The 115,343-nt window shown below is 59.7% G+C and carries 93 protein-coding genes, 6 tRNA genes and 3 pseudogenes (2 of these 102 cut by a window edge); 43 read left to right on the top strand and 59 right to left on the bottom strand.

Going from position 1 to position 115,343, the window contains the following annotated elements; all coding sequences use genetic code 11:
* From cas3f to F451_RS0107000, 3 genes are all read right to left on the bottom strand, one after another.
* Positions 1-2,584 carry the 5' portion of a type I-F CRISPR-associated helicase Cas3f gene (gene cas3f / locus F451_RS0107010; RefSeq protein ID WP_240476455.1) on the bottom strand. Its footprint begins 689 nt before the window's first position, so the window shows 2,584 of its 3,273 coding nt (coding positions 1-2,584); its start codon is at positions 2,582-2,584; its stop codon lies off the left edge, out of view.
* Between the two features lie 5 nt (positions 2,585-2,589).
* The gene (cas1f, locus tag F451_RS0107005) at positions 2,590-3,567 is read right to left on the bottom strand and encodes a type I-F CRISPR-associated endonuclease Cas1f (protein WP_020680646.1); all 978 of its coding nucleotides are present in this window, start codon (positions 3,565-3,567) and stop codon (positions 2,590-2,592) included.
* Between the two features lie 112 nt (positions 3,568-3,679).
* Positions 3,680-4,519 carry a helix-turn-helix transcriptional regulator gene (locus F451_RS0107000; protein ID WP_020680645.1) on the bottom strand — a complete coding sequence of 280 codons (840 nt, stop codon included), beginning with the start codon at positions 4,517-4,519 and terminating at the stop codon, positions 3,680-3,682.
* Between the two features lie 111 nt (positions 4,520-4,630).
* Between F451_RS0107000 and F451_RS26615 the strand changes: the two are divergent.
* Positions 4,631-5,458, top strand: a pseudogene (locus tag F451_RS26615) (VIT1/CCC1 transporter family protein).
* A 199-nt stretch (positions 5,459-5,657) separates the two neighbouring features.
* On the opposite strand, the gene F451_RS0106990 reads toward F451_RS26615, so the two are convergent.
* Positions 5,658-6,512, bottom strand: a complete 855-nt coding sequence (locus F451_RS0106990; protein ID WP_020680642.1) for an SMP-30/gluconolactonase/LRE family protein — start codon at positions 6,510-6,512, stop codon at positions 5,658-5,660.
* A 121-nt stretch (positions 6,513-6,633) separates the two neighbouring features.
* On the opposite strand from F451_RS0106990, the gene F451_RS0106985 reads away from it, so the two are divergent.
* Both F451_RS0106985 and F451_RS0106980 read left to right on the top strand, forming a co-directional pair.
* Positions 6,634-7,407: a helix-turn-helix domain-containing protein gene (locus F451_RS0106985; RefSeq protein ID WP_020680641.1), complete on the top strand. Its 774-nt coding sequence runs from the start codon at positions 6,634-6,636 to the stop codon at positions 7,405-7,407.
* Positions 7,408-7,589: 182 nt separating this feature from the next.
* On the top strand, positions 7,590-8,360 hold the full coding sequence (locus F451_RS0106980) for a DUF4124 domain-containing protein (RefSeq protein ID WP_020680640.1): 771 nt from the start codon (positions 7,590-7,592) through the stop codon (positions 8,358-8,360).
* On the opposite strand, the gene F451_RS0106975 is transcribed toward F451_RS0106980, so the two are convergent.
* Genes F451_RS0106975 through F451_RS0106960 form a run of 4 tightly spaced genes read right to left on the bottom strand, consistent with a single transcriptional unit; the run spans position 8,354 to position 12,481 of the window.
* Positions 8,354-9,460, bottom strand: a complete 1,107-nt coding sequence (locus F451_RS0106975) for an ABC transporter substrate-binding protein (protein ID WP_020680639.1) — start codon at positions 9,458-9,460, stop codon at positions 8,354-8,356. The genes F451_RS0106980 and F451_RS0106975 overlap by 7 nt on opposite strands.
* Positions 9,460-10,890, bottom strand: a complete 1,431-nt coding sequence (locus F451_RS0106970; protein WP_020680638.1) for a sensor histidine kinase — start codon at positions 10,888-10,890, stop codon at positions 9,460-9,462. Before F451_RS0106970 ends, F451_RS0106975 begins: the two co-directional genes overlap by 1 nt.
* On the bottom strand, positions 10,865-11,536 hold the full coding sequence (locus F451_RS0106965) for a response regulator transcription factor (RefSeq protein ID WP_020680637.1): 672 nt from the start codon (positions 11,534-11,536) through the stop codon (positions 10,865-10,867). The genes F451_RS0106970 and F451_RS0106965 overlap by 26 nt, the downstream gene beginning before the upstream one ends.
* Before the next feature lie 39 nt (positions 11,537-11,575).
* Positions 11,576-12,481: a transcriptional regulator GcvA gene (locus F451_RS0106960; protein ID WP_040879491.1), complete on the bottom strand. Its 906-nt coding sequence runs from the start codon at positions 12,479-12,481 to the stop codon at positions 11,576-11,578.
* A 555-nt stretch (positions 12,482-13,036) separates the two neighbouring features.
* Between F451_RS0106960 and F451_RS0106955 the strand changes: the two genes are divergently transcribed.
* The 4 genes from F451_RS0106955 to F451_RS0106940 all read left to right on the top strand — a co-directional run bounded on the left by F451_RS0106955 (position 13,037) and on the right by F451_RS0106940 (position 18,337).
* A complete protein-coding gene (locus tag F451_RS0106955; RefSeq protein WP_020680635.1) occupies positions 13,037-14,140 on the top strand; it encodes a 4-oxalomesaconate tautomerase in 1,104 nt (367 codons plus the stop codon).
* Positions 14,141-14,260: 120 nt separating this feature from the next.
* A complete protein-coding gene (locus F451_RS0106950; protein WP_020680634.1) occupies positions 14,261-15,382 on the top strand; it encodes a Bug family tripartite tricarboxylate transporter substrate binding protein in 1,122 nt (373 codons plus the stop codon).
* A 72-nt stretch (positions 15,383-15,454) separates the two neighbouring features.
* Positions 15,455-17,470, top strand: a complete 2,016-nt coding sequence (locus F451_RS0106945; RefSeq protein ID WP_020680633.1) for a tripartite tricarboxylate transporter permease — start codon at positions 15,455-15,457, stop codon at positions 17,468-17,470.
* Positions 17,471-17,482: 12 nt separating this feature from the next.
* Positions 17,483-18,337 carry a universal stress protein gene (locus F451_RS0106940; RefSeq protein WP_020680632.1) on the top strand — a complete coding sequence of 285 codons (855 nt, stop codon included), beginning with the start codon at positions 17,483-17,485 and terminating at the stop codon, positions 18,335-18,337.
* Positions 18,338-18,644: 307 nt separating this feature from the next.
* Here F451_RS0106940 and F451_RS0106935 read toward each other — a convergent pair whose 3' ends face one another.
* Both F451_RS0106935 and F451_RS0106930 read right to left on the bottom strand, forming a co-directional pair.
* On the bottom strand, positions 18,645-22,424 hold the full coding sequence (locus F451_RS0106935) for a translocation/assembly module TamB domain-containing protein (RefSeq protein WP_020680631.1): 3,780 nt from the start codon (positions 22,422-22,424) through the stop codon (positions 18,645-18,647).
* A complete protein-coding gene (locus F451_RS0106930; RefSeq protein WP_020680630.1) occupies positions 22,421-24,190 on the bottom strand; it encodes an autotransporter assembly complex protein TamA in 1,770 nt (589 codons plus the stop codon). Before F451_RS0106930 ends, F451_RS0106935 begins: the two co-directional genes overlap by 4 nt.
* A 324-nt stretch (positions 24,191-24,514) precedes the next feature.
* Between F451_RS0106930 and F451_RS0106925 the strand changes: the two genes are divergently transcribed.
* From F451_RS0106925 to F451_RS28585, 4 genes are all read left to right on the top strand, one after another.
* Complete coding sequence (locus F451_RS0106925; RefSeq protein WP_020680629.1) at positions 24,515-25,018, top strand: SixA phosphatase family protein; 504 nt, start codon at positions 24,515-24,517, stop codon at positions 25,016-25,018.
* A gap of 81 nt (positions 25,019-25,099) precedes the next feature.
* On the top strand, positions 25,100-26,062 hold the full coding sequence (locus F451_RS0106920; RefSeq protein WP_020680628.1) for an AEC family transporter: 963 nt from the start codon (positions 25,100-25,102) through the stop codon (positions 26,060-26,062).
* A 251-nt stretch (positions 26,063-26,313) separates the two neighbouring features.
* The gene (locus tag F451_RS0106915; RefSeq protein WP_020680627.1) at positions 26,314-27,039 is read left to right on the top strand and encodes a FadR/GntR family transcriptional regulator; all 726 of its coding nucleotides are present in this window, start codon (positions 26,314-26,316) and stop codon (positions 27,037-27,039) included.
* A gap of 375 nt (positions 27,040-27,414) precedes the next feature.
* On the top strand, positions 27,415-30,147 hold the full coding sequence (locus F451_RS28585) for a GH32 C-terminal domain-containing protein (RefSeq protein WP_338040024.1): 2,733 nt from the start codon (positions 27,415-27,417) through the stop codon (positions 30,145-30,147).
* Positions 30,148-30,344: 197 nt separating this feature from the next.
* On the opposite strand, the gene F451_RS0106905 is transcribed toward F451_RS28585, so the two are convergent.
* Both F451_RS0106905 and F451_RS0106900 read right to left on the bottom strand, forming a co-directional pair.
* Entirely contained in the window at positions 30,345-31,196 is an 852-nt protein-coding gene (locus F451_RS0106905; RefSeq protein ID WP_020680625.1) for an amidohydrolase family protein, read from the bottom strand.
* Positions 31,197-31,246: 50 nt separating this feature from the next.
* Complete coding sequence (locus F451_RS0106900) at positions 31,247-32,380, bottom strand: mandelate racemase/muconate lactonizing enzyme family protein (protein WP_020680624.1); 1,134 nt, start codon at positions 32,378-32,380, stop codon at positions 31,247-31,249.
* Between the two features lie 479 nt (positions 32,381-32,859).
* On the opposite strand from F451_RS0106900, the gene F451_RS0106895 reads away from it, so the two are divergent.
* The 5 genes from F451_RS0106895 to F451_RS0106875 all read left to right on the top strand — a co-directional run bounded on the left by F451_RS0106895 (position 32,860) and on the right by F451_RS0106875 (position 37,279).
* A complete protein-coding gene (locus tag F451_RS0106895; protein ID WP_020680623.1) occupies positions 32,860-33,840 on the top strand; it encodes a TRAP transporter substrate-binding protein in 981 nt (326 codons plus the stop codon).
* Between the two features lie 78 nt (positions 33,841-33,918).
* Entirely contained in the window at positions 33,919-34,416 is a 498-nt protein-coding gene (locus F451_RS24985) for a TRAP transporter small permease (protein ID WP_020680622.1), read from the top strand.
* A gap of 1 nt (position 34,417) precedes the next feature.
* Positions 34,418-35,698: a TRAP transporter large permease gene (locus tag F451_RS0106885; RefSeq protein ID WP_020680621.1), complete on the top strand. Its 1,281-nt coding sequence runs from the start codon at positions 34,418-34,420 to the stop codon at positions 35,696-35,698.
* Between the two features lie 8 nt (positions 35,699-35,706).
* Positions 35,707-36,513 (top strand): NAD-dependent epimerase/dehydratase family protein, encoded by an 807-nt coding sequence (locus F451_RS0106880; RefSeq protein WP_020680620.1) that lies wholly within the window; start codon positions 35,707-35,709, stop codon positions 36,511-36,513.
* A 136-nt stretch (positions 36,514-36,649) separates the two neighbouring features.
* Positions 36,650-37,279 carry an SGNH/GDSL hydrolase family protein gene (locus F451_RS0106875; protein WP_020680619.1) on the top strand — a complete coding sequence of 210 codons (630 nt, stop codon included), beginning with the start codon at positions 36,650-36,652 and terminating at the stop codon, positions 37,277-37,279.
* A gap of 198 nt (positions 37,280-37,477) precedes the next feature.
* On the opposite strand, the pseudogene F451_RS28775 reads toward F451_RS0106875, so the two are convergent.
* Positions 37,478-37,609: pseudogene (locus tag F451_RS28775) on the bottom strand (NAD(P)-dependent oxidoreductase); the annotation flags it as partial.
* Positions 37,610-37,728: 119 nt separating this feature from the next.
* Positions 37,729-37,881: pseudogene (locus F451_RS28770) on the bottom strand (NAD(P)-dependent oxidoreductase); the annotation flags it as partial.
* Between the two features lie 400 nt (positions 37,882-38,281).
* On the opposite strand from F451_RS28770, the gene F451_RS0106865 reads away from it, so the two are divergent.
* On the top strand, positions 38,282-39,028 hold the full coding sequence (locus F451_RS0106865; protein ID WP_020680617.1) for a FadR/GntR family transcriptional regulator: 747 nt from the start codon (positions 38,282-38,284) through the stop codon (positions 39,026-39,028).
* Positions 39,029-39,109: 81 nt separating this feature from the next.
* Here the strand turns inward: F451_RS0106865 and yiaK are convergent, their stop codons facing one another.
* The 19 genes from yiaK to F451_RS0106770 form a co-directional block, all read right to left on the bottom strand.
* The gene (gene yiaK, locus F451_RS0106860) at positions 39,110-40,129 is read right to left on the bottom strand and encodes a 3-dehydro-L-gulonate 2-dehydrogenase (protein WP_026291570.1); all 1,020 of its coding nucleotides are present in this window, start codon (positions 40,127-40,129) and stop codon (positions 39,110-39,112) included.
* A 49-nt stretch (positions 40,130-40,178) separates the two neighbouring features.
* Positions 40,179-41,120 carry a 2-hydroxyacid dehydrogenase gene (locus F451_RS0106855; RefSeq protein WP_026291569.1) on the bottom strand — a complete coding sequence of 314 codons (942 nt, stop codon included), beginning with the start codon at positions 41,118-41,120 and terminating at the stop codon, positions 40,179-40,181.
* Between the two features lie 69 nt (positions 41,121-41,189).
* Positions 41,190-41,927 (bottom strand): sulfite exporter TauE/SafE family protein, encoded by a 738-nt coding sequence (locus tag F451_RS24975; protein WP_020680614.1) that lies wholly within the window; start codon positions 41,925-41,927, stop codon positions 41,190-41,192.
* A 36-nt stretch (positions 41,928-41,963) separates the two neighbouring features.
* Positions 41,964-42,917 carry a 2-hydroxyacid dehydrogenase gene (locus tag F451_RS0106845; protein ID WP_020680613.1) on the bottom strand — a complete coding sequence of 318 codons (954 nt, stop codon included), beginning with the start codon at positions 42,915-42,917 and terminating at the stop codon, positions 41,964-41,966.
* A 54-nt stretch (positions 42,918-42,971) separates the two neighbouring features.
* Positions 42,972-44,621 (bottom strand): ABC transporter ATP-binding protein, encoded by a 1,650-nt coding sequence (locus F451_RS0106840; RefSeq protein WP_020680612.1) that lies wholly within the window; start codon positions 44,619-44,621, stop codon positions 42,972-42,974.
* Positions 44,611-45,555 (bottom strand): ABC transporter permease, encoded by a 945-nt coding sequence (locus F451_RS0106835; protein ID WP_205623978.1) that lies wholly within the window; start codon positions 45,553-45,555, stop codon positions 44,611-44,613. The genes F451_RS0106840 and F451_RS0106835 overlap by 11 nt, the downstream gene beginning before the upstream one ends.
* Positions 45,556-45,558: 3 nt before the next feature.
* Positions 45,559-46,473 carry an ABC transporter permease gene (locus tag F451_RS0106830; RefSeq protein WP_020680610.1) on the bottom strand — a complete coding sequence of 305 codons (915 nt, stop codon included), beginning with the start codon at positions 46,471-46,473 and terminating at the stop codon, positions 45,559-45,561.
* Between the two features lie 97 nt (positions 46,474-46,570).
* Entirely contained in the window at positions 46,571-48,082 is a 1,512-nt protein-coding gene (locus tag F451_RS0106825) for an ABC transporter substrate-binding protein (RefSeq protein WP_026291566.1), read from the bottom strand.
* A gap of 860 nt (positions 48,083-48,942) precedes the next feature.
* On the bottom strand, positions 48,943-49,893 hold the full coding sequence (locus F451_RS0106820; protein WP_020680608.1) for an AEC family transporter: 951 nt from the start codon (positions 49,891-49,893) through the stop codon (positions 48,943-48,945).
* A gap of 227 nt (positions 49,894-50,120) precedes the next feature.
* Positions 50,121-51,698 carry an aldehyde dehydrogenase (NADP(+)) gene (locus tag F451_RS0106815; RefSeq protein WP_020680607.1) on the bottom strand — a complete coding sequence of 526 codons (1,578 nt, stop codon included), beginning with the start codon at positions 51,696-51,698 and terminating at the stop codon, positions 50,121-50,123.
* Positions 51,699-51,868: 170 nt separating this feature from the next.
* The gene (locus F451_RS0106810; RefSeq protein ID WP_026291565.1) at positions 51,869-52,633 is read right to left on the bottom strand and encodes a FadR/GntR family transcriptional regulator; all 765 of its coding nucleotides are present in this window, start codon (positions 52,631-52,633) and stop codon (positions 51,869-51,871) included.
* Between the two features lie 60 nt (positions 52,634-52,693).
* Entirely contained in the window at positions 52,694-54,019 is a 1,326-nt protein-coding gene (locus F451_RS0106805) for an enolase C-terminal domain-like protein (RefSeq protein WP_020680605.1), read from the bottom strand.
* Positions 54,020-54,094: 75 nt separating this feature from the next.
* Complete coding sequence (gene kdgD / locus F451_RS0106800) at positions 54,095-55,006, bottom strand: 5-dehydro-4-deoxyglucarate dehydratase (RefSeq protein ID WP_020680604.1); 912 nt, start codon at positions 55,004-55,006, stop codon at positions 54,095-54,097.
* 280 nt (positions 55,007-55,286) lie between these two features.
* Complete coding sequence (gene garD / locus F451_RS0106795; RefSeq protein ID WP_020680603.1) at positions 55,287-56,864, bottom strand: galactarate dehydratase; 1,578 nt, start codon at positions 56,862-56,864, stop codon at positions 55,287-55,289.
* Between the two features lie 68 nt (positions 56,865-56,932).
* Positions 56,933-58,444: a tripartite tricarboxylate transporter permease gene (locus F451_RS0106790; protein WP_020680602.1), complete on the bottom strand. Its 1,512-nt coding sequence runs from the start codon at positions 58,442-58,444 to the stop codon at positions 56,933-56,935.
* Positions 58,445-58,462: 18 nt separating this feature from the next.
* A complete protein-coding gene (locus tag F451_RS0106785; protein WP_020680601.1) occupies positions 58,463-58,906 on the bottom strand; it encodes a tripartite tricarboxylate transporter TctB family protein in 444 nt (147 codons plus the stop codon).
* Between the two features lie 127 nt (positions 58,907-59,033).
* Entirely contained in the window at positions 59,034-60,077 is a 1,044-nt protein-coding gene (locus F451_RS0106780; RefSeq protein WP_020680600.1) for a type 2 periplasmic-binding domain-containing protein, read from the bottom strand.
* Positions 60,078-60,683: 606 nt separating this feature from the next.
* Positions 60,684-61,736: a LacI family DNA-binding transcriptional regulator gene (locus F451_RS0106775; protein ID WP_051103913.1), complete on the bottom strand. Its 1,053-nt coding sequence runs from the start codon at positions 61,734-61,736 to the stop codon at positions 60,684-60,686.
* 91 nt (positions 61,737-61,827) lie between these two features.
* Positions 61,828-62,547, bottom strand: coding sequence for a GntR family transcriptional regulator (locus F451_RS0106770; RefSeq protein WP_020680598.1), 720 nt, complete (start codon positions 62,545-62,547; stop codon positions 61,828-61,830).
* 159 nt (positions 62,548-62,706) lie between these two features.
* Between F451_RS0106770 and F451_RS0106765 the strand changes: the two genes are divergently transcribed.
* The 4 genes from F451_RS0106765 to F451_RS0106750 all read left to right on the top strand — a co-directional run bounded on the left by F451_RS0106765 (position 62,707) and on the right by F451_RS0106750 (position 67,466).
* Positions 62,707-63,738 (top strand): TRAP transporter substrate-binding protein, encoded by a 1,032-nt coding sequence (locus F451_RS0106765; RefSeq protein WP_020680597.1) that lies wholly within the window; start codon positions 62,707-62,709, stop codon positions 63,736-63,738.
* Positions 63,739-63,868: 130 nt separating this feature from the next.
* A complete protein-coding gene (locus F451_RS0106760; RefSeq protein ID WP_020680596.1) occupies positions 63,869-65,947 on the top strand; it encodes a TRAP transporter large permease subunit in 2,079 nt (692 codons plus the stop codon).
* Between the two features lie 16 nt (positions 65,948-65,963).
* Positions 65,964-66,086 carry a hypothetical protein gene (locus F451_RS0106755; protein ID WP_020680595.1) on the top strand — a complete coding sequence of 41 codons (123 nt, stop codon included), beginning with the start codon at positions 65,964-65,966 and terminating at the stop codon, positions 66,084-66,086.
* Positions 66,087-66,194: 108 nt separating this feature from the next.
* Positions 66,195-67,466 carry a glucarate dehydratase family protein gene (locus tag F451_RS0106750; RefSeq protein ID WP_020680594.1) on the top strand — a complete coding sequence of 424 codons (1,272 nt, stop codon included), beginning with the start codon at positions 66,195-66,197 and terminating at the stop codon, positions 67,464-67,466.
* A 39-nt stretch (positions 67,467-67,505) separates the two neighbouring features.
* Here F451_RS0106750 and F451_RS24970 read toward each other — a convergent pair whose 3' ends face one another.
* A complete protein-coding gene (locus F451_RS24970; protein ID WP_020680593.1) occupies positions 67,506-68,441 on the bottom strand; it encodes a LysR substrate-binding domain-containing protein in 936 nt (311 codons plus the stop codon).
* Between the two features lie 92 nt (positions 68,442-68,533).
* Between F451_RS24970 and F451_RS0106740 the strand changes: the two genes are divergently transcribed.
* Together F451_RS0106740 and ansA are read left to right on the top strand one after the other, a co-directional pair.
* A complete protein-coding gene (locus F451_RS0106740) occupies positions 68,534-69,181 on the top strand; it encodes an ankyrin repeat domain-containing protein (RefSeq protein WP_020680592.1) in 648 nt (215 codons plus the stop codon).
* Positions 69,182-69,227: 46 nt separating this feature from the next.
* Entirely contained in the window at positions 69,228-70,238 is a 1,011-nt protein-coding gene (gene ansA, locus F451_RS0106735; RefSeq protein WP_020680591.1) for an asparaginase, read from the top strand.
* A gap of 18 nt (positions 70,239-70,256) precedes the next feature.
* On the opposite strand, the gene F451_RS0106730 is transcribed toward ansA, so the two are convergent.
* Positions 70,257-70,760, bottom strand: coding sequence for an MOSC domain-containing protein (locus F451_RS0106730; protein ID WP_020680590.1), 504 nt, complete (start codon positions 70,758-70,760; stop codon positions 70,257-70,259).
* Between the two features lie 340 nt (positions 70,761-71,100).
* Between F451_RS0106730 and F451_RS0106725 the strand changes: the two genes are divergently transcribed.
* Entirely contained in the window at positions 71,101-72,810 is a 1,710-nt protein-coding gene (locus tag F451_RS0106725; protein WP_020680589.1) for a potassium/proton antiporter, read from the top strand.
* Between the two features lie 28 nt (positions 72,811-72,838).
* Here the strand turns inward: F451_RS0106725 and F451_RS0106720 are convergent, their stop codons facing one another.
* The 7 genes from F451_RS0106720 to hemA all read right to left on the bottom strand — a co-directional run bounded on the left by F451_RS0106720 (position 72,839) and on the right by hemA (position 79,124).
* Positions 72,839-74,047, bottom strand: a complete 1,209-nt coding sequence (locus tag F451_RS0106720; protein ID WP_020680588.1) for an MFS transporter — start codon at positions 74,045-74,047, stop codon at positions 72,839-72,841.
* A gap of 61 nt (positions 74,048-74,108) precedes the next feature.
* Positions 74,109-74,462, bottom strand: a complete 354-nt coding sequence (locus F451_RS0106715; RefSeq protein ID WP_020680587.1) for a RidA family protein — start codon at positions 74,460-74,462, stop codon at positions 74,109-74,111.
* A gap of 138 nt (positions 74,463-74,600) precedes the next feature.
* Positions 74,601-75,011: a CoA-binding protein gene (locus F451_RS0106710; RefSeq protein WP_020680586.1), complete on the bottom strand. Its 411-nt coding sequence runs from the start codon at positions 75,009-75,011 to the stop codon at positions 74,601-74,603.
* Positions 75,012-75,016: 5 nt separating this feature from the next.
* Positions 75,017-75,775 (bottom strand): molybdopterin-synthase adenylyltransferase MoeB, encoded by a 759-nt coding sequence (locus F451_RS0106705; RefSeq protein WP_020680585.1) that lies wholly within the window; start codon positions 75,773-75,775, stop codon positions 75,017-75,019.
* Position 75,776: 1 nt separating this feature from the next.
* Positions 75,777-76,628: a peptide chain release factor N(5)-glutamine methyltransferase gene (gene prmC, locus F451_RS0106700; protein ID WP_020680584.1), complete on the bottom strand. Its 852-nt coding sequence runs from the start codon at positions 76,626-76,628 to the stop codon at positions 75,777-75,779.
* 31 nt (positions 76,629-76,659) lie between these two features.
* A complete protein-coding gene (gene prfA, locus F451_RS0106695; RefSeq protein WP_026291561.1) occupies positions 76,660-77,745 on the bottom strand; it encodes a peptide chain release factor 1 in 1,086 nt (361 codons plus the stop codon).
* A gap of 110 nt (positions 77,746-77,855) precedes the next feature.
* Positions 77,856-79,124, bottom strand: coding sequence for a glutamyl-tRNA reductase (gene hemA, locus F451_RS0106690; protein WP_026291560.1), 1,269 nt, complete (start codon positions 79,122-79,124; stop codon positions 77,856-77,858).
* Between the two features lie 182 nt (positions 79,125-79,306).
* Between hemA and F451_RS24965 the strand changes: the two genes are divergently transcribed.
* The 12 genes from F451_RS24965 to F451_RS24960 all read left to right on the top strand — a co-directional run bounded on the left by F451_RS24965 (position 79,307) and on the right by F451_RS24960 (position 88,341).
* A complete protein-coding gene (locus F451_RS24965) occupies positions 79,307-81,010 on the top strand; it encodes a tetratricopeptide repeat protein (protein ID WP_020680581.1) in 1,704 nt (567 codons plus the stop codon).
* A complete protein-coding gene (gene lolB / locus F451_RS0106680) occupies positions 81,010-81,597 on the top strand; it encodes a lipoprotein insertase outer membrane protein LolB (RefSeq protein ID WP_020680580.1) in 588 nt (195 codons plus the stop codon). The genes F451_RS24965 and lolB overlap by 1 nt, the downstream gene beginning before the upstream one ends.
* A gap of 122 nt (positions 81,598-81,719) precedes the next feature.
* Positions 81,720-81,794: transfer RNA gene (locus F451_RS0106675), tRNA-Gln, on the top strand.
* Between the two features lie 67 nt (positions 81,795-81,861).
* Entirely contained in the window at positions 81,862-82,803 is a 942-nt protein-coding gene (locus tag F451_RS0106670) for a ribose-phosphate pyrophosphokinase (RefSeq protein ID WP_026291559.1), read from the top strand.
* A 122-nt stretch (positions 82,804-82,925) separates the two neighbouring features.
* On the top strand, positions 82,926-83,525 hold the full coding sequence (locus F451_RS0106665; RefSeq protein WP_026291558.1) for a 50S ribosomal protein L25/general stress protein Ctc: 600 nt from the start codon (positions 82,926-82,928) through the stop codon (positions 83,523-83,525).
* 187 nt (positions 83,526-83,712) lie between these two features.
* Positions 83,713-84,300 (top strand): aminoacyl-tRNA hydrolase, encoded by a 588-nt coding sequence (gene pth, locus F451_RS0106660; RefSeq protein ID WP_020680577.1) that lies wholly within the window; start codon positions 83,713-83,715, stop codon positions 84,298-84,300.
* Positions 84,301-84,317: 17 nt separating this feature from the next.
* A complete protein-coding gene (ychF, locus tag F451_RS0106655) occupies positions 84,318-85,409 on the top strand; it encodes a redox-regulated ATPase YchF (RefSeq protein ID WP_020680576.1) in 1,092 nt (363 codons plus the stop codon).
* Positions 85,410-85,494: 85 nt separating this feature from the next.
* Positions 85,495-85,571: transfer RNA gene (locus tag F451_RS0106650), tRNA-Met, on the top strand.
* Positions 85,572-85,651: 80 nt separating this feature from the next.
* Positions 85,652-85,726 (top strand) — tRNA-Gln (locus F451_RS0106645).
* 4 nt (positions 85,727-85,730) lie between these two features.
* Positions 85,731-85,807, top strand: a tRNA-Met gene (locus F451_RS0106640).
* 77 nt (positions 85,808-85,884) lie between these two features.
* Positions 85,885-85,959: transfer RNA gene (locus tag F451_RS0106635), tRNA-Gln, on the top strand.
* 246 nt (positions 85,960-86,205) lie between these two features.
* Positions 86,206-88,341, top strand: a complete 2,136-nt coding sequence (locus tag F451_RS24960; protein ID WP_020680574.1) for an EAL domain-containing protein — start codon at positions 86,206-86,208, stop codon at positions 88,339-88,341.
* A gap of 96 nt (positions 88,342-88,437) precedes the next feature.
* Here F451_RS24960 and serB read toward each other — a convergent pair whose 3' ends face one another.
* Positions 88,438-89,670, bottom strand: a complete 1,233-nt coding sequence (serB, locus tag F451_RS0106625) for a phosphoserine phosphatase SerB (protein ID WP_026291557.1) — start codon at positions 89,668-89,670, stop codon at positions 88,438-88,440.
* 145 nt (positions 89,671-89,815) lie between these two features.
* On the opposite strand from serB, the gene F451_RS0106620 reads away from it, so the two are divergent.
* On the top strand, positions 89,816-91,168 hold the full coding sequence (locus F451_RS0106620) for a bifunctional DedA family/phosphatase PAP2 family protein (protein WP_020680572.1): 1,353 nt from the start codon (positions 89,816-89,818) through the stop codon (positions 91,166-91,168).
* Positions 91,169-91,290: 122 nt separating this feature from the next.
* Here F451_RS0106620 and rnr read toward each other — a convergent pair whose 3' ends face one another.
* The 6 genes from rnr to queA all read right to left on the bottom strand — a co-directional run bounded on the left by rnr (position 91,291) and on the right by queA (position 99,487).
* Positions 91,291-93,735 (bottom strand): ribonuclease R, encoded by a 2,445-nt coding sequence (rnr, locus tag F451_RS24955; protein ID WP_020680571.1) that lies wholly within the window; start codon positions 93,733-93,735, stop codon positions 91,291-91,293.
* A 297-nt stretch (positions 93,736-94,032) separates the two neighbouring features.
* Entirely contained in the window at positions 94,033-94,956 is a 924-nt protein-coding gene (gene secF, locus F451_RS0106610; RefSeq protein WP_020680570.1) for a protein translocase subunit SecF, read from the bottom strand.
* A gap of 10 nt (positions 94,957-94,966) precedes the next feature.
* Complete coding sequence (gene secD, locus F451_RS0106605; RefSeq protein ID WP_020680569.1) at positions 94,967-96,820, bottom strand: protein translocase subunit SecD; 1,854 nt, start codon at positions 96,818-96,820, stop codon at positions 94,967-94,969.
* Between the two features lie 116 nt (positions 96,821-96,936).
* Positions 96,937-97,269: a preprotein translocase subunit YajC gene (gene yajC, locus F451_RS0106600; RefSeq protein ID WP_020680568.1), complete on the bottom strand. Its 333-nt coding sequence runs from the start codon at positions 97,267-97,269 to the stop codon at positions 96,937-96,939.
* A gap of 35 nt (positions 97,270-97,304) precedes the next feature.
* Positions 97,305-98,426 carry a tRNA guanosine(34) transglycosylase Tgt gene (gene tgt / locus F451_RS0106595; RefSeq protein WP_020680567.1) on the bottom strand — a complete coding sequence of 374 codons (1,122 nt, stop codon included), beginning with the start codon at positions 98,424-98,426 and terminating at the stop codon, positions 97,305-97,307.
* Positions 98,427-98,440: 14 nt separating this feature from the next.
* A complete protein-coding gene (queA, locus tag F451_RS0106590; protein ID WP_020680566.1) occupies positions 98,441-99,487 on the bottom strand; it encodes a tRNA preQ1(34) S-adenosylmethionine ribosyltransferase-isomerase QueA in 1,047 nt (348 codons plus the stop codon).
* 125 nt (positions 99,488-99,612) lie between these two features.
* Here queA and F451_RS0106585 point away from each other — a divergent pair.
* A tRNA-Leu gene (locus F451_RS0106585) sits at positions 99,613-99,699 on the top strand.
* A 235-nt stretch (positions 99,700-99,934) separates the two neighbouring features.
* Positions 99,935-100,294, top strand: coding sequence for a hypothetical protein (locus tag F451_RS0106580; RefSeq protein WP_020680565.1), 360 nt, complete (start codon positions 99,935-99,937; stop codon positions 100,292-100,294).
* Positions 100,295-100,599: 305 nt separating this feature from the next.
* On the opposite strand, the gene F451_RS0106575 is transcribed toward F451_RS0106580, so the two are convergent.
* Entirely contained in the window at positions 100,600-101,067 is a 468-nt protein-coding gene (locus F451_RS0106575) for a sll1863 family stress response protein (RefSeq protein ID WP_020680564.1), read from the bottom strand.
* 64 nt (positions 101,068-101,131) lie between these two features.
* Positions 101,132-101,419, bottom strand: coding sequence for a sll1863 family stress response protein (locus tag F451_RS0106570; protein WP_020680563.1), 288 nt, complete (start codon positions 101,417-101,419; stop codon positions 101,132-101,134).
* Between the two features lie 351 nt (positions 101,420-101,770).
* Here F451_RS0106570 and F451_RS0106565 point away from each other — a divergent pair, with 351 nt between their 5' ends.
* Complete coding sequence (locus F451_RS0106565; RefSeq protein ID WP_020680562.1) at positions 101,771-102,757, top strand: IS5 family transposase; 987 nt, start codon at positions 101,771-101,773, stop codon at positions 102,755-102,757.
* Positions 102,758-102,954: 197 nt separating this feature from the next.
* On the opposite strand, the gene F451_RS0106560 is transcribed toward F451_RS0106565, so the two are convergent.
* From F451_RS0106560 to F451_RS0106550, 3 genes are all read right to left on the bottom strand, one after another.
* On the bottom strand, positions 102,955-103,464 hold the full coding sequence (locus F451_RS0106560; protein WP_020680561.1) for a DUF934 domain-containing protein: 510 nt from the start codon (positions 103,462-103,464) through the stop codon (positions 102,955-102,957).
* The gene (locus F451_RS0106555; RefSeq protein ID WP_020680560.1) at positions 103,461-105,143 is read right to left on the bottom strand and encodes a nitrite/sulfite reductase; all 1,683 of its coding nucleotides are present in this window, start codon (positions 105,141-105,143) and stop codon (positions 103,461-103,463) included. Before F451_RS0106555 ends, F451_RS0106560 begins: the two co-directional genes overlap by 4 nt.
* A gap of 105 nt (positions 105,144-105,248) precedes the next feature.
* Entirely contained in the window at positions 105,249-106,649 is a 1,401-nt protein-coding gene (locus F451_RS0106550; protein ID WP_020680559.1) for an aminotransferase-like domain-containing protein, read from the bottom strand.
* 97 nt (positions 106,650-106,746) lie between these two features.
* Between F451_RS0106550 and ccoG the strand changes: the two genes are divergently transcribed.
* From ccoG to F451_RS0106530, 3 genes are all read left to right on the top strand, one after another.
* Positions 106,747-108,105 (top strand): cytochrome c oxidase accessory protein CcoG, encoded by a 1,359-nt coding sequence (gene ccoG / locus F451_RS0106545; RefSeq protein WP_020680558.1) that lies wholly within the window; start codon positions 106,747-106,749, stop codon positions 108,103-108,105.
* Positions 108,106-108,236: 131 nt separating this feature from the next.
* Positions 108,237-109,169, top strand: a complete 933-nt coding sequence (locus tag F451_RS0106540; RefSeq protein WP_020680557.1) for a DMT family transporter — start codon at positions 108,237-108,239, stop codon at positions 109,167-109,169.
* A gap of 481 nt (positions 109,170-109,650) precedes the next feature.
* Complete coding sequence (locus F451_RS0106530; RefSeq protein WP_020680555.1) at positions 109,651-110,529, top strand: methylenetetrahydrofolate reductase; 879 nt, start codon at positions 109,651-109,653, stop codon at positions 110,527-110,529.
* Positions 110,530-110,857: 328 nt separating this feature from the next.
* Here the strand turns inward: F451_RS0106530 and F451_RS0106525 are convergent, their stop codons facing one another.
* The 5 genes from F451_RS0106525 to benC form a co-directional block, all read right to left on the bottom strand.
* Positions 110,858-111,097, bottom strand: a complete 240-nt coding sequence (locus tag F451_RS0106525; RefSeq protein WP_020680554.1) for a hypothetical protein — start codon at positions 111,095-111,097, stop codon at positions 110,858-110,860.
* Positions 111,098-111,491: 394 nt separating this feature from the next.
* Positions 111,492-112,682, bottom strand: coding sequence for a benzoate/H(+) symporter BenE family transporter (locus tag F451_RS0106520; RefSeq protein WP_020680553.1), 1,191 nt, complete (start codon positions 112,680-112,682; stop codon positions 111,492-111,494).
* Positions 112,683-112,802: 120 nt separating this feature from the next.
* A complete protein-coding gene (locus F451_RS0106515) occupies positions 112,803-114,140 on the bottom strand; it encodes an MFS transporter (protein WP_020680552.1) in 1,338 nt (445 codons plus the stop codon).
* A gap of 292 nt (positions 114,141-114,432) precedes the next feature.
* Positions 114,433-115,212: a benzoate diol dehydrogenase BenD gene (gene benD, locus F451_RS0106510; RefSeq protein ID WP_020680551.1), complete on the bottom strand. Its 780-nt coding sequence runs from the start codon at positions 115,210-115,212 to the stop codon at positions 114,433-114,435.
* Positions 115,209-115,343, bottom strand: partial view of a benzoate 1,2-dioxygenase electron transfer component BenC gene (gene benC, locus F451_RS0106505; RefSeq protein ID WP_020680550.1) — the end only. The gene runs 897 nt beyond the window's last position; only the last 135 of its 1,032 coding nucleotides appear in the window; the start codon falls outside the window, past its right edge; the stop codon is at positions 115,209-115,211. The genes benD and benC overlap by 4 nt, the downstream gene beginning before the upstream one ends.

The following is a 115,343-nucleotide window of genomic DNA, read 5'->3' as shown; positions in this document are numbered from 1 at the left end:
GGTGACGACGTATACGCCCGGCCAGCTGGATAATGGAACGCATGGACGAAGGTTCCACGATGCTCCAGTCGTAATCATGATCACGACCCACTTCAGCTACGGCCGTCGCCAATACCACGAAGATCTGATTTTGCTCGGGATTTTCGTCCAGTACTTGCCGCAGCTCGGTATCGTCAAACAACGCCATGGGCTTCTTGCGGTTAAGCAGATTGTCCAGGCGTCGTTCGATACCCGAGCGCACCAGCAGCGGGTGCTGTGAGTGATAGACACACAGATGAACGCGGCTGCCTTGCGGTGCACCTTGCGCACAAAACGCTTGTGCCACCTGAACCAATGGATCGATGTTGGCCATGCGAATCAAGCCAAAGCTGACCCGCTTGCCACTGACTGGATCTGCCTCATGATTATGGGTGTGCAAAACCTGTACTTGCTGCTGCAACAACAACGCCAGTTGACTACACAGTTGCTCGCGTGACTGGCCCGGGGCGATAGTCAGAGGTTGAATAAAGGCCCGCCGACGCGCCTTCTCGCGGCCTAGATGATTCAAGCGCTTTTCCACAAACGCCCTGTGTAAACGCAAAAAGTCCTGGCCCTCGGCATGGTCACTCATACTGACGCCAAACTCATCGAACCAGGCACAGGGTACGTTCAGTGCCTGACCCGGCACACCCCGGTTTTGCTGATAAATTCGCCGCCCTTCCAGGTAGGCATGAAACAACCCCTGCACCAGTGCCGGAGGCAAAGTTGCTGAGGACAACAGGACACGGCTCCCCAGCAGCCCTGCCCAGTGCACCAGCCGCGTCAGGGCCGGCAGGTCTTCGATACCGAAATCATCGGGTTCATCCAGTACCAGATCAGAACTCATGAGTCGCAGCATCGGGGCGATCTGATGACCACCGCGGGTGCTTTCACAAGCCGGAATCAGATGATCAATGGTGCAGGCCAGAATGGGGGCATTCAACAGTTTCTGTGCATCCCGATTCGTCCCCAGCCAGCGATTCAGGGGCCCATCTTCCAGGCTGCCTTCAAAGTGCACATACTGATTATCCGGTAACAAATCGCCACTGGATTCAGAGCCATGTCCGGCAAGTACCGATTCTGCCTGTTGCATCTCATGCAGTTGCCGGGCTGCACCGCCACCGACCAGTACGGCCAAGTCTTCCGCACCCAGCCCAAGGCGTTCCCGATAGGCATCACCGGTTTGCAAGGTCAGCGTGCGCAATCCCAGCGCAATGCAGAAACGTGCCCCCTGCTGCGGATTGGCAAGCGCGTACATGATACGGCCATTGGCCAGTGTCTTGCCGCAGCCGGTGGACGCCATGTTGATGCCGAAGAAGCCCTGCTGGGCACTTCGTTCCTGCAAGCTCTCGGCCAGATCAAAGGCACGGTCCTGCCAGCGAAAAGCGGTTATTTTGCTGCGCTGCCGAAAGCCCTTATGACGCGCGATACGCGGCAACTGTCCGGCCATACGTGGCAATGCCCGCACAATACGCCCGGCATTCACTTCAACGCCGATAAGATGTTCGTCTAGTCTCTGTTTGGGCGCGCCGGTTTCGCGATCCGTATTGGCGATCAAGGGATAGTCCTTGTCGCCGTACAGTGCATGACTGGGCAGGCTGGAGTAATAGTGATCGGCCAGCATCAGCGCCAGGCGCGACAAATGCAGCCGGTAGGCATCACATTGCCAGCCGGCTAATCGCGTTGCCGCATCTTCATCCTTTAACCCGAAATGTCGCTGCAGGGCTCGCGCTATCCTGGCGGCGTGTTCACACCAGTGCTGGCTGTTAAACGGCAGGCCCTTGCTGAAGGTCCAACAGGCTTTTATCGCCTTTTCATCCGCATCAGACCGGGTGCCGCACCAATGGGCTTCGATACTCAGCGGGAGATGCTTCAGTGCCGGCAAAACAACAGGGGCACCTATCATTTGCGACGGCAGGCGATGATGACTCACGATCAGCCAGCCCACCGCCTGCGCCAGCGGTGGAAGCGTTTTAAACGGGCTGGGCAGGGGGCGGCCCGAGCCATCGCATAGCAGCGACTCCTTCCAGGCCCCGTTGTTTGTCGCCGAACCGTCCACCAGCCGCTGCAGCCAGCGCTCGTCGCTGTCGGTGCCGACAAAAGCCTGAAAAAGGCGAAGCGACACCCACTCATGACGGTGGGCATCGGCAACCGGTTTACGGCTGGTCAGCTTTTTCTGAAATGCCAGATTGGCCTTGCCAAAGTCATGAAACAACCCGGCAATTGACGCCAAAAGGCGTACTTCTTCGGCGCTGTGCCAGTCGTTTTCATCACCACGGCGCAGGATATCCCGCTCGGTCGTATTGGTTGGGGTTGCGCCCTGCATGTTGAAGCGCCGGGCATCACCCACAATCCAAATCATCTCGCTATGATCCTTGCCACGAATCCAATGACAGGCAACCGCGGTATTTTTACGGGCTGTTTTACGCAGAAGCTTGTGTAGCGTGGTCAGGCCCTGCTGGGTGATGGCTGTTTGCCAGGTACGTTCACCCCGTCGCTCTGCGAACTGGTCCAGAATGCGCCGGGTTTCTGCCAGGGCATTCTTGTTGCACTGGGAGATCAGCATGATATTCAACTGGCGCGCGCTCCCAGCACTGTGGCCACATCTTTGAGAGTATCAATCATGAAATCGAGTGCTTGTGTACGGGTCAGGCTTTCAATACAGGCCTGCCGAAACTCCTGCTCCTCATGCCCCGCCATCGCTGAGATAAAAGCCTGCGGTAAAATAACGGCATCCTTCACCAGGTCGGCAACATCGAACACCAGACCACCGCGTCGGGTTTTCCCGTGTAACACCGCTAGCCCATGGGGCAACCCCAACACCCAGGTCGCGGTTGCTCCCAGTCCGTACGCAAGGTAATTCCCATGATCGAGAAAGCGATTGGCCGGATCAGTGCCATTACCCCGCTTCGCTCTGATGAAATCGCCGTACTTCATGGTGCGTGCCGCCAGTTTGAAAAGCTCCTTCGTTAGCCTGGCTTCCTGCAACAGAAGACTCGTCGTATCACCTGCCTGCTCAATCCCAAGGCGCGTATGCTCCAGCAATGACATCAACACATCGGCAGAAGGGACAAATCCACTGTCATGCAGAGCCCGGCTATCCAGCCAAAGGTGCTGCAGGCAACTTAAACGTGCGTACTGAAAAAGCTTGGCCGCCTCCAGCCGCAATTCATCTGCAAACCAGAAACGCACCCACAGCTGCAAATACTCTGTGGGGCGATACTCGCTTTGTGGCGTGAGCCAGGCCACTTCGACATCCACTTCGTTTGCGCTGAACAGTGGCGTGCCGCCACCCCCGCAAAAACCCACCAGCACGCCGGCTTTGGCCAGCTCCCGCATCGCCGCCTGGGTGACCGAAGTACCGGTGCCCAGTAACATGCAGGTGGTATTGGCGATAGGGATGTTCCAGTAAAGAGAGCGCTTACCCTCGTCGGTGACATATTCAACCCGGCCGCCGTTTACCAGGACCCGGCAGTGCTGGAGGTAATACAAATTCGCGCGCTTGGAATGCAAAACGCTTTTCAAATCACTTGGGCTCAAGTCATCCATCTCTCACCTCCGTTAGTGCTGCCCTTACCTTCCATGATCTTTCCCGCCCCGCCAATCCTGCAAAAATAAACAGGTCGCCTGAGGCGACAGGTCCAGCGCCGGGCCCGCGGCCTCAGCTGAACAGCCAGGGCCTGATTTCGTCCAAGTTCACTAGGATCAGCTGCTGGGCTTCGGGGTTGCCGTCGAGCATCTTGATATTCACCTGCATTTCCAACAGCAGGTAGTGGGCCAGGGCGGCGCGGGTCGGCAGGCACAGCTCGCCGTTGTGCATGCCGTAGTCGTGCATCAGGGCATCCTTCTTGGCGTCGCTCAGGCGCGGGTCGGGCTGCAGGCGCAGGCAGACTTCGGTGTTCCAGGCCCGGTCGTCGGCACTGGAATACGCCGAGCGATCCAGCAGTTCGGGGGTGCCGCGAAAGCGGCTGAGGACAAAATCCCGGTAGTCCTGGCTCTTTTCGCAGTAGGCGCGCAGGTGCCAGCGCAGCCCGGTGCTGACAAAGGTATGGGGCGCGATGATGCGCCCGTCACGGCTGGGGTTACTGACCGATACGTAGTCTGTCTCTACGCGTCGCTGCTGGCGGATGGCCTGCAGCAGCGGGCGCATCAGTTCGGGGGTCACGGTGCGCGGCGGATGGGCCAGCGCCAGGTGAGGCAGCTGGCAGGAGGTGCTTTGTGGTGTGGCGTGGGCACGCATGCCCGTCATCCAGCTGAGGAACTCGGTCACGTCGCCATTGATATGCCGGCGCTGAAAATCCGGCGTAGGCACATAGCCCTTGCTGCGGGCGTCGTAATGAAGATTGCGCGGGAAGGCCTCTTTGTAGCCGCCGATATCCTTGCTGGCCTGCTGGCGGCCAATGCCGAAAAACTGGCACAGGTGGGTCGTGGCCACGCGACCTTCCCAGTAGGCGATCAACTCGATCAGCCAGTAACGGCGCTCAACGTCCGACTTGTGCATGCAACATCCCTGCTGACTTCACGGCTGAACTCCCCAGGCCACAATCCGCGGCGAGGACATCCGCTACGCCCCCACTCCAGTTGGGGCTGCGTTAACGGCAATACAGCCTAAGTGCCGCAGACCGGGTTGTCGAGTTACCGCGGCGATATAATCGCCCACTGGCGCACTGCTGCCACCTTCGTGTGCAATATCCAAGACCCCGGCGCCGTACAGCGGGTGCTTGTCGGGTGCGTGACCACCTTCGCGGTGGTCTGCGGCGCGGTTGGTGCCGGCTTCCCCTCGGCGGTGGCGCTGGTGCTGGGACTGGCCAACCTGGTTGCCGATGGCTTCAGCATGGCTATCAGCAATTACGAATCCATCAAGGCGGCGCGGGAATTCAACGACGACATTCGCCGTACCGAGCAGCACCATATCGATACCGTACCCGATAGGTAGCGCGAAGAAATACGCCAGATTTTTAAGCACAAAGGGTTTGAAGGGGACATTCTGGAGGAGATCGTACGCACCATCAGCCAGGACCGAAGCCTGTGGATCGACACCATGCTGACAGAAGAATACGGCCTGCAGAAAGTCAGCCCAAAGCCCTGGAAGTCGGCCTTTGCCACCTTTTGCGCCTTCCTGTTTGTCGGCACCATGCCGCTGGTGCCTTTCCTGGTACCGGACGCGAACATGCAGTGGCAATTTGCCTTCAGCACCGTCATCGCCGCCTTCATGTTCTTCTCCATCGGCATGCTGAAAAGCCTAGTCTTCTCCCTGCCGATGCTGGCATCCGGCGTGCGCACGCTGCTGACCGGCGGCACCGCCGCCGCTCGCAAAACAGCAGTCACAACAACCGGGCGCTTGAATGCTCTGACGCCCAGGAAACCCCAAGGCGTCACGGCATCGATCTTGCCGAAAGCTGGGCCGTGGGCGATCACCACTCTGATATCCCGATGCTGAGCATGACCGGGCATGCCCGCTACATCCCCGGCGACCCGGCACTTGAGAAGGCTGCCAAGGCTTCGGGTTGGCAGGCCCTGCCCGAGGGCTCAAACAGAAAGCCCTCCCCCTCCGTGAACCTCTGAACCACAGAAGCGACCCACAAAAAAGCCGCAACGCTCGGAGGACGTTGCGGCTTTTGGCGATCCCGTCGCCGGAATCAGGGCACCTGAACCGCCCTTACCTCGCCACCAAACATGTAGGGCAGGTAAAGCACCTCCCCCGCGGCACCGATGTCGGCGACACCCGGGTCAAGCTCTGCAACGAGAGTCTGCTCACCGTTCGCAGAGAGACGGAACAGGTGACCGTTCATCCAGTCATTGACCAGCAGCTGATCCCCGATGCGCACTACCCCATCCAGGTTGCCCAGCATTTCGCCGCCAGCCACCTGCACCAGTGTCTTGTCCTGCAGGTCGATACGGATCAGGCTGCCGGCCACCTCAGTGCTGAAGTCAGCGGCAATCGGCGCTCCCCAGCTTGCGACCAACAAAGCATCGCCATCCACCAACAGGCCATTGGGATGCATCAGGCGCTTGTCCTCGAGCCAGAGCGTCAATGCCTGCCCATCGTAGCGGTAGATGGTATTTCCCATCATGTCGGACACGTACACGTCGCCGTTGTCGTTGACAGTCACGTCGTTGAGAAACTGGGCCCGGGGTGGAGAGAACTGCTCCACAATGTCTCCGCTGGCCAGATCGATGACCAGGAAACGGTCAACATCCGTCACAAACAAGTGCCCACCGTGAACCCCCATGCCTTTGGGGGCATTCAACTTGTCCACCCAGTGTTTCTCGATCAGCTCGCCATCAATCGACAATTTTGAAATGTACCCCACACCGTCCTTTTCGGCAGGCTGGCCGTGGATGTTGGAAACGTACAGAAAGCCCCCTTCGTCATCCGACACCACCGATTCCGGCTGATCGAATCCGGATTGTTGCCATATCACCAGGGGGTCCGCCTGGGCAACACCGGATGTCACCAGCGCCAGGGTTAAAGCCGTCAGTGTTTTCTTCATGGATAAGCCTCCATTGCTGTCTTGGGTCCCTTCAACCCTAGCGTCACACCGAGGCGCTTGATACTAAAAACAACAAGGGTATCTTATACAGATACTATTTAACGGCTATCGGTATCGGACCATGTCAAAGGAACTGTTCTCCCGCTTGAAGACCGCACTCAAGGCCCGCGGGCTGACCTACGCCGACATCGCAAAACGGCTGGAGGTGTCGGAAATCACCATTAAGCGGATATTTGCCGAGCAGGACTGCAAGCTCAGCCGCCTGAGCGCCATTTGCCGCGCCGCTGACCTGCAACTGCAGGAGCTGATCGAAGCGGCCGAGCAGAATCTCTCCCCGCCCAACCGGCTGAGCGTCAGGCAGTCCCAGGCCCTCTCCGCCAATCGCTCCCTGCTCTCGGTCTTCCTGCTGCTCCTGAACCGCTACGCCCCCGCCAGAATCCAGGCGATCCACCAGCTCACCGATCAGGTCCTCTATCGATACCTGCGGACGCTGGAGCAACTCCAGCTGATCCAGCTCACGGATACCAACACCGTGAAACTGCTGATCGAGCCACCGGTAGATTTCCTCGCTCACCAGAGCCTCGATCAGCTGATTCGCGAGATCAACGAGGATTTCCTGTGCTGGGTATTTAACCATCGTCACAGTACCGGGTACCGGTTTGAATCCGTGTCACGCCACATGAGCCGGGCCAGTGCGGAAGAGATCTACCGGGACATCAGCGAGCTGAACGACAAGATCAAACGCCTGGCACGAAGGGACCATTTACTGGTGCCCTCGAAAGAGCTGTCCGGTTACAAACTCTCCTGCGCATTTGGTCTGACACCCTTCGACCGGCTTTTCTCAGTCCGGGCACAGGATGCCCCCGACCTGGCCCCTTCGGCCCCGCATCCCTAAAACAGCGGATTGGTTCGATTTAAGATATGAAAGCGTCAGCACGACTTCTGGCTCATGTGCCTATGCGGCCTGCATAGGGCCTGGGCGAGAGGTGTTCGACGGCTGCGTGACGACGTTCGCAGTGGCCGCTCCACCTTTGGGCGATCTACACTGTTTAATAGCTGTAAAACTGGATTCCCGTCATGCAACGCTGTCGTCTGGTGTCTGCACTGATTCCTGCCCTGATGTGGATGCTGGCCTTCGAGGCGCAGGCCGGCATCTACAAGTGCCAGGGGCCGGATGGCCGGCTCAGTTTCTCCAGCCTGCCCTGCCCGGTACAGGAACAGCAGATCGAACATCGCCTCTCCGCCGAGGAGCGGGCGCAACGCCGCCTCGCCGAGGAACAACAGCGCCCGGCCGAAGCGCCGGCGTCCCGGAGCCTGCAACAACCCAGGACGCAAGGCCAGGACGAGGCCGCAACGCCGCAGAACGCGTACGACCGGCTCATGCAAAGGCTGGCCGGACAGGTCTACCGCCGGACCATGCCCGTCGTCGTGGAGTCAGCTGACTCAAGCGCTGCAGCGCAGCCGAAATCCAGCGTCGACCGCCAGGTTGACGCTCTGGTTCGGAACATGGAAAAAGGGCTCACCTTTAAAGTCGAGCCAGGCAGCACCTTCGATGCGGTGAGCAATAGCCCCGCGGATGCCTCGGTACAGCCGGTCGCCGCTTACCTGAACACCAACCTCCACAACCCCGGCTCACTTGAGGTGATCGAATGGGGCCCCGTGCTGAAGGTAATAAAGATCGACAAACAGGATTTCAGCTCCCGCAAGGAGTATCGCGTCAGGCTTCGGTTCCGGGCCAAAAACGGCCTGAGCCGCTATGTTCCGCTCGATCAGGTGTTCATCCTCGACAATAGCGCCACCGTGCTGCGGATCGCCGATTTCGATGGCCGCCCCCTGCAGGACTACTGATCTTCTGCGGCCGATGCACCTGGCCCATTGGGCACCCTGAAGGCCCGGCGCCATTCATCCAGAATCAGACTGCGCTTCATGGCATCGGTCTGCACCAGCAGCGATACGCCCAGCGGTATCGGGCGCAGCGGACTACTGTAAGACAAGCGCAGATTCTGGGCACTGGTTTCGCCAGATACTTCGTCGCGAATGGGATAGAGGCTCGATTTGTCCGCCAGTATCTGCTGGCCCTGCAGCGACAGCATGAAATCGAGAAAACGCTGCGCGTCCACGGCATTCCCGGAAGCTTTCGGGATAAAGGCACTGCGCATGATCACGGTGGTGTAATCGCTGGGCAAGACTACGCTGAGCACCGGGTATTTCCTGGCCCAGGCATGGGCGTATGAGCCCAGCACGTTGTAGGCAATTACAATGTTGCCCAGTGCCAGCTGCTGCAGCATGGCTGCGCTGCTTGAAAACAGCTGGGTGTCATGCAGGCTGAAGGACTCCAGCAGACGACCGTTGCTGGCGGTGCGCAGGTTGTCGTGGGACCAGACCAGATAGCCAATACCCACGGTTTCAATATCAAAGGTGCCAATCCGCCCGCGCACCTGATCCCCCTTGCGCCGGATCAGGTCAATAAGTTCTGCGCGGCTCGAGGGCAGCGTTTCGTTATCCAGAAAACCACTGTTGATCACCATCACCGCCGGTTCATAGGTAATGCCAAAGATCTCATTGCGCCAGCGGGCCCAGTCGGGCAGCGCCTGAGTCTCGGCCGAACGGTAGGGCTGGGCATAGCCATCGTTGACCAGTTTGAACTGCAGGTCCATGGCCGAACTCATCACCAGATCCGGCGTTTTCGGCAAGTCGGCGAGGAAACGGTTATACAGTTCCCGAGTGCCGAACTCGTGATAATCCACTCTTATCGACGGGTACTTCCGTTGATAGGCCTCCAGTACCGGCGCAATGGCCACAAAATCGGCCCCTCCATGAATCTGCAGCACCGTGGCTTGAGTACCTTTAGCGGGAAGTGCCCAGAGTGTTTCGGCCTGCAGCGCCGTCGCGGTCGCGCTCAGCAACAGGCCAGGCAACAGCCCAATCAGCAACCTTGAAAGCCGCATCACAGGGCCCTCCTGCGGTGAAAACGGACAGTAACAACCAGGCCCGCGGGTTGATTATCGGTCAGCTTCAGGGACGCGCGGTGATAGCTGGCGACGTCCTTGGCGATGGCAAGTCCAAGGCCCGAACCGGAGCGGAGATTATTGGGGCTGCGATAAAACCGCTCGAACACCAGTGGCTTCTCGGCATCCGGAATGCCAGGGCCCTGATCCGCTACCGCCAGGCTGATATACCGCTCGTCCTGTTCCAGCCGCACCTGAACCTCGCTCCCCGGATTGCTGTAACGTATGGCGTTTTCCAGAATATTTTGCACCATCTGGCGCAACGCAAAGGCATTGCCCTGCAACAGCACCGCGTCGTCGCCGTCGTAGGCCAGCTCTACCCCCTGCTCCAGTGCCGGCAATGCCAGTTGGCGGCACAACTCGCGCACCAGTTGGTCCAGTGCCACGGGCTCCATCTGCTGACTGCGCAGACGATGGGCCAGCACCGCCTGACTGAGCAGCTGATTCACCGTATCACTCAGGCGATCCGCCGACTCCAGCACCCGGTTCAGTTGTCTTTGCCGCAAACCGGCATCCTCTTCGTCCAGCGCGTTCTGCGCCTGGGATCTGAGGCCCGCCAGAGGCGTGCGTATCTGGTGTGCCGCCTCGCTGGTTAACCGCTGCAGCCCATCCAGCGTACCGCCCAGCTGCTGCATGAAATGATTAATGGTACCCACCAGCTTGGAAATCTCCCGCGGCACCGCCAGATCCAGCGGGCTCAGGTCCACCGATGAGCGCCGTGCCAGTGCGCTATTCAAGCGCTCCAGCGGGCGCAGGGTCATCCAGATGCCCAGCGATACCAGCAACAGCGCCACGATAAACAGCAACGCAATCAGCTGCAGCGCTCGCAGGCTGATTTCGTTTGCCAGACTGGTGCGGGCAAGAGTCGTCTGGCCAATCTGAATCTGGATATAGCCGCTGAAATCAGTTTCGGTCAGCAGTCGCTCCAGCATGACAAAACGCACCGCTTCACCACGATACGGGGCATCAAAGAACACTTTCCTGAAAGTATCATCATCGGCGGGGCCAGCGTGACGAACCCGGGTAGCGGGGGCAGAGGGCAGGTCGTCGTAACCGGTAATATGCTCGTCATCGGGTCCCAGAATGCGGTAGTAGACCCGGTCATCCGGCGCCAGCGCCAGGGTTTCAAAGGCGGCACGGGGCAGGTCCGCCTCAACCTTGCCCTGTCGCAGCGAAATCTGTTCGGCAATCTGCAGCGCCGCTCCGGTGAGCAGCCGGTCGTAGGACAGCTGTGCGGAGCGCTGGGCATAGGTCTGGGACGCACGCACACCCAGCAGCGACACGGCGATCAGCAGTACGCTGGTCATGCACAGCAGCTTGCGCCGGATTGACCAGCGCGACACATCAGGCCGGCGTATTTTCAACCACATAACCAAGACCCCTGAGCGTGCGTATCTGAACCGAGCTATGCGGCAGCTTCTTGCGCAGGCGCCCCACATAGAGCTCGATGGCATTAGGGCCCGGCGTCTCATCGAAGTTATACAGATGATCGAGCAACTCTTCCTTGCTCAAAACCCGCCCGGTGTGGGCCATGAAGATTTCCAGCAGGCGAAACTCGCGCTGTTTCAGCGCCACCACCTCGCCATCGACGGTCACCACACAGGCGTGACGGTCAAGTTCGGTGTTGCCGATACTGAGCTTGTCCTGCGCCTGCCCCTGACTGCGACGCAGCAGAGCGCGGCTGCGCGCCTCCAGCTCACCAAAGTCGAAGGGTTTGGTGAGGTAATCGTCAGCCCCCAGATCCAGCAGGCTGATGCGGTCTTCGATCTGGCCCCGTGCAGTCAGCACCAGCACCGGCGTGGTGCTGCGGCGCTGGCGCAACAACGACAGCACCTGCTCACCGCCGAGCCCCGGCAGGTTCAGGTCCAGAATGATCAGGTCAAACGTCTGATGCCTGAGGATGTTGTCAGCCTTCGTGCCATCGAGGGCGACATCGGCGGCATGGCCCTGCTTGAGCAGCCGCCGGCTGATGGCCTCAGCCAGGGTCAGGTCATCTTCAACAATCAGAATTCGCATGATGCTACCTATGAATGACCCGCCTTGAGGGCCCAACGCTTAATGCCCGGCGGTCATTTCCTGCTTGATCCACTGCACAAAACGCTGGATATCGGGCCGGTTCAGCGTATTGCGTGTACAGATCAGATAATAGCTGTGGTGAGCACGTACGCTGACATCGAACAGCCGCACCAGTCGCCCGGCACGCAGGTCATCCGCAGCCAGTACGCTGCTGCCAAGGGCAATACCCTGGCCATCCATCGCCGCCTGGAGCACCATGCTGGACATGCTAAAGCGGGGGCCGTTAACCACCTCCAGTTGCGGTACTCCGGCGGCCGACAGCCACTGACTCCAGCCCGGGAATTCGCGATCGTCCGCCCGGCCTTCAAAGTGCAGCAGCGTCTGCCCCGCCAGGTCCGCCGGCCGGTCGAAAACGCAACCACGCTCCAGCAGGCGGGGGCTGCAGACCGGAAAGATGACTTCATCGGTCAGGGCTTCCAAGTGCATGCCCCGTTCCTTGGGCGGGCCGTAGCGAATGGCCAGATCCACATCCTCGTACGAAAAGTCCACCAGCCGGGTGGACGCATCCACCCGCAGGTCGATATCCGGATGCGCCTTGCGAAACAGCTCCAGGCGCGGCAGCAGCCATTTGGCGCCGAAGGATGGCGCGACGCTGATGGTAATCAGATTCCGATTGCCAAACTCCTGCGCCCGGCTTACCGCCTGATTCAGCAGCTCAAACCCGCCTTCAATCAGCGGCAGCGCGGCTCGCCCGGCTTCGGTCAGGCGTACGGACTTGTTCAGGCGCTTGAACAGATCGACACCCAGAAACTCCTCCAGCAGCTTGACCTGCTGACTCACTGCACCCGTCGTCACATGCAGCTCGTCCGCCGCCTTCTTCAGGCTTTCGTGCCGTCCGGCAGCTTCAAAGGCGCGCAACGCTTTAAGGGGGGGTAATCGTCGCATGATGTTCGCTGGCTCCGGCTCTGCTTTGCCCCGGCGTGGGACACTTGCCTACAAATATAGAATAACTAAATCAAATGACGATTATTTCAATATCACAGATATTCATATCATACAAAATCCCAAGAAAAATCTCTTCACATTGTTTTAGATAATCTAATTAACGACAATGACCGGCACTTTCTAGCCCAGCCCGACACCTTCTTTTTCCTGCGCCAAAAAATCAATATCTAGTGCGAAAGCCAGGCCCGTACCTACCTGTAGAATAGGCCGTATAAAATATAATAAACAATGACTTATAAAATAAACGATGTAATAAAAGACGATTTTATCGACGCAAGGAGCGCATGCTTTTCTGAACAGAATTATGAACCCAAGATCGAGGAAAACTATAAATGGTTTAGTTATTCTATATCTGAAATGAAAATTATATGGTTTGTCGGCCCAAATTCCTAAGCGTATCTTGACCACAAATTAGCCAGCACCATCTGGCGCCCAAAAAAATGAAATAGAAATATTAAATCTATTTCGCGTCGAGAACACACCAGGATCGAGATTATGCAGACTTCCATTCCCTGCACCATCATGCGCGGCGGCACCTCTCGCGGGCCCTATTTCCTGGCCTCCAGCCTGCCCGACGACTGGCCCACCCAGGAAAAGGTTCTGCTGGCCGCGCTTGGCTCCCCCAGTGCCCAGCAGATCGACGGTATCGGTGGCGGCACCTCCCTGACCAGCAAGACGGCGATCATCTCGGCCTCCAAACGGCCAGACGCCGATGTCGATTACCTCTTTGCCCAAGTCGGCATCGATACGCTGTCCGTCGATATAGCGCCGTCCTGCGGCAATATTCTGGCCGGTGTCGGTCCCTTTGCCATCGAGTCCGGCCTGGTTAAACCCGGTGCAGACGAAACCGTGGTACGGGTGTTCAACGTCAACACCAGCAAGCTGATCGAGGTGCGGGTAAAAACCCCCAATGGCCAGGTTGAATACGAAGGCGACACCGCCATCGACGGCGTCACCGGTACCGCAGCACCCGTGCTGCTCAATTTTCTCGACGTTGCCGGCAGCAAGACCGGCGCCCTGCTGCCCACCGGCAATGCCTGGGACCTGATCGAAGGCGTCCCGGTCACCTGCATCGATGCCGCCGTGCCCATGGTGGTGATCGCCGCTGAATCCCTCAGCAAGAGCGGCGCAGAAACCAAGGCCGAACTGGACAGCGACACCGAGATGATGGCGCGCATCGAAAGCATCCGCCGTGCGGCCTCCTGGAAGATGGGCCTAGGCGATGCCAGCAACAAGGTCATTCCCAAGGTGGCGCTGGTTTCGGCACCGCGCAACGGCGGCAGTCTCACCTCACGCTACTTCGTACCCGACAACTGCCACGCCAGCCATGCCGTTACCGGTGCAATCTGCGTCAGCACCTGCGCAATGGTGCCAGGCTCTGTGGCCGCACCTTATCTGGGTAACGTATTTGACGATTCGACCCTGCGCATTGAACACCCCAGCGGCCAGATTGAAATCGTGCTGGATATTCAGCCGGCGGCCAAAGGCATCAGTGTGCGCAGCGCCGGTGTAGTCCGCACCGCCCGCAAGCTGATCAGCGGCGATCTCTTTGTACCGAGCTTCATCTGGACCGGTGCCCGCAACTCCAAAGTGTCCTGATGCAAAAAATACCCTGAAATTGCCCCATGACAGGCTGGTGACAGCTTGGGGGCATACCTTCAGCCCTAACCCCGATCCGCAAGGCTCCGGGACCCACAATAAATAAAAGAGACCAAAACCATGAAGAACGCCGACAAGTTCCTGCGTACATTCTCCGCCCGCGCCATTCGTCCCCTGGTTGTCGCCATTGCCTGCGCCAGCGCCAGCGCGCTGAGCGTTACGGCCCCCGTCCTTGCCGCCGATTTCGAAGGCGCCCGCATCGAAATGACCATGCCCTTCAAGGAAGGCGGCGGCACCGACACCTGGGGCCGTTTCTACGCCCCCCTCATCGGTGAACAGCTTCCTGGCCAACCCGTTGTCGTGGTCAAGAATATTCCGGGCGGCGGCTCCACCAGCGGTGCCAACCAATTTCAGATGCGGGCCAAGGCCGATGGCCGCGACATCTTTGCCTCCTCAGGCTCCACCATGTTCCCGTATATCCTGGGCGACAAGCGTGTGAAATATGAGTACAAGGACTGGACCGCCATACTGGCGTCGCCCACGGGAGGCGTGGTGTATATCAGCTCTGACCTGGGTGTCAAAAGCATCGCCGACCTGGCAAAGCTCAAGGATGCTGACCTCAAGTACGCCAGTCAGGGCGCAACCAGCCTGGATATGATTACCCTGCTGTCATTCGAAGTGCTGGGGCTCGATGTCAAATCCGTATTCGGCATGAAAGGAAAGGGCGAAGCACGCCTGGCGTTTGAGCGTGGCGAAGTCAATATCGATGACCAGACCACTTCCGGCTTTATCAAGAAGGTTCAGCCGCTGGTTGATGAGGGCAAGGCCATACCGCTGTTCAGCTGGGGCGTATTGGGCAAGGACGGCAAGATCCAGCGCGATCCGACCTTCCCTGACCTGCCGAGCTTCGTGGAAGCCTATGAGATGGTGCATGGCAGCGCGCCCAGCAGCGAACGCTTCCGCGCCTGGAAAGCCTTCTTTATCGCCGGCTATGCCGCACAGAAAGGCCTGTTCCTGCCCAAGGGCACACCGGATGATGTCGTACAGGCCTACCGGGACGCCGCCGCCAAGGCGATTGCCGCACCGGGTTTCGCGGATAAAGCACAGGATGTACTGGGTGACTACGAGCAGGCCGTTGGCGATGAAGCCAGCAAGATGTTTAGCGAAGCTGTCAGCATGGATGATGAAGCCAGAGCCTGGGTCATCAACTGGCTCAACTCCAAATACAGCGCCGGCCTCTAATTCAGGACCCAAGTCTCACTCCTGCGGGCGGTTCTAACCGCCCTTTTCGCACCCTGTCCAGTGGTGACTCCCATGCTCGACACTCTGACTACATCGCTGCTGACCGTGCTCAGCATGCAGCATATTCTCTATCTGGCAGGCGGTGTTTTTCTCGGCCTGCTGATCGGTATCTTCCCCGGTCTTGGCGGCATCGCCGGCCTGTCCCTGCTGCTGCCATTCCTCTACGGAATGGACCCGATCTCCGCCCTGGCCATGCTGGTCGGCTTGGTGGCGGTTATCCCAACATCAGATACCTTCACTTCGGTGTTGATGGGTATTCCGGGCTCCAGCGCCTCCCAGGCCACAGTACTGGACGGCTTCCCGATGGCCAAACAGGGCCACGCCGCCCGCGCACTGGCCGCCGCCTTTACCGCATCCCTGTTTGGCGGTCTGTTCGGCGCCCTGATGCTGACGGTCTTCGTACTGATCGCCCGACCACTGATTCTGGCCTTTGGCTCGGCTGAACTCTTTATGCTCACCCTGCTGGGTTTGAGCATGGTCGGCGTTCTGGCCGGCAACAGCCTGGTGAAAGGTATCAGCGCCTGCGGCATCGGCCTGTTGCTGGGTTGCCTCGGAGCAGCACCTGCCACTGGCGAATACCGCATGTCTTTCGATAATACCTACCTGATGGATGGCATTCCGCTGGTCGTAGTGGGTCTTGGCATTTTCGCAATTCCAGAAATCATCGACCTGCTGCGCCAGAATCGCGCCATCGCCGAAGCCTCTGAGCTGGGCAGTGGCTGGATCAACGGCTTCAAGGATGTGATCAAGCACAAATGGCTGTCAATCCGCTGTGCGGTACTTGGCACCCTGGTCGGCGCTTTGCCGGGCTTGGGCGGCAGCGTGGTCGACTGGATCGCCTATGGCCATGCGGTGCAAACCACCAAAGCCAAAGACAATCCCCAGTTCGGCAACGGCGACGTACGCGGCGTTATTGCGCCGGAATCAGCCAACAATGCCAAGGAAGGTGGCGGGCTGATCCCCACACTGCTATTCGGTATTCCAGGTTCCGGCAGCATGGCGGTATTTCTCGGTGGCATGGTCCTGATCGGCCTGGAGCCGGGTCCCGCCATGGTGGGCGCTGAGCTCGGTACCACTTACACCATTGTCTGGTCACTGGCTCTGGCGAATGTCATCGGCGCCGGCTCCTGCCTGCTGCTGTCCAAGTGGGTCGCGCGCCTGACGCTGATTCCCTACGCGCTGATGGCCCCGTTCATGCTGATGGTCATCTGCTTTGCCGCCTTCCAGGCCACCCGCAGTCTGGGTGATCTGGTCGCTCTGCTGGGCATTGGCGTGCTGGGTGTGCTGATGAAGCGCTTTGACTGGCCGCGCCCTGCCTTCCTGATCGGCTTCGTGCTTGCCGGTGGCATGGAAACCTATTTGTATCAGGCCGTGCAGTTTGATGGCTGGTCTTTCCTGACCAAGCCTGGCGTACTGATCATTGCCGCGATTACCGTCGCCTCGATCTACTTCGCCGTGCGCACCAAGCCCGCGGACAAAACCGACGACTCAGACGAAACCACCGATACGCAGGCTGCAACTGAAGCACCGCGTCGTCGCGCCAGCAACCTGCGCCCGCAGATCGTTTTCGCCTTCGCCGTGGTCGGCCTCTTTGGCTACGGCCTGTACGATGCGCTGCAGCACTCATTCCTGGGCGGTGTCTTCACCGCAGGTCTGTGCGCCTTCATGCTCGTGATGTCGCTGATCGTGCTGGTCAAACTGCTGCGCGGACGGCTGGAAGACCCGGTGAACTTCGATAATGAAGTGGAGGCCGGCTACAGCAGCGACAACAGCATCACCAGCCTGCCGCATTATGTGTACTGGCTGACCGGGCTGGTGCTGGGCTGCTATCTGTTCGGTTATCTGATTGCCATCGGTCTCTTCTTCGTCATCTTCCTGCTGCTCAAGGCTCGCACGTCGATGATCAAAACGCTGTCGCTTACCGGTGCAGCCCTGGCCTTCCTGGTGGTGTTGTCTCACCTGATGGTGCTGGACATGCCCCGCGGACTGTTGCAGGAAATGGTACAGCTCCCCTGGCCGCTGAGTTAAGAGGTGAGAAGCATGAATGACCCGAAAATACTGCTGACACCGCTGTCGACCAGCGGGCAGGTGGAAGAGCGCTTGCGAGGGGCCCTGGCTGTGGCCCAGTATTTTAAGGCACACCTGCAAGTGCTGCATGCCCAGGCAAGCCCCAGCCAATTCATGCCGCGGGGCGTCGTCGGGCTGTCACAGAAGCTTTTGCAGGAATTGGAAACTATTGCTGACAGCAGCTCCAGGAGTGATGCGCAAAAGCTGCATCAGCGCTTCGCTCGACTCGCCGCTGACAGCAACATCGCCCTTAGTGACTCCTGCCTGGCGGATGCAGCATCCGCCAGCTGGCACAATGTCGCGGGGCTGCGCAGCGAACAGGTAGCCCAGCGAGGCAAGGTTTCAGATCTGCTGATCATCCCCAAATCCAAGAGCGGGGGCGCGACATCAACACTGGAAGCCGCCCTGCTCTACAGTGGCAGGCCGGTGCTTGTGATGCCGCGTACCCAAACCGGCTTCAGCCCGACACGCATATCCATCGCCTGGAACGGCAGTACCGAAGCCGCTCGCGCTGTAGCGAATGCGTTACCCTTCCTGACGCGGGCGCAACAGCTGAGGATTCTCACCCTCGAGCACGGCGAGGAAAAGGAACCGAGCGCTCTTGCACTGCAGCACTACCTGAAGTGTCACGGTATCAACAGCCAAATCGAACAACTGAAACAGCGGAGTCACGATGGCACAGACCTGCTCGATGCCACCAAAGCCGACAAGGCAGAACTGATCGTTATGGGCGCCTACAGTCACAACCGCCTGCACCAGCAGGTATTCGGTGGCGTAACCCGACATGTTCTCGAACATGCCGAGATACCCGTACTGATGAGTCACTGAAACAAACAATGACAGCGAAAGCACACCGAGCCGGCAAAAGACACAGGTCAACACCGGCCTTCAGGCTGTAACTGAAGAGTGCCGTTGTCGTGCCAGCAACCCAAACCCAAGGAGGCAAACCACCCTTAAACCGCAGTGAGACTGTACTAGTTTTATGAATGATTGTTCATTGGCACCGGCCCCGCTTTCGCGGGGCCAACTATTTGTGGCGCAGGCTTTTCGCTTTATTTCACCTCGCCCCGGCTCTGTTAACCCTGCCCCCTCCAACTGGCGCCTTGCACCTTGCACCAGGTACAGCTTTCCGCCTTTAGCGCTCCAGCTTGTAGAAGATATCGGCGCCGCTGCCGGTGCTGCTGGTGTTGGATTCAAACGACCAGCGTTCGGTGAGCTTGTAGCGAATGAGAAAACTTGAGGCAGGCGACAGCAGACCCACCCCATACTTCACATAGAGCCTGGGCGAGAGGTGCTTGCCGATGTAGAGCGAGGTTTCATCCAGTGTATCGCCACTGCCCACGCCGACTTCATCCACGTTGAGTACGTCAGCGACACGCTCGCCCACCGCATTGCCGCCCTTGCTCCCCATGGCCAGTGCCAGCTTGACCAGCATTTCCTGCTCGCTGGCAGACGCCGTGCCCGGCGCCCGGCCCAGAATCAGGTAGGACAACAGGCTGGTGTCCGGCATGGCGGGCTCCGAGAACAGCGTCAGCTTGGGTATCCGCAGCGTACCGCCCACCCGGGCCCCCACAGTCACCTCGTCCACTTCTCGCTCAACGCGCATGTTGAGTCCGGGGTTATCCACAGGCCCGCCGGTATAGACGAAGCTGCCGCGGGAAACATTCAGCTGCTGACCATAGAGTTCATACTGCCCACTGGCCACACCGATATTGCCGGTGGCGCGGGTACCGCGGCGACTGTCATCCTGCAGTACCAGCCCGCCTTCCAGCCGGCCATTAAAGCCGAAGGCATCCACCCGCACCTTGTCGCCCAGCGTCACGCGCAGGTTCAGATCCAGCGCAGGGCCCGCTACCGCCGGTTGCTGGGGCTCACCGGCCGCATTCACTACCACCGCATCGGACGACACGGACACCGCGTTGCTCAGCTTGGGCGGCTTGATCAGCGCCTCAGGCACCTTGAGCTCGCCGCCCACGGCAATGCGGCCATCCGCCATGCTGATCTGCATGTCGGGGGAGATAAAGACCTGAATCTCCGGCGTTCCCACCGCCTGGAAGCCCTCGCCATTGATGCGGATTTCACCGGTCTGGGCCAGCGGCTCGAACTCGCCGGCAAGGCTGAGGGTGCCGCCGCCGGAGGCCATGCTGCCGTCCAGCAGCAGGTATTCGGGCCGGGCCGGATCATCCCGCAGCCTGACGCGCAGGTCCGCCAGTGCGATACCCGCCGCAGGCAGTTCAATATTGCCGTCGTTGAGGTTCAGCTCGCCCTGCAGTCGCGGCGCCGCCAGGCTGCCACCAAGCGCCAGGTCACCCTGCAGTTCACCGCTGCCAACCTTCATGTCCGGCACCAGCAGGGAAAGGAACTTGAGATCCTTGATGGCCAGGGCAATCTGGCCCTTGATGCGCCCGGCACCGGCCAGGTCATCCACCGCCACCGATCCCTGCACACGCCCGTCGACTTCATCCATCAGCAGGTTAAGGTCCAGCGCCGCCTTTTTATCGGTACCACTGGCGCTGACGCGGGCGTCGGTAAAGCTGACCTTGAGCCCTTCATCGGGCAGGGTCAGGCGGGCCTGGTCAAGCGAGACCTGCGCCTCATACGCCAGCGCGCCCTTGGCCGAAAAGCTGCCGGATGCCTGCGCATTGATCTGCCCGGTAATATCGGTGGTGGCCGGCAACCAGGGCGCCAGCAGCGTGAGCGGCAGCTCCTGCAATGTCAGCCCGCCCTCGCTGTTGCCCTCGGCACGCCACTGACCATCAAGACAGAGGCGCCCCTGGCCGCTTTTGGCCCTGAGGCACAGGGCTTGAGTACGCGCCTGGCTGGCGGAAAGTTCCAGCGCCACCGGTGCCTGCAAGCCCCAGGCGCCGGCATCGGCCTGGGTAATGTCCAGCGTCGACAGCGTGCCGCGCCACTGCTGCTGCGCCTGTAGCCCACCGTCGAGCACCACACTGAGCTGGGCGGCTTGCGCGTCGACATCCAGCGTCAGCCGGTGATCTTTCTCCACGCCGCTCCCCTGCAGGCTCAGACTGCGCACCGGCTGTCCCGCCAGTCTGAGGTCCTCAGCCTTCAGGTCTATCTTGGCCGGCGTTTTCCAGCCCAGATCCAGCGCCACCGTGCCGCCGATATGCGCCAGCTGATCCTCGCCAAAACGCAGCTGGCTGCCCTCCACAGTGGCATTGATCTGCGGCATCTGGGCCGTGCCCGCCAGGGTACCGCCGGCCCTGATCGAGCCCGCCGCCTGGGGCAGCAGGGCCGCCAGGTCGCTGGCCAGCAACTGCCAGTCCAGCGCCAGCGTCTCCGCCACCTGGCCCTGCACATTCAACCGGGCGTTGCCCCAGCCCAGTGCGAGCTGACGAATGTCCAGTTCAGCCCCCTTGACCTGCACCTGCCCCGCGCCACTGAGAGCCTGGTCGCGCAGGCGGCCCGACAGCGCGGCAATATCCAGCTGTGCCCGGGGCTCGCCATCCACCAGCTGGCCCTGGGTGTTGAGCGTCAACCCCACCGCGCCGGTCCAGTCAGGCCACTGCAGACCCGGATTGATCTTATCGGCCCGCAACTGCAGGTCCCACACGGGCTGTGGTGTCCAGCCGGCGCTGCCCTCCAGCACCAGCTGCCCGCCCAGTGTATCGAGCGTCAGCGCCAGTGCCGGCATACGCTCAAGACTGCCCTGGCCTGTCAGCTCGACACCGGTGGCCGGCAGCCCCTCGCCGCGCAGACTGCCCCCCAGGCGCAGGCGGTAATCACTCAAGGGGCCGGTGATGTTCAGCGAGCCGCTGTCACTGGCAACCTGGGCGGGCAACTGTGTCGACAGCGGGTAGCGCAGGCCCGTCCAGCTCAGCGCCAGATCCAGCTCCGGCGTGCCCTGCAGCGCCAGTACGCGGCCCGATAAACTGAGATCCGTGCCGCTTTGCGGCAGCTGGATCTGGGCGCGCGTCAGGTGCAGTTGCTCGGTGGTGGCCTCCAGACTGCTGTCCAGGCTCAGCGGGCCAACATCCGGCAGGCTGCCCACCAGCGCGAGATCCCCGCCGGCCGAGGCCAGGTCACCCTTGAGATTAACCGAGCCGCTCACCAGATGACCGCCAAGCACGGCGGCAAAGGGCGCCGGATCGAAGCGGGCCAGGTCGAGCGCCAGCTGCCAGCTGAGCTCGCCCAGCGGGCGGGCAACCTTGGCCACCAGCGTCGCCTCGGCCAGCCCCTGCAATTGCTGATCAAGCGTCAGCAGCGCGGCATCTCCGAGCAGCTCGCCGCCCAGGGTACCGCTGCCGCTGATCTGCCCGCGCTCTGGAATCGGTGCGCTCCAGTCCAGTTTAAACGCCAGCGGATAGTTGCCGGCCGCGGTCATCTCGCCGCTCAGGTTGACCTCGGCCTGGGGTGACTTAAAGCTGAAGCGGTCCAGAATCACCCGTTCCAGCTCGTTGTGCGCGCCCAGCGCCACAGCCTCAATCAGGATGGGTTCGCCCTCGGCAGGATGAATGCGCAGGCCACGGCCGTAGATCTCACCCACCTGCACGGCCAGCGGCAGCCGCACCGAATCCGGCAGCCCCAGCGGGCCGGCAGGCTCGCTGGGTGCCTCGTCGGCGACCGCGGGCGGCAGCCAGAGATCCAGTTCTTCCACGCCCAGGCGGTCCAGCTCGAGCCGGCCGCTCAGCAGGGCCGCCGGGCGCCAGGCGAACTCGATGCGCCCGGCGTGAACACGCAGATCATCCCGCTGATAACGCAGCCCCTGGATGTCGAGCCGGGTTAGCAGGGCACCATTGAGGGCGTCGTAGCTCAGCTGGCCCGGGATCAGCGGCTGCAGCTGATTAAACAAGGTGCGGGTTCCTTTCTCGGTCAGGCCGATGGCAGCGATGGCGCCCAGCAGCAGAACCAGCAGCGCCAGGAGGCCTAACACGATACGCAGTGTCCAGCGTTTCATAGGTCAGGCCCCAGGGTGAAGTGAATGCGAAAGCCCGAATCTTCCAGCGGTTTGGCAAGGTCCAGCCGCACAGGGCCAATGGGTGACTGCCAGCGCACGCCGATACCGGCGCCACTTTTCAGCGGTTCAGACAGTGAATCCAGCGCGTTACCGGCATCGTAAAACGCCGCCACACGCCAGCTCTCGGCCACGCGATAATCCAGCTCGGCACTGCCCACCAGCAGGTAGCGCCCGCCCACGACATCGCCGTTGCTGCCCTCCGGGCCCAGCTCCTTGTAATCGTATCCGCGCACACTGTTGTCGCCACCGGCGAAGAAACGGTGCGACGATGGCATCAGGCTGAAGTCATCCATGGCCGTCATGCCCACGTCCGCACGGGTCAGCAGGCGGGTACGGTTGTTCAGCGTCAGCACATGCTTGCCTTTGACCTGCGCCTGCACGAAGTCCGCTTCGGACAGGAGCACCTCGCTGGCGCCATTAAGCTCCAGCGAGAGCCGGTAACCGCGGGACGGGTTGAGCGGATTGTCGGTATTGGTGGTCGACCAGCGCATGCCGGGAATCAGGAAACTGGTGCTGCTGGTTTCGTCGTCCAGCGTATAGCGCTCCTGCTCCCAGTCAACGGACAGCAGGCGCTGCCAGCTTCCCAGCTGTTTTTTCCACAGTACGCCCAGCGTTACAATCTCGCTGTCGGTGGTATCCGTCAGCTCCGACTCCCAGGCCAGGCGGGCACTGTAGCGATCAGTTTGCGGCTTCTGCCCGGGGATGTTGTATTGCACGGCGGCGGCGGACTCCACCTCGGACAGCTGGATCAGGCTATTGGCACTGTGACCCCGCCGATTCACCCAGCGCCGGTCAATATTGGCACTGACGCGTGCACCGGTGTCGGTGCCATAACCGGCGCCAAAACGGTAGGCGGTACGCTTGTTAGGCTCAAGTAGCACGTCGATCGGCACCGCATGTTCAACCGCCTTGTCCCAGCTCGGCTGCACCTCCACACGACTGAAGTAGTCGCTTTCCGCCAGTCCCCGTTGTAACTCCAGCAGACGCGCGCTGGATACAGGATCTCCACTCTCAAAGGGAACGAAACGCGACAGCAGTGCTTCATCCACTGGCGCCGCGGAAAAATTCACCGCGCCAATGCGGTAGCGCGGGCCGGAATCCAGCACCAGCTCAATGTCGGCTTGCCCAAGCTGGGGATTGACCAGCAGCTGCTGCCGGCTCAGCACGGCATCGTAGTAACCCCGTTCCGACGCCAGCGATTGCAGCCGGCTTTTCAGCGTTTCATAGTCGGCATGACGCAGCGGCTGACCCTTGCGCAGCGTGCTATCGGCCAGCGCCTGCATGAACTGCGGATCGGTTTCGGCGTCACCCGTAACAGCAACATTGATGTTTTCCAGCCGCACCTGTTCACCCGGGTCAACCTGGTAGCGCGCCAGCCACCGATCCTGCTGCTCCAGCAGTTCGGTTTTGATAACCGGCCGATAGTAGCCAAAGGGTTGCAGTGCGGTGCGAATCTGATCGGCGGCCTGGCGATGCAGGTACTGCAGCCGGCTGGCCATGGGCGCGGCTTCACCCTTGATACGTTCAACCGCCAGATAGGCGCGAATGTTATCGGCCAACTCGCCGGGCAGCTCCCCGTTCAGCCCCTCAACCTCCACGGCCAGGGTGCGCTCAACGGCAACCGGATCATCCTGAGCCGCCGTCGCTACCGGCGACAGACACAGCAGGCAGCTCAGCAGCCATCCGGGGAAATTTTTAGTTCTCACTCGATTAGCCTTTAGTTTTTAGCCTTAAATAGACATCTTTCACTCAAGCGGCGCCAGAACCATGCAAAAACCGTCCGGCAAAAGGACGTCAAGCTTACCGAGTTTTCCCCGCGGGGTAACGCCCAGACAGCCCGCAGGCGCAAAAACAGCCGCGTTTACGGACACATACGCCTGAAAAGGCTCATACGCAGCCAGGCCTGTTTTAGACCACAAGCGCCTCCCTCACCGCTGTGGCGAAATTCACGTGCAGACGTAACTCCCCCGCTGGTATTTCCGCCATTTTCGACCAATACTGCTAGCGAACTCCGCTACCTGGCAATCACGATGAGAAAGCTCACGCTGATCCGGCATGCCAAGTCCAGCTGGGCCGATCCTATGCTGAACGACTTCGACCGGCCACTGAACAAACGCGGCGAAACCGACCTTCCCCTGATGGCCAGGCGAGTGCGGGAGTTCGGGCTTTTTCCCGACCGCATTATCACCAGCGGCGCGCTGCGCGCCCTGACCACGGCGGAAGCCCTTGCCGATACCCTGGAGCTAAACCCGGACCAGCTGTGCGAGCTGCCGGATTTGTTTGAATCGTGCAGCGAAACCCTGCTGCATGTACTGCAGCAGCAACCTGACCACTTCCATCACCTGATGCTGGTGGGCCACTCGCCGGGCCTCGACGCCCTGGCCTATTACCTGACCCACGAAGCCCTTAAAAAATTCCCCACATCGGCGGTACTGCATATTCACCTGAGCATCACCCGCTGGAGCGAGCTGGCCGACTCCTGCGGCACCGTTGTGCTGTTCGACTACCCCAAAATGCACCCGGCGCCGCTGTAACGCACCCGCAGCAATTTATACCGTGAATTGTCCCGCCCTGGGGTAGAATGCAGCCTCCTTCTCCCCCTTTCGGAGCCTTGAGTGGACCTCTATCTGCAATCGCTGCAGTTCACCGCCGGCATTGTCACTCCCATATTCGTCATCGTGCTGCTGGGATACCTGCTACGGCGTAACAGGCTCGTCGATGAAGCCTTTATCAATACCTCGTCGCGGCTTGTCTTTATGGTGGCGCTGCCAACGCTGGTGTTCATGTCCATTGCCCGTACCGATTTCCAGGCGGTGTTCAATCCGGCGCTGCTGGGCTTCGTGTTTGTCGCCACCCTGGTGAGCTTCCTTGCCATCTGGTGGCTGGCGGCCCGCTGGATAAAGCAGCCGGAGGACCTCGGGGCCTTTATTCAGGGCGCGTTTCGCAGCAACTTCGGCATTATTGGTATGGCGTTGAGCTACAACCTGTTTGGCAAGGCGGGCCTGAGCCAGGCGGCCATGGTACTGGCGCTGGTGATTCCCATGTACAACGTGCTGTCGGTGGTGGTGCTGACCGTCACGATGAATCACGGCACCAAAGAAGGTGTCAGCATTCGGCAGATCCTGCACGCCATCCTGCTCAACCCGCTGATCATCGCTGTGGTGCTGGCGCTGCCCTTTTCATATTACGGCCTGCACCTGCCGGTGGTTCTGGACACCACCGCAAACTACTTCGCCAACCTGACCCTGCCGCTGGCACTTTTAGCCATCGGAGGATCCCTGAATCTGAAAAGCCTGCGCAACAGCTCCCTGCCCGCCTTCTGGGCCACCGTCACCAAATTGCTGATACTGCCCCTGCTGCTGACGCCGGTCGCCGCCGCGCTGGGATTTCGCGGCGTAGAGCTGGCGCTGCTGTGCGTGCTGTTTTCCAGTCCCACGGCAGCGGCGGCCTTCGTCATGGCACGTGCCATGGGCGCCAACGCCCAGCTAACCGCCAACATCATCCTGACCACCACCCTGGGCTCCATTGTCACCATCTCGGCCGGCGTCTTCGTGTTGCGCTTAACCGGTGTGATCTGAGCGAGTCTGCAGCTCCGCCATCGGCGGTGGACAAGCGACTCTATCTCTTGCTTGAACCGAGCAACACATCATCAGACAACCACCCGTTCATGACCAAAGCGAGATAAAATTACCGGCTCCCTGCCGGTTGACTAAAACGCATGAAATTTAAGGGAATTTTACGAGACAACCCCAGCTTCAGTTGGTTCAAGTACAAAATACAACAGGGAATGTGGTACGATCACTTGAATAATTTGGACTGAGACACCGCCATGAACCCGCCACCTGCCGCGTCACCGAGCGCCCCTGATGAGACGCAGCGCAAACGCCCCCGCAAGCTCGCTCAAACACTGGTCAACGAATTGACACGCCAGATTTCCGAGGGCCTGATTCAGCTCGGCGACAAACTGCCCACCGAATCCGCCATCATGGCGCAGCAAAGCGTCAGCCGGACCGTGGTACGCGAAGCCCTGCAACGTTTGCAGGCGGCAGGCCTGGTGGAAACACGCCATGGCGTGGGCACCTTCGTCATCGCCAAACCAAATGAAGGCAAGTCGCTGCCGGATGTTGTCGTCGATTCGGTGCAGGATGCGGTGGCCATTCTGGAATTGCGCCTGAGCCTGGAGATCGAAACGGCAGGACTGGCCGCGGAGCGCCGGACAGAAGCACAGTTAAATGCAATCAGAGAGGCGTTAAAAACACTGCAGGAATGCGAAGCCAGGGATGACCAGGCGGCCGCTAATGCCGACCTGCAGTTCCATCTGCGCATTGCCGAGGCGACCGGCAACCACTATTTCATCGATATCATGAATCACCTCAAAGACACCCTGGTACCGCGCAAGCGCATGCAGTCCGAGCGGGTCAACCATGAACACGAAGAGGTGGTGGCGGCGATAGCACGCCGGGATTCCTATGCGGCACGCGCCGCCATGCGTCTGCATCTGACCAACAGCCGGGAACGCTTCCTGTCACTAAACAACGATCATCGCGGCGCCTGAATCGATCAGTGCGCCGCGTCGCTTTTGCGCGAGTTTTTCAGGTTCGTCGCACAATCCTGGGCGAGATAAGTCGGACTGACGCAGAAGCCGCTAAATTGGCAGTCGCCAAACACACCAGCCCCACACCTCTGCGGCCAGCATGCATCCTTTAGGCTCATTCTGGCCAGGCTTCCAGATCAAAGCGTGGCATAGGTCGAATGACCCTCCGCAGCGTATCGACCTTTTTGCGCGTGAGCCGCTCGTCGCCAGGCGATAACCACTTCCCCGGGGCTTTGTTACAACGGCCTGTAACATTTGAAATAGTGCAGACATTCTGCTGCAACAATCTCGTGCTGCGCGCCCTGAAGCGCGGTTTTGCGGGCCCTCCCCCGTTCGATGACGGGGAGGACCGGCCCAGGATCGGCCAGGGTATCGCATCTGGAAATAACAAAAACAAATCAGGACGAAGACAGTATGAGCAGATACAGCAAGCCGATGGCGCTGGTGCTCGGCATGGCGACGCTCGCCGCCGCCACACCGTCGCATGCCGAAGAACCCACCTACCGGGAGCGCTTCCGCCCCCAGTTTCACTACACCCCCGCCCAAAACTGGATGAATGATCCCAATGGCCTGGTGTATTACCAGGGCGAGTATCATTTGTTCTACCAGTTCAATCCCTTCGGCAATACCTGGGGCAACATGTCCTGGGGCCATGCCGTGAGTCCGGACCTGCTGCACTGGGACGAGCTGCCGGTTGCGCTGCTGTCCGACCCGGAAGATCCCGGTGCCGACCAGGAGCAGTACTTCTCAGGCGGCGCGGTGATCGACTGGAACAACAGCAGCGGCTTCGGAACCCTCGAAAATCCGCCGATGGTGGCGATATACACCAGCTGGTTTCCCAACGGAAAACCAGCCGGTGCGCCCTGCGACGAGGCCCATGCCAGGGCCGGCCTGTGCCTGCCGCCCGGCTCCCAGGTGCAGTCGATCGCCTATAGCCTCGACAGCGGCCGCTCCTGGACGCCGTATGCCCAAAACCCGGTGATCAATGGCTGGACCCATCCGTCGGACGTTCCAAATCCGCGTGAATTCCGCGACCCCAAGGTGGTCTGGCACGAGGAATCGCAACAGTGGGTGATGGCCACGGTGCTGGCGACCGACCACCGGGTGCGTTTTTACGGCTCGGCGAACCTGAAGGACTGGCATTTCCTCAGCGACTTCGGCCCGGCCAACGCCACCGGCGGCATCTGGGAGGTGCCGGACCTGTTCGAGCTGCCGGTCGACGGCGACACGGACGACACCCGCTGGGTGCTGGTCGTGAATCTCAATCCCGGGGCGATTGCCGGCGGCTCGGGCGCGCAGTACTTCATCGGCGATTTCGACGGGGTCGAGTTTCGTGCCGAAAACGTCTATGACGACTTGCCGCCGGCCGGTGTGCCGTTCGAAACCTTCGACGGCCCAGGCACTTACGCCGAGCGCGGCTGGGACGCCACGGAGGATTTCTTCGGCCTGGCACCCGTCGACGGCACCTTCCCCGGCCAGCAGGAAGTGTCAGGCTATCGGGGTGACGGCCTGGCCAACACCTTTACAGCCGGCGACGCACCGACCGGCTCGCTGACGTCGCCGCCGTTCACGATCGACGGCTTCAGCCACATCAACCTGCTGGTCGGTGGTGGCCGGCATCCCCACGACCCCGCAGCCGGCGACGGCACGGTGCCGGACGGAGAGCTGCTGTTTCCCGGTGCCGATTTTGAAGGCCCCGACGGAATAACCTACGCGGAGCTGGGCTGGACACCGAGCGGCGTGTTCGTCGGCGAGGGCCCTGTACGGGGCGGCCCCTGGGACCCGGGTTACCTCGGCGAGCGTCACGTGCAAAGCTATATCGGCAGCGATGCGGCAGTCGGCACCCTGGTATCGCCGTTATTCCAGATCGGGCGCGACTACATCAACTTCGTCATCGGCAGTGGTGACCACCCCTATCCGGACCAGGCCACGGCGGTGGTGCTGCGGGTCGACGGCCAGGTGGTGCGCAGCGCCACCGGGAAGGACGACCCGACCATGGACTGGGTCGCCTGGGATGTGCGCGAGTTCGCCGGCAGCTACGCGACGATCGAGATCATCGACCAGAACAGCGGCGGCTGGGGTCACGTGAGCGCGGATCACTTCTTCCAGTCCGATGCACCGGCACTGCCGCGCCCAACCGAAACCACGGTCAGCCTGCTGGTCGACGGCGAGGTGGTGCGCACGGCCACCGGCGAAAACAGCGAGCAGCTGCACTGGGCATCCTGGAACGTTGACGCCTTCGCCGGCCAGGAAGCCAGGATCCGCATCCTCGACAAGAACGAGGGTAGCTGGGGGCATATCCTGGTGGACGATATCCGCTTTGCCGATGAGCCGGTGAAGCGTGCCGACTGGATCGATTACGGCAAGGATTTCTACGCGGTGGTGTCCTACGAGAACATGCCGGGCGGTGATCGCATCTGGCTGGGCTGGATGAACAACTGGAACTACGCCAACGACATTCCGACCGCGCCCTGGCGCAGTGCCCAGAGCATACCCCGGGATGTCGGCCTGCGGCGTACGGCCGACGGCAAAGTGGAGCTGGTGCAGACGCCGATCATCGAAGTGGCGCAGCTGCGCCGCGGACCGGTGTTTGCACTGGATGAGCAACTCGTCGCAGAGGGTCAGCGCCTGCTGAACGACAAGGGGGCGCGCGGCAAGGCGGTGGAGATAACGGCGGAATTCGAGCCCGGCAGTGCGACCCGGTTCGGTCTCAAGCTGCGCGTGGGCGACGGCGAGGAGACCCTTGTGGGCTACGACGCCGAGCTCGCCGAGCTGTTCGTCGACCGTAACCAGGCCCAGGCCGCCGATGTCGACGGCTTCCATCCGGACTTCGCCGGACGCCACGTCAGCCCGCTGCAACTGGAAGACGGGATACTGAAGCTGCATATCCTGCTCGACTGGTCGTCGGTGGAGGTGTTCGCAGGGGATGGCAGCCGGGTGATCACGGACCGGATATTCCCAAGCGATGACAGCGACCGCATTGCACTCTTCGCCGAAGGTGGCGATGCATTGCTCAAGTCGCTGCGCATCCAGCCGCTCGCCTCTATCCACAAAGACGCGTCCGACTGACGAGAACGGCATACCGGGGGACTGTTCCCCCGGCATGCCATCGAGTTCCGTGCCGGGTAGATGAAGACGACGACACGACTCAGCGACAGCGCTTTCAGCATCGCGAATATGACCGCCTTCCCCGGCAGAGTGAGATGAACCGCTTTGCAGCCAGCCTTTTAAGCAGCCCTTTAAGTAAGTAAGCAACGCCGGGACCTTCAGCTGAAATCGTACAGATCCCTCGGGTTGTGAACAAAAATCCGCTCCAGTGTTTTCTGGTCTGGAATCCAGCCGCAGACGGTATCAAGCAGCACCGCATCATCCGGTGCATTGTCAACCGACTGGCTCACATGGGGCCAGTTGCTGGCCCACAACACCCGCTCCGGCGCATGGGCAATCAGCGCGCGCGACAGCGCCGCGGTGTCGGCGTACTCGGGACCACCCGTATGGGACGACTCATAGCAGGCGGCGATCTTCACGTAACAGTTACCCCGATCCATCAGCTTCAGCAATGCCTGGAATTCGGGGTCCTGTGGCGTCACCGGCCCCAGGAACTTGCCGATATGGTCGATGATGAAGGGGTTGTCGATCTGCTGCAGCAGCGGTACATGATCGAGCATCTCGCGGCCGTCGAACTGCACAATACAGTGCCAGCCAAATTCACGGACGCGGGCATTTACCGCCAGCAGATGCTCCAGACCAACGGCCCCTCCGGGAAGCTGCATGATGCGGGCACCGCGCACGCCGCGCTGATGCAGCTCGGCGAGTGTCGATTCGGGCGTTTCGGGTTTCACCACCGCCACACCGCGGGCATTTTCCCCAAAGGCATCCAGTGCCGCCAGAATACAGCTGTTGTCATCCCGGTGGGCGTTTGCCTGCACGATCACGACCTGCTCCAGCCCAAGCCAGCGCTGCAGGCGGCGATACTCATCGATGCCGGGGCAATCCGGTGGCACCAGTGGTCCCGGTGTGAGCTGCGGATATTGCGGTGCATACAGGTGCATGTGGGTATCGACACTGCGTGCCGGCAGGCGGGTCCGCGGCGCGGCACCTTCGAGTTTGCGTGACATCTGAAATTCCTATTTTGCTTTGAATGATCCTGCGGCCCCGGCCATAGGCCTCAGCGCTTTACGCTGAACCGTTCCAGCGCATCGGGGTTGATCTCGATGCCCAGGCCCGGTCCATCGGGTATGCGGACCCTGCCAGCCTCGAGGCGGATCGGCTCCATAAGCAGGCAGTCGCGCATCGGGTTACTGCTTTGATCGAACTCCAGCAACGCAGTCTCTGCTTCAAAAGCCGGCGGAGACGGTGGCAGGATGGCATGAAAGTGTAGGCCCGCGGCCAGCGCCACATCGGTTCCCCAGATATGGGGGACACAACGTACGCCGTAGATATCGCACAACGTCAGCAGGCGGCGCGCTTCACTGAGCCCGCCAACACCGCCGACATCCGGCTGCAGGATATCGACCGCCTCCTGACGCAGTGCCTCGGCGATGCCCCAGCGCGTGTGCCAGGTTTCTCCGCCGGCAATCGGAATGCGGTTGAGCTCGCGCAGCCGCCGGTAACTGGACAGCGCTTCCGGCACAACAGGCTCTTCGAACCAGTCGATACCATAAGGCTCGGCAAGCTGGATAACCCGCGTAGCCGCCACCGCATCATAACCATGGTTGGCATCAATCATCAGACGGATATCGGGCCCGATCAGCTCACGTACCGCGGCAATCGATTCGATATCGAGTGCGATACCAAAACCGATCTTTATCTTGATTGCACCAAAACCTGCATCCAGAAACCCCTGGACCTCGCGTTTGAGCGTACTGATGCGATCGAGCCCGACCTGCCGAAAGCCGCCGGTTGCATAGGCCGGCACCGACGTGCGAAAGGCACCACCCATCAGCTGACTGACAGGGGCCTGATGATATTTTCCGCACAGATCCCAGAGCGCGATATCAATACCGCTGATCGCGTTGACCGTGGCGCCCCGCTGCCCCTGGTCGCGGAACTGGTTGTACAGCTCCAGCCAGATCGGCTCGATATCCAGCGCCGGACGACCCAGCAGCAGCGGTGACATTGCCGCCACGATAGCGGCATTGATCTGCGGATTGCCAAGGCATTCCCCCCAGCCGACCAGACCGTTGTCACAACGAATCTCGACCAGCAGATGGCGGCGCACCTCGAAACGCATGGCGGAAGACTCGAACGGCTGTTCCAGCGGATGTTCGAGTATATGTGTAGTAACGCCTGAAATACGCATCAGCCGACCCACCTGCGGTGCAGCAACGCGGCTGCGGCGTGAGGTCCTGATAAGTATCTATACTCTTTGTTCCATATGGCCAGGCCATTCGGGTTCGTCATGCTGTGCTCTCCGCTGATGCCGATAATTGAAGTAGGCCACAAAGACATACGACATCTTACGACAACAGGGGTCACAGTCAACAGTCATACGATAACAAATATTTTTTGATAACCGCCCGAAGAATATCAACAACCTCCTAACGAAAAACATTACACATTAATAACAATTAGTTACCTGTATAACCTGCAGATTAAGCAACATAACAAACACACGACGGGAATGACCAGCATCTAAATATGACATCGTATGACTGTTGTTTGTCATACAACTTCATGGTACAAAATAACGGCCACAGACAATAGCGAACGGGGATTGGCAATCCGACGATCCCCGAAGTCATACAACAACAAGGTCGAACCCCACCAGGAGTCACGATAATGATAAAGCGCTTTTTAGGTCACACCGTTTGCGTAAGCATGCTGGCGTCCAGCCTGATGCTGGCCACCGCCGCCCAGGCTGAATTGAAAGGCTGGAATGGCCATCCGCCGGATTACCCGGTATCCATGGCAATGGACGACTTCGGCAAACTGCTGAGTGAACGCACAGACGGCCGACTCACCGCCAAAACATTCCACTCGGCCCAGCTTGGCGAACAGGATGATGCGATTGAGCAGATTCAGTTCGGCGGCATCGACTTCGCGGTGTTCAACCTTGTGCCGCTCAATAACATTATTCCGGAAACCCAGGCGACAACCCTGCCCTACGCGTTCAAGTCCGTCGATCATATGCACCGCGTCATGGATGGTCCTGTCGGAACCGAAATTGCCGCCGCCATGACATCGGCCAATATGGTGGGGCTGGCCTGGTACGACAGTGGCGCCCGCTCTTTCTATGCGAACAAGCCGCTGAACTCCATTGCAGACCTCAAGGGCATGAAGATTCGCGTGCAGAATTCCGACGTCAACGTCGCAATGGTTGAAGCGCTCGGCGCCAACGCCACACCCATTCCCTACGGTGAAGTGTACACCTCGATCCAGTCCGGGGTGGTCGATGGCGCTGAAAACAACTGGCCTTCATATGAGTCCAGCGGACACTATGAAGCGGCCAAGCACTACATTCTCGATCAGCACACGATCGTGCCCGAAGTGTTTGTCGTGAACAAAAGCACCTGGGATGGCCTGAGTGCTGACGACCAGGAAATCGTTCGCCAGGCCGCCATCGACAGCGCCACGCTGCAGCGCAAACTCTGGGCTGAGCGCGAAGCCAAGTCTGAACAGCTCGTACGCGATGCGGGTAATACCATTGTCGAACTCGAAGATAAAAGTGCCTTCATTAACGCGATGAAGCCTGTCTACGATCAGTTCGCCGCTGATCCGACGGTACGTAGTGTTCTCGACAAGATTCAGGCTGTTGAATAAGCATTGCTGATTCCGTAAACCCCTGATGCCCGGCGGCTGAGGCCGCCGGGTTTTCTGTCAGTGCGGAGGTAACTTGAAATGCGCTGGAAATTCAACGACTGGATCGCGTCGGCCGTGGTGCTCCTTGGATCCCTGTCCCTGGTCGCACTGGTCGGTCTGATCGGCTATCAGGTCTGGGGGCGCTACGTGCTGAACGACTCGCCCACCTGGGCCGAAAGTCTTGCGCTAATGCTGGTCCTGATGGTGTCGCTGCCTATTGCCGCCCTGGGATTACGTGAAAACTTTCATCTGGGCATCTCCTTCTTTCTGGAGCGGCTGTCACCCAAACTTCAACGTGGCGTGGAATTCATCAACGCACTGGTACTGTGCGGCTTCGGTGGCTCCATGGCGTGGTATTCGACCGACCTGGTGATCGGCACCTGGAACCGGCAAATTCCGCTGCTGGGATTGCCGCAAGGTCTCAAATACGTGCCGCTGGTCATCTGCGGCTCACTGATTGTTCTGTTCATGCTGGAGCGCATGGCAGGCTTGCTCAAGCTTGCGCCTGTCACGCCACCACTGCCCGAGGAAAGCTGATATGGGTCTGTTCGTTCTACTGGGGGCATTCACCCTGGCAATGATGGCCGGCATCCCGATTGCCTTTGCACTGGGCATTTCGGCCCTGGCTGCCGCGCTGGTGGAAGGCCTGCCTGAACTGATTGTGTTCCAGCGCATGGTATCCGGCATGAGTGGCTTTACCCTGCTGGCCATCCCGTTCTTTGTGTTTGCCGGCGAACTGATGATGCACGGCGGCATCGCCCTGCGGCTGGTACGTTTCGCAGAAACGCTGGTGGGCCAGGTGCGCGGTGGCCTGGGCGTCGTCAACGTACTCAGCTCGATGCTGTTTGGCGGTATTTCCGGGTCTGCGGTGGCAGACACCTCCGCGCTTGGATCGGTCATGATCCCGATGATGCGCGAGAAGGGCTACCGGGATGACTATTCCGTGAACGTGACGGTGACCTCCTCGATCGCCGGCATCATGATTCCGCCCAGCCACAACATGATTCTATACGCCCTGGCGGCCGGCGGCGGCATCTCCATTCCGGCCCTGTTCCTCGCCGGCATCATGCCCGGCATCCTGATGTGCGTCATGCTGGCGGTTGCCGCCTACGTGGTTGCCATCAAGCACGGCTACCCCTCCAGCGAATTCCCGGGCTGGAAAGTCGTGGCCATTGCAGCGGCATCGGCCCTGCCCGGCTTTTTTACCGCGGTGGTCATTATTGGCGGTGTGCTGTCGGGTGTTTTCACCGTCACGGAGTCTGCGGCGATCGGCGCCATCTGGGCCCTGCTCGTTACCCTGATCGTCTACCGGTCCCTGAGCTGGAACGCGTTCCGGCAGAGCCTGACCCAGGCCATCCGCACCACGGCGCTGGTCATGATCCTGGTCGGCTCAGCCACCGCCTTTGCCTACTTCCTGGCGCTTTACCAGGTGCCCGATAAGATCATGACGCTGATGCTGTCGATATCGGACAGCAAGATCATGATCCTGCTCATGGTGAATCTTGCGCTGCTGGTTCTGGGCATGTTCATGGATATGGCGGCGCTCATCCTGATCTGTACGCCGATCTTCCTGCCCGTCGTGCGTGAATACGGCGTCGATCCTGTCCAGTTCGGCATGATTCTGATGATGAACCTGGGGCTCGGGCTGACAACGCCACCGGTGGGCGGCTGTCTGTTCGTCGGCTGCGCCGTCGCCAAGGTGCGTATCGAAAGTGTGCTGAAAACGATATGGCCGTTCTATGCGGCGATCCTTGTTGCATTGCTGCTGACAACCTATATACCCGCAGTCTCCCTGACACTGCCAAGCCTGTTCCTGTAGGACTTACGATGTTAAAAAAACTTCTGATTACCGGAGCGGCCGGCGGCCTGGGTCGCCTCGCTCGCGAAAACCTGGCGGATTTTTCTGAAACCCTCAGGCTCACCGACATCGCCGCGATAGAGCGCGTCTCGGACAAGGAAGAAGTCATGTGCGGCGACCTGGGCGACAGCGCCTTCGTGGACCGCCTGGTCGAGGGCTGCGACGGCATTCTCCACCTGGGCGGCATCTCGGTCGAAAATCACTTCGATGCAATCCTGAATGCCAATATTGTCGGCGTGCACAACCTGTACAGCGCGGCACAAAAACATGGCCAGCCGCGTATCCTCTTCGCCAGCTCGAATCACACCATCGGCTTCCATACGCCATCGACACGACTGGACGCATCTTCAGTCATGCGACCAGACAGTTACTATGGCGTATCCAAGTGTTTCGGCGAAGCCGTGGCGAGCATGTATCACGACAAGCTCGGCCAGGAGACGGCCATCGTGCGTATCGGCTCCTGCTACCCGCAGCCGCAGGATATTCGCATGCTGAGCACCTGGCTGAGTCCGCGTGACTTCATGGCGCTGATCAGGCGGGTCTTTACGGCGCCCAAGCTCGGCTGCCCGGTAATCTATGGCGTATCCGCCAACAAGAACACCTGGTGGGACAACCATGCCGTGAGCTATCTTGGCTGGGAACCGCAGGACAGCTCGGAAACCTACCGGGCCGAAATAGAGGCCCAGGCCGCACAGCGAGGCCAGAACTCTGACAGCCTGCTGCAATACCAGGGTGGCAACTTCGCGCTGGCACCGCTCATGCAGAAGGACGACTAGCCCCTGGGCAAATGAAATGAATGACGCCGAAAGGCGTCATCATTGCCTGCCTTTTTTGTTAGCCGACGTGTCCATACACCCGCCTAACAGGCTGTTGAAAAACCACCTGCTAAACCACCGATCAGAGAGATTCAGCATGAAAACCGTGCTTTGTTTTGGAGATTCCAATACTTGGGGCCATCGCCCCGACGGCTCGGGGCGCTATGCGCTGAATGAACGCTGGCCAGGCGTGATGGAGGCCGTGCTGGGTGACGGATTCCGGGTCCTGGTCGAGGGTCTGGGCGGCCGCACGACCGTTCACGACGATCCCATCGACGGCGCCCACCTCAACGGGCTGACCTACCTCACGCCCTGCCTGGCATCACAAAAGCCAATTGATCTGGTTGTGATCATGCTGGGCACCAATGATCTCAAGCACCGCTTTAGCGTGCTGGCCGATGACATCGCCCGGGCGGCCGGCAAGCTGGTGCAACTGGTACAGCAAAGCGACGCCGGCCCCCAGGGTAGCGCACCCGATGTGCTTCTCGTGGCGCCCGCCCCGGTTCTGGAAGTCGGCGCGGTGGGCATTCGGTTCACCGGCGGCCAGGCAAAATCCCAGCAGTTCAGCGCGACCTATGCCGCGGTGGCCGACGAGCTGGGATGCCATTTCCTGAATGCCGGCGATCACATAACCTCGTCACAGATCGATGGCATCCACCTGGATGTGGATGCCCATTTGCTCCTGGGGCAGGCGATAGCGGCGCGCGTGCTCGAAATAATGGAGTGAGAGGCATCGTCCCGGGTCCACGACGACCCGGGACAGCGATCAGCCGACGGGGGTCAGCAGCGGGCGGCCGGCGAAAGGCGCCGCCAGGTTGTCAACCACCCGTTGCGCCATGGCGGCACCTGTCTCGACGGTGCCGCTGGCACAATGGGGCCGCAACACTACGCTGTCCAGCGCCAGAAGCGCTTCAGGCACACGCGGCTCGCCCACAAAGACGTCGAGGCCGGCTCCGGCCAGACCACCTTGCTGTAATAGATCCACCAGCGCACCTTCGTCCACCACCGAGCCACGCGAAATATTGATGAAGTAATCCGCGGGGCCGACTGCCTCCAGTACCGCCCGGCTAATAAGACCCTCGGTTGCCGGCCCTCCGGCCCTCCGGGCATCGCGGGCACCGCGGGCACCGCGGGCACCAGAATAGCCACATCGCGTGCCAGTTCGAGCAGATCGTCATAGTACGTATATGCCACGCTCGGCTGCGGTTGCCGGCCGAAATAGCGTACATCCATGCCAAAGGCTTCGGCACGTGCCGCGATAGCCTTGCCGATGTGCCCGAGCCCGACGATACCCAGCGTTGTACCCGTCACCGAGGTATTGAGCGGCATCATGCCTTTCTCCACCCAGCTACCACCATTGATCCAGTCAACGCCCGGCAACAGGCAATACTGCTGCTGCGAGCGAGATCAGAGCGGTACGCCGCAGCGACACCATCAGACGTTACGAGAACTGTTTCATGCTGTACCTCTTTTGTTTTAGTAAGCGTTGCCGAGGACCAGGCGATACCGCCGCAATACTTTAACTAGTCAGACAAATACGACAGTTATCAGCCTAATAGGCTTTAATTATCAAGTAAAAGCCGCTCAATTGGCCAACTTGTATGACATGGCACGTTCGGATGTCTGACTTTTAAAGCCTTACTAAAGAGTTCCCATCGTTTTTGTCATACAATTATGCCATCCACATGCTGGATCACTTTGCCACGCAGGCTTCAACCTTCAGGACACCATGAACAAAACAACGACCACCACGCCCCAACGCCCCGCCAGTCTCAGCCAGCATCTTGTCAAACTGCTGAGCGACCAGATTCGAGACGGGCAATACCTGGCGGGCGACCAGTTGCCAACGGAAAGCGAGATCGGTCGTCAGCACGGCATCAGCAGAAGCGTGGTGCGCGAAGCATTCTCGCAATTACAGGCAAGAGGAATGATCGAAAGACGCCGGGGCGCCGGTACCTTTGTCACCGAACCACCCTCCGACAGGCTCGACCTGGCCGATCCGGAACTGGTCAATACCGCCCAGGAAGTGCTGCAAATGATCGAGCTGCGGATCTGCCTCGAATCAGAGTCGGCAGCCATGGCGGCGCTCAATCGCACACCGGAACAGATGGCTGAACTGCAAAAAGTGAACGAGGCGTTTCTGGATGCCCTGGTGAAAGGCGAGGACAATACGGCGCACGACTTCCGCTTCCATCAGCTGATAGCGGAAGCGACCGGGAACCGCTATTTCAAGGAGTTTATCGCCCACCTGGGAAAGGCACTGATTCCACGCAACCGATTTCGCCAGGCGCGGCTCAGCGATGCGGCACGCGCCTCCCTGCTGCTTCGCCTCGAACAGGAACACAAAGACATTTGCAATGCGATTAGCCGACAGGATGCCGACGGCGCCCGCACGGCCATGCGGATGCATCTGATCAACAGCCGATTGCGCGTGAAACATCTGCTATCTCAGGAGAAGGAAAGCCCCCTGCTCTGAGTTGTCAGCGGCAGGGATATAAAGAGCGCTACGCCCTGGTGGAAGGGACGCCACGTTGCACCCCCACCCAGGCCAACCCCGTCAATCCCCCCGTGCCAGCGCCTGTACCTGTTCCCAGATATCCTCGTCCACCGGCACCCCACGTTGCCGGTTGTCTTCGCGGCGCTGCCAGGTGGAGGCCCCCGGGTACATTACCCTGCTGTCCGCCTCGGCGGGTTCCGATGCCTGCACATAGTCCGCCACACTGTTGGCGATCTGGTCTGCCACGGCGGCACCGCCAAGCTGGCGCGGATCGAACAGCATGAACACCTGGCTCGCGCCCGTGCCACTACCCTGTTTGATCTCATCGATCTGATTGGTTGCCAGTCCCTGGGACAGCAATGCCGCCATGGCATCCAGCATGATGCTCAGCCCGGAGCCCTTCCAGTAGCCGGTAGGCAGAATTCGCCGCGAAGCCTCGATGGCCCCCGGATCACGTGTCAGGCGCCCCTCGCTGTCATAGCCACCGTCATAGGCGAGCGGCTGCCCCTGCAGCCGGGTAGTTTGCAGCTTGCCGTAGGAGTACTGGGACATCGCCATGTCCAGCACCAGCGGCCCCTCGGTACGGGGTACGGCGATCACCAGCGGGTTGTTGCCGATCCGGCAATCCGCCGCGCCCCAGGCCGGCATACAGGACTCGGTATTGGTCCAGCAGATGGATGCAAAGCCCTGCTGGGCGGCGTGCCAGCCGTAGCTGCCACCACGCATCCAGTGGGTCGTATTGCGCAGCGCGACGATACCAACACCCTGAACCCTGGCCATTTCCATGGCACGCTCCGTGGCAAAAAGCGCATTGGTCACGCCGATGCCCTGGTGGCCATCGTAGACCTCGATAGCCCCCAGCGCACTGACCAGGGTCGACTCGGCGGCAATATCAATCCAGCCCTTGTCCACGTACTCAATAAAGCGTGGCACACGGTTCAAGCCGTGTGAATTGACACCATCGCAGCTGCTGGATGCATGCACCCGAGCACACTGTAGCGCCTGTTGCGGACCGAGACCCGCCCGCAGAAGAGCCTGTTCGATCGTCCGTTGCAACTCATCCAACTGAATTCTTAGCATTCTATGCATCCACAGTTCCGGGTAGATTCGTCTGGCTGGCAAACAGCCCTCACAGGACCGGCGTCACCAGCTCGCCACGGCTGATAAAGGTCGCCAGGTTTTCAAACACCAGCTCTTCCATCTGCCGGCGGGTTTCATGGGTACCGCTGCCGACATGGGGCAACAGCACCAGCTGAGGCAGCTCCAGCAGCTCGGCCGGTACCTGCGGCTCCTCGGCAAACACATCCAGCGCGGCGCCACCGAGGCGCCCTTCCAGCAGCAGCTCCACCAGCGCCGGCTGATCCACCACCGAGCCGCGGGCGACGTTGATCAGGGTCCCCTTGGGGCCGAGCGCTGCCAGCACCTCGCTGTTGACCAGGCCCTGCGTCGACGGCCCGCCTACACAGGTCAGCACCAGGTAATCCGCCCATTGTGCCAGCTCCACCAGCGACGCCTCATAACCGAAACTGACCGTGGGGTCCGGCCGGCGGTTGTGGTAGCGGATATCCATGTCAAAGCCGGACGCCCGCCGGGCCACGCACTTGCCGATACGGCCCAGGCCCAGAATGCCGAGCCGCTTGCCACTGACCCGGCTTCCCAGTGGAAACGGCTGCAGCCCCCAGAGCCCGTCGCGCACAAAGCGATCGCCCTGGGCAATGCGCCGGGCCGACGCGATCATCAGCCCCATGGCCAGATCGGCCACGCAGTCATTGAGTACGTCCGGCGTGTTGCTGACGCGGATATTGCGGGCCCGGGCCGCATCGATATCGATCGGGTCATAGCCCACACCAAAGCTAATGATGGCCTTGAGATTGGGCAAAGCGGCCATGACATCGGCGCTGCAGCCATAGCGGCCCGAGGTCACGATGATGTCAACCTGGGGTCCGATTTCGCGCAGAAAGGCTTCGCGGTCCGGCTGTTCCCAGATGCGGTGTGTTGCATGGAGCGCGCTCAACCGATCATTGAAGGCGTCGGTCAGGGGCCCCATTTGCAGTAGTGTGGGTTGATGCATTTCTCACCTCGAATTCATGCAAGAGTCAGTGACGTTTCATTCGATATACCGGGGACACCGTGGCCGCACTCAGCTGAGTCCCCGGAAAATAAGCAGCAGGGCCGCAAAGCCCGACATCAGCAGCAGCGCGGCGCGATAGCGGCTGTCAAAGCGCCCCTTGAGCCGCCGCGCGATATAGAGTCCCAGCAGCATGGGCGGCAACAGCATGGCAGCGGCCTGGGTTTCCCGCAGTCCCGCCCAGCCACTGAGATAGAGCCCGGCCAGCGAGACCACCCCCCCAAGGGCAAAAAAGGCTGACAGTGTCGGACGCGCCTCCCCCGCCGGCCGGCCCTGGTACAGCAACGCCATGGGCGGGGCCCCAACAGAGGTGATGGTAGCCATGAAACCCGACAGGTTCGCCATACCAAACAGGGCCCGGCGACTGAACGCCAGTTGCCAGCCACTGAGCGACAGCAACAGCGCCATCACGATCAGCATGCCAAATACCAGCATGAAGAATTTCGGATCGGCCATGCTGGCCAGCACCAGGGTGGCCGCCAGCACGCCGGTAAAGCGCCCGGCCACCCCAACCCCGACCTCGTTCCAGCGGATGGAGGGACGTTCGTGCAATGCGGCCCAGACCGAGGTCAGCATGCCCATGAAGAGGGCCGGTACCGGCACCAGTACCGGATCGATCAGCGCCAGCAACGGTGCTGCCACCAGGCCAAAGCCCATACCCAGCCCCGATTGCACGACAGTGCCCAGGGTGACGATCACGAAGATCGCCAGCAGCAGCCAGGGGGAAAACATCAGTGTGCCCGCATCCATACCCCAGCCTCCCTCGCCGTTTGGCAGTCTCCTCGGTCACGCAGACCGCGCTACGGGTGTCAGCAAGGCGCGGCCGGCAAAGTGCGCGGCCAGGTTATCCACAACCAGCTGTGCCATGGCGCCCCGGGTTTCGACCGTGCCGCTGGAACAGTGCGGCTGCAGCACCACGTTCTCCATATCGAGCAGTGCCGCCGGCACCCGGGGTTCATCGACAAAGACATCCAGCCCGGCACCCGCGATGGTGCCCTGCTGCAGCGCCGTCACCAGCGCCGGCTCCTCGACCACCGACCCCCTCGCCACATTAATCAGGTAGCCGCTGGGCCCCAGGGCCTGCAGCACGGCGCCGTCGATCAGGCCCCGGGTTTCATCACCACCTGGCAATGCCAGCAGCAGAATATCCACATCCCGCGCCAGGTCAGTCAGGTCGCTGTAATACGGATAGGTTATGCCCAGCTGCGGACGCCGGCCATAATAGGAGATGTCCAGGCCGAAGGCTTCGGCACGCAGGGCCACCGCCTTGCCGATACGGCCAAAGCCGACAATGCCAAGTTTCTTGCCCCGAATGGCGGTGTTCAGCGGCATCATGCCCTTGCTTTGCCAATGACCATCACGCACCCAGCGTTCCCCCTGTACCAGACGGCGCACCGTGGCGAGCAGCAACAGCATCCCCATGTCGGCGACATCTTCGGTCAGTACGCCGGGCGTATGGGTGACCGGAATACCACGCGCATGGCAGGCATCAATGCACAGGGTATCGATCCCCACACCGGATGAGGCCACGATCTCCAGATTGGGCAGGCGGTCAACCAGGCTTTGCTTCAGGCCACCGCCGTGGGATGTCACGACCGCGCGGATACGCGGCGCCACCTGCTGCAGCAACGCTTCGGGATCGGCCGCCTGGTCAAGGCGGTGCAGATGGTAGGTTTCGCCCAGTTGCTTCATTTGCTCCGGCCGGTTAGGCCATACCACCAGGACTTCGGGCTTTTCCATCATCATTCTCCAACGAACCGCAGGATGACTGCGGGTTAAGGGGGCAATTCAGTGTCAGACAGCACTGAGTGCAGCGTGCGCAGCACGCTCGGCACGTCGCGCGGACTGGATATCCGGATCGGCTTCAAGGCCGGCGGCAAGCAGGTCGCGGGTATAGGCCTGCTGCGGGCGATTGAAGATCTGCTCCACCGTGCCCATTTCCACAATTTCACCGTTCTGCATCACAATGACCCGATCGGCAAAGTCGCGCACTACGGGTAGATCATGCGCGATGAAGATATAGGAGAGGTTGAAGGTACGGCGCAGTTCATCCAGCAAGGCGATGACCTGTGCTTGAATCGACACATCCAGCGCCGATACGGCTTCATCACAGATAATCAGTTCGGGGCTCATGGCCAGCGCCCGGGCGATAGCAATGCGCTGACGCTGGCCACCGGAAAACTGGTGCGGATAACGCTGGGCGTGTTCGGGTAATAGCCCCACCTGCAGCAGAAGCTCGGCAACCCGGTCGGACCACTGCGCCCTGGGCAACAGATCGCGATGAATGGCCCAGGCTTCGGAGATCAGCTGCTCCACCCGCATGCGCGGATTCAGCGACTGGGTCGGATCCTGGAACACCATCTGAATTTCGCGCCGCATATCAAACAGCTCTTTTGGCGACAGCGCGAACAGGTCCCGGCCCTTGTATAGCGCCCGACCTTCCGTCGGCTCTTCCAGGCGTAACAGCGTGCGCGCCAGGGTCGACTTGCCAGAGCCGGATTCACCGACAATGGCAATGGTTTCACCGGGCATCAGCGTGAAACTGGCACCCTTGAGGGCCTTGAGTCCACCATAATACTTGACGACATTTTCCACCTCCAGCAGCGGCGCGCTGCCGTCCTGCGACGGCTCAACGGCGTGCAATGCCCCCTTGCCGGGTGCCGCCGCAATCAGCTTCTGAGTGTAGGCATGGCGCGGATGCTTGAACACCTCGCGGGTCGTGCCCGCTTCCACGATTTCGCCACTATTCATCACCACCACCCGGTCGGCGATATCCGCCACCACCCCCAGATCGTGGGTGATTAGCAGCAATCCCATGCCGGTCTCCGCCTGGAGTTTCTGTAGCAGTTCGAGGATCTGCGCCTGCACCGTAACATCCAGCGCCGTGGTGGGCTCATCGGCAATCAGGATGTCCGGCTCAAGCCCCAGCGCCATGGCAATCATCAGACGCTGGCGCTGTCCGCCGGAAAACTGGTGCGGGTAGGCATCAAAGCGCGCTTTGGCGTTCGGCAGCCCCACGCGCTCCATCAGCTCCAGCGCCCGGGCACTGGCGGTGGCCTTTTCGACGCCGTGGGCCCGCATCAGCTCGGCGATCTGCCAGCCCACCGGGTACACCGGATTCAGGTGCGCCAGCGGGTCCTGAAAGATCATGGCAATCTTGCAACCGTTGATGCGACGACGCTCGGCCCCCGTCATGCCCAGCAGATCCTGTCCACGGTAGGTGATCGATCCCTGGGTGATATAACCGGGAGGGCTGTCGATCAGGTTCATGATGGCAGAGGCCGACACACTCTTGCCCGAACCACTCTCGCCCAGTATCGCCAGGGTTTCACCGCGATCCAGATAAAAGCTGACATCGCGTACCGCCTTTACCCGCCCCTGCACCGTATGGAATTCGACGGCCAGGTCCTTTACCTCGAGCACATGCGCTGTTTCAGTTTGCATTGTTGTTTCCTCCCATTTCCAGTCTCCAGCGCTGCAGTGGATCCAGCGCGATGCGCAGCCAGCCCGACAGCAGGTTCAGCGACATGGTGGTCAGAATAATCGCGACACCCGGCCAGAAAGCCAGCCACCAGGCCTGGTTCAGGTAGGCCCGTCCCTGCGCGATCATCAGACCCCAGGTAATTTCCGGCGGTTGAATACCAATGCCCAGGAAGCTCAGGGACGACTCGGCCAGCATCACGAACGCAAAGTCCAGAGTACCTATGGTCACCAGGGTGGGAATGACGATGGGCAGCATGTGCCGCAGGATGATCCGGGCCGATGAGGCCCCCATCACCTGCGCCGCCTGGATGAACATCCGCTCGCGGATTTCCAGCACTTCGGCCCGGGTGGTGCGCAGGTAGATCGGGATGCGGGTAATGGCCAGCACAAACACCAGGTTCAGAATGCTGGGTTCCAGCATGTAGAGCACGATCACCGCCAGCAGCAGCGATGGAAAGCTCATGATCACATCGGCCAGCCGCATGATGGTATCGCTGACGCGACGCCCCGAATAACCGGCAATCAGTCCCAGGGTACCGCCCACCAGCATGGCGAATGCAACCGAAGCCGCGGCGATTAGCAGGGTATTCTGAGAGGCCACCAGGATCCGCGCCAGGATGCTGCGGCCCAGCGAATCGGCACCGAGCACAAACATCCAGCCACGTTCCGTGTCGAAGGGCGGTGCGTTGCGATCACGCAAGTTCAGTTTGGTGGCCGCCTCCTCCATAAGACTGGGTCCAAAAATGGCACAGAACAGGGCAATCAGCAGGAAAATTGCCGCCGCCAGTGCAAACTTGTCGGCCCACAACATCTTGAGCATAGCCACGGACGGATGCCGGGGCGGGGCCAGTGCCTCAGCGGGACTGCGCGCACATTTGAGAGTAGATGCAATCATGGCTCAGTACCTGATCCTGGGATCGAGCACCGCATAGAGCAGGTCGATCAGAAGATTCATAAGGAAGATGGCCAGCGCCGTCACCATGATCGCAGCCAGCACCACGGTAAAATCCCGCTGCAGGATGCTATCGATCATCAGCTTGCCGATGCCCGGAAAGCCGAAAATGGTTTCCACCACCACGGCGCCGTTGAGCATGCCGGCAGCCTGGTCGCCGATCACGGTGACAACGGGCAGCATGGCGTTGCGCAGCGCATGCACGAAAATAATGCTGCGTTCCTTTACACCCTTGGCACGGGCCGTCTTGACGTAGGCGGATGAGAGCGCATTGATCATGGAGCCGCGCACCACCTGCATGATCAGTCCGAAGGGCCGGATAAAGAGCACGCTCACCGGCAGGACCCAGTGCCAGACAGTGCCAGTACCGGATGTCGGCACCCAGCCCAGGTTGACCGAAAACAGGAAGATGCCGAGAATCGCTATCCAGAAATCCGGCGCACTGGCGGCAGCCAGCGATAGCATCCCGGACAGCCGGTCAAAGGGGCCGCCGACATTGAAGGCCGCCAGGGACCCGATAACGATGGCGGCAATGGTCACGCAGAACAAGGTGACCGCGGCCAGCCACAGGGTCCAGGGAAAGGCTTCGAGCACAACCTCCAGTGCGGGCCGCGCCTTGCGGATCGACTCGCCGAAATCGAGTTGCAGAATGTCGGCCACGTAACGACCGAACTGTTGAATCAGCGGGTCATTCAGACCGTGAACAACGCGAAAGTTGTCACGCGCCTCCAGCGAGGCATCCAGCGGCAGGTATAGGCCCGTGGGATCGCCGGTCAGGCGGGAGAGAAAAAAGATCAGCACAATCAGCCCGATGAGAGAAATCCCGCTCGACAGACTGCGCCTTCCGATGAATGAACTCATCGCATAACCTCCTCATGCATGCCTATTGAGAGACATAACGGCTGTTTATTGTCGCCAGAAGGCGTGCCCGGGTCGGGCACGCCTTCTGGCTGAGGATCTACTTGAACGAGATCTGTGAAAGCTGCAGCTCGCTGTTGGTCGCGATGGTCGGTTCGAATACGAGCCGCGGATTGACGCGGGTGTAGCCGACCATGTGGAACAGCGGGATATCGGCAATGATGTTGCCATTGACCTCGGCAAACAGCTGCTGCCAGAGGCTGGCGCGGTTCTCGCCGGAGGCGGAGGTGGCCTGTTCGATGAGTTCGTCCACATGGGCGCTATTCAGTACGCTCTGCCCGCCCTGGGAGTGGTATTTGCCGTAGGCCGTGAAGACCGCATCACCCTTGGCATTATCGTGCTGGGCCTGAAGCACAGACGGTTTGCGGCCTTCGGGGAACGGCTTGATAAAGAGACCGTTCCATTCCGCCACGTCGTACATCTGCATCGACGCATTGAAGCCCGCATCCTGCAGCATGGCCATCAGGGCTTCCATCAGTTCGGTGGCGTTGGGGTAGATATTGGTACGCCCGATCATCTTGATCTCGGCATCCACGGGGACGCCATCCGCGCGGGCGGCTGCAAGCAGTTTCTTGGCCCGCGTGGGATCATAGGGCCAGACTTTCAGGTCCTTGTTGTAGCCACTGGTCGTCGGCACCACCAGCTGGGTCGCGGGTATCACGTCCGCACTGAGAATCGAGCCTCGCAGCGCCTCACGGTCAATAGCCAGGTTCAGCGCTTCACGCACCCGACGGTCATCCAGCGGGCTGACCTGAACATCAATGCGCAGGCGGGCCGTCTCCGAGTTGGGATAGCTGAAGTCGGTATCCTTGTTGGTCGCGTCCTGTACCGCGATGTTGGGGACTATGTCCGCCTCGCCGGTCTGGACCATGGCCGCGGCAACCGCGGAGTCCGAGCGGAACAGGTAGGTGGCGGTCTCAACCGCCGGCTGCTCGCCCCAGTAGCTGTTGCTGCGTTTGAGGATAATGTTCTGGCCCACATTCCACTGTGCAAATTCGTAAGGACCTGTGCCCACAGGACTGCGGGTAAACTCATTGCGTGGCGTGCTGTCCGGCACGATCGGCACGGTGGAAAACAGCAGCGGCAGGATCGGCTGTGCCGGCGTGGTCGTCACTTCCAGGGTCTGATCGTCGACCACCTTGATGGCCATCTCGGTTCCGCCGAAATACTTGACGCCCACTTCACAGATCATCGACTTGTCAACGGTACGCTCCAGGGAGAATTTGACATCCCGGGCGTCCAGTTCTTCGCCGTTGTGAAACTTGACGCCCTCGCGCAGCTTGAAGCGCCAGGTGGATTCATCAAGCTGCTCCCAGGCGGTGGCCAGGCGCGGCTTGAGACCGCCCTGCTGGGCATCGAATTCCGTGAGTGTCTCGTTGACGTTCTGCAGTATCACACGGCCCACATTGGACCTGGCCGCCATGCAGGGCTCAACGACATCGAGCTCCTCGTTCAGCACTATACGCACATCCTGGTCACCGGCAGCGTATGCCGAAGAGATTGCGGCGCCTAGCAGTGAAACGCCTATGATCGTTTTTATAACGTTTTGCATTTAAAACCCCCAGTTATTTTTATATGGAATGAATTCTTGCAGACCATGAATTGCCTGATCGACATGGCCTGAGATTCAAATAGTCATGCGGGAAATGCTGATCCTCTTAAATCTTCATAAGGGAATTCAGAGAAAGTGATTCACATCGTAAAAATGACCGGTAACAGATCAAAACAAGCGTCTACTGCTTACCGTCTCTGTCGCGAAACCCCGTTAAAGTACGCTGTACCGGCCTAGTTGGGTTGCGCCTATTCATCAAGCACAGATAGATACTACATCATACAAGTATCGATGCAATGGTAAGACATCCAAAAAAGACCAAAAAACACCCAAATAACAAATAAGTAATTGATATATAAAGGTAATATTAATATATAAGATATGAAGAAAGACCATGCATGACGACACACAGCAAACACCGAACAATTTGTAGGACAAATTAAACAAGAAACATAAGCCAGAGGACATGACAGCATCCAGCGCCGACAACCAGAACACCCCATTCAGGAAGCCCTGCACCACCAGTCAGCGGCACAGCAGCAACCGAAGCAACACCGCCGGTACGGCGTTGATCGGCGCATTAACCTGACAATAAAGCGGGCGCAGATGCGCGCACACGCCGGATTTTTTCGGAAGGGAAAAGGCAGCGTTAGCAACCCGCAAGTTAATACATGAAGCAGAGACGCTTCACCATTGCCCGCAGGGTAATACGAACCCCACGAAAACCAGCACGTTCACGTACGTGCACCCACTCTTTTGGATTAAAGAAAATGCGGAGAGGGGGTAAGTTAATAGCATTGGGCCATCTTTTTCAAAGAATGGTCCAATGATGACGCAGGGATACCGGGACGTCGTACAGATCAGATAAGGGCGGCGTAATGCAGCAGGAAGAGACCCAGCATGATGGTGACGATCGAGATGAGAGTCGACAACGCAATAATACTGGCAGCAAGCCTGCCGTCGCTTCCCATTGCCCGCGCCATCACGAAGCTTACCGCCGCCGTCGGACTGGCCAGGAACAGGAACAGTATACCGAGTTCGCGCCCCTCAAAGCCCAGCGCCCAGGCGATCGCCGTAAAGATCAGAGGTATCCACAGAACCTTGATCAGACTGGAACTGACCGCCGTCCGGCCCGATACCTGCAGTGACGTGAGCGACAGCGAACCACCGACGCAGATCAGCGCGATGGGGAGCGTCATAGAACCAAAATACTCCCCCGACACCATGAGCCATTTCGGCAATGTGACTTCCAGCACCGAGGCCAGCAGTCCCGCGACTACGCTGAGAATCAGCGGGTTACGCGCTAATCCCTTGAGTACCGGTCGCAATTGCGCACTGTGACCGGCACTGTATACCGACAGCACCAGGGTCGAGAGGATATTGAACAGCACAATCACGATGCCGGACATCACCGCGCCGGTCGACAAGCCATAATCGCCATACTGATTGGCGGCCAGGGCCAGGCTGACGATACCGCAATTGCCGCGAAAGGCACCCTGCACATAGATGCCCCGATCCTCGCGTTTGACAGCACGCAGCGCCCAGAGCCATGCACCAAAAAAGCTCAGTGCCGTTGCCAGGCAAAAGTAGCCGACCAGTGCAGGCTGCAACGCTTCGTCCAGATCCGCCTTGAGAATACCGAGGAACAGCAGCGTCGGCATGGTGGCCTTGAAAGTCAGGGCCGAGGCGGTGTTGATAAATGCTTCATCAATGAGCCGCGTTTTTTTCAGCAGCATGCCCACCAGCACCATGATGAAAACCGGACCGGTCACGGCAAAAATCTGGTTCAAAATTGCAAAGGGATTTTCCATGGGGACATCCAATCCTTGGCACGAACCTTAACGAGAATACACAGCCCACATAGCCTGCAGAGCGCACTGGATATTAACGGCAAAACAGCGCCGACAAAAAAGCCCCGCACATGCGAGGCTTTTCGATAACTGAAGGCTGCCGGGGTGGGCATATTGCAGCCAGAGCTGCCTGTTCTGCCCTGCCCGTTTGAACCGGTTCAGTTTAGTTCAGGCGGCCAGGCGTCACTTCAGCCTTCGTTACGGCCGTCGAACAGTCGACGTACACCCAGCGGGTTGGCGTCCTGCAGTGCTTCGGGCAGCAGCGCTGCCGGCAGGTCCTGGTAGCAGACCGGGCGCAGGAAGCGCAGGATCGCCGCGCTGCCCACCGAGGTGGTACGGCTGTCCGAGGTCGCCGGGAAAGGTCCGCCATGTACCATGGCATGGCACACTTCGACGCCCGTCGGGTAACCGTTGCACAGGATACGGCCAGCCTTGCGCTCCAGCACCGGCAGCAGCGCCCGGGCCTGTTCGATATCGGCTTCATCCAGCTGCAGCGTGGCGGTGAGCTGCCCTTCGAGATGCTCGGCCACCAGCGCAAACTCTTCTATTGAACGGCACTTGATCACCAGGGAACTGGCACCGAAGACCTCGTCGCACAGACGCTCATCCGCCAGGAAGGCTTCGGCACTGGTGACATAGAGACCGGCCTGGCACTGGTTCGGCCCCTGGCCCGCAATCCCTTCCGCCACGGCAGTCACGCCGGCATTGCCCTTGAGCTGGGCCACGCCCTCGCTGTAGGCCTGATATATTCCCGGCGTCAGCATGGTTTGGGCAGCGACATCAGCCAGCGCCGTGGCCGCGGTTTGCAGGAACTGATCCAGCTCGGCACCCTCAACGGCGATGACCAGGCCCGGGTTGGTGCAGAACTGGCCGGCGCCCATCGCCAGTGAGCCAACAAAACCCTTGGCAATGGCATCGCCGCGCGCCTGCAACGCCGCCGGCATCAGGAACACCGGGTTAATGCTGCTCATTTCGGCATAGACCGGAATCGGCTCCGGACGGTTGGCGGCGATATTCATCAGTGCAGTACCGCCATTGCGCGAGCCGGTAAAGCCCACCGCCTTGATCGCCGGATGTGCCACCAGGTTGGCGCCGACATCGCGGCCCGAACCAAACAGCAACGAAAACACGCCTTCAGGCAGGCCGGCATCGGCCACGGCCTGCTGAATGGCGCGCCCTACCAGCTCAGAGGTACCCGGGTGTGCCGAGTGTGCCTTGACCACCACCGGACAGCCGGCCGCCAGGGCCGAAGCGGTATCGCCACCGGCGACCGAGAAGGCCAGCGGAAAGTTGCTGGCGCCGAACACCGCCACAGGTCCCAGCGGGATCTGGCGCAGACGCAGGTCGGCACGGGGCAGGGGCGCACGATCCGGCATGGCCGGGTCGATGCGCACGTCCAGCCAGTTGCCGGCGCGCACCACGGAGGCGAACAGACGCAGCTGACCCATCGTGCGGCCCCGTTCACCTTCGATGCGCGCCCGCGGCAGGCCCGACTCGGCCATGGCCCGCTCGATCAGGGCGTCGCCCAGGTTGAGAATATTCTCGGCGATCGCCTCGATAAAGGCTGCACGCGCTTCAAGCGTGGATTCGCGAAAAGTATCGAATGCCTGTGCCGCCAGGGTGCAGGCCTGATCGACTTCGGCCTGCCCGCCGCCCGCGAAGGCCGGTGACAGTGTTTCGCCGGTGGCTGGATTGATACCCTGGATCGGTTTGGCCTGGCCACGAACGGCGCGGGCGCCAATCAGCATTTCACCTGTAATCTGCATGAAAACCTCTGCAATTAATATGAAAGATTGGGGCCCCGACTAACGCATTCAGCGAAAACCGAAACCTTGAAATAACTAATTTCTATTAACCCAGCGGGTTAAAGCGATGAGACAGCATCTATGCCTGAATGATTCCAGGCATAGATAAATTGCTGAAGAGCAGTAATTTATCAATCAAACGAACTGTTTCTTTTGTATTTTTCATACAAATGATAAGCCCGGTACAGATGCTGATGCATCGCCTGGCGAGCAGCCTCCGGATTTTGCGTTTTTATCGCTGCGACGATATCCGAATGTTCTTTTTCAATTCGGTCCAGATACTCTTCCGACGCCGCCTGATCGATATTGCTGTCAACAATACTGGCGCGCGGAATAATGTTTTTATTGAACTGCTCATAGAAACTTTTAAAGAACGGGTTTTTACTGGCCGCCGCGATGCTCAGGTGAAAGTCGTAATCTTCCTTGCGCGCCATCTTGTGTTCCACGCGGGCCTGATGAAAGGCCTCCATCGTGGTTTCGATACGCTGCATATCGTCGTCATCACGGCGCATGGCCGCTAGCTCGCAGGCCGCAGTTTCAACCACCAGACGCAGTTCGAGAATGTGCAGAATATCCTCTACCGCCGTCGGATTAATCGCATGGGCATAGAAAGTCTCAGCCGGCGAATTACGCAGCACCGTCGTCCCGACGCCCCGTTTGGTTTCGACCAACCCGAGGGATTTTAACTGCGTAATGGCTTCACGGATCACCGTACGGCTCACACCGAACATGTCACACAGGGCATTTTCAGTCGGCAGCTTCTGCCCCACACTGATCTTGCCCTGCGCGAGCATGTTTTCCAGCTGACTTGCCACGTGGTTCGACAAACTGCCACGTTTTTGCACAGGTTCGACCTGAAACAAATCTGTACCGCCAGCTGGATTCTGAGTGGTCATAAGTGAATGTCCGAGATTATTTAGAATGAGAATATAGCCCCATTATCCCCGATTCATCCATTAACGGACAAGCGACGGTTTCTTGGCATCGAAACGCCAGCCCGGAATCAGGTACTGCATGGCCATGGCATCATCCCGCTGGCCCACATCGAGGCTCTTGTACAACCTGTGCGCTTCTTCAAGCTTCGCACGATCCAGCTCAATGCCAAGACCCGGCTTTTGCGGCACCTTGAGCTTGCCTTCACGGATCTTCAGCGGCTCCCGGGTAATACGCTGGCCATCCTGCCAGATCCAATGGGTGTCGATCGCAGTGATCTCCCCAGGGCAAGCTGCAGCGACATGCGTCATCATCGCCAGGGAGACGTCAAAATGGTTGTTGCTGTGCGAGCCCCAGGTCAGGCCCCACTCATTGCACAGTTCGCCTACGGCGACAGCACCCTGCATGGTCCAGAAGTGGCAGTCTGCCAGGGGAATATCAACTGCATCCAGTCGCACGGCATTGCGCAGCTGCTGCCAGTCGGTGGCAATCATGTTGGTCGCGGTCTTCAGGCCCGTTTGGCGCTTGAATTCCGACATGATTTCACGGCCTGACCAGGCACCTTCCTGACCACAGGGATCTTCGGCATAGCTGAGCATGTGCTTGATGGGTGTCAGGTAGTCCACGGCCTGTTTCAGCGTCCAGGCACCGTTGGGATCCAGCGTCAGGCGCGCATCAGGAAAAACGTCATACAGGGCCGCGATACATTCCGCTTCCTGCCGGCCGTCCAGCACGCCGCCCTTGAGTTTGAAATCGCGGAAACCGTAACGGGCATACGCCGCCTTGGCGAGGTTGGCGACGGCCTCGGGCGTCAGCGCCTCCTGGGTACGCACCAGGTCCCAGTCGTCCTGCGGGTTGGCGCAGGTCGGATAGGGAAGATCAGTTTTCTTCGGATCGCCCAGCAGGAACAGGTAACCCAGCGCCTCGACTTCGTCACGCTGCTTGCCGAACTGACCCAGCAGATCAGCAACCGGAAGCCCCATGTTCTGCCCCGCCAGATCCAGTAGCGCCGACTCGATCGCCGTGATCACATGCACCGCAATGCGCAGGTCAAAGGTCTGGTTGCCCCGTACATCCTCGGCCTGGCCCGATGTCGCCTGACGCACCCGGCTGATGATGGCCTTGTAGTGCCCTACGCTCTGGCCTTCAACCAGCTCGCGGCACTTTTCAAGCGTATTCAGGATACCCTGGGTGGCCGGGACTTCGCCGAGCCCGACGCGACCGGCATCATCCTCAAGAATAACGATGGTACGGATAAACCAGGGAGCATGTCCGCCACTCAGATTCAGCAGGAAGCCGTCGTAACCGGCCACTGGAACCACTGTCATCTTTTTGATTTTGCTAAACATTACCTATCCTCAATCTCGAAGCCTGCAGCCGGGTGAGCGTCTTTTCAACGTCACCCGGTGACCGATGCATACGGCTTAGCGGTTGGCGTTGATGATCGCAGCCAGCTCTTCCTTCTCTGCCGCAGTGGGCATGGTCAGCGGTGCACGCACGTCGCCGGACGGACGACCGATAATGTCGGCACCCGACTTGATCAGGCTGACGGCATAACCTTTCTTGCGGTCGCGCAGACGGCAGAACGGAATGAAGAAATTCTTGATAATGTGCGTCACGGTGGCCTGATCGCCGCCACGCAGCGCGCTGTAGAACTTCATCGCCATTTCCGGCATGAAGTTGAACACCGCCGAGGAGTAGGTGTTCACGCCAATGGCCAGGTAGGCTTCGGCAAATATTTCAGCGGTCGGCACGCCACCGATGTATACCAGGCGGTCGCCAACGGTCTTGATAGTGTCATTGAGCGCAGCAATGTTGCCGACGCCATCCTTCAGGCCAACCATGTTCGGGCAGGCTGCTGCCAGCGTCTTGACGCTTTCAGCATCGAGAATGCCATTGCCACGGTTGTAGTAAACCACCTGCAGCGAGGTGCTGTTGATCACGGCCTTGGCGTATTCAACCACGCCATCGGCCGGGCACTCGGTCAGGTACGGAGGCATCAGCAGGATGCCATCGATGCCGGCTTCTTCAGCCGCTTTGCAGTAGGCCTGTGCTTCCGGAATGCTCTTGCCGGCACTGGCGATCACGGGAACGCGACCCGCTACCGTTTCGACGGCGATCTTGCAGATTTGCTTGTACTCATCCATGGACAGCGAGAAAAACTCCCCTGTACCACCGGCGACGAACACGCTGGATACACCCTGCTGAACAAACCATTCAATACGATCACGGTAAGTGTCGGCGTTAAATTCGCCATTGGCATCGAAGTCGGTAATCGGGAAAGACAGCAGACCATCGCTCAGGGACTGTCGAATAAGCTCTACAGAAAACGCCATTTTGTTATTCCTCTTTCGTTAATGCCGCAACCCGGCCTTGAGCACATTAGGAGACTGTCCCGACAAGGTCGCCGGCGCCCCGGATCGCGTGAATGGCAATCGCGGGCCACCGACAGGTGCTCGCTTCGTTTACCAGGCAATTAAAGTCATGCCCTAGTTATCATTCATCATACATCATACTTTTATAGACGCAAGCCTTAGATTGGCTAATTTGTCTGCAGTACTGCGACCATCATCGCGCACCGGATTAGCCCGTCAGGCCGTACAAGACAGGACCCGATCAGGTCACCGGTGCCGGGTTAAACAGCACCAGATCGTTGTGCAGCCCCAGCCTGTCGGCCGCCACCTGCTGGCGACCGCTGGCCACCTCCAGGATCAGCCGAAAAAGCTCCCAGCCCACATCCTCAATGGTCGCTTCCCCGGTCGCGATGCGTCCGGCATCAAGATCGATCAGGTCGTGCCAGCGGCGACTCAGGGTCTTGTTGGTCGACACCTTGATAACCGGTGCCATCGACAGGCCATAGGGCGTGCCTCGACCGGTCGTAAAGACCTGCAGGTTCATGCCGGCTGCCAGCTGCAAGGTGCCGCAAATGAAGTCGCTGGCCGGTGTGGCCGCAAAGTTCAGGCCGCGTTTGCGGATACGCTCGCCCGGCTCCACCACGTCTACAATGGGCGAGCTGCCGGACTTGACGATGGAGCCGAGCGCTTTCTCAACGATATTGCTCAGCCCCCCCTTCTTGTTACCCGGCGATGTATTGGCGCTGCGATCAACCTGCCCCTGGCTGAGGTAGTTGTCGTACCAGTCCATCTGGTCCACCAGCGCCTGAGCCACGGAACGGTCCTTGGCTCGGGCGGTCAGCAGATGAATCGCATCGCGTACTTCAGTGACTTCAGAGAACATCACGGTGCCGCCGGCGCGCACGATCAGGTCGGCGGCAAAACCCAGTGCCGGATTGGCGGTCACACCGGAAAAAGCATCACTGCCGCCACACTGCATGCCGACCACCAGTTCGGCCGCCGCACAGGTTTCACGCCGCCGCCGGTTCAGCTTCTCCAGGTGGTATTCGGCCAGTTCCAGAATGCCGTCCACCATCTCGCCGAATCCGGTAAAGGAGTCGTCCTGCAGACTCAGGATCGGCGAAGGCGCGGCCTTTGCACTTGGGGCGACGTTTTCCCCCAGCCGCAGGACCTGCTCTTGCGGCAGCAGACGGGTCGGCAGCAGCTTCTCGCAGCCCAGTCCGATCACCATCACTTCGCCACCGAAATTGGGGTTGCGGGCTATATTCTGCAGGGTACGAATCGGCACGATTGCCGCCGGGGCGTTAATCGCCACACCGCAGCCATAGGTATGATTCAGCGCAACAACATCATCGACGTTGGGAAAGCGCGGCAGCAGTTCTGCCTTGATACGGCGCACCACATGATCCGTAACGCCGGCAACACACTGCACACTGGTTGAAATGGCCAGCACGTTTTTGGTGCCCACCGTGCCATCGGCATTGCGGTAGCCTTCAAAGGTATACCCCTCCAGCGGCGGCATTTCCGGTAGCGGACGGGGGTCGATCGACAACTCATTCAGCGCCCGGGCCGCCGGCATTCTCACCATGTCCTCGTTAATCCAGCGCCCCTGTGCGATATCGTCCAGGGCGTAACCGATAACCTCGGCGTAACGCACAACGATGTCGCCGCTGGCAATATCCACCAGCGCCACCTTGTGGCCCAGTGGCACATCGTCCAGCAGGCGCGTGCCATTATCCAGCAGCGTTCCAGCTTTCAGGCCACCGGCATTGGCGACGATGGCGACGTTATCCGCCTCATGCATCTTGATGGTGATGGGCAATTCAATGGCTGTACTCATGACATCCTCGACAGGGAAAGAGGCCTGGCCGGCGCCAATGCGGCGCCCGCGCAGGCAGGAGGAAAAGATCAGACTTCGATGGCCCGGGACTTGCTGTTGCGGCGGGCCTTGAGCGCCAGATAGACGGAAAACAGAACCGAGGCTGCAATCATGAGCCAAAGCACAATCGCGATCGGGCTCTTGGTAAAGAAGATGCTCAGCGTGCCGAAGGACTCGAGACTCTTGACGAAATACACCTCGGCCGAACTGCCCAGAATAAAGCCGATCACCAGCGGTGCGATTTCGAGGCCGATCTTCTGCGCCACATAGCCGAACAGTCCGAATATCAGCAGTGTCCAGACATCAAACATGATGCCGTAGTTGATCGCGTAGGCACCGACCACACACATCATGATGATGATGGGATACAGCACGTACTTGGGTACCATGACGACCTTGGCGATATGCTTGATTGCGAAGAACATGATGCCGAACATCACCAGGTTGGCGAACACCAGGCCGATCATCATCGAGTACCAGGTATCCAGGTTCTCGCCGATAAAGAGCGGCCCCACCTGCAGCCCCTGCAGGGTGAAGGCACCGATCAGTACAGCCGTTGTGCTGTCGCCGGGAATACCGAGTGACAGCAGCGGAATCAGCGCACCGCCGGTCAGGGCATTGTTGGCGGACTCCGAGGCGATGAGCCCTTCAGGCGCGCCCTTGCCCATCTTAGAAGGATCTTTGGAGAAGTTTTTCTGCTGCGAGTACGCCAGCACCGAAGCTGCGCTGCCACCGATACCCGGCAACATGCCAACGAAAGTACCGATACTGGAGGATCTGAGCATGTTGACGAACTGACCGCGGAACACGTTCAGCTTAAAGGGGGTTCCCTGCGTCAGCTGAATGCGCTTTTCGCCCACCTCATCCTTGGCACCGCGCTCGGCCTCAAGAAAGATGGTCGCCAGGCCGAACAGGCCGATCAGTACCGGCAGTAGCGAGAAGCCTTCTTCCAGGTAAGGCACCATGAAATCAGCCATCAGACGGTACTCGCCGTTACCGCCCACACCCACATCATAGGTGCCGATCAGGCTCAGGAAGACCCCGATCATGCCACTGAAAATACCCACCAGCATGTTGCTGGACAGCGATGCGATGACCGTCAGCGCGAAAAATATGATCAGAAACTTCTCGACGTAGGAGAACTTGATTGCGAAATCCGACAGAAGCGGCGCAAACAAGAACAGAATGACGGCACTGAACAACCCGCCCACCAGGGACGAGACGATACAGATCTTCAGCGCACGCTCTGCCTCGCCCCGTTGCGCCATGGGATGGCCGTCAAAGGTGGTGGTGATGGACGAAGGCGTACCTGGAATGTTGAGCAGAATAGCAGGCACCAGACCGCCCGAGATGCCGCCGACATAGAGCCCCAGCAACAGTGCCAGACCTTCATGCAGCCCCAGGGAATAGGTCAAAGGCAGGCAGACGGCCACGGCCATGGTGGCGGTCATGCCGGGAATGGCACCAAAAATGATACCCACCAGCGAGCCCGCAGCCGCCAGCAGAAAGTATTCGGGTGATAACAGAGAAATGAAATCCATCGAAATAACTCCGGTACGTTACGGCAAGGTGATATCGAACAGCGAGCCCAGTACGTACCAGACCGCCAGCGGCGCGATCAGCGCATTGCAGGCGATCACCAGCAGTACCGAACGCGTCACTTCGTGCACATACACCAGGGATAACGCGGCAATAAACGCGATGGAACAAAACAGGAATCCCAGCCCGGTATTGGGAAACAGCTGCCCGACATAATCCATCGACACAAAGTAAATAACGATCAGCCCCACAGTGCTGAACAGGCGAAACTTGTCGGCATTTTCTTCGAAGAACGCCAGACCCGCGCCTCGGGTACGCACGATTTCAACCAGACGCGCACGGTGGATAACGGCGATCAGCAGCAGCATCCCTGCCAGCAAAGTAACCACCAGCTTTGGAAAAAAAAGATGGGATTGATCGAAGTCGATCGAGACTTCGAGCAGAGACGTAAGTGTCTGACTCATAACTGCACCGAAGGGGTCAGGAAGGGTTTACGGGGCCGCTGCGAGGCTGCCGCCACCCAGATTCAGTGAAACAGGGCCGCTCCCTGAGCGGCCCTGACGTTGCCGGCGCTAACCAGACAGGAGCTTGTTAGCCTTTGATCGCGTTGATCACGTCGGCGATACGGTCGTTCTTCTCTTTCAGGTAGGTCCGAGCTTCGGCTGCGGGCTTGAAGTTGGGAATAAAGAAGGATTTCTTCTGCATTTCCTGGATCTTGCCCTCAGCGTAGATTTCACCCAGCGCCTTGTCGATAGCCTCTACGAATGCCGGATCGATATCCTTGTTGTAGAGAAAGAAAAATTCCTTGTCGAAGGTGAAGTCCTGGCCTTCGGCCATCGGTACCTGGACATTGGGGGCGACAAACTTCAGCAGGTCCGCGCGGGTGGTCTTGCCCATGCCATCTTCATTGGCCTGAGCGATGGTCTGCTCGCGTGCCGTCAGCCAGACAAAGCTCATGGCCTTCTGGTCGTCAGCCGGCAAGCGGGTGTACTGCTCGTTGGACTGCACACTGCCGTTGATCACGTCAGCCAGACCGTCGAACATGGCCTGATTCTTGGAATCCTGCGAACCGGTGTTAACCGGTGTCAGGTTGCCTTCCTTGCCCGGGTACTTGAGCTTGACGGCATTTTTCAGCGCACTGTAACCGATTTCGGATACGCCGCCGGGCTGGATAGCCACACGGACAGTTTCACCGTTGCCCGCCGCATCGATAATCTGCTCGACGCTGCTGTAAGGCGATTTCTTGCTGACCAGGTAGGCATTGCCCGGGTTGATCGCAAACGTCGGCCCGATACTGTAATTGGCAAACGGATCGTCGTAGCCCTTCTGACCGTAAAGCACGCCGAGATACGCCTGATCGTGGAACACCATGATGGTGCTGCCATCGCTGCTGCGGCTGCGTTCTACCGCCTTGAACGCGGCCGGCGCACCCGTGGCATCAACCTTGAAGTTCACACCCAGCTTCTCGGACAGCGCTTCGGCCACGATGCTGCTGGACTGGTAGGTATCGCCCCCGGTGGACTTGGAGCCGATCACCACGCGAATATTGGACGGAAGCTCTGCCGCAGCCTGCATGGCCACAGCTGCCGCCAGTGCACAGACACCCAGTCGCATTCCGGAAATCAAACGTTTCATATTTATTTTTCCTGTTATTAAAATTCTTTTCTGGCATTGCGGCGCTTTCAGCGTTGCAGCTCACCGTTGCCGACTTGTCATTCAGTTGCAGCACCCGACCCTGACACGTTTCTGTGCTGTGCGACCGACGCGATTAATCATACATCATACAGATGATTGCGCAACCATAAGTTATCAGGCCAACTTAAACAGCACTACACCTTAGCCGTATACGCCCCCCTTTACAGGTTTACATCATCCATCGGAGGGTACGGGGTACGGGGCACAGGATTCGCAAGCGGTTCTCCAAATCCTTGAGACCACCCATTGCCGGCTGATCAAGCTCAAGGCGCAGCGACCCTGGCAATCGCGCGCAAACCTGTGGCCAAGAACGACCTGATGCTTCAGGGCCGCCGAAAGGTTTGCAAGTAACGCAGGCACTCATAGGGAAAAGCTTCCAGGGTCGGACTCCGGAAGCTGATAGCAGTGGAGGGGCAAAACAAAGGGGAACGGCTGTGGGCTCGCTACGCTCGGCCAACAGGATCGGAATCTACGGGTCAGCCCGGCTGATAACAGGCACCCTGACTACGCCCTTATCCATGCATGAAGGCTTCTTTGTGCAGGCGGTCACGCACTGACCCGGTCGATTAATTCAAAGCCCGTATCGATGCGAACAGGCGTTCGGTCATCGTCCCGGTTTTGCAGGCGTTGCAGCAGCGCGCTCGCAATCAGTGCTCCTACGCGCGCGCCATCCAGCCGGACCGAAGACAATGCGGGATACAGCTGCGCCGCGCTGCTCATATCACCGAATCCCATCACGGCAATATCCTCGGGAATCTTAAGGCCTCGGGCGGCCGCTTCCGCCAGGACTCCCTGCGCAATGGTATCCGAGCTGCACACAATGACTTCAGGCCGGGCTTCTTGTGACCACAACTGACTCAACCCCTCTCGCCCTTCCTTGAGCGTGGCCGGCGCCGGAAAAGTCACCTGCCGCACATCCGTGACACCCTGCGCATTCAGCTCGTTCACCAGCGCTTCGTTACGCTTGACCGCACGGGCATCACTCACGGACACGACAGCAAAACGCCTATATCCTTTTTCAAGCAAATGACTCGCCACGGCCTTGCCGACGGCGCGGTGGGAAAAACCGACCAGGATGTCTATCGGGTCGTCGCAAAGATCCCATGCCTCGACCACCGGAATGCCCGAAGAGGCAAGCCGCTGGCGGGTCAGCGCAGAGTGTTCCGTCCCCGTTAGCACGATGGCATCGGGTCGACGCCCCAAAATCGCGCCCAGCAAGGACTCTTCCTTCTCGACCGAGTACCCCGTAATCCCGAGAATGGACTGGTAACCCGCCTCACCGAGCTGGTCCATCAGCGCCTGGACCATATCAGAGAAAAGAGAATGCGCGATGGTGGGAACGAAAACGGCAACCAGCTTGCTCTGCTTGCTGGCAAGGCCGCCGGCCAGCATGTTCGGAATGTATCCGACCTCTGCCACCGCACGGCGCACTTTTTCCAGTGTTTGATCAGAGACAACTTCAGGCCGGTTCAGCGCCCGGGATACGGTTATCGGCGAAACGCCGGCCACTTTGGCCACGTCAATGAGTGTTGAACCCGATGCCTGATGCCTTTGATCCCTTGAGCTTTTGTCTTTGTTATCTGCGGTGTTTATTGGCATCGGAGGATTTTCGTGAACATTTCAAGTAAGGAAATCGAGACTCAAAGTACCACTAAACGGTTGAGGCGCAAAGCAATCCCCGCGCCCACGCTCAGTCTGCGAAATAGTTCGGATAGGCCTCACGCAGGCGCTGGTAACGGGACAATGTTCCTTCCAGATGATGGCGCATAGCCTCGGTCGCCTGTTCCGGCACACCCGATGCAATGGCGTCGACAATCCGGCGATGATCTTCGATGACATCACGCATCTTGCCCTCGCTGGGCAGGTCAAGATGTCGCAGCCTAGCCATGTGACCGGACTTGCTCTGCACCAGCCAGTAAAGACCGAGCTGCCCCGCCGCGGAAAACATCTGCTCATGAAACAGCTCGTCCAGCCGGTAAAAAGCGCTGAGCTGGGATGTATCTTTAGCCAGTAACTCCTGCATGTCGACCAGGGCCGAGAGCCTGGCAACCAGATCCTCATCCTGCAACCGCGACAACCGGCGTATCACCTCGGTTTCAAGCGCCTCACGCAGAAACTGGGTTTCGTTCAACTGCGTCACGTCGATGCGCGATACCACCGTGCGAGATTGCGGATATATCTTCACCAGACCGGCCTGTTCCAGCCGCTGCAAGGCCTCGCGAACCGGCGTCTGGCTGACCCGATAATCCTCACACAACTGCGCCCGCGTCAGCGTCGCATCCGGTGGCAGCTCCAGGCTGACAATACGCCGGTGCAGATCCTCATACACGCGATCGACGGCGGATCTGGCCATTTCCGGCACCTGGCTCTGATGCTGTCGCAACAGCTGACTCACATCGAGCGGTTTCATGGTGGGGTCACTCCTATACACACGCTTTGGGTATCAGCTCAAACGCCGATCTGATGACAAAACTACAAAATAGGCTTGCGAATTTCAACTAATATATTAGTATTTCAGTCGTTCAATCTGAGATCCAAACACCAAGAACAAGAAAATCGGAGTTCCAGCATGTATTTTAAAAAGCTACTCACCACCGGCATAGTCATGGCCGCGACCGCGTCCCTCGCGTTTTCTGTGACCGCCCAGGCACGCACGCTCAAGATTCAGACCAGTTTCAGTGCCAGCCACATCAGCCTGGCCCACCTGAATGAAAACTGGATCCCCAAGCTGAAGGAAATGACCAACGGGTCGCTGGAAATCGAACTGCTGCCAGTTGGCGCCGTGGTGCCGCACAAGGAAACGCCGGAAGCCGTCGCCATGGGCATTCTGGATGGAGACCTGACCACGCCGAGCTACTTTTCAGGCAAGGATCCCGCCTTTGCGCTGATGGGGGATCTCATTGCCGGCTACGACCGGCCGGAGCAGATTCAGGACTTTTGCATGCATGGCGGCGGCAAGGAGCTGCTGCAAAAGTTATTCAATGAACATCAGCCGGGTGTGCACGTCATCGGCTGCAGTTCCGAAAAGCGGGAAGCCTTTGTCTCCAAGGTGGCCATCAACAGTGTGGACGATCTAAAGGGGCTGAAGATCCGCACGCCGGAAGGGCTGGCGGCCGATGTCTTCAGGCGGGCCGGAGCGGCCCCGGTATCCCTGCCGGGTTCCGAGGTGTATTCGGCACTGGAGCAAAGCGTTATCGATGCCGCCGACAGCTCGGCCTATGCCAATAATGACGCCAGCGGCATGCACAAGGTGGCCAAGTTTCCGATCTACCCCGGCATACACTCCATGCCCTTCATGCAGTTCACGGTGTCCGACCTGGCCTGGAACAAGCTGACGAACACCGAACAGCAGGCACTGAGCGAGTGGTTCATCGCGGCCTACGATGACATCCGCGTCGTGCTGGATGCCAAGGACAAGGAACTGGTCGCCCGCGACAAGGCCGCCGGCAAGCTGACCATCATCGACTGGCCCCAGGGCGAGCGCGACAAGTTCCGCAAGATTGCCCAGCAGTCCTGGGAAGCCTTTGCTGCAGCGTCTCCGCTGGCGAAAGAAGCCTATGAAACCCACGTCAAGTTCATGAAGAGCAAAGGCCTGCTGTAGTCACCGGCGTGCGCCCGCTCGGGCGCACGCCTCTTTGCTCACACCGCGGCATGTCAGTTCCGGCACTCAACGCCATCCATAACTTCGCCCTGGCGCCGGTCAGCGCTGCATACATTCAGAGGATGCCATCATGTCCCAAGTCGAGAGCCTGACTCGCGACGCTATTATCGAGGTGGCCGAGGACGATCCGATTCACCACGAGAAATCGGTCGCCTACTCGAACTACACGTTAATCGATCATATCAGCCACTTTAGCGGTATTGGCATATCGCTGATCTACCTGGTTGCCGCCGGGGCCACCCTGTGGGAAGTGGTCTCCCGCTATGTTTTCAACGCCCCCACCCAGTGGGCGTTCGAGGTCGTCATGGTACTGTGTGCGACCGCCTGGATGCTGTCATCCGGCTACATCACGCTGAAGCAGCGCCATATCGGCATTACCGTTATCCACAATATCGTCTCGGCCCGGGCGCAGTGGCGGCTGGATCTCTTCGCCATGCTGGTCGGTATCGCGGCGCTGTTCCTGCTGCTATCCGATGCAACCCTGCGCGCCTATGCCGCCGTGGAGCATGTCGACAGAACCGGCAGTGCATTCAATTCGCCAATGCCCATGATGCTCAAGCTGCTGCTCGCCCTTGGCGGTCTGCTCTACCTGGCACAGCTTGTCGTCAACCTGCACCGCCATGTCCAGTCCAGGCTGGCCAGGAAATGCGTGACGGTACTGGGGACCTCCATACTGCTGTATTTCGTCATCGGCCTGCTCGCCTTTGTCACCGGTCCGGAGTCGGTCTTCGGTGTCATCGCGAGCTATTTCAGCGCCCTGGGCGAGGCGGCAAACCCCAGTGCCGTTCTGGACATGCGCGCCTACGGTCTGGGCAGCGTCTCGCTGATCATGGTGCTGGTACTGGTGGCGCTGATGATGACCGGCATGCCGCTCGGTATCGTGACCCTGGTCGTTTCGGTGCTGATGGCGATCGCCTTCTTCGGCCCCCGCGGTCTCTACCTGGTGTCTGCGAATGCGGCCGGGCTGCTCGAGCACTACACGCTGATTGCCATTCCGTTTTTCGTACTGATGGCCTCGATACTGGAAAAGGCCGGCATTGCCGAAGACCTGTTCGATGCAATGTCGATCTTTGCCGGCAACCTGCGCGGCGGAGTGGCCGTTCAAACGGTGGTGGTGGCGGTGATCCTGGCGGCCATGTCCGGCGTCATGGGTGGCGAGATCGTCATGCTCGGCCTGGTCGCGCTGCCGCAGATGCTGCGCCTGGGTTACGACCGCAAAATGACCATCGGTCTGATCTGCGCCTCGGGCGCACTGGCGACCCTGATTCCGCCCTCGATCATCATGATCGTCTACGGCCTGTCGGCCGAGGTCTCGATCGGTGACCTGTTCATGGCCGGTGCCCTGCCCGGCCTGATGCTGGCGCTGTTCTATACCGCCTATGTACTGATACGCGTACACCTCAACCCAGGGCTGGCACCCACCGCCGCAGAGGTGGCGATCAAGACCGGCACCAGCAATCAGTTGTCGCGCGCCCGCATGAACGCCGTGCTGCTGAGCATTTTGCTGATTGGCGCCGTGATGGGATCGATCTATGGCGGTATCGCCTCGGTCACCGAGGCGGCCGCGGTCGGAGCGCTGGGGGCCATGCTGGTTGCGGCCGTGCGCCATGAATTCAAATGGCCGATGCTCAAGGCCTCGTTGATCGGCACCATGACCACGGTGGGCACCATCATCTGGCTGGTGCTGGGTGCCGTGTCCTTCGTTGGCATCTTCAACCTGGTCGGCGGCGGCGAATTCATGCGCAGCCTGTTCATGAACCTTGGCCTCTCCGCCATCGGCATTATCCTGGTGATGATGCTGATCCTGGTGATACTGGGCACCTTCATGGAATGGATCGCCATCGTACTGATTACCGTGCCGGTGTTCGCGCCGGTCGTGATGACGCTGGCGCCGGAACTGGGGCTGACAGAAGACCAGGCGAAGATATGGTTTGGCATTTTGTACGTCCTCAACATCCAGATCTATTTCCTCTCACCGCCCTTTGGCCCGGCCTGCTTCTGGCTGAAATCGGTGGCACCCAAAGACGTGACGCTGCAGGAAATATTCCTGTCCGTATTGCCCTTTATCGGACTGCAGATCGTCGGGCTGATTCTGGTCATGACATTCCCGAACATAGCACTGTGGTTGCCTGAAGCGCTGGGCAGTTAACCAGGAGGTATCAAACATGATCGGTCGCGACACCCATAAAGATATCGATCTGTACGGCAGCAAGCCCTGGATTGCCGGGCTGCTGCTGTGCGGCGTGATTATCGTGACAATGTTTACGCTGGCGGCGGGCTTTGCCTGAGCCGTTGCTTTCTATCCGTGTTGCACCGGCCCGACGATCGAATCGAGACACGCCAAAAAGTCTCGACGGCGGGCCGGGTCTCTCACTGTCTTAGCAAGGAGTCTGTAGATGTCCCTTATTGAATCCATCGAGATTACCCCCATCGCCTTTCGTGATCCGCCGCTGCTGAACGCCTACGGCGTGCACGAAGCCTGGGCTCTGCGCACCATTATCGAGGTAAAGACCCGCGATGGACGCTATGGTTTGGGTGAGTCCTACGGCGACGAGCAAACCATCAGCCAGCTGCAGGCCGTGGCCCCCAGTCTCATCGGCATGGATGTCTTTCACCTCAATGCCATTCGCAACAGGATTACCGCGGTCGTCAAGCAGCCCGACCCCAAGTCCGGGCTGGAAATTGCACCCGGCACCCTGGGTGCCACAACCGTGCCGCGCATTTTTTCGGCCTTTGAAGTCGCCTGTCTGGACCTGATGGGCAAGATCACCGGCCGTCCGGTGTGCGACCTGCTGGGTGGCAAGGTCCGCGACAGCGTCGACTATAGCGCCTATCTGTTCTACAAGTTCGACCGCCACCGTTTCAGTGACGATCCCTGGGTCGACCGCTGGGGCGAAGCCCTGACACCCGAGGGCATCGTCGAGCAGGCACGCAAGATGATCGAGCAGTACGGTTTTCGTTCCATCAAGCTCAAAGCCGGCGTGTTCGAGCCCGAGGCCGAGATTGCCGCGCTGCGGGCGCTGAAACAGGCGTTTCCGGACCACCCGCTGCGCATCGACCCGAACGGCGGCTGGTCGGTCGAAACCACCGCCCGCCTGCTGCCGCAATTTGACGGCAACCTGCTGCAGTACCTGGAAGATCCGGCGCCGGGCAAGGAGGCGATGGGCCAGGTCAGCGCCCTCACGGACATTCCGCTGGCCACCAACATGTGCGTCATCGGCAATTTTGACCTGCCCCGAGCGCTTGAACTCGATGCCGTCCAGGTCATCCTGTCGGATCACCACTACTGGGGCGGCCTCAAGGCGACCCAGGAACTGGCCTATGTCTGCAAGACCTGGAATATCGGCCTGTCGATGCACTCCAACTCGCACCTGGGCATCAGCCTGATGGCCATGACCCACGCGGCGGCGGCGATCGACAACCTGTCGTATGCCTGCGATACCCACTACCCCTGGCAGGAAGAGGAAGTCATTGTCGGCGGCAAGATCGCGTTTGAAAATGGCGCCGTGCGGGTACCGGACAAGCCCGGCCTGGGTGTGGAGCTGGACCGTGAAGCGCTGGCAGTGCTGGCACAGAATTATCTCACCTGCGGTATCCGCGCCCGCGACGATGTGGCCGAAATGAGAAAGTACCAGCCGGACTGGAGCGGCAAGATTCCACGCTACTGAACGCCGCGAATGGAACCGGACGAACCTGTTGCGCGTCGTTTATTGCGATGCATGCGTCCCCAGCATCATCTCGGCAAACGGATTCTCTTCACGCAGTGCGTCGATAAACCAGTGCAGTGCCCGGCCCTGGTTACTGCTATGCCAGGCCAGATAATGGGTGTGGTCGGTACGCATCAGGTCGACGCTGATTTCCACCAGCTCACCGGTTGCGATATAAGGCGCGGCGCGAAAGCGTGGCAGGTAACCAACGCCAAGACCCGCCAGGTGCGCCTTGAGCTTGGCATCGGAATCCGGCACAAAAAGGCGGGGCTGGCTTTCCAGCAGCCCGAATGTCAGGGCCGGCAACCGCCTGGAGCTGTCAGGGATCACCACGGAGGTAAAGCGGCGCAGGGTTTCGCGCTTGACCGGCTGCTCCAGCTGGCAGATGGGATGCTCCGGGGCTGCGACATAGCAGAAGGCGTTATCCGGCATCACTGGCAGCGCCAGCAAGTCGTATGAACGCCCCTCCGGCGGCTGGCCCGGTGCGCCGATGACCAGGTCGGCGCGATTATCCTGCAGGCAATCCCAAGTACCGGCCAGGACTTCATAACGCAGAATCACATGAATATCGGGCTGAACCTGCTGAAAACGCTTCACCAGCGGATAGATCAGCTCAACGGGAAACAGGGCATTGATCGCGATGGTCAGCTGCGCTTCCCAGCCGTGGGCCATGCGCTGCGCCATTTCGGACAGTGATTCGGTGGCCTGCAGGATCTGGCGTCCGTGCTGCAACAGCATGCGGCCCACCGGCGTCAGCACCATGCGACGCCCGTGCTTTTCAAACACCTTGATGCGGTGTTCTTCCTCCAGTTTTTGCACCGTATAGGTAATCGCCGATGGCACCCGGAACAGTGCCTCGGCGGCGGCGGCAAAACTGCCATGACGATCAATGGCATCCAGCACCTTGAGTGCGTCGAATGAAATCTGCGCGGGCATCCATAATCCTGAGTAATGAATCATGCGAGAGTCTATGATTCTAAACGACTAGGCGCCAAAATAGAGTGACTGCGCCCAGAGATTTTCTGCCCATGCTCAAGTTCCTTACAGGCTCCAGTGCGACCAGACTGGCCCAGGCCATCGAACGCGATGATGCGGATGCCCTGGCCAAACTGCTGCGCAAGGCTCCCGCAACGCTGCTGACGCAGCCTGTGGACAAGGGGCGTCTCGCAACTGAACTGGCGATAGATATCCAGCGTCCAAGACTGCTGACCCTGCTGCTAGACGCCGGGGCCGATGCAAACGCGACAGACCCGCAGGGCCAGCCCCTTAGCTGGCGGACCCTGGCAACCCATGGGCAGGCGGGCAAAAGCCTGGAGCTGCTCGGTGCGCTGCTACGGGCCGGCGCCGACCCCAACCGCCGCAACAGTGAAGATACGCCCCTGCTGCACGCCTGCTTTACGCACTGCGCACCGGCCCGCCTGATGCTGCACCTCAGCCGACTGCTGGAATCCGGTGCCCGAATAGACTGCCTCGATGCCAGCGGGCAGAGCATCCTGCAGCTGGCACTGCTCAGTGACAGGCTCGAACTGATCCAGTTTCTGATTCACTCCGGCGCAGCCTTGCCGGATACGCAGGCAGACAGCACCTTTACAACGCACGTTAGCGAGGACACCCTGCGTTATGCGAGGCGCTGCCAGCAGGACTACGCTATCCGCCAGCAATTTCTAGGCGCCTGAGCGCCCCTACCGCTTCCAAAATACGGACCGCCCAAGGCAGACAATAATGAAATCAAACGTTCTGATCATTCACACCGGCGGCACCATTGGCATGCACCCCTCGGATCAGGGCTATGTCCCCGTCGCGGGTTTTAACGAACTGCTGCAGCAAAGACTGAGCAAGCAGGCACAGCAGAACCTGCCCCATTTTGAAATACTGGAATTCGAAAAACTGATCGACAGTTCCAACATTCAACCCTCGGACTGGACACGCCTGGGGCACACCCTGGTGGAACATTACCCGGACTACGACGGTTTCGTTGTTCTGCACGGCACTGACACCATGGCCTACACGGCCTCTGCCCTGTCGTTTATCCTGCAGGGGCTCGACAAGCCGGTGATTCTGACCGGCTCGCAAATCCCGTTGATCGAGCCGCGCAACGACGCGCTGGACAACCTGATTACCGCGCTGGTCCTGGCTGGCAATTACCCGATTTCCGAGGTCTGCATTTTCTTCAACGGCCGGCTCCTGCGCGGCAACCGGGCCTGCAAGCTGCGGGCAACCGGCTTCGATGCCTTCGACACCCCCAACTGCCCCTGGCTCGGTCAGGCCGGCATTCATATTGAACTGCAGGAGCACCTGCTGCTCGAGCGCGGCGCACCCCGCTTTCTGGTGCCTGACTTCAACCCCAACGCGGTCTCGTTACTGCACCTGTATCCCGGCATGCCGGGGCGTATCGCCGAACAGTTACTGGCGGACCCTCAGCTTAAAGGACTCCTGATACGCAGTTTCGGCGTCGGCAATCCGCCTGATAAAAACCGCGAACTCATGGAGGCACTGAAACAGGCCTCAGCCCGGGGCCAGGTCGTCGTCAACCTGACCCAGTGCCTGCAGGGCAAGGTCAGCCAGGGTGCCTACGCCACCGGCGCCACGCTGAACAATATTGGCGTGGTGCCGGGCAGCGACCTTACCGTTGAAGCCGCCTTCACCAAGCTGCACTTCCTCATCGCGACCGGCCAGCCGGCGCCGCGCATTCGTGAGCTGATGCAGACCCCCATCTGTGGCGAGCAAAGCTGATACGCGCTGAAATGCGCATCAAGACGGGTCCGGCTCTTCAGGCACCGCCTGCACAACATCGCCAACGCGAATCGTGCCGCCCTCGACAATGCGCACGCAGAGCCCCCCGATGCCACGCATCGCATTAAAGCCCCCCGGGCCAAGCGCCGCCTCCATACGCGAGCAGGGGTGACACTGCCCCGCGCCCTCCAGCACAACCTCGCCGATACGAAAGCGCCGCCCACTCAAGGCATGCAGGCTGATGCCGCGTACCAGCAGGTTGCGCCGCAGCAGCGCAGGGTCCAGCGACTCGCGGTGCAACAGGGATGCCAGCACGGCAAGGTGCTCGGCCTGAAACAGGGTAATCTGGCGCTTGCTGTCAGGCCGCCCGCTAAAGCGATCCCCCCGCAACCCCTCACCCAGCTGTACGATCGCCTCGTCCACCTGCTGCATGGGCTGATCCCGCGCAGGCCGCAGCAGTATCTGTTCCAGCACGCCGCACTGGGGCAGTGTTGCCAGCAATTTCGCCATCTGACCACGCATCGTTGCGCCTCCCGATCGAGTTCTCTATAGGTTCGTTATCGCCTGCCCGCCCGCCCTGATGCAAGCTCGACAATGCACGCTGCGAATCCCGAATGGCCATTGGCCGCACACCGGGGCCACCGTATACTACCAATCAAACGGGCGCTGCGGCCCGGCCTGACTGCCCCTTTGAAACCTGGGCGAAATTGGGTGAAATATCCTGGTTCCAGGGAACCACATTGGCCACGGAGAGAATGCGCGCCTTCAAGGCGTGACGGGCGAACAGATTAATAGTAAACGCGACACCCTGTCGCCATTCAGGCGATGATGGGTAGCCACGGCAACTTCAAGGATCGAATAGATGACGTCTCTGTTTCTGCTGGTCGGCGCCCTGATGCTGATGCTCAGCATCCTGCTCAGCCCGCTGTCGAACCGGCTGGGCATGCCGGTGCTCTTGCTGTTCCTGGGCGTTGGCATGCTCGCAGGCGAAGACGGCCTGGGCCATATCCAGTTCGATGATTTCGAAACCGCCTTTCTGGTGGGCAACCTGGCACTGGCCATCATTCTGCTGGACGGCGGCATGCGCACCCGGGGCGAAACCTTTCGGGTTGGCCTGAGACCCGCGCTCATGCTGGCGACCCTGGGCGTACTGATCACCGCACTCGTCACGGGCATTGCAGCGGTGTTCATTTTCGACCTGTCGTGGCTCGACGGCCTGCTGATTGGCACCATCGTCTCGTCCACCGACGCTGCCGCCGTCTTCGCGCTGCTCCAGGGCCGCGGACTGAACCTCAATGCCCGCGTCGGCGCCACGCTGGAGATTGAATCCGGCAGCAACGATCCCATGGCGATATTCCTGACATTGATACTGCTGCAGCTGATCAGCCTGGAGGGCGATATACCGCTGTGGTCCGCCCCGCTGATGCTGCTGCAGCAGATCGTCATCGGCGTGGCCTTTGGCTGGATCGGCGGCAAGGTATTGGTCTATCTGATTAACAAGGTCGATCTGGTCACCGCACTCTACCCGCTGCTGGTCACAGCCAGCGGCCTGGTGGTATTTGCCGGCACCAACGCCCTTGGCGGCAGCGGCTTCCTGGCGATTTACCTGGCCGGCGTACTGCTGGGCAACACCCGGGTGCGCATGATGCCGGCCATCTTACAGGTTCACGACGGCCTCGCCTGGCTGGCCCAGCTGTGCCTGTTCCTGATTCTTGGCCTGCTGGTCGATCCGTCCCAGCTGCTGCTGATTGCCCCGGCGGGGCTGTTGCTGGCCGCAATACTGATCCTGGTGGCGCGCCCGTTGGCGACGTTCAGCACCCTGTGGCCGTTCCGCTTCAACTGGCGCGAGCGCAGCTTCATTGCCTGGGTGGGCCTGCGCGGCGCGGTGCCCATTGTACTGGCGCTGTTTCCGGTCATGGCCGGCGTGGAACAGGCGCCGCTGTTCTTCAATATCGCCTTTATCATCGTCATGGTGTCGCTGATCATTCAGGGAACCAGCCTGGCACCGGTCGCACGCCTGATGAAACTGGAAGTACCAGGCCACGAACAGGCCTATCGCCGATTTCCCATCGACGTGCCGGCGGTGGGTGAACATGAATTGATGCTGTTCCGGCTGCAGGGCAAACGCTGGCTGCGCCCTTCCCCGCTGGGGGACCTGCGCATGCCAGCCGATACCGGCATCGCGGCGGTATTCCGCGAGGGCCGCTACATGCGTCCGCAGGCGAAAACCGCCCTGCAGGACGGTGACCTGCTGGCCGTGATGGCGCGCCCGGATATGATCGATGCCCTGGGACACCAGTTCAACGCCCCGCACGGCCCCAAACACCTGGCGGAAATGGCCTTCTTCGGCGAATTCGTGCTCAACGGCGAAGCCCTGCTCAGCGATGTCGAGCAGGCCTACGGTATCCACGTCGAGCAGGAAGACTCCACCCAGACGCTGTCGGCCTGTATCGCCCGCCACCAGCATGGCCACCCGGTTGTGGGCGACAGCTTCATGCTGGGCCCCGTAACCCTGGTGGTGAAGGCCGTGGAAGGCGACGTCGTTACCAAGGTGGGCCTGAAACTGCATTAAGGCGCAATGCCGCCGGGCTTAGTCCGGCTCAGCGGCCAGGCGCGGGTGCGGCCAGCCCCCGCGTGGCGTACCCGGCGGCCAGCACACTGAACAGCCCCAGCAGCACCAGGGAAAGGTCATAACCTGTATGCTCGGTCAGCAACCCGAACAGCAGGCCGCCCACGGCACCGCCGCCCACATTGAGCGCCCCCCACAGGCTCATCACTCGGCCTCGGTAAGCGCTATCCAGCGACACCTGAATCAGCGACTGCGTTGCCACGCCACAGATGGTGGCGCAAAAGCTGAGCAGCATCACCAGTACCAGACCCACCTCAAAACGCGTGTTCAGGCCAAACACGATCAGCACGGCGCCGGCGCTTAATGCGGCCCAGCGTAACGCCGGCAACAACCGCGCCTGTGGCTGCACCGACAGAATCAGCCCCGCCACGATGGAGCCCAGCCCCGCCGCCGAGGTCAGCATGGCCAGGGCCTCGACGCCGCGCCCATAGAGCACGTCCACGGCCGCCGGCAGTATTTCCAGCAGACCACGTCCCAGAACGGCAGAGCAGCAGATCACCAGCAGCAGTCGCGCGATCAGCACCTCGCTACGGGCATAACGCACCCCGGCGAGAAGATCAGCCAGAAAGCGCCTTGGCGCCCCGTCGCCGGGGCTGCGGGCCCGTTCATCCAGCTTGAGGCACAGTAACACCAGCGTGAGGGGAAGATAGCAGGCCCCGCTCACGGCCAGCGCCGTCGCGCCGCCATAGAGATTGATCAGGACACCGGCGATCATTGGGCCAATGAAGCGGGCGCTGTTGAACAGAATGGCATTGATCGCCACCGCCCTGGACATGTTGGGCACGCTGACCAGCTCCGGTACCAGCGACAGCCTTACCGCCTGATAGGCGCTGTTGGTCATGCCAATGCCCAGTGCAAACAACAGCACCCCGAACGGCCCGACAAGCCCGGTCTTCACCAGCATGGCCAGCGTACCCGCCAACGCGCTCAGCAGCAGACTGATCAGCACCGCCGCCCGGCGGCGGTTGATGCGATCCACCAGAACCCCGAACAGGGGCCCCACCAGTACGACCGGAAAAAACATCAGAAAGGCCAGCAGACCAAGCCAGGTTTCAGAGTGGGTCAGATCCCACATCATCCAGCCCAGCGTCATGCGCTGAATCCAGACACCCTGGGTCGAAAACAGGCTGCCACCCAGGTAGGTGAGGTAATTGCGTTCGGACAGTATCGACGATGGCATTCAGGGCCCTGAAACAGCGAAAGCGCCCAAGGGCGCTTTCGAGCGGTGGAAATATGAAGACTTACTGCTTTACTGCGGCCACCACCGAAATCTCAACCAGCAGCTCGGGACGTGCCATGCGGGCCTCGACACAGGCGCGCGCAGGCGCATGCCCCTGTGGTACCCAGGCATCCCAGACCTCGTTCATGCCGGCGAAGTCTTTCATGTCGCGGACATACACCGTGGCGGACAGCAGATGCTCGCGATCGCTGCCGGCCTGGGCCAGCAGGGTGTCGACCTTTTCCAGCATGGTGCGGGTCTGCTCGCGGATATCGGCTGTGGCATCGGCCGCAACCTGGCCACAGAGGTAGACAGTGTCATTGTGAATTACGATCCGGCTCATGCGCTGGCCGGTTTCCATACGGGTAAGGCTCATCGGTCTATCCTGTCGTTGGACTGATATAAAGCGACCATTTTACTTAGCAGGTGCATGGCAACCAGGCAAAATCCTCTGAAGAATCGCGCTGCGCAGGCAGATGCTTTGAAGTTGGCGCAAAAAGCAAAGATATACCGATTACAGACTCAAACGGGGAATTTCCAGTGCCGGGCAGCGATCCATGACCACATCCATACCCGCCGCCTGGGCACGCTCTGCCGCCGGCTCATTCACCACTCCCAGCTGCATCCAGATCGACTTGGCATGCACTGCAATGGCATCGTCCACGGCATCACCGGCATCCACCGAGTTACGGAATATGTCCACCATATCGATGGGCTCATCAATATCCGACAGCGATGCGAGCACCGGCTGGCCCAGGATACTGGCGCCGGCTTCGGTCGGATTCACCGGGATAACACGGTAGCCCTTGGCCATCAGATACCCCATGACCTGATGACTGGCACGGTGCGGCCGGGGGCTGGCGCCCACCAGCGCGATGGTTTTGCTGCTCTCAAGAATCTTTCGAATTATTTTATCGTCGTTCAAACCTATTACTCCTTGCCACTCTGCCCACAAACTGGACATGAGGGGTCCTGCTTCAATTTCAAGGTGCGCCACTCCATACTGCGCGCATCCAGCAGCTGCAGTCGGCCCACCAGTGGCTGGCCGATACCGGCCAGCACTTTCAATGCTTCCATCGCCTGCACCGAGCCAATAATGCCCACCAGCGGTGCCAGCACCCCCGACTCGGAACAGGTCAGGTTTTCTTCCTCGCCATCACGGTACAGACACTGGTAGCAGGGCGCGCCCGGCTGCCTGGAGTCAAATACCGCAACCTGGCCTTCCATTCGAATGGCGGCGCCCGAGACCAGCGGGCGTCGGTGCCGAACACAAGCCCGGTTCACCGCAAAGCGCGTACCAAAATTGTCGCAGCAATCCAGCACCAGATCGGCACTGGCGACCAGTTCATCAAGACGCTGGTCAGAAAGCCGCTCGCACAGCGCTTGGATACGAATATCGGGATTTAGTGCCGTCAGCGTCTGGCGCGCCGACTCGACCTTGGTCTGGCCGATACGCGGTGTACTGTGCACGATCTGGCGCTGCAGGTTGCTCAGGTCGACCTCGTCGTCATCCACCAGCACAAGCTCACCCACGCCTGCCGCCGCCAGGTACATGGCCACGGGGCTGCCCAGGCCGCCCATCCCGATGATCAGAACCCGGGACCCAAGCCAGGCTTCCTGGCCATCGATCTCGACCTCCGGCAGCATGATCTGCCGGCTGTACCGCAACAGCTGCTCATCTGTCAGCATTTTATAACTCCTTGGCAGATGTTTTGTCGTAGCGCCCGCGGGTGACGCGATCGCGCCCCCCCAGATCCGGCAATGTGCTCACCTCGCAGTAACCCAGCCCCTTCAGCAGGGCCCGCACCGCCTCGCCCTGATCAAACCCGTGCTCAAACAGCAGCCAGCCACCGGTCTCAAGCGTACTGCGCGCACCTTCCGCAATGCGGCGAATATCGGCCAGACCGGCCTCGTCCGCCACCAGGGCACTGCGCGGCTCAAACCGCACATCGCCCTGCCCCAGATGCGGGTCGGCAGGGTCGATATAGGGCGGGTTGCTGACAATCATCGCGAAACGCCCCTGCAGTGGCTCGAACCAGCTACCCTGCACAAAACTCACATTGGCCAGCCCAAGACGCGCCGCATTGCGTTGCGCCAAGGCAACCGCGCCGGCGACCCGATCGCAGCCAACCAGTGACCACTGGCTCCGTTCGCTGGCCAGCGCCAGTGCGATGGCACCGGTACCGGTTCCCAGATCCGCCACGCGGTAGGCACCGTTCGGCAGCAGCTCGAGTGCCTGCTCAACCAGGGTCTCGGTATCGGGTCGGGGAATCAGGGTGTCGGCACTCACCTCCAGATCCAGCGTCCAGAAGCCGCGCCGTCCGGTCAGGTGTGCCACGGGCTCCCCTGCCAGGCGCCGTTGCAGCAGTGCATTGAAATCCGCCGCCTGCTGTGGCGACAGCGCACGCTCGGGATGCATGAAGAGATAGCTGCGCCCGCACTCGAGCACATGGCACAGCAGCAGCTCCAGATCCAGCCGCGGACTGTCGCTCGCAACCAGCTGCGGGGCACACTGCAGCGCTGTGGCGATGGTCAGGCTCATCGGCATAGCCTCATTGCGTACTCATCCGGCTCTACTCCTCAGAGAGTGCACCCAGCTGCTCGGTCTGGTATTCCACCAGCAGCGGATCGATGATGGCATTCAGTTCGCCGTTCATGATTTCGCCCAGCTTGTAGAGCGTCAGGTTGATGCGATGGTCCGTCACCCGGCCCTGGGGATAGTTGTAGGTGCGAATACGTTCGGAACGGTCGCCGCTGCCGACCAGGCTCTTGCGGGTGCTGGCCTGGTCGGCCGCATGGCGCTCCTGCTCGGCGGACTGCAGCCGTGCCGCCAGCAGCGACATGGCACGGGCCCGGTTCTTGTGTTGCGAACGCTCGTCCTGGCATTCCACCACCACGCCGGTGGGTATATGGGTAATGCGAATGGCGGAGTCGGTCTTGTTGACGTGCTGGCCACCGGCACCCGAGGCACGAAAAGTATCAACCCGCAGGTCGGCCTTGTTGATGGCAATTTCGGCCACCTCGTCCTGTTCCGGCATCACCGCGACAGTACAGGCCGACGTATGGATACGCCCCTGCGACTCCGTTTCCGGCACGCGCTGCACGCGGTGCGCACCGGACTCGAATTTCAGCCGCGAATAAACATCCTGCCCCACCACACGGGTGATGATCTCCTTGTAGCCACCGTGCTCGCCTTCGCTGGCGCTGATCACCTCGATGCGCAGGCCCTGCTGTTCGGCATAGCGCGAATACATGCGGAACAGGTCGCCGGCAAAGATGGCTGCCTCGTCACCACCGGTCCCGGCACGCACTTCGAGAAACACATTGCGGCCATCGTTCGGGTCCCGCGGCAGCAGCAGTATCTGCAGCTGCGCTTCAAGCTCCTCGAGACGGGCCCGCACGCCGCCAATTTCCTCGCGCGCCATTTCACGCATTTCGGCATCGCTGTCATCAAGCATGAGCTCGGCTTCGGCCAGGTCATCCTGCGCCCGCAGGTAATCCCGGAAGCTTTCCACCACAGGCTCAAGCTCGGCGTATTCGCGTGACAGATCGCGAAAACGGTTTTGATCGGCGAGCGTGGCCGGATCACTCAACAGGGCCGACACTTCCTCGTGCCGGTCGGTGAGTTTTTCCAGTTTGTTGCGTATAGAGGTTTTCATGTTAGTCAGCGTCAACCGTAAGGACAGTTGATAGAGCTCGCGCACGAGCTGCATCAGTATTAGGGCACGTAGGCAACCGGCCCAGCCCGTGGCACCCGGTCATTTTCATGTTATTTCGAGTCTGCCGAATCGGACAGCTGGTATAGCTCCTGCACCAGCTGCATCATTTCTTCGCGCCCATCGGCACTGGCCTTGCGCAGCTGAATGGTGGGCGAATGCAGCATCTTGTTGGTCAGCCGGTTCGCCAGCAGTGACAGCACCTGGTCCGCCGGCTTGCCGTTACGCAGCAGCTTCATGGCCTGTTCCAGCGCTTCGTCCCGCAGGGCCTCGGCGTTGGAACGCAGGGCCGTCAGGGTGTCTACGGCATCCAGTTCACGCAACTGGCGCATAAAGGCCAGCGCCCCGCGCTCGATAATTTCTTCGGCTTCCAGCGCCGCGGTTTCACGCGAGCGCTGATTTTCCTCAATCACATCACGCAAGTCATCAACGCTGTAGAGATAGACATCATCCAGCTCTCCCACCTGCGGTTCGATATCCCGCGGCACCGCGATATCCACCATGAACACCGGCTTGTGCTTGCGCTTTTTCAGGGCGTCTTCCACCGCGCCCTTGCCGAGGATGGGCAGCTGGCTGGCCGTGGACGAAATCACAATATCGGCCTCGGACAAGACCCTGGGAATATCCGCCAGCACAATGGCACGCCCGCCAACGGAATCCGCCAGCGCCTGTGCACGGCCCAGGGTACGGTTGGCCACGATCATGGAATGCACGCCAGCCTGGCTGAGATGACGCGCCACCAGTTCAATGGTTTCGCCCGCCCCGATAAGCAGTGCACGGCTGCTGCCCAGATCGGAAAAGATGTGCTGCGCAAGGCTGACCGCGGCATAAGCTACTGAAACGGGGTTCTGACCGATGGCGGTATCGGTGCGCACCTGCTTGGCAACGGCAAAGGTCTGCTGGAACAGCCGGCCGAGCTCTGCCCCTGCCAGGCCCTGTTCCTGCGACACCGCATAGGCAGACTTGAGCTGACCGAGAATCTGCGGCTCGCCCAGTACCAGGGAATCCAGGCCACTGGCCACCCGCATCATGTGCCGGGCCGCCTGCTCATCCCAGTGCGCATAGATACACTGGGCCAGCATGGCGGGCGCAAGATGGTGGTACTCGCCCAGCCACTGCAGCAATGACTCCAGACCCGCCTCATCGGTCGAGCAATACAGCTCGGTACGGTTGCAGGTCGACAGGATGGCCAGCTCTCTGAGCCGGCCCGAAGCACGGGCATGCTCCAGGGCATCAACCAGCTGCTCCGGCGCGAATGCCACTTTCTCGCGCACCTCTAACGGAGCGGTCTTGTGGTTGATACCTAACGCCAATAGAGCCATGGAGATGTTGCAGAACCTCAGCGGAAATATTCAGGCGCGTCATAATACACCTTCTTAGGTCCAAGAAGAAAACCCGACTATCGGAACTTTCCTTTCAAACGCCCGCCCAACTGACGCATGACAATAGCGCCAGCCTTCCTCTATAGTGAGCCAACACCCCAAGGGACCTGACCTTTAGCCCCATGAACAATACCCTGCTCGGCATTTTAATCAGCACGCTCGTTATGACAGGCTGCAGCATCAAGCCTGTTGCGACCGAACCTGCAGCCCCCGTTGCGCTGGAACCTGTGCAGTACCGGCCAGGCGAATTTAACCGCGAATCCCTGTTTCAACTGCTGCAGGCCGAGATTGCCGGCCAGCGACGCCAGTTCGATGTTGCACTCGAGATATATCTGCAACAAGCCAGGCTGACCCGCGACCCCGCCGTCGCCGAGCGCGCAACCCGCATTGCGCAGTACCTGCAGCGCCCGGACGACATGCTGCAAGCCGCCCGTCTCTGGATTGAGGCACAGCCGGATGACCCTGAGCCCTATCAGCTCGCCGCCGGCCTGCTGCTGCACGAGGGCGACTATGAAGCGGCCTTGCCGCTGATGGAGCGCGCCCTCGCCGAAGACAGCCACCAGGCGCTGGCGCTGCTTTTGGGCCAGGCCAGCAATATCAGCCCCCGGCAGCTTCAGGGCTATGTCACCATGCTGAACCGCCAGCTGGAAAAGACCCCTGATGACAGCTACCTGCTGCTGACCCGCGGCCAGCTGCTCAAGCAACTGGATCAGACGGATGCAGCGCTGGCGGACTTTAGCCAAGTACTGAGCCAGAACCCGGATGATCTCGATGCCCTCATGTCCAAAGCGGAACTGCTGCGCCTGAGCAATCGCCCCGGCGAGGCACTGCAACTGTTGCGCCCCTACCTGAAAAGCCAGAGCGACAACCGCCAGATACAGGTGTTGCAGGTGCAGCTGCTGTTCCTCAACAATCAGCAGCAACAGGCCGTCGCTGCATCCAGCGCGCTGATCAGGCGTTTCCCGGACGACACTCAGCTGCACTACTATCTTGCGCTGCTGATGCTGGACAACGACCAGCTTGAGCCCAGCCGCGCCGCACTGGAACAACTGCTGGAGCAGAACCCGGACAACAGCGAACCCCACTTTTATCTGGGTTACATCGCCCAGACCCAGGAACGCAAAGAAGAGGCCATCGAGCATTACAGCCGTGTTACCGAAGGCTCGAACCTGTTTCAGTCCTATGCCCGCACCCTCAACCTGCTGGACCAGAGTACCGACCAGGCCCGTATCGAACTGATAATGGAGGATGCCCGGGCCCGCTATCCGGATCTTGCGCCGCGCTTCTACGGACTGCAGGCCGAGTGGCTTAATCAGCACCAGAGCCGGGATGCCGCGCTGGCCATTCTGGATCAGGGACTGGCAGAACTGGGCAACGAGGTTACGCTGCTGTATACCCGCGCCATGCTGATTGATCCGGATAACTTTCCGCAAATCGAGCAGGACCTGCGCAAGGTGCTCGAAATGGAGCCGGATAACGCCAGCGCACTGAACGCACTGGGTTACACCCTGACCCTGTACACTGATCGCTACGATGAAGCCTACCAGCTGATCGAGCAGGCATTGCAGCAGAAACCGGACGACCCGGCCGTGCTCGACTCCATGGGCTGGGTACTGTTCAACCTGCAGCGCTATCCCGAAGCGATCGAGTACCTACAGCGGGCCTACGACAGCTTTCCGGATCCCGAAGTCACCGGCCACCTGATTCGCGCCTATTGGGCCGACGGTCGCCAGAACCGCGCTCGGGAACTGCTGGAACAGCACCTGGGCGAAGATCCGCAGAACGAGCACCTGCGTGACGCAGCCAGGGCACTCGGAGTCAACTGATGCGCGCGATCCTGCTGACCCTTGTGCTGTCGGTGCTCGCCGGCTGCAGCACCTTCAAACCCGAACCGCAAACCTTTGGCAGCGGCAGCTGGGATGAATACCAGCGACAGGCGCTGGCACTGCAGAGCTGGATGCTTGAAAGCAAGGTCGGCATCCGCACGCCGAATGACAGCCAGAGTGCCCGCCTGCAGTGGCAGCAGCAGACCCAGGACTATCGCATCGCCATCAGCGGCCCACTGGGCCAGGGCGGTGCTCTCATCGAGGGCAACGATAGCGGCGTCAGCATCGATATCGCCGGCGAAGGCCGTCACACCTCCGACAGCCCCGAAGCATTGCTGCAATCCCTTCTGGGCTGGAGCTTCCCGGTAAAACAGGCGACTTACTGGATCCGCGGCCTGCCGGCGCCCGGACTCCCCTATGCACCGACATTCAGCGAGAATCGACTTGAAACCCTTGAACAGGGCGGATGGTTGATCCATTATTCTGCCTACTCTGGGAACAATGGATATGTGTTGCCGCAGCGCGTCAGATTGCAACGCGCGGATCTGACCATCACGGTGATCATCAAGGAGTGGATCCCATCCTGAGCGGGCACGACGGTTATTTTGCCGTTCGTTTCTCTTTGACTGCACTTCGTGCTTGACCTATCGGGCCGGTTTGAGCAGAATATGCGCCTTCTTTCGGGAGGCCAACTCCAAAGGAGAGATACTGGGGTATCGCCAAGCGGTAAGGCACTGGATTCTGATTCCAGCATGCGGAGGTTCGAATCCTCCTACCCCAGCCATTTACTCATGACTTACTCCCTGTCAGCTTCGAATTCCAACTCCGAAACAACCGAGAAGGTGCTCGCCGTGTCTAGAATGATGGTCTTCACCGGCAATGCCAATCCGGAACTCGCCCAGAAAGTGGTCGAGCGCCTTGATATTCCGATGGGCAAAGCAGTCGTAGGTCGCTTTAGCGACGGTGAAGTGAACGTAGAGATCCAGGAAAACGTCCGCGGCAAGGATGTCTTTATCATCCAGTCCACCTGCGCACCGACCAACGACAACCTGATGGAGCTCATCGTACTGGCCGACGCGCTACGCCGTGCATCCGCCAGCCGCGTAACCGCCGTTGTACCGTATTTCGGCTACGCGCGTCAGGATCGCCGCCCCCGCTCTGCCCGCGTGGCAATCAGCGCCCGCGTTGTGGCAGACATGATCTCCGCTGTCGGTATCGACCGCGTTCTGACCGTTGACCTGCATGCCGACCAGATCCAGGGCTTCTTCGACAGCCCGGTGGATAACGTCTACGGCTCGCCGGTCCTGCTCGACGACATCGTCGATCAGCAGTACGAAGACATCATGGTCGTGTCACCGGATGTCGGCGGCGTGGTGCGTGCGCGCGCCATTGCCAAGCAGCTGGATTGCGATCTGGCCATTATTGACAAGCGTCGCGAGCGCGCCAACGAATCCCAGGTGATGAACATCATCGGTGACGTCGAAGGCCGTACCTGCATCCTGGTCGATGACATGTGCGATACCGCCGGCACCCTGTGCAAGGCGGCCAAGGCACTGAAAGAGAACGGCGCTGCCCGCGTTTACGCCTATGCCACCCACGCCGTGCTGTCGGGTCCTGCGATGCAGAACCTGGCCAACAGCGAACTGGACGAGCTGGTCGTAACCGACACTATCCCGCTGTCCAAGGCCGCCCGGGAATGCAGCAAGGTTCGCCAGCTCACCCTGGCTCCGATGCTGGCAGAAGCGGTACGCCGCGTCTGCAACGAAGAATCCATCAGCGCAATGTTCCGCTAGGCGGACACTGCCTGAACCGCACCGGCGCCCAGGCGACGGTGTTAATGCCCAAAAGGGCAACAGCGATGCTGCAGAGCCTTGGTCGCGAGGTCTGCAGCTTTTATTTATTGAAGGACATACCCATGACTAACTTTGTAATCGAAGCAGTATCCCGCGCGGATCAGGGCAAAGGTGCGAGCCGCCGCCTGCGCGCTCAGGGATCCGTGCCTGGCATCCTGTACGGTGGCGAGAACGACAAGAACCCGGTCGCTATCTCCGTCAACAACAACGAACTGGTCAAGCAGCTGAACGATCAGTCGTTCTTCTCCAGCATTCTGACCATCAAGCTGAATGGCGAAGAGCAGAAAGTCATCATCAAGGATCTGCAGCGCCACCCGGCTCGTCCGCAGATTCTGCATGCCGACTTCCAGCGCGTAACCAACGAAAGCCGTATCCGCATCACGGTTCCGCTGCAGTTCATCAACTTCGAAAAGTCATCCGCTGCCAAAGCGTCTGCCAAGTTCGCTGTTGAGAAAAACACTGCTGAGATCCTGTGCAACGCCGGTCAGCTGCCGGAAGCACTGCAGATCGACCTGAGCCAGGTTGAAGGCGGCAAGGTACTTCACCTGTCCGACATCAGCCTGCCGGAAGGCGTTGAAATCGTTGCACTGCGTCGCGGCGGTGACCACGACCAGGGCATCGGCTACGTCTACGCTCCGCGTGGCGCCAAAGCCGCCAAGTAAGACTGCTTAGCAGTCTGCAGGACGTAACACTGATCTACTGCGGAAAAGCCGAATTTGGTTATTTTATGCGCTCTTTTTTGTTAAATAGCACCACTATTCGCCTCAAAAGCGCTCAAAAACTAACTCAAATCGGCCTTCTCCTCGTGACGATCGGCCACGCCCGACAGACTGCCTACAGGGTACCGGCATGAATGACAGGATTCAGCTGATCGTTGGCCTCGGAAATCCGGGCGACAATTATCACCAGACCCGTCACAATGCCGGTGCCGACTTTGTCGGGCAGCTTGCTGCCTGGCATAACTGCACGCTGGTACCGGATCGCAAGTTTCACGGACGCTACGGCAAGATCATTATCAATGGCCAAGCCATCCACCTGCTGATCCCCCACACCTTCATGAATTTGAGCGGTCAGGCCGTCGCGGCCCTGGCATCGTTCTACAAAATTCCAGCCCAGTCCATTCTGGTCGCTCACGATGAGCTTGACCTGCCCCCCGGCGTCGCCCGCTTCAAGAAAGGCGGTGGACACGGTGGTCACAATGGCCTGCGCGACATCATTACCCGCCTGGGCAATGACAAGAATTTCTATCGCCTGCGCTTAGGTATTGGCCACCCCGGCCACAGCAGCCAGGTCGCCGCCTTCGTACTTAAGAAGGCCCCCGGCAGCGAACGGGAAAAAACCCTCGCCGCCTCCGATGAAGCCCTGCGCTACCTGCCCGAAGCCATTTCCGGGGAATGGGGTCGTGCCATGAACGGGCTCCACAGCTTTCAAGGTTAACTGACAGGACAAGCACCATGGGTTTCAAATGCGGTATCGTCGGCCTGCCCAATGTGGGCAAATCCACCCTGTTTAACGCACTGACCAAGGCCGGCATCGATGCCGAGAACTTCCCGTTCTGCACCATCGAGCCCAATTCCGGCATCGTTCCCATGCCGGATCCGCGCCTCAACAAGCTGGCCGAGATCGTCAACCCACAGCGCGTGTTGCCCACCACCATGGAGTTTGTCGATATCGCAGGCCTGGTTGCCGGCGCATCCAAGGGTGAAGGCCTGGGCAACAAGTTCCTGGCCAACATCCGCGAAACCGATGCCATCGCCCACGTGGTACGCTGCTTTGAAGACGAGAACGTGATTCACGTCGCCAACCGCATCCATCCGCTGGAAGACATCGAAATCATCAACATGGAGCTGGCACTGGCGGACCTGGATTCTGTCGAGAAGCAGCTGCAGCGTGTGGCCCGCAACGCCAAGGGCGGCGACAAGGAAGCCGTTCGCGCCAAGGCCCTGCTTGAAAAGCTGCTGCCGCACCTGAGCGAAGGCCAGCCGGTACGCTCCATGAGCCTGACCGATGACGACCTCAAGCTGCTGCCCAGCTTCCACCTGCTGACCACCAAACCGACCATGTACATTGCCAACGTCGCCGAAGATGGTTTCGAGGACAATGAGTACCTGGACCAGGTACGTGCCCTGGCCGCCACTGAAGGCGCCGAAGTGGTCGCCATCTGCAACAAGCTGGAATCCGAAATCGTCGAGCTGGATGACGAGGAGCGCCTTGAGTTCCTGCAGGACCTTGGGATGGAAGAGCCCGGTCTGGACCGCGTCATCCGCGCCGGATACCGCCTGCTCGGCCTGCAGACCTACTTCACAGCGGGCGTGAAGGAAGTCCGTGCCTGGACCGTCAAGATCGGCGCCACCGCCCCCCAGGCCGCCGGCGTAATCCACACAGACTTCGAGAAGGGCTTTATCCGCGCCGAAGTTATCAGCTATGAGGATTTCGTGACCTACAAGGGCGAACAGGGTGCCAAGGAAGCCGGCAAATGGCGCCTGGAAGGCAAGGATTACATCGTCAAGGACGGCGATGTGGTGCACTTCCGTTTCAACGTCTGACAGCGCCACGGGAAATCAGATTTTTTACAGCCAAGCTGTTGACAACTAAGCAGAATCAGAGAATAATTCGCGCCTCAACAGGTACGGCAATGTAGCTCAGTTGGTTAGAGCAACGCATTCATAATGCGTGGGTCGCAGGTTCGAGTCCCGCCATTGCCACCATTTAATCGTTACTGCCATGTGCAATAACGGTAAATGAAAACCACCCTCAGGGTGATTGTAAAATAGCTGTTGAAGGCTGTAGGGGTATAGCCAAGCGGTAAGGCAACAGGTTTTGATCCTGTCATGCGGAGGTTCGAATCCTCCTACCCCTGCCACAGTGGCAATGTAGCTCAGTTGGTTAGAGCAACGCATTCATAATGCGTGGGTCGCAGGTTCGAGTCCCGCCATTGCCACCATTGACAGCCATGATGAAAGATCTGCGCATGCAACATGCGCATTGAAGAGCCGCCCCCGGGCACACTCTTCCAGGTATTGGGGTATCGCCAAGCGGTAAGGCACTGGATTCTGATTCCAGCATGCGGAGGTTCGAATCCTCCTACCCCAGCCACTCTTTCAAACGACTCTTTCCCTATTTGTCTCAGTGCTGAAAACAGATCAGGTTCGCGGCATATCCGTGCAACAGATTCGGTTTAAGCCCCATACGCGTACCCTGCAGACCCTTTCGCAACCTGCTTGCCGGCCCCGGCTTCACCGGGACGCACATCCTGCCATCCTGATCCTGACAGGCCACTACAAAGAAGCTACACTTGCTGCACAGTTCGCCCATAAGGATCGATGGCAATTGGTGCATTCCATGTCAGACTCAACCGGTTTAAGCAGCGCTGACACTCATGCAGAGTCCACCGAGGACTCTCGTGACCCGCGCCGTCTACGCAAGAACGTTCATATTCTCTTTCTTGGCCTGGCATCGAGCGAAACCGATCCGGTTATCACGCTGCTGCGCTCAGCACGCATCGCGCCACGCGGCCGACAGATCGAACACGAAAAAGACTTCCTCGAAGCCCTTAGCGAGCGCTCCTGGGACCTGATCATCTGCTCTCCCAACGAGGGTGAGCTAAAAAACAATCGCGTGCTGCACCACCTCTTGCGCCTGGACAAGGACATCCCGGTTATTCAGCTGACAGACGAGCTGGACTGCGGCCGCATGGCCAGGGGCCTCAAGGAAGGCATGCGCGCCGTGGTAAGCAAGCAGGATCCCGAACTGCTGCTGCTGACCCTGCAACAGGAACTGATCAGCCTTGAACATCGCCGCAGCCTGCGCATGGCCAAGGCCCGGCTCAGCGATGCCGAACGACGCTGCCAGCAGCTGATGGATGTCTCCAGCAACGGCATTGTCTGCCTGGATGGCGATCGCATCATGTACGCCAATCCCTGCTTCTGCCACCTGTTTGGCTATAACGATGACCGTCAGCTCATCAACCAGCCGTTTGAGCACCTGATGATCACCGAAGACCGCGAAGAGCTGACCGAACAGCTGCGGGCTTTCAAGGATGCCCGGCGAAAAGACATGCTGATGCAGCTGTCGGCAGAGCGCTCCGATGGCAGCAACTTCGTTGCCAACCTTGAAATGCAGGAGGCGCGTTTCAACGACAAGCCCTGCGTGCAGCTCACCATCCGCCCGGACCGCCAGTTCCGCGAGCTGCAACAGGCCGCACAGCAGGACCTGGTCACCGGCCTCCACAATCGCCAGTTTCTCGAACAGAGCCTGGAAGACGCGGTACAAAATGCCCTTGATGGCGGCCATGACTGCAATATGCTGTATATCAGCATCGACCAGTACAACATCATTCGCTCGGAGATCGGTTTTGAGGGCTGCGACCAGGTGGCACGCGACATTGCCGACATTTTGCGTCAGTACGTCAACCGGGCCCACCTGATCGCCCGCCCCAGCGATGACATCTTCGTGGTCATTTATCGCGATCCGAGCCCCGACAAGTCCATGCGCCTGGCGCGCAAGCTGTGCGGTACCATCGCCGACAATACGAGCACCGTCAACGGTACGCTGCTGCACGTCACCTGCTCTATCGGCGTTACGACCATAAACGACAACTCTCCCGGGCCGGACGAAGTCGTGGCCCGCGCCCGCATGGCATCGGAAAGTCTGCGTGACCGCCAGAATGGCGGCAATGGCGTAAAGCTGTACGCAATCGAAACCCAGATGACCTCGAGCGACTCCAAAACCGTGCGCATGCTGCGCGAGGCCGTCAAGGACCAGCGCTTCCGCCTGCTGTTTCAGCCTGTCGTCGCACTGCACCAGGAAACCGATGCCAACCATTACGAGGTGTTGCTCCGCCTGCTGGACCCGGAGAATCGGGAAATTTCCCCCAACATCTTTCTGGCCACCGTGGATCATGCCGACCTCAGCATCACCATGGACCGCTGGGTCATTCGGGAAAGTCTGCAGCAGCTGCGTACCGAGCTGGAAAAAGGCCATCGCAACCGGCTGTTTATCACCATCACCGGCAGCACCCTGAGAGACAAGGAGCTGGTGCCCTGGCTGTCAGACATTCTGCGCGAGTTCCGCCTGCCGGCGGACCGTATCGTGTTCCAGCTCAGCGAAACCGACATATCATCGCAATTGCAGACCGCCGTCGAATTCACCCACGCCATCAAGGAACTGCATTGCCGAATCTGTATCAAGCACTTCGGCACTTCGACCAGCTACCGGGAAGTGGCCAAGGCCATCGCAGCCGACTACATCAAGATCGACGGCTCCTACGTGCAGGATCTGGCCAACGGAAATTCGCTGGATAACAGCTTCAACAAGATGGTCGAGCAGCTCAACAGCAGCCGCCGCATCACCATAGCGCCGCTGGTTGAGGGCACCAAGGTGATGAGCAAGCTTTGGAAGTCCGGCGTGAACCTGATCCAGGGCTACTATCTGCAGCCCCCGCGAGAACACATGGACTACGACTTCTTCGAGCACTAAGGTCGAAGACACTCCAGGCAGAACAACACGGGGCCATGCGCAGCACAGCCCCGTGCTCACAGAGCCTGTCGTTGCGACAGGCCCTGTTGCATAAGGCTACTTGTCACCCAGCAGCGTATCCCGGTCACGAAAGCCGATCAGGTACAAAATGCCATCCAGCCCCAGGGTGGAAATGGCCTGCTTGGCGCTCTGGCGCACCAGTGGCTTGGCGCGAAATGCGATTCCGAGCCCGGCAATCGACAGCATCGGCAAGTCATTGGCACCGTCACCCACCGCAATCGTCTGCTCCAGACGCACGCCTTCGCGCGCCGCAATTTCACGCAGCAGCTCCGCCTTACGCTGGCCGTTGACGATATCGCCCTTCACTTCACCTGTGACCTTGCCATCGACAATATCCAGCTCATTGGCATAGACATAGTCAAAACCCAGCTTCTGCTGCAGATGACGGGCAAAGTAGTTAAAGCCGCCGGACAGGATCGCCGTCTTGAAGCCCAGCGCCCGCAGGTTGGACACCAGCTCTTCAGCGCCTTCGGTCATCGGCAGGGTTTCGGCAATGCGCTGCAGCACCGAGGCATCGAGGCCCTTTAGCAGCGCCACGCGCTGGCGAAAACTCTCGTTAAAGTCCAGCTCGCCACGCATCGCCGCCTCGGTGATGGCCACCACCTGATCCCCCACGCCGGCCTCTTTGGCCAGCTCATCGATGACCTCGGCTTCGATCAGGGTCGAATCCATATCGAACACCACCAGGCGACGGTTACGACGGTAGATATTATCTTCCTGGAAGGCGATATCCACATCCAGGTCACTGGCTGCCTTGAGGAACTCCTCCCGCAGCGCGGTGTTGTCTGCCGGTACGCCACGCACCGAAAACTCGACACAGGCCTTGGTGCGATCACCGGCGCTGGGCACCGCATTAAGCGACACGCGGCCCGACAGGCGGCTGATATTATCGATGTTCAGGTCATGCAGCGCGGCAATCTCGGTCACCTTGGCGATATGCGCCGAGGTAATGCGGCGCGCCAGCAATGTAATGATATGGCGTGACTTGCCCTGCACGCCGACCCAGGACTCATAGGCACTCTCGTCAACCGGCTCAAAACGCACGGTCATCTGCAGCTCGTGGGCCTTGAACAGCAGGTCCCGCAACACCCCGGAGGACTCCGCAGCGGCGGGCACTTCGATCAGAATACCGAGCGAGAGGGTGTTGTGAATCACCGCCTGGCCGATATCGAGAATATTGATATTGTATTGCGCCAGAATGGCGCTGATTGCAGAGGTGACGCCCGGCTTGTCGGTACCGGACACGGTAAGCAGGATAATCTCTTTCACGAATGATTCCATCTAGTACGCCTTCACAGACGCATCGGCCACAGGATACTATCGGCGAATTATAACAAGGCGCCCCTGAATTACCCATCAGCGACACCGCTTTCGCTTGCCTGCCGGCCCTTGCCGACCACTCAGGGATAAAGATATGGATCTGGCACAGCTTTCACCGCCCGCACTTATGCTGCTTATTGGACTTATTGCACTGTGCGAGTCCCTTGCCTTTGTCGGCATACTGGTGCCCGGTATCGCGCTGCTGTTCACCATCACCCTGATCGCAGGCGAACAGCAATTCTCACTACTGCCGCTGCTGCTCAGCGCCTTTGCCGGTGCCGTGGCCGGAGACAGCCTGAGCTACTACCTGGGGCGTTATGCCGACCCCTGGTTACAACACCGCTGGCCCTTCAGTGCCTACCCGAACTGGCACCGGCGCGGCATAAACTTCTTTATGCGCTATGGCCAGCTCAGTATTCTCGCCGGGCGTTTTATCGGCCCCATCCGCCCGATCGTTCCGTTTGTGGCCGGCACCTTTGAGATGCCCGCAGCGCGCTTCTTCGGCGTCAATGCCCTCTCGGCCGCACTCTGGGCACCGGCCACCATCCTGCCGGGCTATTGGATAGGCCAGTCCGCCGAGGCCATGCTGGGGCACTGGCAGGCACTGTTCTACCCCGCCCTCGGCCTCGTGGTGCTGGTGCTGATTGCCACCGTGCTGCACCAGCACCTGCAGCCAGATCAGCCTCTGGCGCGCTGGGGCGCCAGGCGTCTGGGCCTGAAACCGGAGCGCCTGGCGGCGCTGCTTCTGCTGACTGCCGCCAGCAGCGGACTGCTGATACTCTGCGCCCTGCAATATCTGGGCTCTGCCCAGGACTGGAACCAGCACATCCAGCAGCTGCTCTGGCAGAGCGCAGCCCAGGCCCGCCCCCTGTGGGTCTTTATCAGCGGCCTCGGCGACAGCAGCAGTGTGATTCCGGCCGCCCTGCTGCTGGCGGCCGGTCTGCATGGCCTCAGGCGCTCGCGTGATGGCTGGCGCCTGGTGCTGTTGCTGTTGCTATGCGTGGCACTCAACAGCGTCCTGAAAGAACTCTTTCAGGCGCCGCGTCCGAATATTGGTCCCACAATCCCAGGCTTCAGCTTTCCCAGCGGCCACAGCAGCACCAGCGCGGCATTCTTCGCCATGCTGGCCATTCTGCTGGGCATCGGACATCGCCTCCCCTGGCGTCGCCTGGGCTACCTGAGCGCCCTGGTGCCCGCCGTAGCCATCGGCCTTTCGCGCATCATGGTGGGTGCACACTGGCCGCTGGATGTACTGGCAGCCTGGTGCGAGGGGCTCATGGCAGCCGCGGCGCTGCGACTCTGGCTACTGCGTCCCCAGCGGGCACTCAAGCCGATACAAGGGCGCGACGTACTCCTGCTGAGCGCCGCGGTGCTGCTACTGCTGGGCTCCCTGGCATTCTGGCATTTTGATGCCCGGCTTATGTACTACCAGGCCATGCCGTCCTGACCGGCGGCCAAAAAAGCAATCCGCACAGAGTGCAGCCGGTGCGAATAAAAAAACCGGGCTAAAGAGCCCGGTTTCTTATCGTGAGCAGTAACAGGAATCGTTACCGCCAAGGCACAAACGACCTATGAAGGACGACGATTGCGCGAACGCGGCCGCCGGCTCTTGCCCGCCGGCTTTTTGTCCGCCGGCTTGTTGCCAGCAGGCTTGTCGCCGGCACGGCCACCGTCCAGCTTTCCTTCCGCCAGACGCTGACGCGTGCTTTTGGTCTTGCCGGAACCGGGCTTGTCGACCATTTCGAAGTCAATCTTGCGCTCATCCAGATCCACCCGCATGACCTTCACACGCACCGGATCACCGAGCTTGTAGGTTTTGCGCATGCGCTCGCCTACCAGGCGCTGCTTGGCGGCATCGAAGTGATAGTAGTCAGACGGCAGCGCGGTAATGTGCACCAGTCCTTCCACATACACCTGCTTGAGCTCAACGAAGACACCAAAGCCGGTAACCGCCGTGATAACGCCATCGTGCTCTTCGCCCACCTGATCAAGCATGTACTCGCACTTGAGCCAGGACATGACGTCGCGGGTTGCATCATCGGCACGACGCTCGGTCATGGAGCAATGCTCGCCGAGCTGCAGCATCTGCTCATCGTTGTAGCGATAACGGAACTGCGGATTCGACTTGAAACCGTCCGGCCAACGCATGGTCTTGGACGAACTGCTGCCCCGGAACGCCGACTTCAGGCGATCCAGCAGTGAGCGGTCACTATCGGCATGGATAGCGGCGCGAATAGCCCGGTGCACCAGCAGATCCGGGTAGCGACGGATGGGCGACGTAAAGTGCGTATAGGCCGCATAGGCCAGGCCAAAGTGCCCCTTGTTTTCGGGGCTGTACACGGCCTGGCGCATGGAGCGCAGCATCATGGTCTGCACAACGAGGCGGTCGGGACGGTTTTCGATCTGCGACGCCAGTTTCTGGTAGTCAGACGGCGTGGGCTTTTCGCCGCCCCCCAGGGACAACCCGAGCTCGCCAAGGTAAGCACGCAGGCTCACCAGCTTCTGCTCCTTCGGACCTTCATGGATACGGTACAGCGCCGGCACCTTGAGCTTGGCGAGAAAACGCGCGGTGGCCACGTTGGCGCACAGCATGCATTCTTCGATCAGCTTGTGGGCATCGTTGCGCTCGACCGGCACAATCTCTTCGATCTTGCGCTCCTCGGAGAACAGAATGCGGGTTTCGGTCGTTTCAAAGTCGATGGCACCGCGCGCGTCACGCGCCTTGCGCAAACCGAAGTAAAGGCTGTAAAGATCTTCCAGATGCGACACAACGCCAGCGTACTCGCTTCGCAGCTGCTTGCCCTGCGGGCTTTTCGGCTCGGTCAGCATGGCTGCAACCTTGTTATAGGTCAGGCGCGCATGGGACTGGATCACGGCTTCGTAGAACTGATAACCCGACAGCTTGCCGCTGGCGCTGATGGTCATCTCGCACACCATGGCCAGACGATCCACCTTGGGATTCAGCGAGCAAAGGCCATTGGACAGAATCTCGGGCAGCATCGGCACCACAAACTCGGGGAAATACACCGAGTTGCCACGGCTCAGGCCTTCCTTGTCCAGCGCCGTACCGGGGCGGACATACCAGGACACATCGGCAATCGCCACCCACAGACGCCAGCCGCCGGTACGCTTGCGCTCGGCATAGACGGCATCATCGAAATCCTTGGCATCTTCGCCATCAATGGTCACCAGCGGAAGATGGCGCAGATCGACACGGTTCAGCTTGGCGGATTCCTCCACCTCGGCCGACAGGCCGCCCACTTCGTCGCGCACATCCTGGGGCCATTCATCGGGAATTTCGTAGTTGTGAATGGCAACCTTGATTTCCATCCCCGGCGCCATGTGATCGCCCAGCACCTCGACCACGCGGGCCTCGGGAATCTGCTGCTTGCCAGGCTGATGAATCAGCTCCGCCACGACCAGCTGGCCATCACGGAAGGGAGGACTGCCCCTGCGATCCGCCGCGATCATGATCTGCTGGGTAATGCGCTGGTTTTCCGGAATCAGGTAGCCCAGATCGCCCTGCTCTTTGTAACGCCCCACCAGGGTACGGGTGCCACGCTCGAGCACTTCAATAATCTTGCCTTCGCGGCGACCACGGTAATCAATGCTGATTTCCTGCACCAGCACACGGTCACCGTCGAACACCTGGCGCATCTGGCGCGGACTGATAAACAGGTCATCGCCACCGGCATCCGGCGTAACAAATCCAAAGCCATCGCGATGGCCAATAACACGGCCGGCGATAAGGTCCATCTTCTTGATGATGCCGAATTCGCTGCGGCGGTTACTGATAAGCTGCCCGTCGCGGCACATGGCCTTAAGTCGGCGGGATACCGCTTCAACACAGTCTTCATCTTCAATACCCAGCTCACGGCACAGTCTGCCGTGGCTGATTGGCGAACCCCACTCCTGCAAGAATTCCAGCAGGAAATCCCGGCTCGGTGCCGGCTTGCCATATTTTTCTGCTTCGGCCTGAGCCTGGGGGTCGCGTTTTAGCCAGTCGTTTGTCATTAATAATCCAATTAGGTCCTTGATCCCAGAAACATAATAGTTGCGAATGCAGTGGGACGCCTGCGACGTTGCGCCCTCGCCCACGGCCCTGCGCAGCGGCATGGTTCTGAACGAACGTACCCGGTCCGTTTGAATACCCGGTCGTACCCGACAGCCTTGTGTGTCGGCGCGGTCTGTGCCCGCAGGCGACAAGAGGGGGCTCGATTAAGGCCCTGTCACTTCTCTTGTGCAGCTCGCTAAGCTGCCAGTCCGGTCAAACAAAAAATTGAGCCGGCAAAAGCCGGCTCGGGGAGTCTATCACGGTAGCTCGTCGACAACGTCTTCTTCTTTGGGCGGTGGAATCAGGTCATCCCGACTCACGCCCATCAGCAGCATGACGTTGGCGGCCACATAGATGGACGAGTAAGTACCCACCACAATGCCCACCAGCAGCGCCAGTGCAAAGCCGTGAATGGTCTCGCCGCCAAACAGCGCCAGCGCCAACACCACCAGCAAGGTGGTAAAGGATGTCATCAGCGTCCGGCTGAGAGTCTGCGTCAGCGAGATGTTGATCACCTCCACTGGCTCTTCCTTGCGCAGCAGGCGGAAGTTTTCGCGAATCCGGTCAAATACCACGATGGTATCGTTGAGCGAGTAACCGATCACCGCCAGCACCGCCGCCAGCACCGTAAGATCAAACTCGATGCCCAGCACCGAGAAGAAACCCAGGGTGATGATGACGTCATGCGCCAGCGCCAGTACGGAGCCCAGCGAGAACTTGAACTGAAAGCGAAAGGCGATGTACACCATGATCATGAACAGCGCCAACAGCATGCCCAGACCACCCTGCTCGCGCAGTTCCTCACCCACCTGCGCGCCCACATATTCGTTGCGGCGCAGCTCCAGCTGCTGGGTTTCACTGGCCTGCAGCGTCGCCAGGACGGTGTCACCCAGCTTCGGATCGTGGGTTTCCCCCAGACGAATCAGCACATCGGTGGCGGCACCGAAATTCTGTACCGTGACATCTTTGTAACCGGCCTCGCCCAGAATCTGACGAATCTTGCCAAGATCGGCGTCCTGCTGATAGCCCACTTCCACCAGGCTGCCACCGGTGAAATCAAGGCCGAACTTCAGCCCCTGAATGGCCAGCGAGCCGACTGAGATCAGGATCAGCAGCGCCGAAAGCGCGAAGGCCGCCTTGCCCAAGCCCATAAAGTTAATAATTTTGTTCTGCTTTGCCATAGCCTGTTCCTCAGAGAGCGAGCCGGCTGGGCTTGCGCCCGCCATAAGTCAGATTCACCAGCGCACGCGTCACCACAATCGCCGTGAACATCGAGGTCACGATCCCCACCGACAGCGTCACCGCAAAGCCCTTCACCGGGCCGGTGCCCATCGCGAACAAAATCAGCGCCGCAATCAGGGTCGTGATGTTGGCATCCAGAATGGTGGTAAAGGCACGACCGAAACCGGCATTAATCGCCGACTGCCAGGGCACCCCGTTGCTCATTTCCTCCCGAATACGGGAGAAGATCAGCACGTTGGCATCCACCGCCATACCCACTGTGAGCACGATACCGGCGATACCTGGCAGGGTCAGCGTGGCGGACAACAGTGACATGACTGCCACCAGCAACATCAGGTTAAGCGTCAGGGCGATGTTGGCCAGCACGCCGAATACACGGTAGTAGAGCACCATAAAGAGCAACACCAGCGCAAAGCCGATTTTCACCGACATGACGCCCAGCTCGATGTTCTCTGCACCCAGGCTCGGCCCTATGCTGCGCTCTTCAACGAAGTAGATCGGTGCCGCCAGGGCACCGGCACGCAGCAGCAGCGCCAGTTCAGACGATTCCGTGGCGCTTTCCAGACCGGTAATGCGGAACTGCGAGCCCAGGACCGACTGAATGGTCGCCAGCGAGATGATCTTCTTCTCGACATACGGAATACGGCGTTCCTGCACCACCCCATCGACGGTCTCGGTCAGGGTGCGGTTCTTGAATTCGACAAACAGCACCGCCATGCGACGCTGGATCGCGTTGCGTGTCACGCGGCCCATCATCTGGCCACCCTTGGCATCCAGGGTGATGGAAACCTGCGGCATGCCGTTCTCATCGAAGGCTGCCTGGGCGTTGGCCACACTGGAGCCGGTAATGATGATGTCACGCTCAATCGTGGCGGTGCGGCCCGGCTGACTGCGGAACTCATAGGTTTCGGTGGTGCCGGCCGGAGCCTGGGACGTAGCCTCGAGACGGAACTCAAGATTGGCGGTTTTGCCAATAATGCGTTTGGCCGCTGCGGCGTCCTGCACTCCCGGCAGCTGTACCACGATACGGTTGCGGCCCTGACGCTGAACCAGCGGCTCGGCCACACCCAGCTCGTTGACACGATTGCGCAGGGTTGTGAGGTTCTGCTTAACCGCATAGTCCTCAATATCGCGCACCGTCTGCTCGGTGAGACTGATCACCACATAGTAGGCGCCATCGACGGTTTCGTCGGACAACAGAAATTCGGGGTAATCCTTGCGCAGCAGGCTGCGTGCTTCATCACGCACGGCTTCATCGGCAAACTTGACCTCAAGGCTGCCGTCGCTGCGGTGATCCACCAACCGGTAGCGCAGTTTTTCCTGCCGCAGCTTGGTTTTGATCTCGGACACATAGACATCAAGACGCTGCGCCACCGCCTGCACGGTATCGACCTCCAACAGGAAGTGCACGCCGCCACGCAAGTCCAGGCCCAGTTTCATGGGACCTGCACCCAGCGCACTGAGCCAGTCCGGCGTGGTGGGCGCGAGGTTCATCGCCACCACATACTGGTCGCCCAGCAGCCCGGCAATGACCGCTTTGGCACGCAGCTGGCTTTCACCATCGGCAAAGCGCACCAGGCCGTTGCCATCCTGCAGCTCGACACCTTTATTGCTGATGCCTTCGCGTTCCAGCACCGTGGAGATACGCTCCAGCAGGGGCTCATCCACTTGATACATTTCGCGCGTGCCCGACAGCTGGATCGCATAGTCATCGGGGTACAGGTTGGGCGCCGCATACAACAGGCCCAATGCCAGCAGCAGCAGAATCAGCAGGTTTTTCCACAGAGGGTAGCGATTGAGCATAGGTCGCCCTGTTCGTTCGGCGCCGCGCCTGCGCCAACTGCGCACGCGGCAGGCAGTAAATCCGGTGGTTAAATAAAAACGCCACTGAAACAGTGGCGTTTTCCGTCAAGGAGGCGTTAGATATTTTTGATCGTGCCCTTGGGCAGCGCCGCCGCCACGTGGGCTTTCTGGAAGCTCAGCTGGGTACCTTCGCAGACTTCCAGTACCACGTAGTCATCGCTGACTTTGGTAACCTTGCCAATAATGCCGCCAGCGGTGAGCACTTCATCACCCTTGGCCAGATTGCTGATCAGGTTTTTGTGATCTTTCGCACGCTTTGCCTGTGGGCGCCACATGAAGAAGTAGAAAATCAGGCCAAAACCAACCAGAAAAAGAATATTGAAAATGCCTGGATCCATGCCGCCGGCACCGGCTTCTGCCGCCTGGGCCGAAGAAATCAGAAAGCTCATGTAGCCTTACTCCTTGAACATTGAAATGCTGTGACTTATATGGAGGCAAGCGGCGGCGTTTCAAGGCCCCGCTCAGCATAAAACTCATCGACAAAGGCGCTCAATTTACCCTGTTCGATAGCGCCACGCAAACCGGCCATCAGCACCTGATAGTAATGCAGGTTATGAATGGTATTGAGCTGCGCACCGAGGATTTCCTTGCACTTGTCGAGATGATGCAAATACGCCCGGCTGAAGTTCTGGCAGGTATAACAGTCGCAGCTTTCATCCACCGGCCGGGTATCGGTTTTATTGACCGAGTTGCGGATCTTGACCACGCCCTTGGCGGTAAAAAGGAAGCCGTTGCGCGCATTGCGCGTTGGCATTACGCAATCAAACATGTCCACGCCGCGGCGCACGCCTTCCACCAGGTCTTCCGGCTTGCCGACACCCATGAGGTAGCGCGGCTTGTCTTCCGGCATTTTCCAGGCCAGATGATCCAGCACCCGCACCATGTCTTCCTTCGGTTCCCCCACCGACAAGCCGCCAATGGCATAGCCATCGAAACCGATCTCGGCCAGACCCGCCAGGGACTCGTCACGCAGTGACTCGTACATGCCGCCCTGAACAATGCCAAACAACGCCGACGGGCTGTCGCCGTGGGCTCGCTTGGAACGCTCGGCCCAGCGCAGCGACAGGCGCATCGACTGGGCCGCTTCCTGCTCGGTGGCCGGGTAAGGCGTGCACTCGTCAAAAATCATCACGACATCGGAGCCCAGGTCGCGCTGTACCTGCATCGAGCGCTCCGGATCGATAAAGACCTTGGAGCCATCGACCGGCGACTGAAACGCCACGCCTTCCTCGGTAATCTTGCGCATGGCGCCGAGACTGAAGACCTGAAAGCCGCCGGAGTCGGTCAGAATGGGGCCTTTCCACTGCATGAAATCATGCAGATCACCGTGCAGACCGATGATTTCGGTGCCGGGGCGCAACATCAGATGAAAGGTGTTGCCGAGGATCATCTGCGCGCCGGTCGCCTCGATATCACGCGGCAACATGCCCTTGACGGTGCCGTAGGTGCCGACGGGCATGAACGCCGGCGTTTCCACCGTGCCACGCGGAAACGTCAGACGACCGCGGCGCGCCTTGCCATCGACGGCCAGGCGCTCGTAACTCATAAAACAGCTTCTGCTCACTTATCCTCCAAAGCCGCGCGTCGGCGCGTCAGAAACATCGCATCCCCGTAACTGAAAAAGCGGTAGCGCTCGGCCACCGCCTCACGGTACGCCCGCATGATGCCGTCGTAGCCCGCAAAGGCACTGACCAGCATCAGCAGCGTTGATTCAGGCAGGTGAAAATTGGTAATCAGAGCATCCACCGTGCGGTACTGATACCCCGGGTAGATGAAAATATCGGTATCGCCGCTGTAGGGCTCGATTTCGCCGCCACGACTGGCTGTTTCCAGGCAACGCACACTGGTGGTGCCGACGGCCACGACACGGCCACCACGGGCCCGGGTTTCCCGCACCGCCTGGCAGACCGCCTCGCTGACCTCGATAAATTCGGCATGCATCTGGTGATCCTGCACCTGCTCGACCTTCACCGGCTGAAAGGTGCCGGCGCCGACATGCAGGGTCACAAACGCCTGCTGCACGCCGCGGGCTTCCAGCTGCGCCAGCAATTCGTTATCGAAATGCAGCCCCGCCGTGGGCGCCGCCACGGCGCCTGGTTTGCGGTTATACACCGTCTGATAACGCTCACGGTCCGACTGCTGATCATCGCGCTTCATGTACGGCGGCAGCGGCATGTGGCCAAACTCTTCGAGCACCTCAACCAGATGGCGGTCTATATCAAAGCGCAGTTCAAACAGGTTGCCCTGGCGGCCGATGACCTGGGCCCGAACACCACCTTCCAGCAGTAAATCGGTACCCGGTTTCGGCGCCCGACTGGCACGCACATGGGCCAGCGCCTGAGTGGTATCGAGTACCCGCTCTATCAGCACCTCGACCTTGCCACCGCTGGCTTTTTCGCCAAACAGCCGCGCCGGAATCACTCGGGTATCATTAAACACCAGCAGATCGCCGGGGTTGAGCAGCGACAGGATATCGCTGAACTGACGGTGCGCGATGGCACCACTGTCGCCCTCCAGACACAGCAAACGGCTGGCTGAACGCCGTTCCAGCGGGAAGCGGGCGATCAGTTCGTCGGGCAATTCAAAACTAAAATCTTTAACCTGCATCGCAGCTCTGGCAAACGTTTGTTGAAATGGCAGCGGATTGTACCGGATAGCGGAGTTTTTTTCAGCCATTTCGGGTCACAGTGATTGACCCCGCTACAAAGCTACTTATAATATGCCCTCGCTGTGCCAGTGTGGTGAAATTGGTAGACACAGGGGATTCAAAATCCCCCGCCCTTAAAAGCGTGCCGGTTCGAGTCCGGCCACTGGTACCATGTCAGAAGAAGCTTGCAGAAATGCAGGCTTTTTTTGTTTCTGGCGGATGTAAACGTCGTGATGCCAGGCAGCCCGCGCGCGCAATCAGTCACGGCCCCGCACATGGGGTTGCTGCAACGACGCCAGAGTGGGTGAAGAAGTGCTCCAGACACCCGCACCCTGCTTACGCGGCGAGACGCTATTTGCAAGTTAATAACGGGCTCTCTCAAAACCAACAATCACAGAGACTAGCCGATGAACCTCAAAGACCCCTTCGGACGCCAAGAGAAAAGACGCGAGCGCGAATACGCCTCGCTACGACAGAAACTGCCAGGCGCAGGCGTCACCACCCGGGCTGATGCCGAGCAGCTGATAGAGACAGTAGGTAACCGCGGCAAATACGGTTTAATGTTTATTATTGCGCTGACGTTGCTGCTGATGCTGTTCATACCCGAAGGGCGTATTATTTTCGGCGCAACCGGCACTCTGGTGGGTGTATGGGCATATATCACCAGCCGCAAGGTTCAGGGCCACGTTAAGCGTTATATCCAGGAGGAGCTCACCCCTGACAGCGACTCCGAGTCAGCGACTCCCGACGACTCCACAACGTTGTAGTTGTAGCCGAGCCGCCTTTTGCGACTCAAGATCATCGCAATAAAGCCCTGCTGCGAAGCCAGCCCCCTAAACCTCCGGGGGCTGAGACTACCGTGCGACGCCATCACCTTTAGGTCCGCGAATTCAACTCCGAGGGGCGACAGGCCGGACAGCTTGCACAGCACATAGGCGACTCGCGTCAGTCGTCCAGTAGCGGGCGCCCCTGACAGGAAGTCGTAACCGGGCGGGCCGGCTATGACGCTGTTAAACGTGACTGAAAACACCGCTCTGGCGGGCTGATCCGAGCCTGGTACGCGCGACTCGGTTCAGGGTTTATCGGAGCCGAACTCTTCGGCCGATTCTTCCCAGGCCTGTTGCAGCGACTGGTAGGCGCCGGAAAAGCCCTCTTTCATGTGATCCCAGGCATCGGTCGAGCTGTTTTTCAGGCTGCCGTACCATTCGGCCAGCTCAATGCGCTGACGGCGCAATTCCCGCTGACTCTCGCGTGCCTGTTCACGGGCCGCGGTATCCATTTGCTGCCATTCCTCGTCAATGCGCCGCCCCAGCGCGTCGAGGCGACGGTCCAGCTCTTCAAGCGCGGCACGGGTCTCCTCGACGGCTTCGTCGCGCTGCTCGGCACCATAAGACTTGAGGGTCTCCAGAAATTCGTGGGTTTCCTGCCTGACATCCGCCATCGAGGTTTCGGCGTCCGAAGTTGCGCCATAACCGAGCGGAGCAAAACAGAGCGTGGCTGCAAGCAGGCATCCGGTGGCGGAGGGTAAACGGAATCTCATTGTCATTTCCTCTTCTCAGGATTGACTTCGAACAAGCATCACGCAAACGGCCAGTACGAGCAGACTACTTGAAACGGGAGGATGCCTTGCGCATTGCCTCAGCCATGGAGTCCCAGGCACTCTCGATACCGGCTCGCATGTCCTCCCAGGCCGTATCGCTGGCGCGTCGCAGTTCATCGAGTTTTTCCTGGGCTCGCTGCTGGCGCTCCCTTAGATCCTCGATCTGCTTGTAGTATTCGAGCTGGCCGTCGGCTTGCGCCTTATCGGCCCTGGCTTTGAGCTTGCGTATTTCGGCATCCCACTCGTCGAGCTGGGCATGCATTTTCTTCTCATATGCCTCTTTCATACTCATGGCAGGGTTCCTCAGCGTTCTTCGTAAAAAAGACAACGATCGCGTAACTTGGATCGTTCCCTAAACTTTAGCAAACAACCTCGGCCTGGCGACAAAACGCCGTTATGAAATCGTCGACGGCCTCTTTCCGGCTTTTATCAGTCGCCCTTCCCGCTTCTGCTGCTCGGGCTGGCGAAGCGTTTGCAGCAGGTTACCTGTGGGAGCCCACTATTTTGGCGCAGCTGTTCGATGGCGACGTCATTCGCCCACAGGGTGGGCTCCTTCAATCATTCCCCCGACCGGTTAGGGAGGGTGTGATCAAGTCCGTCCCATGAGACGATAGCGGTCATCAACTGCATCAAGGAAGCTCGGATGGTTCAGCAGCTCACATTTGCCGATTGCGAGTTCAGCAACAAGCGCAGGCAGACTCGCAAGGAAAAGTTCCTTGGCCGGATGGAGACACTGATCCCATGGACACGGCTGGAGGCGGTGATCGAACCGCATTATCCCAAAGCCGGTAACGGTCGCCGACCGTACCCACTGGCGACCATGCTCCGGATTCACTTCTTGCAGCAGTGGTATACCCTCAGCGATCCGGCTATGGAAGATGCGCTGTACGAAATTGCCTCCATGCGTCTGTTCGCCGGTCTGTCGCTGGACAAAGCCATCCCGGATCACTCCACGACTTTGAAGTTCCGCCACCTACTGGAACAACACGACCTGGCGCGCCAGATCTTCGATGAGGTTAATCAATGGCTTTCTGAGGCGGGCGTGCTGCTCAAGGAAGGTTCGTTGATCGACGCCACCATTATCGAAGCGCCGAGCTCAACCAAGAATCGCATGGGCGAGCGGGACCGCAACGGCGGACCGCCCGAGATGCACCAGACGAAAAAGGGCAACCAGTGGCATTTCGGCATGAAGGCGCATATCGGTGTGGATGCGCGTACCGGTTTAACGCACAGCTTCACTACCTCGGCAGCCAATGAGCACGATCTGAACCAAGCCGAGCACCTGCTCCACGGTGATGAAGCGTTCATTTTCGCCGATGCGGGTTACCGGGGGGCCGAGAAGCGGGAGGAGTTGAAAGACGTGAACGCGGACTGGCACATTGCCGAGCAACCCGGGAAGCTGAAAACCCTGAAAAAGCACCCCCGGATCAACAAGGTAAGGATCCGCACCAAGTACCTGAAGGCCAGCCTCCGTGCCAAGGTTGAGCATCCGTTCCGGATCATCAAGTGCCAGTTCGGCTTCGTGAAAGCCCATTACCGTGGTCTGAAGAAAAATGACGGCAAACTGGCGATGCTGTTTGCCCTGTCAAACCTCGTGCGCGTGGATCAGATGTTACGAGCACAGGGTTAATCCGTCTGAACCGCCTGAAAAGGTAGCCCATAGACGGAAAAAACAGGAGAGTGGTGCGGAATCTGTGCTCCAGCTGCGGCGAGTGCGAGTCGCAACGGAAATGAGGACTTAATCACAGGTTCCTTAGTTGCACAGAAATGGATCATTAATAAAGTCGCTTCCGGAAAACACCCTAATTATCTATATCGGATCATGAGTTACTTTCGATACGCTCGCGTTGTGCGTTGCCGGAAAAGCGGTTCCGGGCTCAACACCGTGCGGGCATAGATCCGGTCGAAGCCGAAAAGGCCTTTCAAAGCCTCCTCGGCGGGCCGGTCTTCGCGCACCGCGAAGGAGCTGAAGCCGCAGTGGCGCATCGCTGCCAACTGATCGCGCAACACGTCACCCACCGCGCGAAGCTCTCCCTCGAACCCGAGGCGCGAACGCAGTAGCACGGCCTGTGTATATGCCCTCCCGTCGCGAAAGCTCGGAAACATCAGAGCAATGAGTTCAATCTGCCCCAGCCAGGGCGCAAGGATCTCAGGATCGTCATCTGGATACAGCAGCACCGCTGCCCTAACCTTGGCGCTGTCCGTCAGTACCTGCCAACGTGCCAGAGGCACAATCCTGTTATCAGCCACCGAGGCATCGCTATCCTCTTGAATTTCCCACGGATCCCGATCGACCACCTTGGCCTCACCATCAACGATCTTGATCAAGTTGTTCATGCTCCTGCCTCCTGAACCACCTGGTCCCGGCCGTAAGCCCCTTCTTTGAACGGTCCCAGGCCGATGCGGTTCAGCGTATCCACGAAGGTTTCCTCAGCCTCGCGGTACTGCAGGTAGGTTGTCAGCACTCGATCGATCACATCCGACACGTCCTCGGCACGGACCGAGGGTCCGATCACCTTACCGATTGCACTGTCCTTGCCCTGGGCTCCGCCGATTGTGATCTGAAAATACTCCTCACCTTTACGGTCGACGCCCAGGATGCCGATATTACCGATATGATGGTGCCCGCAGGCATTGACGCAACCGGAAATATTGAGACTGATTTCGCCAAGATCGTGCAGGTAATCGAGATCGTCGAACCGGGTCTGGATGGCCTTGGCCACCGGCAGCGATCGGGTACTGGCCAGACTGCAGTAGTCGCCGCCCGGGCAAGAAATCACGTCAGTCAGCAGGCCGATATTGGGCGTCGCCATGCCGATATCGTCGAGCGCCTTCCAGACGAGGTAGAGGTCGCCCTTGCGGATATCCGGCAGCACCAGGTTCTGCTCGTGCGTCACGCGGATCTCGCCGAAGCCATAACGGTCGGCCAGATCGGCGACGGCGCGCATCTGAACTCCCACCAGATCCCCCGGGGCGGAGCCCTCCGTCGGCTTGGTTGACAGCACGACGGATGTATAGCCAGAGACCCTGTGGGGCCGGGTATTGGTCTGTGCCCAGCGGGCAAACGCCGGATCCCGGGCCAGCCAGGCGCCGAATACAGGATCCAGTGCATCGAGCCTCTGGTAATTCGGAGACGCAAACCCCTCGGCGACCCTTTCGTACTCCGCTTGGGTCAGCTCGCCGGCGCTGTCGCGGATCTGTTCCCACTCCCGCTCGACCTCGGCGGCAAAGGCTTCGACGCCCAGGGACTTCACCAGTATCTTGATCCGCGCCTTGTATTTGTTGTCCCGCCGCCCGTAGCGGTTATAGACCCGCAGTACAGCCTCTACATAGGTCAGCAGGTGTTGCCAAGGCAGCCCCTCGCGGACCAGTTCATTGAGTATTGGTGTGCGCCCGAGTCCGCCTCCCACCATCACGCGCAATAGCATCTCACCGTTCTCGCCACGGTAGAGATAGAGCCCAATATCATGCGCGCGCAGCGCGGCACGGTCGACCTCGGATGACGAAATGGCGATCTTGAACTTGCGCGGCAGATAAAGGAACTCGGGATTGACCGTCGACCACTGCCGCAGGATCTCGGCCAGCGGACGGGGATCCAGCAGCTCATCGTCCGCAACGCCGGCAAAGGCCTCAGTCGTAATATTGCGCACGCAGTTGCCAGAGGTCTGAATCGCATGCATCTGGGAATCGGCCAGCACCTGCAGAATATCAGGCACCTGTTCCAGCTCGATCCAATTAAACTGGATATTCTGCCGTGTGGTGAAATGACCGTAGCCGCGATCGTAATCCTCGGCAATCCGGGCCAGGGTCCGCAGTTGTACCGATGACAGCGTGCCATAGGGAATCGCGACCCGCAGCATGTACGCATGACGCTGCAGGTAGAGGCCGTTCTGCAAACGCAGCGGCAGGAATTCGTCTTCGCTCAGCTCGCCACTGATACGCCGGGCGACCTGGTCGCGGAACTGCTCGACCCGTGCCTGGACCAATGCGCGGTCGTACTCATCGTATCGGTACATTCTGTCCGCTCCTGATTTTTCTCGTGGAAAGGCGCCCAGACTAATGAAACCGATACCGCAGGTGCAGGCTCAAAAAATTTAATTCCGATCAGTACAGATTGATGGTCAGCGACGCAGCAGCAGCTCCGGCAGGCGGCTTAGCGCTTCGATCCTGCGCCCATCCCAGGGATGGGCGTAGCTGATGCGCAGACAATTGCGGAATTGCCCGGATACCGAAAATAGCGGGCCGGGCGTTATCACGACGCCTTGCTGCAGTGCCGCCGGGTAAGCCGCGAGGGTATCGATCGACTCGGGCAATTCCAGCCAGATGGCCAGACCACCGAGCGGTGTACTGACCCGAATCTCCCCGGGCCATGCATGCAAGGAGGCGATCAGGCGATCCCGCTGGGTGCGCAGCTCGTTGCGCTGGCGGCGCAGATGGGTCGCGTAGCTGCCGTCGCGCATGAATTCAGCAACCCCCTGCTGCTGGTAGCGACTGCTGGCCAGCTGCGTCACCAGTTTCAGGTGCAGGATTTTTTGGTGCCAGCGCGCGCCGGATATCCAGCCAAGGCGCAGGTCGCGGGACAGACTTTTAGAAAAGGAGCTGCACAGAATGACCCGATCGGAACTGTCCAGCGCCTTTAGCGGGTCGGGTACCTGGCCAAAGGCGGTGTCGGCATAGATATCATCCTCGATGATCGCCAGGTCATTGGCGTCTGCCAGCGCCAGCAGACGCTTTCGCGCCTCTTTTGGCATCAACGCGCCACCCGGCGTGGCAAAGGCCGGTGAGACAACGCAGGCCTTGATATCCCAGCGCTCCAGCGCGGCTTCCAACGCCTCGATGTCCATTCCCTGCTCGCTGGAACTCGGTACCTCGACCACCTGTAGCTCCAGCTGTTCCAGTAGCTGCAGCACACCATAAAAGCCCGGCGACTCGACCGCCACGATGTCCCCCCGCCCGCAGCAGGCCATCAGCGCCAGGAACAGCGCATGCTGGCAACCCGACGTGATGCAGAGCTGCTCCGGCAGCACCGTCCAGCCGCGTCGCGCCGCATGCAGCGACAGCTGTTCACGCAGCCCGGGGTCGCCCGCCGGTTCATCGTAGTACTGATGATCGTCGCCTTTCTGGCGGCGCAGCGCGCGACCCAGCGCGCGATTAAGCGCCACGATGCCCGACGGCACCTCGCCCGCATGCAGATCCGGCAGCAGGTCGAACGCCGCACTGCGGCGCATGACATCGAGAAACAGTTCGCTGACCGTCACTGGACGGGGCGCTTCTACTTGAACCCGGCTGCGCGGCGCCCGGATCGTCTTTGGTTGAAGCCTGACGAAATAACCGGCCTTGGGCCGAGCCTCGACCAGCCCCTGCGCCTCGAGCCGTTGCAACGCATGCTGCACAGTCGCCTTCGATACGCCTTGTTGTTCGCACAGCGTGCGGATCGACGGCAGCCGTTCGCCAAGCCGCCAGCGCTGTTCCCGTATGCCCTGCAACAGCCAGTTTTCCAGTTGTTGATATCGGTAATCCACTCGATTCTGTCCCTATCGACTTTATTTTTTTTATACCTGATCCTATTCAAATCACCAAGTTAAGCTGCACACAAAGTTACACTTGCGGACAGCGACTATGGAAAAAATTGATGTTGTGCAGGACTATACGCCCCCGCTTGCGCGGGACGGGAAGTTTCATGTACGCCTCATCGAAGGGCGTTTCCAGAACTGGCGCCGACTGACCAGCTGGCCGCTGCTTGCGTTGTTTTTCGGTCTGGTCTGGGTCCGGGTCGACGGCCAGCCCTGGCTGCTGTTCTCGTTCGAGCAGCGGCGGATCAACCTGTTCGGCAGCGCCCTATCCTGGCATGACTTGCCGCTCTTGGCGGGACTAATGATCGCTGGCGCCAGTCTGCTGTTCTTTCTCGCCGTCGCCTGGGGACGCATCTGGTGTGGTTTTGCCTGCCCACAGAGCATCTGGACCTGGCTCTTCATCCGCATCGAGCAGTTCACCGAAGGTCGCGCCAGTCAGCGCGCGCGCCAGGAGCATCAGCCACTTACCGCGGCATTGCTGCTACGCCGTGTCGTCAAGCACGGGCTCTGGATGTTGCTGGCGACCGCCACCGCCACCACCTTCACCGGCTATTTCGTACCGATCCGCGAGATCGTCGCCGATAGCGTGAATCTTGAAATGTCACCCGCTCTCTGGGGCTGGATTGTGATCATGGCCGCACTGACCTATGCCAACGCGGGCCTGGTTCGCGAGAAGATCTGCCTGCACGCCTGCCCCTACTCGCGCTTCCAGGGCGTGATGTTCGACCGCGAAACCCGCTCCGTCAGTTATGACCATGGTCGCGGCGAACCGCGCGCGAACCGCCGCAACGCCGGTGCCGACAGCGGCGACTGCGTCGACTGCGGCATCTGCGTCCAAGTCTGTCCGACCGGGATCGATATCCGCGACGGGCTGCAGGCTGCCTGCATCGACTGCGGGGCCTGCATCGATGCCTGCGACAACGTGATGGAGAAAATCCAGCGACCGACCGGCCTGATTCGCTTCGCCTCCGAAGCAGAATTTGCCGGCGAAAAAGCTCGTCTCCTGCGTCCCAGGCTGGCCGGCTACGGCGCTGTGATAATCGCGGCCATGGGTGGGGTGCTCTGGGGCTTTGCCGGTACCACCGATCTACTGGTCGAAATCCGCAGGGATCGTGGCGCCCTCTTCACCCAATTGGATGAACATACCGTCTGCAATAACTATCGCGTCAAGGTTGAAAGCTTTGCCAAGGTGCTGTCACCGATCAATGTCTCGGTTCAAGGCCCGGAGCAGTTCGAATTGTTCGGTGCCGAGACCATCGACCTGAACGAAAGTAATTCCACCTGGCTGCCATACCGGGTGTGCGGAATCGATATCGAACAACCGCGCTCCACCTTGACGTTCAACTTCCAAGGTCCGCAAGCCTTAGCTTCCAAGGAAACGACCTTCCTGACCCAACGCAAATAGACAAGCGGGACTTTTCTGATGCACGAAACAACATTGCTTTTGTCTCGCATCCAGTTCGGCTTCACAGTTTGCGCCCCTATCGTGCATGACGGTGTCGGCAGCCCGGCTGAATACCGGCGGAAGCGAGGTTGATGGTGGCAATAACCGAAGCTACCGCAATCGACCATCGTGCCAACAGGATGGGTTGCTTCTGGATGGTGTTTTCGATGGCGGCTTTCGCCATAGAGGATGTGTTCGTCAAAGCCGCATTCGAAAAGCTGCCTGTCGGTCAGATTCTCATCTTCTTCGGCTCGGGTGGCGCCCTGGTATTCGCTTGCCTGGCCAAGCTCAAACGGGAAAGGCTGCTCTCGGCAGACGTCATTTCCCGTCCGATGCTCGTCCGTGCAGGCTTCGAGGTTCTTGGCCGCCTGTTTTACGTGCTCGCCATCACGTTAAGCCCGTTGTCCGTTGCAACGGTGATCCTGCAGGCAACGCCGATAGTGGTTGTGGCCGGCGCGGCCATGTTGTTTGGCGAAAAAGTGGGATGGCGGCGGTGGGCCGCGATTGTCGTCGGACTGGCAGGCGTAATTGCCATTATTCGCCCGGGAACGGAAAGCTTTTCGACGCTGTCGATTCTGGCAGTCGTTGGAATGCTCGGTTTTGCCGGCCGGGATCTTGCCAGTCGCGCTGCCCCTGCCTCGCTTGGCACCTCGGTATTGGGGCTGTACGGTTTTCTGGCTGTTATAGCTGCCGGCGCCACTTATTCTCTCTGGGAACCCGAGGTTTTCGTGCGGCCCGACCTCGAAACCTCGCTGTACCTGTTGGGTGCTATCCTGTCGGGTGTCGCAGCGTATTCAGCCCTGATGAAGGCGATGCGCACCGGAGAGGTTTCAGCCGTGACACCCTTCAGGTACACGCGGCTGCTATTCGGCCTTTTCTTCGGCGTTTTCCTGTTCGGCGAACAGTTGAGTTTTACAATGTTTATGGGGTGCGGTCTGATTGTTGTGTCTGGTGTTTTCATCCTTTTGGGAGGGCAAGGGAAGCTGAAGAACAAGTTCTCTGTCGCGTGGTCACGTGAGCATTGATCCAAAAAGCCTTTCGCTCTCGATACAGATCACACACTTTGTTTGTGCCTGCACCAGAATCGAGCCCGTTCTAGTCAGATTTACAGACCAGCAACTGTCATGGACAAGAACAGCTTGATATTGCTTCGGCGCAGTGTTCGCCTCCTGGGCCAGGAGACCTCAGTGGATAGTACCCTGACGCAGCTCTGCGCCCTGCTGATACCCGCCGACATAGCGCGCATTACCGGTTGTGGCGTACACCCAGTGTTTACTCTTTGACATCATCTCGCCATCAACGAGAACTCCGCTCCTGCCCGCTTGATTTGCGTTCAGCAGATCGGGCAGGTAGATAACCGTCTTTTTGGCCCGGAGTAACTGGCTGCCGATGGGATATCGACGAAGACGCACTAACGGGTTGGCCAGCCTGAAACGCCAGGGGCGATCCAGGTGATTTCGATCAAATATTCAATCGCTTATGAATTATTTTCTGGGAAGTCGACCAATGCATACTGTCAATACCGGGAGCGAGGCGCATTCCCAAAACCAACGGAGAGCACCGGCGTATACGCTTGAAGTGACGGGTAAGGACATCCGTCAGGTCGAGGTGTCCGCATCGGAGATTCCGCCGGGCACATCGATCAACATCGCGTTCTTGGGAAATGAAACCCACGATCAGCGCGTTAATGCCGCCCGGGTCATACGGAAATACGGATTCGAGCCTGTGCCGATTATCTCGTCTCGTCGCCTTCGCTCCGAACGGGATCTCGACAGCCTGCTCAACCTGCTCAACGAGGCCGCCAGTCCTTCACGCTTCATTTTTGTAGGGGGCGATCCTTCCATGCCTGCAGGCCCGTACAGGGATTCGCTGGCGCTCCTTGCAAGCGGGGTTGTACAACGTCACGCCATTCGTCATGTCGGAATCGTCGGCTATCCCGAAGGGCACCCTAAGATCGATACGGATACCCTCTGGCGATCTCTTAAATGGAAACATCGCTTTCTTCGGGACAGCGGCTGCACGGTGGAGATAACCACCCAGTTTGGTTTCGATACCGATGCCGCCCTTCACTGGACTCAACGGCTACGCGATGAAGGCATTGACGCGCCCGTTCGTATCGGCGTACCAGGACCGGCAGATGTCGGGAAGCTCCTTCGATACGCGAAGCAGTTTGGCGTCGTAACATCAACGGCAATCGCCCGGCGATATGGTTTCTCATTGACCAACCTTTTGCGCCACTCCGTCTCTGATCGCTATTGGAAAGATCTTGTGACCGGCGCGGCGCGGCAAAACCTTGGCGATATCCGTTACCACCTCTATCCATTCGGTGGAATTTTGGAAGGCGTCCGCTGGATGAACAAGCAGGTATCGAGTATCCGCTCATAGATAAAGCTCTACTCCAATCCCCCTGACTCTACTTTTCAGCTCGACGTTAAGGGCAGTCACGATCTGCAGCGGTTCAATGAATCCGGGCACCGATGTGTTCGCCAGATGACCGAGCGGCGGCATTTATAGGCCCGGTAACATGTCCACCGCTGAAATTGAAAAAGCGGATGATATGGCGGCGCGTCACGGCGTTACGCTGACGCGCCACAAGGTTTGCGACAATCAAAGCGGCCGGCCGCGTAACGCCGGCCCCTTCTGTGCCCGGTTGTTATACGTGGGTCGGTTGATCCTTTGTACCCCTCGCGACTACAGCTGAGCGCAAACGCCATCAGGGCCTGACCACCATGTTCACCTCGTCGAGCTCGGCGACCACGCTGGCATAGCTGTTTTTCAGGGCCAGCGTCTCGCCCGTGGCCAGTATCACGATCGCAATCGGATCATGCTTGGATTCGGTATTCATAATGATTTCCGGGCGCACCTGCACAATCTGTTCGATCTGCAACAGCAGCTTGTACTCTTCTTCGGTGGTCGGATGATCGGTCGTAACCTCAATAAACTTCTGACTCATGGTTCACCTCGTTCCGGCGGCATGGCCGGCTTTCGATCAGGACATCGCGCCAACAGTGCGGTTTTGCGAGCTGAAGCACATCGCGGCGTGGTCGTGTCCAAAAGGGCTTTCCCGTTCAGCGTTCACTGCCCTGCACGGATTTTTCAGCATGCCTGCGAGGCGCCCGCCCGCTGCAGGCCTGCGCTCACTCAAAGCTTAGTCCGTATGCAAACCAGGGGCTTTGAAATAACACCAGGGCCGCCCGCATGCCGAGTACCTGGCACATTGGCCGCGCTGCTGAGCGCGCGGAAATTGCGGCCCTGCGCCGCAATGACGGCTTAATCAGGGGTGCCTAGCCAAGCTGTTAGATCCCCACCCTCACCGGTCAATGCAATGCCCTGGTGAAATCCAGCTCTCAGACGCGGATCCTGACTGCTTTCCTGGCCTCGCCGTTCAGAACAAGGTAACAGCCATAGCCAATCACGACGCCCCAGAACGCAGACGACAAGCCAAACAGCGACAGTCCCGACGCGGTCACGATGAACGTGATCAATGACGCTTCGCGCTGCCTGACATCCTCCAGTGCCGCAAAAAGGTTGCCCGCAATCGCGCCTAGCAAGGCCAGACCGGCCAGCACCGCAACGAAAGCCGCCGGCAAGGATGTGAACAGACTGACGATGGTACCGGCAAACAGACCGCCAACAAGGTAAAACACACCGTTAAACACACCTGCCACATAGCGGCGGGAGGGGTTTTCGTGGGCATCGGTGCTTGTGCAGATGGCCGCAGTAATTGCAGCAACAACGGTTGTGATGCCTCCAAAAAATGCCATTGGCACTGAGACGAGACTGGTCACGCCAATGACCGGTCTGGCACTCACCCTGTATCCGGCCCCCTGCAGTATCGCCATGCCGGGCAGGAACTGGCCGGTCAGGCTGACAAGCACCAACGGGATGGCCAGACTGAGCGTGGAACCAATAGTCCAGTGCGGAGTAATGAACTGGGGGATGGCGATGTTCCAGCGAATCCCTGCCAGGGAAGCATCTTCCAGCACCACCGCGAGGATCACACCTGCAACGAGCAGCAATACCAGCGTGTATTTGGGGACCAGCCGCCTGAAAACCACATAGACGACCAACATTCCAATCGCCAGCGCGGGCGTGGTCTCTATCGCCGCAAAAGCCCCCGCCCCGAACTGGAACAGGATGCCTGCCATCATGCCGGCAGCCACCCCTTTGGGAATGGCTTTCACAAAGGCATCAAAGGTGCCGGTCACACCGATAATGAAGATCACCACCGCCGCCGTAATGTACGCGCCAACGGCCTCCTGAAGAGAAAGGTCCGGAAACAACGCGACCAACAGGGCCGTGCCCGGCGCTGACCAGGCGGTAACCACCGGTACCTTGAGCCAGATGGAGAGGATAATGCCGGAGATTGCGGCCCCCATGGAAATGGCCCAGACCCAGGAGGTCATCATGTCCTGTGAAATACCGGCGCTGGCACCGGCCTGAAAGAAAATGGCCAAAGGTCCGGAATAGGAAACGAGAACCGCCAGAAAGCCTGCGACCGCCGCCGGCAAAGAGAGATCCCTCAGAAAACGCGTCATATGGGGTTCCTAATCGTTATCAAGCATCGAAGACAGAAAGCAAAAAGACCCCAAACATCTGCATGCCGGGGCCGATGAGAAGTCAGACAGAACGTCTCCTTCTGGGTCGCATCAACTTAATCAGTTGCTTGTTGCCAGATTGACGCCTCCCTCGGGCTTCGCACTGAAGCGGCGGCCAACCAGGGCGATGGCAATGGTGGCAATGCCGCCAGGAATGGCCAGAGCCAGGAAGTTCACATGATGCGGCAGGGCCAGTGCCAGCAAGGTCCCCCCGAGTATGGGTCCGACAATGGCGCCGTTGCGGCCGATGCCGGATGCCCAGCCCAGTCCGGTAGAGCGAATACTGGTGGGATAGTACTGGGCCACGTAGGCATACAGCAGTATCTGGGAACCAATGGTGGTGGCGCCGGCAATGCCCATCAGGGTGTACAGGAACCACATCGGATTCTCATAGCCGAGCATAATCAACGACACCGAACCCAGAATAAAGAAGCTCACCAGCACCGAGCGCAGCGAGAACCGATCCGCCAGCCAGCCACCGCCCACGGCGCCGATGATCGCACCAATGTTAAGCACCATCAGGAACATCAGGCTGGAGCTCAGAGCGTAACCGGCCATGGACATCAGCTTCGGCAACCAGGAGCCCAGGGCATAGACCATCAGCAGGCAGCAGAAGAAAGAAACCCAGAACATGCTGGTACTGAAGGCACGGCCATCGCGAAACAGTTCCAGTACGGGCGCCTTGCTTTCGGCAGTGGGCGGCACTTTCAGGTGATCCGATTCGCTGATTTCACGCATCGGCGCAACCTTTTGCAGGATGGCACGGGCTTCCCCCTCACGTTTCTGGGTCATCAGGAAGGCAACGGATTCCGGCAGGAACTTCATCATGAGCGGCAGCATCAGCATCGGCACGATGGCCAGGTAGAACATGATTTCCCAGCCATAGTTGGGAACGATCCAGATACCCAGCCCGGCGGACATCATGCCACCCACGGCGTAGCCGGAAAACATCAGGGCCACCAGGGTACTGCGGCTCTTCTTGGGTGAGTACTCGCTCATCAACGAGACCACATTGGGCATGACCCCGCCAATACCCAGGCCGGCAATAAAGCGCAGAATGCCGAACTCCCAGGGTGTCGTCGCGAAGCCGTTGATGACGGTCGTGAGGCTGAACAGCACCACACACATCAGAATCGTTCTTTTGCGCCCGAGCCTGTCGGACAGCATGCCAAATCCCATGGCGCCAAACATCATGCCAAACAGCGCACTGCTGCCCAGCAAACCGGCGATGTACGGACTCAGACCCCACTGCTCCATCAGCAGCGGCAAAACCACGCCGTAGATCACCAGGTCGTAACCATCGAAAATAATGACTAGCGTGCACCAGAAGAGCACCTTCCAGTGGAACGCATTAAACTTTGCGTTATCAATAACGTCGTTGACGTCTATGTTTCTCATGGTGTGTTACCCCGTTTGTTTTAGTTCTGTGGAGTGCGCTGGCAAGGGCAAGCGGTAAACATGTTGTGTGTTATCGGGTGGGCTTCTGGGGTGGCCAGACGCCCTGGGGAAGCTGCAAACAAGTCCCGGCGGTCCCCTGCGAGTCCTGATGCCTGTCGATGCAAGTGATGCGGCATAGAGACACAATGTGCCGGGAATCCCCCAAAGGGCACATTGGTCTTGCACCTTTTCAAAAGGCCGTCACGCAGCAGGCGCGCTTCGGACCCCGCCGTTTGGCTCGTTAATGAGTTCCTTAACCCAGGTCGCCTCCAGCCACGGGCAGGATGGTGCCGGTCATGTAACCGGCCGCGTCCGAAGCCAGGAACAGAATCGGCTCAGCCTGCTCATCGAGGGTGCCGTAGCGGTGCATGAAGCTGGTTGCATTGGTCTGATCGATCAGGGTCTGGTACCAGGCCTTCTCCTGCTCGCCCTGCGCCTCGGTATTGCGCGGGGTCAGGCGGGGCGGCGCTTCAGTGCCGCCCGGTGCCGTGGCGTTGATGCGAATGCCATGCTCGGCGTATTCAAAGGCCAGGTTAACGGTCATGGCGTTAACCCCCCCCTTGGCGGCACCATAGGGCACACGCATCAGCCCCCGAGTAGCCACCGAAGACACGTTCACGATGGCACCGCCCTTTTGCTCCAGCATGTAAGGCAGTACCGCACGGCAGCACCACATCGTCGGAAACAGGGACCGCTGGATCTCTTTCTGGATCTGTTCCGGCTGGTAATGCTCGAACGGCCGGGCCCAGATGGTGCCACCGACGTTGTTGATCAGAATGTCGATGCGGCCATACTGCTCATGGGCCCTGCTCATGACCCTCTCGGCGCCTTCCCAGGTTTCCAGGTCAGCCTGCACAACCAGGACGTCGGCGCCCTGGTCGCGCAGCTCAGCAGCAACGCCCTGCACGAAATCCGAGATGTCCACCAGCACCAGGCGGGCGCCCTCGGCAGCAGCGAGTTCAGCCACCCGCTTGCCAATGCCCTGGGCTGCGCCCGTAATGACCATCACCTTTTGGGTGAAACGCGGAGTCATGCGACCTTCTCCTTCACCGCCGGCGCGCTTGGCGCGAACTTCTCGTAATGGAACGAGTTGGGCTCGATACCCTGCTCACGGAAGTAACCCAGTACGGCATCCACCATGGGGGGAGGCCCGCAGAGGTAAAC

The organism is Marinobacterium rhizophilum DSM 18822 (assembly GCF_000378045.1).
Taxonomy (GTDB): domain Bacteria; phylum Pseudomonadota; class Gammaproteobacteria; order Pseudomonadales; family Balneatricaceae; genus Marinobacterium_A; species Marinobacterium_A rhizophilum.
Note: the sequence above shows the minus strand (reverse complement) of the source record. Positions and strands in the feature narration are given on the sequence as shown.

What these genes read in the sequence shown, in the direction of transcription:
- F451_RS0106830 (WP_020680610.1), bottom strand. Translation starts at nt 46,473, where the DNA reads ATGAGTTCATTCATCGGAAGGCGCAGTCTGTCGAGCGGGATTTCTCTC.
- F451_RS0106895 (WP_020680623.1), top strand. Translation starts at nt 32,860, where the DNA reads ATGATAAAGCGCTTTTTAGGTCACACCGTTTGCGTAAGCATGCTGGCG.
- F451_RS0106960 (WP_040879491.1), bottom strand. Translation starts at nt 12,481, where the DNA reads ATGCGACGATTACCCCCCCTTAAAGCGTTGCGCGCCTTTGAAGCTGCC.
- F451_RS24985 (WP_020680622.1), top strand. Translation starts at nt 33,919, where the DNA reads ATGCGCTGGAAATTCAACGACTGGATCGCGTCGGCCGTGGTGCTCCTT.
- F451_RS0106525 (WP_020680554.1), bottom strand. Translation starts at nt 111,097, where the DNA reads ATGAGTCAGAAGTTTATTGAGGTTACGACCGATCATCCGACCACCGAA.
- F451_RS0106825 (WP_026291566.1), bottom strand. Translation starts at nt 48,082, where the DNA reads ATGCAAAACGTTATAAAAACGATCATAGGCGTTTCACTGCTAGGCGCC.
- F451_RS0107000 (WP_020680645.1), bottom strand. Translation starts at nt 4,519, where the DNA reads ATGCACAAGTCGGACGTTGAGCGCCGTTACTGGCTGATCGAGTTGATC.
- F451_RS0106915 (WP_020680627.1), top strand. Translation starts at nt 26,314, where the DNA reads ATGAACCCGCCACCTGCCGCGTCACCGAGCGCCCCTGATGAGACGCAG.
- cas1f (WP_020680646.1), bottom strand. Translation starts at nt 3,567, where the DNA reads ATGGATGACTTGAGCCCAAGTGATTTGAAAAGCGTTTTGCATTCCAAG.
- ansA (WP_020680591.1), top strand. Translation starts at nt 69,228, where the DNA reads ATGAAATCAAACGTTCTGATCATTCACACCGGCGGCACCATTGGCATG.
- F451_RS0106950 (WP_020680634.1), top strand. Translation starts at nt 14,261, where the DNA reads ATGAAGAACGCCGACAAGTTCCTGCGTACATTCTCCGCCCGCGCCATT.
- yiaK (WP_026291570.1), bottom strand. Translation starts at nt 40,129, where the DNA reads ATGCTAAGAATTCAGTTGGATGAGTTGCAACGGACGATCGAACAGGCT.
- F451_RS0106810 (WP_026291565.1), bottom strand. Translation starts at nt 52,633, where the DNA reads ATGACCACTCAGAATCCAGCTGGCGGTACAGATTTGTTTCAGGTCGAA.
- F451_RS0106760 (WP_020680596.1), top strand. Translation starts at nt 63,869, where the DNA reads ATGTCCCAAGTCGAGAGCCTGACTCGCGACGCTATTATCGAGGTGGCC.
- F451_RS24970 (WP_020680593.1), bottom strand. Translation starts at nt 68,441, where the DNA reads ATGCCCGCGCAGATTTCATTCGACGCACTCAAGGTGCTGGATGCCATT.
- F451_RS0106620 (WP_020680572.1), top strand. Translation starts at nt 89,816, where the DNA reads ATGGATCTGGCACAGCTTTCACCGCCCGCACTTATGCTGCTTATTGGA.
- F451_RS0106790 (WP_020680602.1), bottom strand. Translation starts at nt 58,444, where the DNA reads ATGGATTTCATTTCTCTGTTATCACCCGAATACTTTCTGCTGGCGGCT.
- prmC (WP_020680584.1), bottom strand. Translation starts at nt 76,628, where the DNA reads ATGAGCCTGACCATCGCCACAGCGCTGCAGTGTGCCCCGCAGCTGGTT.
- F451_RS0106565 (WP_020680562.1), top strand. Translation starts at nt 101,771, where the DNA reads ATGGTTCAGCAGCTCACATTTGCCGATTGCGAGTTCAGCAACAAGCGC.
- garD (WP_020680603.1), bottom strand. Translation starts at nt 56,864, where the DNA reads ATGAGTACAGCCATTGAATTGCCCATCACCATCAAGATGCATGAGGCG.
- F451_RS28585 (WP_338040024.1), top strand. Translation starts at nt 27,415, where the DNA reads ATGACGGGGAGGACCGGCCCAGGATCGGCCAGGGTATCGCATCTGGAA.
- yajC (WP_020680568.1), bottom strand. Translation starts at nt 97,269, where the DNA reads ATGAGCTTTCTGATTTCTTCGGCCCAGGCGGCAGAAGCCGGTGCCGGC.
- F451_RS0106775 (WP_051103913.1), bottom strand. Translation starts at nt 61,736, where the DNA reads ATGCCAATAAACACCGCAGATAACAAAGACAAAAGCTCAAGGGATCAA.
- ccoG (WP_020680558.1), top strand. Translation starts at nt 106,747, where the DNA reads ATGGAAAAAATTGATGTTGTGCAGGACTATACGCCCCCGCTTGCGCGG.
- F451_RS0106835 (WP_205623978.1), bottom strand. Translation starts at nt 45,555, where the DNA reads ATGATTGCATCTACTCTCAAATGTGCGCGCAGTCCCGCTGAGGCACTG.
- secD (WP_020680569.1), bottom strand. Translation starts at nt 96,820, where the DNA reads ATGCTCAATCGCTACCCTCTGTGGAAAAACCTGCTGATTCTGCTGCTG.
- F451_RS0106555 (WP_020680560.1), bottom strand. Translation starts at nt 105,143, where the DNA reads ATGTACCGATACGATGAGTACGACCGCGCATTGGTCCAGGCACGGGTC.
- F451_RS0106570 (WP_020680563.1), bottom strand. Translation starts at nt 101,419, where the DNA reads ATGAGTATGAAAGAGGCATATGAGAAGAAAATGCATGCCCAGCTCGAC.
- F451_RS0106855 (WP_026291569.1), bottom strand. Translation starts at nt 41,120, where the DNA reads ATGCATCAACCCACACTACTGCAAATGGGGCCCCTGACCGACGCCTTC.
- F451_RS0106815 (WP_020680607.1), bottom strand. Translation starts at nt 51,698, where the DNA reads ATGCAGATTACAGGTGAAATGCTGATTGGCGCCCGCGCCGTTCGTGGC.
- benD (WP_020680551.1), bottom strand. Translation starts at nt 115,212, where the DNA reads ATGACTCCGCGTTTCACCCAAAAGGTGATGGTCATTACGGGCGCAGCC.
- F451_RS0106840 (WP_020680612.1), bottom strand. Translation starts at nt 44,621, where the DNA reads ATGCAAACTGAAACAGCGCATGTGCTCGAGGTAAAGGACCTGGCCGTC.
- F451_RS0106955 (WP_020680635.1), top strand. Translation starts at nt 13,037, where the DNA reads ATGCAGACTTCCATTCCCTGCACCATCATGCGCGGCGGCACCTCTCGC.
- F451_RS0106575 (WP_020680564.1), bottom strand. Translation starts at nt 101,067, where the DNA reads ATGAGATTCCGTTTACCCTCCGCCACCGGATGCCTGCTTGCAGCCACG.
- F451_RS0106780 (WP_020680600.1), bottom strand. Translation starts at nt 60,077, where the DNA reads ATGAAACGTTTGATTTCCGGAATGCGACTGGGTGTCTGTGCACTGGCG.
- tgt (WP_020680567.1), bottom strand. Translation starts at nt 98,426, where the DNA reads ATGAGTTACGAGCGCCTGGCCGTCGATGGCAAGGCGCGCCGCGGTCGT.
- F451_RS24960 (WP_020680574.1), top strand. Translation starts at nt 86,206, where the DNA reads ATGTCAGACTCAACCGGTTTAAGCAGCGCTGACACTCATGCAGAGTCC.
- F451_RS0106725 (WP_020680589.1), top strand. Translation starts at nt 71,101, where the DNA reads ATGACGTCTCTGTTTCTGCTGGTCGGCGCCCTGATGCTGATGCTCAGC.
- F451_RS0106665 (WP_026291558.1), top strand. Translation starts at nt 82,926, where the DNA reads ATGACTAACTTTGTAATCGAAGCAGTATCCCGCGCGGATCAGGGCAAA.
- F451_RS0106940 (WP_020680632.1), top strand. Translation starts at nt 17,483, where the DNA reads ATGAATGACCCGAAAATACTGCTGACACCGCTGTCGACCAGCGGGCAG.
- F451_RS0106925 (WP_020680629.1), top strand. Translation starts at nt 24,515, where the DNA reads ATGAGAAAGCTCACGCTGATCCGGCATGCCAAGTCCAGCTGGGCCGAT.
- F451_RS0106720 (WP_020680588.1), bottom strand. Translation starts at nt 74,047, where the DNA reads ATGCCATCGTCGATACTGTCCGAACGCAATTACCTCACCTACCTGGGT.
- kdgD (WP_020680604.1), bottom strand. Translation starts at nt 55,006, where the DNA reads ATGGCGTTTTCTGTAGAGCTTATTCGACAGTCCCTGAGCGATGGTCTG.
- F451_RS0106880 (WP_020680620.1), top strand. Translation starts at nt 35,707, where the DNA reads ATGTTAAAAAAACTTCTGATTACCGGAGCGGCCGGCGGCCTGGGTCGC.
- F451_RS0106935 (WP_020680631.1), bottom strand. Translation starts at nt 22,424, where the DNA reads ATGAAACGCTGGACACTGCGTATCGTGTTAGGCCTCCTGGCGCTGCTG.
- rnr (WP_020680571.1), bottom strand. Translation starts at nt 93,735, where the DNA reads ATGACAAACGACTGGCTAAAACGCGACCCCCAGGCTCAGGCCGAAGCA.
- F451_RS0106980 (WP_020680640.1), top strand. Translation starts at nt 7,590, where the DNA reads ATGCAACGCTGTCGTCTGGTGTCTGCACTGATTCCTGCCCTGATGTGG.
- F451_RS0106875 (WP_020680619.1), top strand. Translation starts at nt 36,650, where the DNA reads ATGAAAACCGTGCTTTGTTTTGGAGATTCCAATACTTGGGGCCATCGC.
- secF (WP_020680570.1), bottom strand. Translation starts at nt 94,956, where the DNA reads ATGGCAAAGCAGAACAAAATTATTAACTTTATGGGCTTGGGCAAGGCG.
- F451_RS0106970 (WP_020680638.1), bottom strand. Translation starts at nt 10,890, where the DNA reads ATGTGGTTGAAAATACGCCGGCCTGATGTGTCGCGCTGGTCAATCCGG.
- queA (WP_020680566.1), bottom strand. Translation starts at nt 99,487, where the DNA reads ATGCAGGTTAAAGATTTTAGTTTTGAATTGCCCGACGAACTGATCGCC.
- F451_RS0106865 (WP_020680617.1), top strand. Translation starts at nt 38,282, where the DNA reads ATGAACAAAACAACGACCACCACGCCCCAACGCCCCGCCAGTCTCAGC.
- F451_RS0106845 (WP_020680613.1), bottom strand. Translation starts at nt 42,917, where the DNA reads ATGGAAAAGCCCGAAGTCCTGGTGGTATGGCCTAACCGGCCGGAGCAA.
- F451_RS0106730 (WP_020680590.1), bottom strand. Translation starts at nt 70,760, where the DNA reads ATGCGTGGTCAGATGGCGAAATTGCTGGCAACACTGCCCCAGTGCGGC.
- F451_RS0106905 (WP_020680625.1), bottom strand. Translation starts at nt 31,196, where the DNA reads ATGTCACGCAAACTCGAAGGTGCCGCGCCGCGGACCCGCCTGCCGGCA.
- F451_RS0106885 (WP_020680621.1), top strand. Translation starts at nt 34,418, where the DNA reads ATGGGTCTGTTCGTTCTACTGGGGGCATTCACCCTGGCAATGATGGCC.
- F451_RS0106705 (WP_020680585.1), bottom strand. Translation starts at nt 75,775, where the DNA reads ATGCTGACAGATGAGCAGCTGTTGCGGTACAGCCGGCAGATCATGCTG.
- F451_RS0106965 (WP_020680637.1), bottom strand. Translation starts at nt 11,536, where the DNA reads ATGCGAATTCTGATTGTTGAAGATGACCTGACCCTGGCTGAGGCCATC.
- F451_RS0106975 (WP_020680639.1), bottom strand. Translation starts at nt 9,460, where the DNA reads ATGCGGCTTTCAAGGTTGCTGATTGGGCTGTTGCCTGGCCTGTTGCTG.
- F451_RS0106515 (WP_020680552.1), bottom strand. Translation starts at nt 114,140, where the DNA reads ATGAGAAACATAGACGTCAACGACGTTATTGATAACGCAAAGTTTAAT.
- F451_RS0106530 (WP_020680555.1), top strand. Translation starts at nt 109,651, where the DNA reads ATGCATACTGTCAATACCGGGAGCGAGGCGCATTCCCAAAACCAACGG.
- F451_RS24965 (WP_020680581.1), top strand. Translation starts at nt 79,307, where the DNA reads ATGAACAATACCCTGCTCGGCATTTTAATCAGCACGCTCGTTATGACA.
- F451_RS0106540 (WP_020680557.1), top strand. Translation starts at nt 108,237, where the DNA reads ATGGTGGCAATAACCGAAGCTACCGCAATCGACCATCGTGCCAACAGG.
- F451_RS0106985 (WP_020680641.1), top strand. Translation starts at nt 6,634, where the DNA reads ATGTCAAAGGAACTGTTCTCCCGCTTGAAGACCGCACTCAAGGCCCGC.
- pth (WP_020680577.1), top strand. Translation starts at nt 83,713, where the DNA reads ATGAATGACAGGATTCAGCTGATCGTTGGCCTCGGAAATCCGGGCGAC.
- F451_RS0106740 (WP_020680592.1), top strand. Translation starts at nt 68,534, where the DNA reads ATGCTCAAGTTCCTTACAGGCTCCAGTGCGACCAGACTGGCCCAGGCC.
- F451_RS0106580 (WP_020680565.1), top strand. Translation starts at nt 99,935, where the DNA reads ATGAACCTCAAAGACCCCTTCGGACGCCAAGAGAAAAGACGCGAGCGC.
- F451_RS0106715 (WP_020680587.1), bottom strand. Translation starts at nt 74,462, where the DNA reads ATGAGCCTTACCCGTATGGAAACCGGCCAGCGCATGAGCCGGATCGTA.
- F451_RS0106820 (WP_020680608.1), bottom strand. Translation starts at nt 49,893, where the DNA reads ATGGAAAATCCCTTTGCAATTTTGAACCAGATTTTTGCCGTGACCGGT.
- F451_RS0106520 (WP_020680553.1), bottom strand. Translation starts at nt 112,682, where the DNA reads ATGACGCGTTTTCTGAGGGATCTCTCTTTGCCGGCGGCGGTCGCAGGC.
- ychF (WP_020680576.1), top strand. Translation starts at nt 84,318, where the DNA reads ATGGGTTTCAAATGCGGTATCGTCGGCCTGCCCAATGTGGGCAAATCC.
- F451_RS0106750 (WP_020680594.1), top strand. Translation starts at nt 66,195, where the DNA reads ATGTCCCTTATTGAATCCATCGAGATTACCCCCATCGCCTTTCGTGAT.
- F451_RS24975 (WP_020680614.1), bottom strand. Translation starts at nt 41,927, where the DNA reads ATGGATGCGGGCACACTGATGTTTTCCCCCTGGCTGCTGCTGGCGATC.
- prfA (WP_026291561.1), bottom strand. Translation starts at nt 77,745, where the DNA reads ATGAAAACCTCTATACGCAACAAACTGGAAAAACTCACCGACCGGCAC.
- F451_RS0106805 (WP_020680605.1), bottom strand. Translation starts at nt 54,019, where the DNA reads ATGTTTAGCAAAATCAAAAAGATGACAGTGGTTCCAGTGGCCGGTTAC.
- hemA (WP_026291560.1), bottom strand. Translation starts at nt 79,124, where the DNA reads ATGGCTCTATTGGCGTTAGGTATCAACCACAAGACCGCTCCGTTAGAG.
- F451_RS0106785 (WP_020680601.1), bottom strand. Translation starts at nt 58,906, where the DNA reads ATGAGTCAGACACTTACGTCTCTGCTCGAAGTCTCGATCGACTTCGAT.
- F451_RS0106755 (WP_020680595.1), top strand. Translation starts at nt 65,964, where the DNA reads ATGATCGGTCGCGACACCCATAAAGATATCGATCTGTACGGCAGCAAG.
- F451_RS0106945 (WP_020680633.1), top strand. Translation starts at nt 15,455, where the DNA reads ATGCTCGACACTCTGACTACATCGCTGCTGACCGTGCTCAGCATGCAG.
- F451_RS0106765 (WP_020680597.1), top strand. Translation starts at nt 62,707, where the DNA reads ATGTATTTTAAAAAGCTACTCACCACCGGCATAGTCATGGCCGCGACC.
- F451_RS0106560 (WP_020680561.1), bottom strand. Translation starts at nt 103,464, where the DNA reads ATGAACAACTTGATCAAGATCGTTGATGGTGAGGCCAAGGTGGTCGAT.
- F451_RS0106990 (WP_020680642.1), bottom strand. Translation starts at nt 6,512, where the DNA reads ATGAAGAAAACACTGACGGCTTTAACCCTGGCGCTGGTGACATCCGGT.
- lolB (WP_020680580.1), top strand. Translation starts at nt 81,010, where the DNA reads ATGCGCGCGATCCTGCTGACCCTTGTGCTGTCGGTGCTCGCCGGCTGC.
- F451_RS0106770 (WP_020680598.1), bottom strand. Translation starts at nt 62,547, where the DNA reads ATGAAACCGCTCGATGTGAGTCAGCTGTTGCGACAGCATCAGAGCCAG.
- F451_RS0106900 (WP_020680624.1), bottom strand. Translation starts at nt 32,380, where the DNA reads ATGCGTATTTCAGGCGTTACTACACATATACTCGAACATCCGCTGGAA.